This window comes from uncultured Roseivirga sp. (assembly GCF_963973945.1).
Taxonomy (GTDB): Bacteria; Bacteroidota; Bacteroidia; order Cytophagales; family Cyclobacteriaceae; genus Roseivirga.
Window position 1 is genome coordinate 114,292 of the sequence record NZ_CAXBBV010000003.1, and the last position, 115,343, is coordinate 229,634.

General features: G+C 39.2%; 97 protein-coding genes and 1 tRNA gene (2 of these 98 only partly in view). 28 read left to right on the plus strand and 70 right to left on the minus strand.

The window, feature by feature from the left end:
• From AAC026_RS06875 to AAC026_RS06885, 3 genes are all read left to right on the plus strand, one after another.
• Positions 1–385 carry the 3' portion of a DUF4252 domain-containing protein gene (locus tag AAC026_RS06875; protein ID WP_339696267.1) on the plus strand. It extends 146 nt beyond the left edge of the window, so the window shows 385 of its 531 coding nt (coding positions 147–531); its start codon lies off the left edge, out of view; the stop codon is at positions 383–385.
• A 66-nt stretch (positions 386–451) separates the two neighbouring features.
• Complete coding sequence (locus AAC026_RS06880; RefSeq protein ID WP_339696270.1) at positions 452–1,360, plus strand: ATP-binding cassette domain-containing protein; 909 nt, start codon at positions 452–454, stop codon at positions 1,358–1,360.
• Complete coding sequence (locus AAC026_RS06885; protein WP_339609239.1) at positions 1,357–2,169, plus strand: ABC transporter permease; 813 nt, start codon at positions 1,357–1,359, stop codon at positions 2,167–2,169. Before AAC026_RS06880 ends, AAC026_RS06885 begins: the two co-directional genes overlap by 4 nt.
• 162 nt (positions 2,170–2,331) lie before the next feature.
• Here the strand turns inward: AAC026_RS06885 and AAC026_RS06890 are convergent, their stop codons facing one another.
• The gene (locus AAC026_RS06890; protein WP_339696272.1) at positions 2,332–3,177 is read right to left on the minus strand and encodes a 1,4-dihydroxy-2-naphthoyl-CoA synthase; all 846 of its coding nucleotides are present in this window, start codon (positions 3,175–3,177) and stop codon (positions 2,332–2,334) included.
• Positions 3,178–3,224: 47 nt separating this feature from the next.
• On the minus strand, positions 3,225–3,512 hold the full coding sequence (locus AAC026_RS06895) for a DUF3817 domain-containing protein (protein WP_339696275.1): 288 nt from the start codon (positions 3,510–3,512) through the stop codon (positions 3,225–3,227).
• A gap of 229 nt (positions 3,513–3,741) precedes the next feature.
• Here AAC026_RS06895 and AAC026_RS06900 point away from each other — a divergent pair, with 229 nt between their 5' ends.
• The gene (locus AAC026_RS06900) at positions 3,742–5,844 is read left to right on the plus strand and encodes a DPP IV N-terminal domain-containing protein (RefSeq protein WP_339696278.1); all 2,103 of its coding nucleotides are present in this window, start codon (positions 3,742–3,744) and stop codon (positions 5,842–5,844) included.
• A gap of 68 nt (positions 5,845–5,912) precedes the next feature.
• Here the strand turns inward: AAC026_RS06900 and AAC026_RS06905 are convergent, their stop codons facing one another.
• A complete protein-coding gene (locus tag AAC026_RS06905) occupies positions 5,913–7,646 on the minus strand; it encodes a potassium channel family protein (RefSeq protein ID WP_339696281.1) in 1,734 nt (577 codons plus the stop codon).
• A gap of 405 nt (positions 7,647–8,051) precedes the next feature.
• Here AAC026_RS06905 and AAC026_RS06910 point away from each other — a divergent pair, with 405 nt between their 5' ends.
• Entirely contained in the window at positions 8,052–9,686 is a 1,635-nt protein-coding gene (locus tag AAC026_RS06910; protein WP_339696284.1) for a B12-binding domain-containing radical SAM protein, read from the plus strand.
• Between the two features lie 17 nt (positions 9,687–9,703).
• Here the strand turns inward: AAC026_RS06910 and AAC026_RS06915 are convergent, their stop codons facing one another.
• The 10 genes from AAC026_RS06915 to AAC026_RS06960 all read right to left on the minus strand — a co-directional run bounded on the left by AAC026_RS06915 (position 9,704) and on the right by AAC026_RS06960 (position 23,133).
• Complete coding sequence (locus AAC026_RS06915; protein ID WP_339696287.1) at positions 9,704–10,054, minus strand: MauE/DoxX family redox-associated membrane protein; 351 nt, start codon at positions 10,052–10,054, stop codon at positions 9,704–9,706.
• 75 nt (positions 10,055–10,129) lie between these two features.
• Positions 10,130–11,539: a TolC family protein gene (locus AAC026_RS06920; protein WP_339696290.1), complete on the minus strand. Its 1,410-nt coding sequence runs from the start codon at positions 11,537–11,539 to the stop codon at positions 10,130–10,132.
• Positions 11,539–12,894 carry an HlyD family efflux transporter periplasmic adaptor subunit gene (locus AAC026_RS06925; protein WP_339696293.1) on the minus strand — a complete coding sequence of 452 codons (1,356 nt, stop codon included), beginning with the start codon at positions 12,892–12,894 and terminating at the stop codon, positions 11,539–11,541. The genes AAC026_RS06920 and AAC026_RS06925 overlap by 1 nt, the downstream gene beginning before the upstream one ends.
• Before the next feature lie 7 nt (positions 12,895–12,901).
• On the minus strand, positions 12,902–14,623 hold the full coding sequence (locus AAC026_RS06930; protein WP_339696296.1) for an ATP-binding cassette domain-containing protein: 1,722 nt from the start codon (positions 14,621–14,623) through the stop codon (positions 12,902–12,904).
• On the minus strand, positions 14,623–15,309 hold the full coding sequence (locus AAC026_RS06935) for a TetR/AcrR family transcriptional regulator (RefSeq protein WP_339696299.1): 687 nt from the start codon (positions 15,307–15,309) through the stop codon (positions 14,623–14,625). The genes AAC026_RS06930 and AAC026_RS06935 overlap by 1 nt, the downstream gene beginning before the upstream one ends.
• A 198-nt stretch (positions 15,310–15,507) precedes the next feature.
• Positions 15,508–17,421, minus strand: coding sequence for a M1 family metallopeptidase (locus tag AAC026_RS06940; RefSeq protein WP_339608143.1), 1,914 nt, complete (start codon positions 17,419–17,421; stop codon positions 15,508–15,510).
• Positions 17,422–17,569: 148 nt separating this feature from the next.
• Positions 17,570–19,654, minus strand: a complete 2,085-nt coding sequence (locus AAC026_RS06945; protein WP_339696302.1) for a helix-hairpin-helix domain-containing protein — start codon at positions 19,652–19,654, stop codon at positions 17,570–17,572.
• On the minus strand, positions 19,654–20,469 hold the full coding sequence (locus AAC026_RS06950; protein WP_339696305.1) for a hypothetical protein: 816 nt from the start codon (positions 20,467–20,469) through the stop codon (positions 19,654–19,656). Before AAC026_RS06950 ends, AAC026_RS06945 begins: the two co-directional genes overlap by 1 nt.
• Positions 20,470–20,551: 82 nt before the next feature.
• A complete protein-coding gene (locus AAC026_RS06955) occupies positions 20,552–21,994 on the minus strand; it encodes a BamA/TamA family outer membrane protein (RefSeq protein WP_339696308.1) in 1,443 nt (480 codons plus the stop codon).
• Entirely contained in the window at positions 21,991–23,133 is a 1,143-nt protein-coding gene (locus AAC026_RS06960; protein WP_339696311.1) for a prolipoprotein diacylglyceryl transferase, read from the minus strand. The genes AAC026_RS06955 and AAC026_RS06960 overlap by 4 nt, the downstream gene beginning before the upstream one ends.
• Before the next feature lie 210 nt (positions 23,134–23,343).
• On the opposite strand from AAC026_RS06960, the gene AAC026_RS06965 reads away from it, so the two are divergent.
• Positions 23,344–25,293: a TlpA disulfide reductase family protein gene (locus AAC026_RS06965; RefSeq protein ID WP_339696314.1), complete on the plus strand. Its 1,950-nt coding sequence runs from the start codon at positions 23,344–23,346 to the stop codon at positions 25,291–25,293.
• On the opposite strand, the gene AAC026_RS06970 is transcribed toward AAC026_RS06965, so the two are convergent.
• From AAC026_RS06970 to AAC026_RS06980, 3 genes are all read right to left on the minus strand, one after another.
• Positions 25,294–25,455 carry a Lacal_2735 family protein gene (locus AAC026_RS06970; RefSeq protein ID WP_311316228.1) on the minus strand — a complete coding sequence of 54 codons (162 nt, stop codon included), beginning with the start codon at positions 25,453–25,455 and terminating at the stop codon, positions 25,294–25,296. It lies immediately after the preceding gene.
• 31 nt (positions 25,456–25,486) lie between these two features.
• The gene (locus tag AAC026_RS06975; protein WP_339696319.1) at positions 25,487–27,034 is read right to left on the minus strand and encodes a hypothetical protein; all 1,548 of its coding nucleotides are present in this window, start codon (positions 27,032–27,034) and stop codon (positions 25,487–25,489) included.
• 239 nt (positions 27,035–27,273) lie between these two features.
• Entirely contained in the window at positions 27,274–28,272 is a 999-nt protein-coding gene (locus tag AAC026_RS06980; RefSeq protein WP_339696321.1) for a beta-ketoacyl-ACP synthase III, read from the minus strand.
• A 211-nt stretch (positions 28,273–28,483) separates the two neighbouring features.
• Here AAC026_RS06980 and AAC026_RS06985 point away from each other — a divergent pair, with 211 nt between their 5' ends.
• Positions 28,484–29,230 carry a DUF6503 family protein gene (locus AAC026_RS06985; RefSeq protein ID WP_339696324.1) on the plus strand — a complete coding sequence of 249 codons (747 nt, stop codon included), beginning with the start codon at positions 28,484–28,486 and terminating at the stop codon, positions 29,228–29,230.
• A gap of 16 nt (positions 29,231–29,246) precedes the next feature.
• On the opposite strand, the gene AAC026_RS06990 is transcribed toward AAC026_RS06985, so the two are convergent.
• Positions 29,247–29,945, minus strand: a complete 699-nt coding sequence (locus AAC026_RS06990) for an SOS response-associated peptidase (RefSeq protein WP_339608028.1) — start codon at positions 29,943–29,945, stop codon at positions 29,247–29,249.
• Positions 29,946–30,148: 203 nt separating this feature from the next.
• Between AAC026_RS06990 and AAC026_RS06995 the strand changes: the two genes are divergently transcribed.
• The 3 genes from AAC026_RS06995 (at position 30,149) to AAC026_RS07005 (ending at position 32,994) form a co-directional block, all read left to right on the plus strand.
• Positions 30,149–31,783, plus strand: a complete 1,635-nt coding sequence (locus AAC026_RS06995) for a pyruvate dehydrogenase complex dihydrolipoamide acetyltransferase (protein WP_339696327.1) — start codon at positions 30,149–30,151, stop codon at positions 31,781–31,783.
• A gap of 55 nt (positions 31,784–31,838) precedes the next feature.
• The gene (hslV, locus tag AAC026_RS07000; RefSeq protein ID WP_339696330.1) at positions 31,839–32,378 is read left to right on the plus strand and encodes an ATP-dependent protease subunit HslV; all 540 of its coding nucleotides are present in this window, start codon (positions 31,839–31,841) and stop codon (positions 32,376–32,378) included.
• Between the two features lie 88 nt (positions 32,379–32,466).
• Complete coding sequence (locus AAC026_RS07005) at positions 32,467–32,994, plus strand: hypothetical protein (RefSeq protein WP_339696333.1); 528 nt, start codon at positions 32,467–32,469, stop codon at positions 32,992–32,994.
• Positions 32,995–33,047: 53 nt separating this feature from the next.
• Here AAC026_RS07005 and AAC026_RS07010 read toward each other — a convergent pair whose 3' ends face one another.
• From AAC026_RS07010 to AAC026_RS07045, 8 genes are all read right to left on the minus strand, one after another.
• The gene (locus AAC026_RS07010) at positions 33,048–34,355 is read right to left on the minus strand and encodes a hypothetical protein (protein WP_339696336.1); all 1,308 of its coding nucleotides are present in this window, start codon (positions 34,353–34,355) and stop codon (positions 33,048–33,050) included.
• 175 nt (positions 34,356–34,530) lie between these two features.
• Positions 34,531–36,438 (minus strand): peptidase M61, encoded by a 1,908-nt coding sequence (locus AAC026_RS07015; RefSeq protein ID WP_339696339.1) that lies wholly within the window; start codon positions 36,436–36,438, stop codon positions 34,531–34,533.
• Positions 36,439–36,605: 167 nt separating this feature from the next.
• The gene (secG, locus tag AAC026_RS07020) at positions 36,606–36,968 is read right to left on the minus strand and encodes a preprotein translocase subunit SecG (RefSeq protein ID WP_339608022.1); all 363 of its coding nucleotides are present in this window, start codon (positions 36,966–36,968) and stop codon (positions 36,606–36,608) included.
• The gene (locus tag AAC026_RS07025) at positions 36,961–37,800 is read right to left on the minus strand and encodes a hypothetical protein (protein ID WP_339696342.1); all 840 of its coding nucleotides are present in this window, start codon (positions 37,798–37,800) and stop codon (positions 36,961–36,963) included. The genes secG and AAC026_RS07025 overlap by 8 nt, the downstream gene beginning before the upstream one ends.
• A 37-nt stretch (positions 37,801–37,837) precedes the next feature.
• The gene (locus AAC026_RS07030) at positions 37,838–38,371 is read right to left on the minus strand and encodes an LptE family protein (protein ID WP_339696345.1); all 534 of its coding nucleotides are present in this window, start codon (positions 38,369–38,371) and stop codon (positions 37,838–37,840) included.
• The gene (locus tag AAC026_RS07035) at positions 38,358–39,635 is read right to left on the minus strand and encodes a sigma-54 dependent transcriptional regulator (protein ID WP_339696348.1); all 1,278 of its coding nucleotides are present in this window, start codon (positions 39,633–39,635) and stop codon (positions 38,358–38,360) included. Before AAC026_RS07035 ends, AAC026_RS07030 begins: the two co-directional genes overlap by 14 nt.
• 17 nt (positions 39,636–39,652) lie before the next feature.
• Positions 39,653–41,122: a tRNA (N6-isopentenyl adenosine(37)-C2)-methylthiotransferase MiaB gene (gene miaB, locus AAC026_RS07040; protein ID WP_339696351.1), complete on the minus strand. Its 1,470-nt coding sequence runs from the start codon at positions 41,120–41,122 to the stop codon at positions 39,653–39,655.
• A 145-nt stretch (positions 41,123–41,267) separates the two neighbouring features.
• Complete coding sequence (locus AAC026_RS07045; RefSeq protein ID WP_339696353.1) at positions 41,268–41,714, minus strand: hypothetical protein; 447 nt, start codon at positions 41,712–41,714, stop codon at positions 41,268–41,270.
• Positions 41,715–41,982: 268 nt separating this feature from the next.
• Here AAC026_RS07045 and proC point away from each other — a divergent pair, with 268 nt between their 5' ends.
• Genes proC through AAC026_RS07060 form a run of 3 tightly spaced genes read left to right on the plus strand, consistent with a single transcriptional unit; the run spans position 41,983 to position 44,801 of the window.
• Entirely contained in the window at positions 41,983–42,810 is an 828-nt protein-coding gene (gene proC / locus AAC026_RS07050; protein ID WP_053223096.1) for a pyrroline-5-carboxylate reductase, read from the plus strand.
• Between the two features lie 2 nt (positions 42,811–42,812).
• Complete coding sequence (proB, locus tag AAC026_RS07055) at positions 42,813–43,592, plus strand: glutamate 5-kinase (protein WP_053223097.1); 780 nt, start codon at positions 42,813–42,815, stop codon at positions 43,590–43,592.
• Between the two features lie 9 nt (positions 43,593–43,601).
• Positions 43,602–44,801 carry a glutamate-5-semialdehyde dehydrogenase gene (locus AAC026_RS07060; RefSeq protein WP_339696357.1) on the plus strand — a complete coding sequence of 400 codons (1,200 nt, stop codon included), beginning with the start codon at positions 43,602–43,604 and terminating at the stop codon, positions 44,799–44,801.
• 42 nt (positions 44,802–44,843) lie between these two features.
• On the opposite strand, the gene AAC026_RS07065 is transcribed toward AAC026_RS07060, so the two are convergent.
• From AAC026_RS07065 to AAC026_RS07120, 12 genes are all read right to left on the minus strand, one after another.
• Positions 44,844–45,542, minus strand: coding sequence for a hypothetical protein (locus AAC026_RS07065; protein WP_339696360.1), 699 nt, complete (start codon positions 45,540–45,542; stop codon positions 44,844–44,846).
• 8 nt (positions 45,543–45,550) lie between these two features.
• The gene (locus AAC026_RS07070) at positions 45,551–47,821 is read right to left on the minus strand and encodes a molybdopterin cofactor-binding domain-containing protein (RefSeq protein ID WP_339696363.1); all 2,271 of its coding nucleotides are present in this window, start codon (positions 47,819–47,821) and stop codon (positions 45,551–45,553) included.
• Complete coding sequence (locus AAC026_RS07075; protein WP_339696366.1) at positions 47,814–48,275, minus strand: (2Fe-2S)-binding protein; 462 nt, start codon at positions 48,273–48,275, stop codon at positions 47,814–47,816. Before AAC026_RS07075 ends, AAC026_RS07070 begins: the two co-directional genes overlap by 8 nt.
• Positions 48,276–48,328: 53 nt before the next feature.
• Positions 48,329–49,153, minus strand: coding sequence for a M23 family metallopeptidase (locus AAC026_RS07080; RefSeq protein WP_339696369.1), 825 nt, complete (start codon positions 49,151–49,153; stop codon positions 48,329–48,331).
• 84 nt (positions 49,154–49,237) lie between these two features.
• Complete coding sequence (ispE, locus tag AAC026_RS07085) at positions 49,238–50,047, minus strand: 4-(cytidine 5'-diphospho)-2-C-methyl-D-erythritol kinase (protein ID WP_339696372.1); 810 nt, start codon at positions 50,045–50,047, stop codon at positions 49,238–49,240.
• A gap of 90 nt (positions 50,048–50,137) precedes the next feature.
• Positions 50,138–50,953: an SDR family oxidoreductase gene (locus AAC026_RS07090; RefSeq protein ID WP_339608467.1), complete on the minus strand. Its 816-nt coding sequence runs from the start codon at positions 50,951–50,953 to the stop codon at positions 50,138–50,140.
• Between the two features lie 112 nt (positions 50,954–51,065).
• Entirely contained in the window at positions 51,066–51,662 is a 597-nt protein-coding gene (can, locus tag AAC026_RS07095) for a carbonate dehydratase (protein ID WP_339608465.1), read from the minus strand.
• Positions 51,663–51,681: 19 nt separating this feature from the next.
• Positions 51,682–53,262, minus strand: coding sequence for a SulP family inorganic anion transporter (locus AAC026_RS07100; protein WP_339696375.1), 1,581 nt, complete (start codon positions 53,260–53,262; stop codon positions 51,682–51,684).
• Positions 53,263–53,388: 126 nt separating this feature from the next.
• On the minus strand, positions 53,389–53,781 hold the full coding sequence (locus tag AAC026_RS07105; protein WP_339696378.1) for a hypothetical protein: 393 nt from the start codon (positions 53,779–53,781) through the stop codon (positions 53,389–53,391).
• Between the two features lie 90 nt (positions 53,782–53,871).
• A complete protein-coding gene (locus tag AAC026_RS07110) occupies positions 53,872–55,242 on the minus strand; it encodes a HAMP domain-containing sensor histidine kinase (RefSeq protein ID WP_339696381.1) in 1,371 nt (456 codons plus the stop codon).
• Between the two features lies 1 nt (position 55,243).
• Entirely contained in the window at positions 55,244–55,924 is a 681-nt protein-coding gene (locus tag AAC026_RS07115; protein WP_339608457.1) for a response regulator transcription factor, read from the minus strand.
• 108 nt (positions 55,925–56,032) lie between these two features.
• Positions 56,033–57,163, minus strand: coding sequence for a carbohydrate porin (locus tag AAC026_RS07120; RefSeq protein WP_339696384.1), 1,131 nt, complete (start codon positions 57,161–57,163; stop codon positions 56,033–56,035).
• A 475-nt stretch (positions 57,164–57,638) separates the two neighbouring features.
• On the opposite strand from AAC026_RS07120, the gene AAC026_RS07125 reads away from it, so the two are divergent.
• Together AAC026_RS07125 and AAC026_RS07130 are read left to right on the plus strand one after the other, a co-directional pair.
• The gene (locus tag AAC026_RS07125) at positions 57,639–58,793 is read left to right on the plus strand and encodes a serine hydrolase domain-containing protein (protein WP_339696387.1); all 1,155 of its coding nucleotides are present in this window, start codon (positions 57,639–57,641) and stop codon (positions 58,791–58,793) included.
• A gap of 93 nt (positions 58,794–58,886) precedes the next feature.
• The gene (locus tag AAC026_RS07130) at positions 58,887–59,582 is read left to right on the plus strand and encodes a hypothetical protein (protein ID WP_339696390.1); all 696 of its coding nucleotides are present in this window, start codon (positions 58,887–58,889) and stop codon (positions 59,580–59,582) included.
• A 45-nt stretch (positions 59,583–59,627) separates the two neighbouring features.
• Here AAC026_RS07130 and AAC026_RS07135 read toward each other — a convergent pair whose 3' ends face one another.
• On the minus strand, positions 59,628–60,638 hold the full coding sequence (locus tag AAC026_RS07135) for an LLM class flavin-dependent oxidoreductase (RefSeq protein ID WP_339696393.1): 1,011 nt from the start codon (positions 60,636–60,638) through the stop codon (positions 59,628–59,630).
• Positions 60,639–60,817: 179 nt separating this feature from the next.
• Between AAC026_RS07135 and AAC026_RS07140 the strand changes: the two genes are divergently transcribed.
• Positions 60,818–61,606: a glycerophosphodiester phosphodiesterase family protein gene (locus tag AAC026_RS07140; RefSeq protein WP_339696396.1), complete on the plus strand. Its 789-nt coding sequence runs from the start codon at positions 60,818–60,820 to the stop codon at positions 61,604–61,606.
• A gap of 26 nt (positions 61,607–61,632) precedes the next feature.
• On the opposite strand, the gene AAC026_RS07145 is transcribed toward AAC026_RS07140, so the two are convergent.
• From AAC026_RS07145 to AAC026_RS07175, 7 genes are all read right to left on the minus strand, one after another.
• Positions 61,633–62,832 carry an MFS transporter gene (locus AAC026_RS07145; protein WP_339696399.1) on the minus strand — a complete coding sequence of 400 codons (1,200 nt, stop codon included), beginning with the start codon at positions 62,830–62,832 and terminating at the stop codon, positions 61,633–61,635.
• A 126-nt stretch (positions 62,833–62,958) separates the two neighbouring features.
• Positions 62,959–63,393, minus strand: coding sequence for a hypothetical protein (locus AAC026_RS07150; protein ID WP_339696402.1), 435 nt, complete (start codon positions 63,391–63,393; stop codon positions 62,959–62,961).
• Positions 63,394–63,494: 101 nt separating this feature from the next.
• The gene (locus AAC026_RS07155) at positions 63,495–64,412 is read right to left on the minus strand and encodes a GIY-YIG nuclease family protein (RefSeq protein ID WP_339696405.1); all 918 of its coding nucleotides are present in this window, start codon (positions 64,410–64,412) and stop codon (positions 63,495–63,497) included.
• A gap of 95 nt (positions 64,413–64,507) precedes the next feature.
• Entirely contained in the window at positions 64,508–64,738 is a 231-nt protein-coding gene (locus AAC026_RS07160; protein ID WP_339609150.1) for a DUF3820 family protein, read from the minus strand.
• 93 nt (positions 64,739–64,831) lie between these two features.
• Positions 64,832–65,614, minus strand: a complete 783-nt coding sequence (locus AAC026_RS07165; protein ID WP_339609152.1) for an OmpA family protein — start codon at positions 65,612–65,614, stop codon at positions 64,832–64,834.
• A gap of 89 nt (positions 65,615–65,703) precedes the next feature.
• Positions 65,704–67,887 (minus strand): helix-turn-helix domain-containing protein, encoded by a 2,184-nt coding sequence (locus tag AAC026_RS07170; RefSeq protein WP_339696408.1) that lies wholly within the window; start codon positions 67,885–67,887, stop codon positions 65,704–65,706.
• Positions 67,888–68,010: 123 nt separating this feature from the next.
• Entirely contained in the window at positions 68,011–69,066 is a 1,056-nt protein-coding gene (locus AAC026_RS07175; protein WP_339609156.1) for a fatty acid desaturase, read from the minus strand.
• Between the two features lie 181 nt (positions 69,067–69,247).
• On the opposite strand from AAC026_RS07175, the gene AAC026_RS07180 reads away from it, so the two are divergent.
• The gene (locus AAC026_RS07180; RefSeq protein ID WP_339696410.1) at positions 69,248–71,662 is read left to right on the plus strand and encodes an ABC transporter permease; all 2,415 of its coding nucleotides are present in this window, start codon (positions 69,248–69,250) and stop codon (positions 71,660–71,662) included.
• A gap of 36 nt (positions 71,663–71,698) precedes the next feature.
• Here AAC026_RS07180 and AAC026_RS07185 read toward each other — a convergent pair whose 3' ends face one another.
• From AAC026_RS07185 to AAC026_RS07200, 4 genes are all read right to left on the minus strand, one after another.
• Positions 71,699–72,730, minus strand: a complete 1,032-nt coding sequence (locus tag AAC026_RS07185) for a DUF4421 family protein (protein WP_339696412.1) — start codon at positions 72,728–72,730, stop codon at positions 71,699–71,701.
• A 183-nt stretch (positions 72,731–72,913) separates the two neighbouring features.
• Entirely contained in the window at positions 72,914–76,174 is a 3,261-nt protein-coding gene (locus AAC026_RS07190; RefSeq protein WP_339696415.1) for an amidohydrolase family protein, read from the minus strand.
• A 115-nt stretch (positions 76,175–76,289) separates the two neighbouring features.
• Positions 76,290–76,781 carry an N-acetyltransferase family protein gene (locus AAC026_RS07195; protein ID WP_339696418.1) on the minus strand — a complete coding sequence of 164 codons (492 nt, stop codon included), beginning with the start codon at positions 76,779–76,781 and terminating at the stop codon, positions 76,290–76,292.
• 17 nt (positions 76,782–76,798) lie between these two features.
• Positions 76,799–77,014: a PLD nuclease N-terminal domain-containing protein gene (locus tag AAC026_RS07200; RefSeq protein WP_339696421.1), complete on the minus strand. Its 216-nt coding sequence runs from the start codon at positions 77,012–77,014 to the stop codon at positions 76,799–76,801.
• A 158-nt stretch (positions 77,015–77,172) separates the two neighbouring features.
• Between AAC026_RS07200 and AAC026_RS07205 the strand changes: the two genes are divergently transcribed.
• The 10 genes from AAC026_RS07205 (at position 77,173) to metG (ending at position 87,500) form a co-directional block, all read left to right on the plus strand.
• Entirely contained in the window at positions 77,173–77,892 is a 720-nt protein-coding gene (locus AAC026_RS07205; protein ID WP_339696424.1) for a hypothetical protein, read from the plus strand.
• 48 nt (positions 77,893–77,940) lie between these two features.
• Entirely contained in the window at positions 77,941–78,873 is a 933-nt protein-coding gene (locus AAC026_RS07210; RefSeq protein WP_339696427.1) for a carbon-nitrogen hydrolase family protein, read from the plus strand.
• Positions 78,874–78,960: 87 nt separating this feature from the next.
• A complete protein-coding gene (gene cmk, locus AAC026_RS07215; RefSeq protein ID WP_339696430.1) occupies positions 78,961–79,641 on the plus strand; it encodes a (d)CMP kinase in 681 nt (226 codons plus the stop codon).
• A gap of 11 nt (positions 79,642–79,652) precedes the next feature.
• Complete coding sequence (locus AAC026_RS07220) at positions 79,653–80,546, plus strand: 4-hydroxy-3-methylbut-2-enyl diphosphate reductase (RefSeq protein ID WP_339696432.1); 894 nt, start codon at positions 79,653–79,655, stop codon at positions 80,544–80,546.
• Between the two features lie 140 nt (positions 80,547–80,686).
• Complete coding sequence (locus AAC026_RS07225) at positions 80,687–82,054, plus strand: Na(+)-translocating NADH-quinone reductase subunit A (protein WP_339696434.1); 1,368 nt, start codon at positions 80,687–80,689, stop codon at positions 82,052–82,054.
• Between the two features lie 2 nt (positions 82,055–82,056).
• Positions 82,057–83,238: an NADH:ubiquinone reductase (Na(+)-transporting) subunit B gene (locus tag AAC026_RS07230; protein WP_339608765.1), complete on the plus strand. Its 1,182-nt coding sequence runs from the start codon at positions 82,057–82,059 to the stop codon at positions 83,236–83,238.
• A complete protein-coding gene (gene nqrC / locus AAC026_RS07235; RefSeq protein WP_339696437.1) occupies positions 83,225–83,992 on the plus strand; it encodes an NADH:ubiquinone reductase (Na(+)-transporting) subunit C in 768 nt (255 codons plus the stop codon). Before AAC026_RS07230 ends, nqrC begins: the two co-directional genes overlap by 14 nt.
• A gap of 11 nt (positions 83,993–84,003) precedes the next feature.
• Positions 84,004–84,666: an NADH:ubiquinone reductase (Na(+)-transporting) subunit D gene (locus AAC026_RS07240; RefSeq protein WP_339696440.1), complete on the plus strand. Its 663-nt coding sequence runs from the start codon at positions 84,004–84,006 to the stop codon at positions 84,664–84,666.
• A gap of 11 nt (positions 84,667–84,677) precedes the next feature.
• A complete protein-coding gene (nqrE, locus tag AAC026_RS07245; RefSeq protein ID WP_339696443.1) occupies positions 84,678–85,289 on the plus strand; it encodes an NADH:ubiquinone reductase (Na(+)-transporting) subunit E in 612 nt (203 codons plus the stop codon).
• Positions 85,290–85,439: 150 nt separating this feature from the next.
• The gene (gene metG / locus AAC026_RS07250; protein ID WP_339696446.1) at positions 85,440–87,500 is read left to right on the plus strand and encodes a methionine--tRNA ligase; all 2,061 of its coding nucleotides are present in this window, start codon (positions 85,440–85,442) and stop codon (positions 87,498–87,500) included.
• A gap of 204 nt (positions 87,501–87,704) precedes the next feature.
• On the opposite strand, the gene AAC026_RS07255 is transcribed toward metG, so the two are convergent.
• The 21 genes from AAC026_RS07255 to AAC026_RS07355 all read right to left on the minus strand — a co-directional run bounded on the left by AAC026_RS07255 (position 87,705) and on the right by AAC026_RS07355 (position 112,932).
• Positions 87,705–88,151 (minus strand): cold shock domain-containing protein, encoded by a 447-nt coding sequence (locus AAC026_RS07255; protein WP_339696448.1) that lies wholly within the window; start codon positions 88,149–88,151, stop codon positions 87,705–87,707.
• 259 nt (positions 88,152–88,410) lie between these two features.
• On the minus strand, positions 88,411–89,265 hold the full coding sequence (locus tag AAC026_RS07260; RefSeq protein WP_339696451.1) for a ChaN family lipoprotein: 855 nt from the start codon (positions 89,263–89,265) through the stop codon (positions 88,411–88,413).
• Positions 89,266–89,370: 105 nt separating this feature from the next.
• On the minus strand, positions 89,371–90,483 hold the full coding sequence (locus AAC026_RS07265; RefSeq protein WP_339696454.1) for a CapA family protein: 1,113 nt from the start codon (positions 90,481–90,483) through the stop codon (positions 89,371–89,373).
• A 66-nt stretch (positions 90,484–90,549) separates the two neighbouring features.
• The gene (locus AAC026_RS07270; protein WP_339696457.1) at positions 90,550–91,539 is read right to left on the minus strand and encodes a DUF2806 domain-containing protein; all 990 of its coding nucleotides are present in this window, start codon (positions 91,537–91,539) and stop codon (positions 90,550–90,552) included.
• Between the two features lie 254 nt (positions 91,540–91,793).
• Positions 91,794–91,866: transfer RNA gene (locus tag AAC026_RS07275), tRNA-Gln, on the minus strand.
• A gap of 75 nt (positions 91,867–91,941) precedes the next feature.
• Positions 91,942–93,129 (minus strand): YncE family protein, encoded by a 1,188-nt coding sequence (locus tag AAC026_RS07280; protein ID WP_339696460.1) that lies wholly within the window; start codon positions 93,127–93,129, stop codon positions 91,942–91,944.
• 78 nt (positions 93,130–93,207) lie between these two features.
• Positions 93,208–95,169, minus strand: coding sequence for a hypothetical protein (locus tag AAC026_RS07285; RefSeq protein WP_339696463.1), 1,962 nt, complete (start codon positions 95,167–95,169; stop codon positions 93,208–93,210).
• A gap of 262 nt (positions 95,170–95,431) precedes the next feature.
• The gene (locus AAC026_RS07290) at positions 95,432–96,313 is read right to left on the minus strand and encodes a sugar phosphate isomerase/epimerase (RefSeq protein ID WP_339696466.1); all 882 of its coding nucleotides are present in this window, start codon (positions 96,311–96,313) and stop codon (positions 95,432–95,434) included.
• Positions 96,314–96,441: 128 nt separating this feature from the next.
• Complete coding sequence (tpx, locus tag AAC026_RS07295) at positions 96,442–96,942, minus strand: thiol peroxidase (RefSeq protein WP_339609178.1); 501 nt, start codon at positions 96,940–96,942, stop codon at positions 96,442–96,444.
• A gap of 35 nt (positions 96,943–96,977) precedes the next feature.
• On the minus strand, positions 96,978–97,718 hold the full coding sequence (kdsB, locus tag AAC026_RS07300) for a 3-deoxy-manno-octulosonate cytidylyltransferase (RefSeq protein ID WP_339696468.1): 741 nt from the start codon (positions 97,716–97,718) through the stop codon (positions 96,978–96,980).
• 381 nt (positions 97,719–98,099) lie between these two features.
• On the minus strand, positions 98,100–99,719 hold the full coding sequence (locus AAC026_RS07305) for an SGNH/GDSL hydrolase family protein (RefSeq protein ID WP_339696471.1): 1,620 nt from the start codon (positions 99,717–99,719) through the stop codon (positions 98,100–98,102).
• 12 nt (positions 99,720–99,731) lie between these two features.
• Positions 99,732–102,608 carry a TonB-dependent receptor gene (locus tag AAC026_RS07310; protein WP_339696474.1) on the minus strand — a complete coding sequence of 959 codons (2,877 nt, stop codon included), beginning with the start codon at positions 102,606–102,608 and terminating at the stop codon, positions 99,732–99,734.
• A 177-nt stretch (positions 102,609–102,785) separates the two neighbouring features.
• Positions 102,786–103,133 (minus strand): gliding motility protein GldC, encoded by a 348-nt coding sequence (gene gldC, locus AAC026_RS07315; protein WP_339696477.1) that lies wholly within the window; start codon positions 103,131–103,133, stop codon positions 102,786–102,788.
• Between the two features lie 264 nt (positions 103,134–103,397).
• Positions 103,398–103,958, minus strand: a complete 561-nt coding sequence (pth, locus tag AAC026_RS07320; protein ID WP_339696479.1) for an aminoacyl-tRNA hydrolase — start codon at positions 103,956–103,958, stop codon at positions 103,398–103,400.
• A 99-nt stretch (positions 103,959–104,057) separates the two neighbouring features.
• Positions 104,058–104,687 carry a 50S ribosomal protein L25/general stress protein Ctc gene (locus tag AAC026_RS07325; RefSeq protein ID WP_339696482.1) on the minus strand — a complete coding sequence of 210 codons (630 nt, stop codon included), beginning with the start codon at positions 104,685–104,687 and terminating at the stop codon, positions 104,058–104,060.
• A gap of 12 nt (positions 104,688–104,699) precedes the next feature.
• Complete coding sequence (locus tag AAC026_RS07330; RefSeq protein ID WP_339696928.1) at positions 104,700–105,626, minus strand: ribose-phosphate pyrophosphokinase; 927 nt, start codon at positions 105,624–105,626, stop codon at positions 104,700–104,702.
• Positions 105,627–105,773: 147 nt separating this feature from the next.
• Positions 105,774–106,946, minus strand: coding sequence for an intradiol ring-cleavage dioxygenase (locus tag AAC026_RS07335; RefSeq protein ID WP_339696484.1), 1,173 nt, complete (start codon positions 106,944–106,946; stop codon positions 105,774–105,776).
• A gap of 61 nt (positions 106,947–107,007) precedes the next feature.
• Positions 107,008–107,844: a LytTR family DNA-binding domain-containing protein gene (locus AAC026_RS07340; RefSeq protein ID WP_339696486.1), complete on the minus strand. Its 837-nt coding sequence runs from the start codon at positions 107,842–107,844 to the stop codon at positions 107,008–107,010.
• Between the two features lie 160 nt (positions 107,845–108,004).
• Positions 108,005–108,331, minus strand: coding sequence for a thioredoxin (trxA, locus tag AAC026_RS07345; RefSeq protein WP_339696489.1), 327 nt, complete (start codon positions 108,329–108,331; stop codon positions 108,005–108,007).
• A 140-nt stretch (positions 108,332–108,471) separates the two neighbouring features.
• Entirely contained in the window at positions 108,472–112,764 is a 4,293-nt protein-coding gene (dnaE, locus tag AAC026_RS07350; RefSeq protein ID WP_339696492.1) for a DNA polymerase III subunit alpha, read from the minus strand.
• A gap of 6 nt (positions 112,765–112,770) precedes the next feature.
• Positions 112,771–112,932, minus strand: coding sequence for a hypothetical protein (locus tag AAC026_RS07355; RefSeq protein ID WP_339696495.1), 162 nt, complete (start codon positions 112,930–112,932; stop codon positions 112,771–112,773).
• A gap of 569 nt (positions 112,933–113,501) precedes the next feature.
• Between AAC026_RS07355 and AAC026_RS07360 the strand changes: the two genes are divergently transcribed.
• Positions 113,502–115,343: the 5' portion of a M14 metallopeptidase family protein gene (locus tag AAC026_RS07360; RefSeq protein ID WP_339696498.1), read on the plus strand. 717 nt of this gene lie beyond the right edge of the window; only the first 1,842 of its 2,559 coding nucleotides appear in the window; its start codon is at positions 113,502–113,504; its stop codon lies off the right edge, out of view.

Consider the following 115,343-nt stretch of genomic DNA (forward strand, 5'->3'; position numbering starts at 1 on the left):
CATACAATTGAAAATGGCAGACGAAATGGAAGAGCTACCCGACTTTTCTTCTGTAATCAAGAACATAGAAAAGGTAAAGTTCTTTGTGTTCGACAAAGAGAAGTATGCGATGGACGCCCCTATGTTTTCTAAACTTGAAGAAGACATTCTTTCAGAGGGATATGAATCCATGATGTCAGCGCGAATGTCTGGTGCAAACATGAATTTTTTAATGAAGGGAACAGCTGAAAAACCTAAGGGGTTTGTAGTAGTAATGCGCACAGAAGAGGGGGTTAGCTTGGTTGATATTGAAGGCTACCCAGACTTAAAACAAATTATGAAGTTCTCAGAATTTATGAGCAAAAATACCAGCGGCCTAAAGTCGATTATAGACGCTTTTAATTAGTAAAATACAGGAGCTGGTTTTGGATGGGCCGGTTGCTGAGTACCAATAAAACTCAAAAAACACGATTTGGAAACTGTATTGTCAATTAAAGGCCTCTCCAAGCAATATGGAAAGGTCAGGGCACTTGATAACCTCAATCTTGAGGTAAAGAAAGGAGATGTCTTCGGAATTCTCGGCCCTAACGGTAGCGGAAAAACGACTACCCTCGGTATTATCTTAAGTGTAATTAACCAAACCAATGGTCAGTTTGAATGGTTTGGCGAAAAAGCCAATAAGGATACTCGAAAAAAGATAGGTGCCATTTTAGAGCACCCCATTTTTTATCCGTACCTCACTGCGGTTCAAAACCTCAAAATTGTTTGCGACATCAAGGAAGTCCCTTACGATAGGGTAGACGAGGTGTTGAAACAAGTTGGGCTAGAGGAACGAAAGGATACGAAATTCAAAACCTTCTCACTGGGCATGAAGCAGCGCCTTTCCATTGCGTCAGCATTGCTTTGTAACCCTACAGTAATGATTCTGGACGAGCCTACCAATGGTCTTGATCCTCAGGGAATTGCTGAAATCAGAGAACTTATTATTGAAATTGCCAATAGTGGAAAAACCATCATTATTGCTAGCCATTTACTAGACGAAGTTCAAAAGGTATGCTCACACTTCTGTGTGCTTCAGCGCGGTAAGCTGATTTATAACGGATTGGTGGAAGACGTGGGCAAAGGAGCCATTTCTGTAGAAGTAAAGGCCGATCATGACGACTTGCAAACAGTTTTGGAAGAATCTGGCCTTGGAACAAAAGTAAAACGAGAGCTTGATAAGTACATTATGACGATGGAGGGAGATCACTCCGCAGCAGAAGTGAATGCCTATTTGTTTAATAAAGGTATCACTGCTAAGCATTTGCTTGTGCAATCGAAGAGCCTTGAAAAGCAATTCTTGGAAATTTTAGCTGATAATAAAGAAGGAGGTGCCCAATGATGAGACTACTAAAAATAGAACTGAAAAAAGTAATGCCAAACCGTGCATTTAGGGTATTGGCTATTATGTACATTGTGGCGATGGTAATTGTGAGTATGGGAGTAATGCCATTCTTTCAATTCTTAAAAGCAAAATTTACTGAATTTGGTGCTGATGGAGTAGATCCAACAATTATTCCTTTTTATGAATTCCCAGATATTTGGCAGAACCTCACGAATGTGATGATCTATTTCAAACTCCTATTAGGCTTTAGTTTGATATTCTCCATCACGAATGAATACTCTTACCGAACAATTCGTCAAAACGTAATTGACGGCCTTACCAAGAATGAATTTATTTGGTCGAAGATTATTATGGCCGGATTTTTAAGTGCGGCCTCAACAGTAGCCTTGTTTTTCTTAGGCTTAATTACAGGTTTAATCTATTCATCAGAAATATCTTTTTCACTAGTATTTAGTGATGTCTATTTCTTGATTGGTTTTGGTCTTCAGCTTTTTGCCTTTTTGTTATTTACCTTGTTTGTAGGCTCTTTAATACGAAAGTCAATCATCGCCATGGGTGTGTTGATTTTCTGGGTAATGGCTGTAGAAAATGGGTTTTGGATATGGAGTAGAGCAAAACATCATGAATGGGTAGAGTACCTACTTCCTGTCAAGTCAATCAATTCCTTAATTCACACTCCATTTCCTAAATATGCATTTCAAGAAGTTCAAGACTATTTTACTTGGCATGAGTTTGGGCTAGTAGTGTTCTGGGGAGCCTTATTCTATTGGGCTACAACTAGATTGGTATTGAAAAGAGATTTATAGAAAACTCCCTTTAACTTAAAACAAAAGCCCTGTCAGTTGCGAAACTGACAGGGCTTCTTTTTGGTCATTGCGAGGCGACAAATACTATTTGTAGAAATGTCGATTACGCGAAGCAATCTCTCCTTTCAAATTACAGAAACTGTTGTTTTGAGACTGCTTGGTTTAAGGAATCCACTTAATGTCTTTAAAGTTGGGTTTACGTTTTTCTAAGAAAGCATTTCTACCCTCTTTGGCTTCGTCTGTCATATAGGCAAGTCTAGTAGCTTCTCCAGCAAATACCTGTTGCCCCACCATGCCGTCATCGGTTAAATTCATGGCGAATTTCAACATTTTGATAGAAGTTGGCGATTTTTCTAGAATCTCTTGTGCCCATTGGTAAGCAGTGTCTTCCAGTTCGTCATGAGGAATCACAGCATTCACCATACCCATATCAAATGCATCTTGAGCAGAATAATTTCTTCCTAAGAAGAAGATTTCTCTCGCCTTTTTCTGGCCTACCATTTTTGCTAAGTAAGCAGAACCATAACCGCCATCAAAGCTTGTAACATCCGCATCGGTTTGCTTGAAAATGGCATGCTCTTTACTGGCCAAAGTAAGATCACAAACCGTGTGGAGGCTATGCCCACCACCAACAGCCCAGCCTGGTACTACGGCAATCACTACTTTCGACATAAAACGGATTAAACGCTGAACTTCTAGAATATTCAACCTTGGCATTCCGTCATCATCTACATAGCCTTGGTGACCTCTGGCGTTTTGGTCGCCACCGCTGCAAAATGCCCAGCCACCATCTTTGGCCGATGGGCCCTCTCCTGAAAGTAAAACCACACCAATGGAGGTGTCTTCGCGAGCATCCAAAAATGCATCGAACAATTCAGCCACTGTTTTAGGTCTAAAAGCATTGCGTACTTCGGGGCGATTGAATGCAATTCTTGCTACGCCATCGCCTGATTTTTTATAGGTGATGTCTTGATATTCCTTAACGGTTGTCCAATTGGGTGTATTCATAATGCTATGTTTGTTGCTAATATAAAACTTTTGATTGGGCTGGCGATTCAAGCGTTATCCCTGAAATATTTCTTTTCGGCTATAAAAGTACCAAAGGGAAGGAGTGAAGCCAATAATGAAAGAAATGTAACGCCAATAGACCATTGCTTTTGCTTTGCTACTATTAATACCCAAAGGCAGTAGCCTACAAATAACACCCCATGCGCTAGTCCAACAGGATGTGTTGGTTCTGGAATATTGAATATATACTTTAACGGTACACAAATACCGAGGAGTAACAAGTAACTAATTCCTTCTAAAACAGCAAGTAATCGAAGTGTCTTTAAGTGGCTCATGCTCTATTTTTCCTTTTCGCTGCGAAGATAGTCAATGAACTATTTGACGGAGTGCATTATCTTTCTTTTTTGGAAACAACTAGAGCGAATAGAGGAGGTAATTTATAAGCGCTGCTTCTAAACTGTATTGACCGTATAATAACTTTATACTATTTTTTTACAACCGAAAGTAGTAGTATTAGCCACGTATTCCCTTTTTGGAATGAAAAACGATATTAAAATGAACTCAATGAAAAAGAAACTTGCATCAGTGATAGCCGCTGTGGTCATTTTGGCTAGCAGTACGAGCATTTTGACAGCACAGGACAAGCTAAAAAGCATGCCTGGTTACGACCAATACCAAAAGATAGCACCTCAGATTAGATCATCTATTGTTTCAGGTAGCCTCTTTGTTCAGTGGAATGACGATGGATCATCTTTTGAATACACAAAAGATGGGAAGAGATACCAGTATGACGTAAAAAAGAAAAAAGCCACTGAAATTGAAATACCTGAGCCAGCCTCAAGAGGAAGAGGTTTCAGCCGTGGTCCAGCCAGAGGTAGACAATTCCCTTCGGCAGATTCTCCTGATGGTAAATTAAAAGCCTTTACCAAGGACAGAAATATGTACCTGAGTAACCCTGACGGTAGCAATGTGGTAGCCATTACAACTGATGGTAACCCTGAAAACCAAATCAAATATGGTATTGCTACTTGGGTTTATGGTGAAGAATTAGGACAACGTACTGCAATGTGGTGGTCGCCAGATAGTAAGAAAATTGCTTTCTACAGATTTGACGAAAAGAATGCGCAAAAGTACTATGTGCTTTTAGATCAGTTAAAACTTTATGATTCTCTAGAGGTGATGTCTTACCCTAAAGTGGGTGCCGATAATTTGCCAGTTGATTTAATGGTGTATGATATTGACACCAAGCAGATGAAGAAGTTAGATGTTCGAGATGGTAAACCATTTAATGATGGAGCTGTAGGGACTTATCTTTATGGTATGGATTGGACGCCTGATGGAAAAGAATTGCTTTTTCATAGTACCAACCGCAAGCAAGACATCATGGAATACCGTGCGGCTGATCCTGTTACAGGAAAATCTAGGGTAGTTGTTCGCGAAGAGTGGTTACCAAGCTTTACTAAAAATACACCTGAAATAAGAGTTTTAGAAGACGGAAAACGTTTCGTTTGGGCTTCTGAGCGTACGGGTTTCAATAACTATTACCTATACAATTTTGATGGTACTTTAATCAACGCGATTACCAACCATCCTTTTGAAGTATCTAACATTGTTAAGATAGACGAGAAAGCTGGTGAAATGTACTACATGGCCAGAAGTGGTGAAAACCACATGAAAATGCAGTTACATAGAGTGAAACTGGACGGCACAAAAGATACTCGTCTAACTGATCCTACCTTCAACCACAGTGTTAATGTTTCACCTGACGGTAAGTATTTTGTAGATGTTGCTCAAACACATAATATAGCTCCTTTTACCAACTTGGTTGATGCAAAAGGTAAATTGGTTGCTGAGCTGGCGAAAAGTGATTTGACTAAATTCAATGAATTAGGATTGAAAAAGGCAGAGGTGTTTACCTTCACTTCGGCTGATGGAGTTACAGAATTACACGGAATGATCAACTTCCCTTCTAACTTCGACCCTAACAAAAAATACCCTACGCTTTTGGCCAACTATGGCGGCCCTGCTACAAACGAATTCTCTGAGAATTTCTCTCTTCCAAGCCCGCTTACTGAGTATGGATTTTTGGTAGTGAGTATTGATGGTAGAAACGTAAGAGGTAGAGGGAAAAGATTGCTTGACCAACTTTATGGCCATTTAGGTATTGTGGAACAAGATGACTTTGCGGAAGGTATCAAATCACTTTATAACCGTCCTTACTTCGATAAGAATAGAGTAGGTGTTTACGGAACTTCCTATGGAGGAACTACGGCTGCAATGAGTTTATTGAGATTCCCAGATGTATACCAAGCTGCCGTAGCAAATTCAGCGGTTGCGGATTGGGTATTCTATGACAACATTTATACAGAGCGTTACATGAATCTTCTAGAGGACAATAAAGCGGGTTATGATAACTTCAGGTTAGCTAAGTATGCTCCAAACTTGAAGGGTGAATTGATGATTTATTATGGAACGGCTGACAACAACGTGCACCCTTCTAACTCAATGCAATTGATCAAGGCCTTACAAGATGCGGGTAAGAGTTTCGAAGTTCAAGTAGGCCCTGATAGAGGTCATACTGCAGTGAACTCTGAAAGAATGATGGAGTTCTTTATTCAGCATTTAGTATTGACAAATCAGCCTTTGACTGCGATTCAGAGACGTTAAGAAGAGACGTTTATGATAAAAATTGAAAGAGCAGTGTTCCAAGCACTGCTCTTTTTTTATGCTGGAGCTTAATTTAACAACTGCGATATAAGCGATACGCTGAAAATAGTAAGCATAAACCAGCCAATAAAACCTTCAATAATGGCTAAATAACGAGGTAATCCTTTGATTGGGATTTCGCCAAAGCCCAAAGTAGTGAAGGCATTAATGCTTAACATAAGGGCATTGAGTACACGAATAGAAAGATCGTAACCAACACCAACAACAAGGTAAGTGCCTATTTGTACATTTTTCCATCGCTTTTGAGAAGGGCTTAGAGAGTGCCATTCCCCACTTAAGATATCCGTAAATTTCAGTGCTTTACTAGTGAGTTTTGTGCCAATCATTGCCGCATTATAAACTGGTTTAGACCATGCAATGAAGAAACGGGGTAACTCTAGTTTTCCATCTTCAATTCTTTTTTTGAAAGCCTCATATTCACTAAGCTCTTTCTTTTTCTCTACCAAATAAATGTCATTCATGCCCTCTTTACTACGTAGGTATTTTTGAAAGAAATCAAAACGATGAAGAATTCTGTGTTTTCCTTGCTCGTCCCAACTGTTAGGGAAGAAGAGATAAATGAAGGCAAATAGAATGACCACATTTACAGAAAACACTATTGCTTTTGAGGGCTCAGTTCCGTAATCAGAAAAGGCTTCTAAAAACTGATTTACCTTCCATTTAAAGAAAGTACTAAACGAGGGATCTTGGGTATAAAGGTAGGCCAAGCGGTCTGTCTCTAGATTCTTGATCTTAATGTAAACTGTATTTACATCTTCCAAATCATGTTGAGCCTTATACAAGTCAAGGAGTTTACCCCTGAGCTTTACTTCCTGTTTGTATGATTTTCCGTATTGAACAATTTCCTGTTTGTACTGAGCTAGAATACTATCATTGGCCTCAAAACTTTCGAAAGAAGCTCTTTTCATCGAATCTGAAAGCGTATTGAAATAGTCGTTATATCCCTGAGATGAGATCAGTTGATCACCCCATTGCGACCATTCGAAAGTACTGCTTGTGGTTAGGTCGTCAAAGTCGAGTACAACGTGGTTATTGAATGTGTTTTCCTCCAAAATGGAAGTGTTTAATTCCACAGAGCCCAACACTTTTAGTTCTGTAATCCAATTGCCAAAATCGTTACCAGAAATATTCACCCGATCAGACAAGTCGGCTGTAATAGTCGCCCGACCCTGACCTTTAAAAACGCAGTCATTTACATTTACCGAAACTACAGAGACTCCACGAAACCAAAATGCTCTTCCTTCAGTAGAAGCCCATATTTCTGAATTTTGAATTCTGATACTTGACCTGGTTTTCTCTTCCGCAGTACCCAAATCTATATTTACATTCTTCTTGAGCCTGCTGTCAATCACATTGATAGAGAGATTAGCTCGGCCATTTCGATCTAGCAAATCGATGGGATTAGCCATAGATTCCCCTGACATAACTGTGAGTCTGTCCTCAAAAGAACAATTCATAAATGTGATAGAAGCCGTGTTTCGCAGTGTCACATTTCTATTGAATTTAATATGATGCAAAGCGGCTGATATCCGTTCATTTGATGCTCCACGTCTATCAGGTGAACTGAAATGTACATTCGTTAATTGCAATGCCTTGTCAATTACAAGCGTGTCTGAATTAGAGAACTCCCTTACAGAATTTCCAAGGCTGCTGCTATAGCCAAAGCGAGCGTCTGTATCTAAATCGTATCTAATTATGGCGTTTTCAAGTCTAAAAGTTGGGCTTTCTGAGCGTTCAATCATTTGAAAAAACTCAGTATAAGAATAGTTTTTAAACTCATTTGTTTGTGAAAAAAGTCGCGGAGAGATAAATAAGAGTAAAGTCAATATAAGAATTGACCTAAGGCTAAAAATGGAATGCATACAGCAGTTTAAGGTTGCGGGATTTAAATTAAATCTCATTGAATATACCGAAAAGGATGAGCGAAATCAATAATGGACTCAATTTTAGACAAGCATTAGGTGGTTGGGTTTAGTGTTGAATTTCGAATATAGTAGTGAGTACAGAAGATAATTCTTTACTGAGAAGGAACGGTAAAAAATAATTAGGTCTATTTTTTCAAAAGTTCTTTTCTATCTTTAAAAGAAGGCATGGGATGTTGAAGTTGGAATTGTTGCCTACATGGATTAGAACCACTTAATGTTACTATGAACATTTTACTCAGTTACCCCATTTTTCCAACAAGTTTTTGGTCATTCGAAAAAGCAGTGCAAGGCATTGGTAAAAAGGCCTTTATGCCGCCTTTGTGTTTGGTGACTGTCGCTGCGTTGCTTCCTCAAGAATGGAATTTCAGATTAAGAGATCGAAATATTGAGCCAGTAACAGAAGAAGACTGGGATTGGGCAGATGTAGTTATGTTTTCAGGAATGATTGCTCAAAAGGAAGACTACTTAGGTCAGATTAGAGAAGCAAAAAGAAGAGGTAAGCCTGTTGTGGTTGGCGGGCCATACGCCACTTCATTACCGAATGATTTCCTAAATGCTGGAGCCGATTATTTGGTTTTGGATGAAGGAGAATATACGATAGGTCTTTTTGTAGATGCCTTTAACCGTGGCGAAAAATCTGGAATTTTTAGATCTAAAGATAAGCCAGATGTTACCTTAAGCCCCGTGCCGCGCTTTGACTTATTGGATATGGACGCCTATTTTCTAATGGCGATTCAGTATTCAAGGGGTTGTCCATTTCAATGTGAATTTTGCGACATTATCGTGCTTTATGGTAGAAAGCCAAGAACCAAAACTTTCAGTCAGGTAGAAAAAGAATTGGATGCACTTTTAGCACTAGGATGGAAGGGAGGAATCTTCTTTGTAGACGATAATTTTATTGGCAACAAGCGGACGGTTAAACCATTTTTGGAGAAACTCATTGATTGGCAAACCAACAATGGTTATCCTTTTAGCTTTACTACAGAGGCCTCTATAGATATGGCGCAAGATGATCAGTTACTCGAACTGATGGCGCATAGTAAGTTTTCTACAGTGTTTATTGGTATTGAAACCCCTGATACGGACAGCTTAAAACTTACACTCAAGCATCAGAATAACAGAACACCAATGAATGAATCGTTGGAGAAGATTGCTAAATCTGGGCTTAGAATTATGGCTGGTTTCATCATTGGTTTCGATGATGAAAAGAAGGGAGCAGGGCAACGGGTATTTGACTTTGCCACTGAGAATGCCATTCCGGGTGTAACATTCAGTATGCTTCAGGCTTTGCCTGGTACAGCTTTGTGGGATAGACTCAAGGTTAGTGATAGGTTATTGGATGATGCAAACTTAAATCAAACCACCTTGCTTAATTTTGTGCCTACACGGCCAATAGAAGATATTGCCGAAGAATATGTAGACGCTTTTTGGAAGTTGTATGACCCCAAAAACTATATGAAAAGGGTGTTTGACCATTTTATGATGGTGGGACAAGCGGAAGTACATCGCAATCCGGAATTGCGTAAAAAAATGGCCAATAAGCATAAAACCGACTTCGACTTTAAAGGGGTTATGTTTGGATTGAAAATGTTAGCCAAACTTGGCTTTGTAAGAAGTACTCGTTTTGTGTTTTGGAAATACCTGTTCTTAATGTACAAGCGTAACCCAGGTGGAATTGGTAACTTCTTTACTTTTGCTGTCTTTATGGAACATTTTCTTCCTTACAGAAAAATGGTAAGAAAGGAAATTGAAGAAGCCCTTAAGGCAAGAATGGGAGGTGAAGTGCAGGTAATGAAACCAATGATTGAACTTTCAGAAGATAATGAGAAGGATATTAAGTGGTATCAAGCTAGCTGATTAATAACGGCTTGCTCCTAAGTGTACAACCAAGCCCAGTAAATTAAAAAACCTTGCAGCGGAAGCCTTACCCAAAGAGCGATGATGTACCATTGCTTTTTAACCTTATTGGTTTTGAGCATATGGATATTGGCGGGAAAAACCCCAACTAGCACCGCTATAATTCCCCAAGCGCCAATCACTTGAGTAGATGGGAAGAGTAACAGCGCTCCAAAAATAATTTCGAAAACCCCACTTAAATAAACCAATGGAAGATGATAGGGCAGGTAACGAGGCATAATCCTCAAATAAGCCTTTGGTTTAACAAAGTGCATAATGCCAGCTAAAATGTACATGGCACTCATAATATAAAGTGAAGAATCTTCCATTAGGGGTGGGTTTAGCTGTTCAATATAAGTCAAATTGCTTTGTACTTGATTGCGGTTTGAGGCCTAGGTATTGAATTATCGATAAAGTCTACCCGAAGCATAGTTGATTCCAGCGCTCGAAATATTGTATTTAGACACAAGAGCAATGGCTTTGAGTCGCGCTTCTATTAAACTAGATTCACGAGAATTGACTAAGAAAAGAGAACTTTCACCTATATTAAATTTGATTCTTTCTCCTTCGAGTAAGCTACTATAGTTGTTTACCGCATCTCTATATATCTCTACCTGTTCTCTTAATGCAACATGCTCATTAAAGTAACTCAGTACTTTATTTTCTATTTCCAACTGTTTTTGACGCTGCCCAAAGGTGGTATTCTCTATTTTATATTTGGCTAATTGAAGGTTGCCGCGTTGTTCCCTCAAAAAGATAGGTAAGCTAAATTCAATACCCCATTTGTAATTTTGGTTCGAAACGTTGTTCAGGAAGCTGTCTCCCACAGGTTCGCTTAGAAAATTATAGTTGAGGTTGAGTTTTGGTTTTATTTTCTCCGCTTTCAATTTCCTATCAATTTCTAGTGATGAAAGTTTGAATTGATAAACCTGCATGTCGGGATGAGCGCTAGGTACAGCGTTAACAAAGGTTTGTAAAGTGTCGAAGGAGGTGGTATTATTTAGCTCAATCTCATCGAAAAGCGGAGGCCTTAGTTCATCAGTAATCTCTAAAGGAGTATTGTTTTCAAACCATAAGTAGTTTGAAAGTTCTAGCGTAGCATTTTGATAGGCAAGCCTATATTCGTTACGGGCTAGTTCTCTATTTTGGACCTGAATTTTAGCTTCTAGCGTATCTATAGCTGGCTTGTCGCCAAGTAAATAACTGTTTTTAACTGCTGTAAAACGTGTAACGGCCAAGGATACGGATTCTTCATAAACTTGATACTCGTTATAGGCTTGTACCCACTTCCAATATTGTTTTATAGCATCAAAGTAAAGTTCGTTCATCAGTGCTCTTTGTTCAGCTATTGTGGAAGAAGCAAATACTTTAGCTTTTTGCAGCTCGGCCCTTCTTTGATCTATAAATAAGCCCTGGCCCAAAGAAACTGAAACACCACCATACCAAAGCCCTCCATTTGGCACTTTGTTTTCGGGATTTAAGTATACCCCTCTATTTTGCTCAAAGCCGGTTTTAAACTCAAGACCATACCAAGTAGGAATCTTCAAGCCGCTATTCAGGATACTGTAATATTCCTTTTCGTCAAACTGTTTTTGATCCAAGTTGGCAAACAGCTTTGGGTCAAACGCGCCACGAGCTGCCCTTACAGAACTTTCTCCTTGGTCAATTAACAATTTACCTTGTTGTGCAATGGGGTGATAGTTTTCTATGGACCAAAGAAGTTGGTCTTGGGTGAATATTGGACTTCTCTCTTGCCCATAAGCAAAATTAAAGCAGACAGACAGTAACAAGATGGTTTTGATCAATCTATTCATTACTTCTTTTTTGAACCCTTGTCAGTACTGTTCTCTGCTACATAGTAGTCTGCAGGAAAACCATTGAGCTTTCTCCACAACTCATACCAAATAGGTACATCTTTTAGCAAGGCCATACCGTTGGCACCAGAGCCTACGCGTAAGCCCTCAGGCCAAGGTTCATCACTTGGATCTGGAGCTACCAAAACTCTATACTGGCCATTTGCGCTTGTAAAATTGTCTATGGCCACTACATTTCCTCCGAAGGTTCCGTATGATAGGTTTGGCCAGCCAGAAAAGGCAATGGATGGCCAACCATCGAATATAAAACGGATGGGTTGCCCTTCTCTAATCAGGGGCAAGTCCATAGGTTTAATGTAAAGCGAAACGGCCAAATCATAATCTGATGGCATAATGGTAAGTAATTGCTCACCTTCCTTTAATGTCTCTCCAATTCCAGATTTAATGGTTTCAGTAATATATCCGTTTTGTGGAGCGGTAATGTAATGCATGCCCATTCTCACAGAATAGTTTTTATACTGATTCTCCATTTTCGACACTGTAGCCTCAGTGTCAAACTTGTTGGACATGGCTGTATATTTATCTGATTCCGTTTTGGACAGTTTATCTTGATACTGATTTTCAACTGAGTTCACCTCAACTTGGGCGTTAATCAGCTCATTTCTACTGCTCAGTAATTTGTTTTCCGCACTAATTCTCTTGGCTTGTGTTTCTTGAAGCTTTAATCGAGTGCTTTCCAAATCGGTGAGAGATTTTAAACCACTTTCATAAAGTTGTTCCATTCGCTTCAATTGGTTTTCGGCTATGGAATAGTTTGTTTTAGAGGCTTGAAAATCAATGCTATCGGATTGAATCTTGAGCTCAATCTGTCGGATGTAATTTTCGGCTTGTTCAAGCTTAAGTTCCTTGGTTTTCAGTAATGCTTCAATTTGGTTGTCCAAAGCATTTATCTTTTCTGAATAGGAATTCAAACTTGAAGACTTAGAAGTGATTTGTTCTTTTGTTCTAGACAAAAGCTCGGGATCAAAATAATCGTCTTTCACTTCCGATATGTATAAGATTGTATCTCCCTTGTTTACATAATTACCTTCTCTTACATACCACTTTTCTATTCGGCCACTAATAACAGAATTTACGGTTTGCGGCCGCTGGTCTGGCTTTAATGTAGTTACCACGCCCATTGATCTGATGTTTTGCGTCCAAGGCAAGAATAGGGCAAGAATAAAAAGGACGAAGAATATGACAATGAGTCGAGTAAAGGTTTTACCTGCATGATAATCCCTTACCATGGCAAACGATCGAAACTTTGATGTTTCAACTTTACCCTCAATTTTGTTAGGACTGATGTTTAGCATGCTATTTCTATTTTTTCGAAAAAATGTTTGAATACCATGGGTAAGTGGTCATTGAGGACACGGTGCCTTTGGCAATAATTTCTCCCTTTTCCATAACAATGGTGCGATCAAATTTATCCGCAACTAATGGATCGTTTGAAACCGCGATCACGGTCCAATTCTGGCTGAGAAGATAATTCAAAAATGAAGTCTTGTCTTTCTCATTTAACTGGTTGAAGTCATTTTCTAAGAGTATCATTTTGAAATTTCCAGCAATACTTCTGGCTAACATTATTCTTAAAATGATGCTTTGTGGTAAGTTTCGCCCTTCAGACAATAGCGTAGTATGATAGCCCTGAGGTATTGCGTCTACAAAATCTTTAAGCCCTACTATTTCTGCCACTTGCTGTACACGACTCATCGTAATTTCAGGCTTTCCTAATGAGATATTCTCGAAAAGAGTGGCATTGAAAATGTCGCCTCGCGTAAGGTTGTCGCCAATAAGTTTATGAAAGTCCGCTTTACACCAACTTGTCAATGCTACGCCTTGGCATGAAATAGAACCACTGTATTCATCGTATAAACCAGAAATGACATGGAGAAGGAGTGATTTGCCTGAGCCATTGTAGCCGGATAGACATATTTTTTCTCCTGATCCAATAGTTATGTTTACATTCTTGATGGTTTCTTCTTTCAAATAACTGAACCTGTAGCCCAAATTGGTAATGTTAATTGAAAGCCCTGGTTCGTCTGATGTGTCTGCGGTAGTACCGCTGTCACTATCGAGTGGAATGTCTGTTACATTCCCTATTTTTTCAATCGAAGTAAGTACATCGTAAATGGTTTCCATACTCAGAATGAGCTTTTCAACTGAGTTTAAAACCAAAATGATAATGATTTCGGCTGCAACAAATTGACCAATGTTCATTTGCTGGTTAATCACCAAAAGCCCACCGATTAAAAGCAAACCTGCGGTAACGAACACCTTAAAACCTACCAGGTTAATGTATTGTGTAAGCAAGGTTTTGAAATGCGCTTTTCTAGAAGTTAAATAACCTTCTACAACATCGTCTGTTTTGGACAAGGGTAAAGGTGACTGACCCGCAAGCTTAAAGGTTTCCATAGCACGAGCCAACTCTTCGAGCCAATGAGCTACCATGTACTTGTTTTTAGATTCAATAATGCTGGTTCTCAGTCCTTTTGGGGATGTGAAACGAAATATCAAATAAACGATTACCACTAAAAGTAACCCGAACATGATAAAGAATGGATGGTAGAGCGAAAGTAAAATCAAACCAAACACTACTTGGAGCGATGCACTTGAAAAATCAATTAAGATTTTAGATAATCCTTTTTGAACTGATAGGGTATCGAAAAAGCGATTTGCTAACTCTGGAATATAAGCGTTCTTTATCGATTCCATTTTCATTCTAGGAATGCGATAGGCAAACTCGAAAGCCGAGCGTGTGAATATTTTTTGCTGAATGTTCTCAGTAATGGTGAGCTGCATAATTTGCATTACACCTGAGGCTATTACACCAGCAATTACGAAAATCACTAGAATAAACCACGAGGTAGATACCTGTCCACCACTGATGAGATTGATGATGGCTTGAATTCCAAGGGGGAGAGAAAGTGTAATTACCCCATTGAAAAGGGCATAAACATACACACTCATAATTTCACGCTTATCTACTTTAAGCATGTTTAAAAACCTTTTTACGGGAGAAATACTTATTGCGGGATTCATTATTTAGTGTTTTGCTGAATGGTTGAAATGGCCATGTCGGTATAAAACTGTGTTAGAACAGATGAGTCGCTAGATATATCTGTTAGGGTTGGTAAATGGTCGGCAAAATATTTTTGATCATGAATACCTTCAATAATTGTTGAAGTGAGCGTACTTGCAAAACCAAAATTGGGGTTTAGCTCTTTAATAATTTCGCTTATGCGAAGTACTAGACGTTTGTAACCTACATAGAAACCTTCTTTATTATCATCATCTACCTGTTTAGTTAAGTAGGCTTTAGACGATTCGGAGATTACGATTTTATTTAGCAAACCAAGATTGAGGTAGCCAAACATCTCATTATCGGGAATGTCTTTCGAGATCACTTTAATAGCGGCTTTAAGCCTTTCTTCGGCAGATGAGATGTTGGCGGTAGAAAAAACCAAGTGGTATTCTAGCCAGCCCCAATACCAAGAAGTGAGGTATAAAAGAAGTTTGTGTTTGCTTTCGAAGTATCGATAGATGGAGCTTTCGGTGGTTTCTAGCTTAGAAGCTAATTTCCTGAAAGTAAAACTTTCCAACCCTATCTCATCTATCAATTCGATTCCATTAGCAATGATTTTTTTACCAAGTTCTGATGAGTTAGGATCTTTCAAGAAGATCTTCTCATTCACTTGAATTTGCATTTGGCTGATTAAATTATTCATGATTGGCAAACATAACGCCTACTATCGAAAAAGGTTTAATTACTATTGAAATAAAAATTAAAATAAACTTATTCGATAGTATTACTTTCAGTATGTGATACTTATTACCCTAAGGCCAGGTGGGTGTTCAAGATTGGACATAAAAAAACAGCTCAACCTTTTTGGCTGAGCTGTTCATTAATTTCTGTTATCCGTAAACTACTTATTCGTTTTTAGCGAGTTCACTTCCCATTTGTTATTTCCTCTTTCAACATCGGCCATTCTTCCAGAAGGGTCAATTTCAATAGAAGCAATATCAGACATTGGTCTATCAATCGTGAAATCATAAGTTGGGTTTACCCAAGCCCAGTCAGGGTGTACAATTCTTTTGTCTTTAGTTTCTGCAGGTTTTTCGCCACGCATCATTCTTAAGGCCATATAGTGTACTTCTTTTGAGCCGTCTTTGTAAGTAACTACAACATCCATTGGCATTGGCATCATACCTACTTTTTCTAAAGTTACATTGGTTTTGTTGCCTTCACCGCTTACTTCTTTCACACCGTAATCAATGGTTTTTGTAGTGTAAACAAAGTACTCGTTATACCAGTCTAGCTCTAATCCAGCTACTTTTTCAAAAGATCTGATAAGATCATTTGGGTTAGGGTGTTTAAACTTCCAATCTTCAAAATAAGCTAATAGTGCCTTGTTAAGGTTTTCTTCGCCAATTACATAGCCCATTTGGCTCATCCAAGCAGCTCCCTTTCCATAAGCAGAACTACTATAAGCACCATTAAGGTTGAAATGATCAGAATGAGTGCTCAAAGGCTCTTCTCTTCCGCTTTTCGATAAACCTATATAACTTCTTTGACCCGAATTGTTTCCTAGGTTTTCTAGAGTAACAGCTGGCTCCGATTCGCCTTTAGTAACACGGTTAATGTGGTTTGAAATTCTAGTTGAGGCATATGATGCAAAACCTTCGTCCATCCAAGGGTGAAGTGCTTCGTTGCTACCCAAAATACCATGGTACCAATCGTGCATGGCTTCGTGTATTGTTACACCAATGAGGCTGCCTCTTGAGCCAGTGATTAAAGTAGACATAGGGTACTCCATACCACCATCGCCACCTTGAATTACCGAGAATTGCTTGTATGGGTATTGACCAAAGTTAGCGCTGGCATATTCAAATAGCATTTCAGTTTGGGGCATTACCTTGTCCCAGTTTTCTTCATTCTGTCCTTCTTTGTGAATAAAGTGAAGTACCATTCCATTTTTCATGGTTAACTTTTTGTGCACATATTCTGGGTCAGCCGCCCAAACAAAATCGTGAACGTCTGGTGCAAAGAAATGCCAAGTAAGTTTACCGTCTTCAATTTTTTGGTTTACGGTTTCTCCTTCGTTTTCATAGCCGTGGCCAATCTCCAAAGGATTCTGTAAGTAACCAGTACCTCCAATCAAGTAATCTTTGTCAATTTTAATTTTCACATCAAAACTTCCCCATACGCCATAGAACTCACGCCCAATGTATTCATCGGCATGCCAACCTTGATAATCGTATTCGGCCATTTTAGGAAACCACTGAGCCATTGAATAGCGAACGCCTTCCGCGTTGTCGCGGCCAGTTCTTCTAATCTGAAGTGGAACTTGGGCTTCAAATTCCATATCGAAATTTACGGTGCTTCCTGAGGCAATAGGTTGGTCTAGGTGAACTTCTAGAACAGTTCCTACTACTTCGTACTTTACAGGTTTTCCGTTAAGCTTTAAAGATTTGATTTTTTGGTATCCAATCTCATCTTCCTTTAAGTTGAATATTCTATCTCTTACTCTGCGATCTGGATCTGCGATGGTTCTAGACCTAACATCCATCATACTTCCTGGTTGGAAGGCATTGAAATAGAGGTGATAAAACACTTTGTCCAATGCATCAGGAGAGTTGTTGGTGTATTTTACATTCTGGACACCTTGATATCTATTGGTCTTTACGTCCATATCAATTTCCATCTTGTATTCAATGGCTTGTTGCCATCGGTCATTGTCGGCTTTTATTGCCCCAGTTCCGCTTCCTTGAGAACAGGCCTGCATACTGAGCATTAACAGGGCCATAGAAAGGAAGTAACTTCCGAATTTTTTTGTCATCGTCTTTTAAGTTTAAAGATGTAAAGTATTAAACGCATAGCAGCAGTCCAAAATATTATTTTCGAATGGTAGGAATAAGTGTTCTAGGAACAAATTTGATTGAAGAATTATGATTCCTATTTGCGAAGCAGGAACTATAATAAGGGACTCAATTTAATTTATAACGTACTTGAAATTTGACTTCTGTGCGTTTGTTGCCTGAAATGGTTTCTAACCCAGTGCCGATTTCTTGTCGATCGTAATAAGTGGTTTTGGCTATTCTTGCCCAAAGATCCATTTTGCGAAAGGCCCTATAATGTATTAATAAATAGTTGCGAATGCCTTTGCCGCTATACGCTGGTATTGAAAATGCATAGAGCACATCGCGTTCATAAGCATATTGCCTGTTTTGACTTCCTTCTGTATCAAATAAAGCAGTGCGCCCGCTAAAGGTCCAGTCGCCATTTTTATAAACGGCATCTTGTATAAAAGCGTAGCCTCTCGTTCTATCATTTAATAATTCGTATTCACTGAACTGCACTCTTGATTTAAAACTGAAGTGAATTCCAGAAGCATATTCGAGATTGATTAAGTATTGGTCTTTTCTACCAGGTAAAACAATATTACTGTTAAAGTTTTCGCTGCTCACATTGGTGTCTTTTAGCTCGCGCCTAAATTGGGTATAGAGTTTTACTCGACTTCCCGGATTGTAATTCAGCCGGAACAGATAATCATGACCACTGGATGGCGTGTCAACTCTAAACCTTAACCACGGAAAGTGGTAAGTGTCGTAATAAGCTGTGAGGTAGAATTTTCGATTTAAAGTGTATTTTATCCCCCAGTAAACACCCTTTTCGTTAATATTGCGGCTGTTTTCTGCAAATGAAGTGCCTCGAAAAGTATGGAAGTTTCTTTGGTAAGAACGCAGCACCATAGCAAACTCAATACGAGGGCTTAGGCTTGTAGAGAAACCTCCAACAGCACCAATGCCACCGCTTTTGGAAACGGCACTTTCTCCAAAAAGCAAAAAATGCTTCCATTGATGTTTCCCATACAGACTTAGGTTGAAGTTAGATTTACCTTTAAATTCAAACTTGTTGTAAAGTTGATTGCTGCGTAAAATTGGAGTGGAAAAATGATTGGTACTGGCAATGAACCCTACTTCGGTACGGTCGTTTGAACGAAAATTGAGATTTGTACCTATTACGGTTTCGCCTACTTGTCTTTTGTTGGCAATTTCGTTTGGCGTACGATGCATTCCTGTAAGTTGTAGGGAAGAAAAATAAGATTCAAAATCTTCATTATCTCCACCCCTTTGAATATTAGCATCTTGCTTTAAATAAGATATAAAAGTTGTGGTTGTAAGTTTTTTGTTCAGTGTATAACTGGCTGCGGCCCCTCTCATAAATCCACCTTCCAAAACCGAAGTATATGGCTTAACTCCAAGCGTTACTCGGTTGGCTGTATTTACGGTTTCTGAACCCTTGCCCACCCCAAACCCAGCGCCAAATATTAAACCTTGCCCAAATTGTAATTGGTAATCTCCAATAATCAATTTTTGCCATTTGCCTTGGTTTTCGAGCATAAAATGGGCAGACCAGAAATCGGTAAAATAGGTTTTACTTTTAGGGCTCCAATGAAATCGTTCACCTGCGTCTTTTTCTGTAGTGAACCCAATACTGAAATCGTTTGGCTTCGAAACTCGATATCGCAGGTAGAGTTTGTTTGCGGAGCCAGCATATCGCGAGTCATCTGGAGATTGCTTTGGGCTATTGCCTCGTTTTTGATTTAAGATTCGTTCGTAACGAGAAATTAGGTAGTTGTTCCTTTCTTCTAGTATGCGTTGAAGCAATGGTCGTTCATCAACCAATGCGTCTTTCGCGTTTACAGTGACGAAAGGCTTTAATCGCTCAATGGTTGCGTAGTCAAACCCATCAATCACCTGAAGCTCATATAATGTAATTAGCTTTCCCTTTTCTTGAATGTAAGTTTGAAGGTTTTGAATCTGTATACTGGAAAGAATATATAAACTCTGAAGATCGTAAGAATTGGCAGTGTTTAGATTTAATGGATTTTGGTAGAGCATCAGAAGCGACTCATAGAGGTCTTCATAATTAATGTCTTCGTCCTGAAGGTTGAAGAGCTCTTCAATAAATAATTCTAGGTCAAATGGTTCTTCTTTTTGTGCTAGTATTTTTTCTTCACAGAAAAGTAAAGCCGTAATCGTCACTATGAGCAACCGAACCCATCTCATTACTCATTGATTAAGAAGGTTAAACCGAAGTTATGAGTATGGCCTAATTTTCTATCAATTCGGATTCCGTAATCCAAACCGAATCGGCTCAGTTGCAAACCTGCTCCAAAGGAATGGGTGTTGGTTAAAGTAGAAAAGCCAGTTCGGGCCTTTACTTTTTCTATTACTTGGTATTCTAAACCAAGCTTTAGGTCTGGGTCGAGATCAATGTCTTTTTCACCTTCAACTACTAGGGTGATAAGTTCTGTGGGTTTGTAGGCAATCCCTAAATTAATAACCGTAGGTACTTTTTCTCGATTATCTGCCGAAATCGAAGATTGAGTAAAATTGTAAATATGTGCTCCAAAAGTGAGTTGAGGAGTGAGGTCGGCCACAACTCCCATATCCGAAAGTAGGGTGCTCTTGCTGCCAAAACCTTCAATATTGTATTGTAAATAATTGATTTTTAGTCCTAAACGAATAATTCCTGTTTTTCGAGCAAAGGAAAGACTGGCCATTTGGCTGTTGAAAATATCATCTCCAAACCTGAATACCGAAAAACCCATACTACCTAGGCTAGTGGGCACCGCAACACCTGCCGAAACAGTGTTGAAAGGGGCGAAATCGAAAATGGTTTTATAGGCAAAAAGAGCAGTCAGTTGTTCTGTGTCAGTAAGGCCAGCTGGGTTATTGAATATAGACCAGCTATCGTGAAATACGGAAGATACTCCACCCATACCGAGGGCTCGTGGTCCAGCTGGTGCTCGGCTTGCCAATTGAGCAGAAGCACTGAGAGAAAAGCAGAGGGCTATTAAGGCGGTATAGACAATCTTCACAAACTAAAAATACAATATTTGGAATAAATCCTATAATTATTTTTCACAATAGGAGGTTGTGCAATTTGAGTCTTATACACTGTCAAAGTGCCGATCTAAAATTGACGAAGAATCCTGTTTGCTTTTCTCTATTTACGCTAAATTCAAAACGTACCACAAAGTCGTAATAGGTAACAATGTCGAGACCAAGACCAGCGCTGAGCATTAATTCTTTGTTGTAGAAATTATTGGTAGTAGAACGAATTGGATCGCCAGCATAGCCCATATCTACAAAAGCTTTGAAGTAAAAGGCATAAGGCATGGTTCTAAATTGATCTATTAGACTTCTTCTGCTTAATTCTTGAATGCCCGAAAGAAACTTGTATTTAAACTCACTTCGGTTTGATACAAAGGCATTACTTTCAACTACATAGCGTTCATAGCCTCGAATAAAATCTGGGCGATAACCAAAGCCAGAACGAAGCATATAAGGAATTTCATCACTAAAGTTATGGTACCCTTCAAGGCTATTGGCTAAGTATAGCTTGCCACCCAAATCAAAGAAGTTGCTGGTTGAACCACGAACAGAAAACATATTTAGGTCATTGAAAATGCCTAAGCCATAATTACTGACTTCGCCTCTAAATAGATTGCCAGAAAGGGGGTAGGCGAAGTAATCGCGGTTGTCCCATGAGTAGACATAACTTAAGCGAAAGTATTTCTGCAACTGTTCTCCATTCTGAAAATAATCAAGATTGGCATTTGTAACAAGTTGGCTAACACTCGCTCGACTGAATCCAGCATCAACCGAATGGCGGCTATAGAATGATGGGCGATAGGTAAGTGTTCCGCTAGAAGAAAAGATTCTTCTATTAATGTCGTCAGACTGCTCAAATTGAAGTCTGTGCCCATCGGTGTTTGTAGCTACTGTTTTGTTATTTGCAAAGCTAGTTCTGAGGGTAAGCCCCAAGGTTTGTGCTTTATTAATATATGGTCGTTGGTACTGTAATTCGTATTGTTTTGTGAAGCCAAACTGCGATCTAAAAATAAGCTTATCATTTCTGCCAGTTAGGTTGAAATGATAAAGTTGGATACCATAATTTACTCTAGAGAAATCGCGCTTCTGATTTACCCACCATTCTGTGAAATTTCTATCGGCTAATTTGAAAATGGGTAAAGGGAAAATGTACCAACGTTCTTGCAATCGAATCAAAATATCTACCTGAGTATCCGACATAAAAAGAGGAACTACCTCGGCAGTAATAAACAGGCGGGTATTGATCAGCTTTTGCTGACTTAGTACAATTGCCTGACTGAATTTTTGAAGTTCAAGTTGATCGCCTTCAACAAAATCAAGTTCCCTAAGAATGATTTCAGCCTTGGTTTTTTTATTTCCAGTTATATAGATTTTGCCTACTTTGACAAGCCCAGAATTCAGGCTATCGGCAACAGGTATGGTTTGTCCAAAAGCATTCAGACTAAGAATTAATAGGAGAAATGAAATAACTCCTCCTTTCAAACCCTTTTTTACAGTAATGTAGATCACTCTTTTTTCTTGCTTACAACCATGGAGCGGATTAAAACAAAGAATCCGATGAGGACTAAAGGAATGCTCAATAGTTGCCCCATATTGTATGTCATTCCTTCTTCAAATGCTACCTGATTTTCTTTGAAGGTTTCGTGAAATACACGTAGCCCAAAAATCCAGATAAGGAAGATTCCTAAGAGCAATCCTTCTGGTGTTCGTTCTTTGTATTTTAGCCAAAGAGCGAGTAAGAGGAAGAATAATATGAGTGATGTTGCCGATTCGTAAAGCTGGGCTGGGTATCGAACAATTCCATAAGTATGGATTGTAGCGGCCCACTGCCTACCTATAGGTGTTAACTCATAATTTAAGGGTGTACCAAGCGGCTCTTGATAATGCTCATTTACGGGGTAGCGCGTAAGCATTGGTTTAAACTCTCTCTCTAGTTTGGCCCTTATTTCTTGTTCAGAGCTGCTAGTGCCTTCAAAAGTCACATAAATATCTACAGGCACAATGCCAGGCTCTAGGTCTTCTGTGCTTGTGCCTTTAGAAGCTTCGGCACGGTCTACACCGTTAATGCCATCTTCAAAATACATTTCAGCAATGCGCCCAAATACTACACCTTGGTCGGTTCCTGTTGGTCTTCCTACAATTTCGGAGTTTACAAAATTGCCCATTCGAATAAAAACTGCGGCTAGAGCCACAGTAATTACAATTCTATCTACAATCCAGAGATAACTCTGGCCTACTTTCTTCTGTTTTTTGAATTTGATTTTAGGAGGGAGCAAACTGGCAGTGATAAAGTAACTTCTGTAGAGGAAAAGGGCTGCTAAAATTCCAAAAGCTGCACCATGGCTTGCTAAACCGCCTTCCCAAGTTCTGAAGAACATTAATGGATCGGCTAAAAAGCGATCGGGTTCGTAAAAAACCAAATGCCCCAAGCGTGCCCCAATTATGGTGGCCAATACCATGTGTACGGTAAGTGTATCTACATTGAGCGGATCTTTACCTTCTTTTTTGAAAATATAGACCATGATTTGGTAGCCGATAATAAAGCCAAGCGCAAAAAGCACACTGTACCAAACGGGCGGTTGAATTCCCCTGATGATTTCTTTCATGGGGTCCCAAACGATGTAGGAGAGTATTGTCAAATGGTGCATACAGCAAAGATATAGGAATTAGGAAAAGGTGAAGGTTTTAGCAAGGATAAACGTCATAATTTTGAAGAAAGGTATTTACAGGAGCCCAATTATAATGAGCGCCTGTAATTGAAATCCAAAAAGTATCAGTTTAATATATTTTTAGTGTTAAATGAAGTCAGTTTTGTTTTGATTCAGTGTAATTGTTATTTTCCTGAATAAATTAAAATTATGAAAGCGTTTTTCACTCTACTCTTAACCGTCCTTTCAGTTGCTCAGCTTAATGCTCAATCTTCTCTTCCCAGTTCCATAATAGGTAATTGGTTTTTGGTAGATGGCTCCAATACACTTGAATTAAGGGTTTCAGATAATTATATGATGTATGAATCTGATTTCTGGAACTTCAAAGATCCTATTAAGAAAGATAAAGAATGGCATGTTAATCTTTCTCAGCCAGGAAAAACAAGACAAATCATAATAAGAGAGGTTGGTAATTTTTTGATTTTGGAGGATGGAAGATTAATTAAACGATTGAGTAAAAATAAATTGGGTCATGACCGTCAGAGAATGCCTAGCCAACATGTTTGGCAAGATGATTTTTTCAAAAGTAGTCAAGTAACTCTTTCTGGTGTAGTAAAACCTAAAGGAGAAATGCCCTTAACAGCTTCCGTTATTTATAATCATGCCTTTAGCTCTGGGCAACAAAAGTTTACTGTGAATGTGGATGAACAGGGGCGATTCAAAATATTTTTCCCTTTAGATAATCCACAAGATATAATGTTTAGGGTGGGAGAGGTCTTCACTATGTTTTTAGCCGAGCCTGATAGCAAAATGGCAGTATTTGTAGATGAAGAGAAAGCAGTTAGCGGTATTGATGGTTGGTATGCAGAATCTCCAATTTCGTTTATGGGAGCTTTGGCAAAGGAAAACGAGGAGCTGAGAGTGGTAAAGCCAAAGTATATGAAGGTGAGAAACTACTTTGAGAACGACAGTTTGCAAAAGGCTTTGGAGCCAATGGAGTATTTAGAGTACCGCTTAGATTTACTAAAAGAGCATCAGGATTTTTATCAGAATTACTTTAGTGAAAATAGCCCAAGCCGAATAGTAAAAGAATACAGCGAGCGAAATATTAATCTGTATGCGGCAAATGATTTAATGAGGTATCGCTGGTTGCATAGCGCGAATAACGGTGCTTTAACTCCAATTGATTTACCTGAGGTCTATGAACTAAAAGTTAAGGAAATGATAGATGATGAGCCTTTGAATATGCTTGCTGGAGAGTTTGGTGATTTGATGCGAGAGTTTTCGATGGCCATGATGCCTAAAGAGAGAGTGGCAATGCACGATTACAGAATAGAGCAGGTTTATGGTTTTTTGAAGTCTAAAATTATTTCTGAAACTGGAAGGGCTGAGATTGAGGAATGGAAAATTGAAGAGAAAAAAAGAGAAAAACATTTTGGCTATGTTAAGTTAAGCGAACCATTAAAAGCCAGAACAGAAGAGTTCTCAAAAGAACTTTTAGAATTAAACCAAAAAATTACTTGGGATGATTTGTTAATGAGAATCGACAAGTTAGACCCAATATCTAAATCTAGTATCATCGCTACTTATATAGATGAGAGCTACTTTAATCGAGGAAATGAACTTCCTCAAGTAATATGGGATAAAGTGAAAACCTTAAACTTGAATAGTACAGCGAGAAACGTGCTAGAGCGTAAGTATAGCGACTTTGTGATTTTGAAGGATAAGAAGTTTGTCAACGGAATAGAAATAGTTGATTCAGAAGGAGATGTGCTAAGTCAACTGAAAAAAACTTACTCAGGTAAAGTGGTTTATATAGATGTTTGGGCTACTTGGTGTGGCCCATGCATAACGGAGTTTTCTCACTTACCAGAAATCAAGGCCAACTTTAAAGAGGATGATAGTGTGGTTTTTGTTTACCTAGGTGCCCAATCTGAAAAGAAATCATGGGAAACTATGGTTAAAAAGCATGAGCTAAAGGGGGAGAACTTCTTTTTAGATGACGCCCAATATGCCAAGTTTGATCAGGCAGTAAACATTACTGGCTTCCCTACTTACATGGTAATTACAAAAGAAGGTAAGCTGATAAGAGAAGGGATTAAAAGACCTAGCGCTAAAAAGGAACTTGTAGAACAGCTCAAAGGATTTACAAAGCGTTAATCAATTCATTGTTTCAATTTGCTTAAGGAGTTCATCCGCTTCAGCGGTTTTTAAATCACTTGCCCTTCGGTTGGTGTGCGAAAGCTTGTAGGCCTCATCAATTAGTTTTTTATACTTTGCTTGAAGCTTTTCCTTTTCCGTTTTCCTTGAAAATAATCCCATGGTTCAAGTAACATTAACTAATTAAGAATGTTCAACGACTTACTTCATTGGTCAGCTCTCCATTGTCGTACATTTCTATTCTGATGAGTTTGCCGTTTTTTGCATAGATATTCCAGCCTCCATCTTTAAGCCCATTGATTAATTCTCCTGCACTTAATTTACGGCCTCTCTCATCAAAGAATGTCCATTTTCCATTTGGAAGTCCCTTTTTGTATGGTCCTTCAGAGAATTTAGTGCCATCAGGATAATAGCCAATTTTTATTCCTTCTCCATTGGTTAATGTACCTGAGCTGTGTTTATCACCATCATCATCAGTAAAGTCAGACAACTTCATGAGTTTACCGTTTTTATAAGTTTCTTCAAGCATTGGGGATCCGTCTTCATGAAAATAGCCCCATAGTCCATCTTTTTCACTAGCTAGATAGCTTCCAATAGAAGACAACTCGCCACTTTCATGGTAAGTGAACCACTGGCCTTGCTGTTTACCCAGTTGGTAATCGCCTTCTGAAGTAAGTTTTCCTCTTGGGCTAAAACTTTTCCAATTCCCCACTCTTTGGTCGTTTTTAAAACTTCCAAATTCCGAAATCATTCCATTTTCATGGTAGTACTTCCAGACACCCTCTTTAAGTCCTAATTTGAATTCACCTGTTTCGGCTACTACTTTGTTGTCGTAGTAAGCAGTGAATGTACTGTCAACTACTCCTAATCGGTAACGGGTTTCGCTGGCAATTTGCCCATTGATATACCATTCTTTTGCTATCCCTACAGGTTTGTCATTGTCGTAAGTAATTTGGCTAGCTAATCTTCCTGTACTATGGTAGGTAGTCCATGTACCTGTTTTTTTGCCGTTATCATAGTATTCTTTAATTGAAGGCGAAAATTCACTGAATTCATAGTAAAGCCATTCTCCATTTCTTTCGCCATAAGCAAACTGACCTTTTTCAATAACGATTGTTCCATCGTACTTTAACCAATTGCCGTTCAGAAGACCATCTTTATACGAAGTTTCAATCATTAGCGAACCATATGGGTCGTACTGTTGAAATGAACCATCGAGCTTTCCTTTTTTGTACTGGCTGCTAATTTGAAGAACCCCGTTTTCATAATAGCTATTCCATGTTCCGGTTTTAGAACCATCTTCAAAAGTGCCTTTTTCGTACAGTTGGCCAGAACCATAGTATGATGACCATGTGCCATTTAATTCTCCCAATGAATAGTTTGTAATCACTGTTGATTTTCCTTCTTCATTGAATAGAACATAGGATCCGTTTCTTGAACCATTGTCGTATTTAATTCTTGCTCTTTCTCTCTTGTCAAGAAAAATCATCCATACACCAGCTCTTTTGCCTTCAACATAGTATCCTCTTTGAAGAAAGCTACTGTCGGCATTATACATTGTCCAAAGACCATCTCGTTTCCCTTCCTTCGTTTTCCCTTCTTTTGTTAAAGATGGATCGTCTGAAGGAAAAATCAGTTCATAGCTTTCCTCTTGAGCAAAGCCTGAAAAACTTAGGGTAAGAAAAATAAAGCTAGAAAGGATTAATTGATGAAAGCGCATAGAACGTATATCGAATGGCATGCAATTGGGTTTCATTAAAAATTATTCGGCTCTCTGTATTCAAATATTACGCCAATTAAACCAACGGATTGTAGTTTGTTACTTCTTTAATTGGCACTTAGCTAATGAACGGTACAGACAGCTGTACGAGTTTATGAGCTTGAACGTTTTCTTGAGCCTAAAAGCTAATAGTTCAACAGCTTTTAGAGCTATAGGTTCAAAAAAGGAGGAATGAATATGAGTGATTTTTTATTCAATTACTACCAGCGAATTAGTGCTGAGGCCCATGTGAAGCCACTTCCGAATGCGGCCAAACAAATTAAATCACCTTCTTTAATCTTACCTTGTTCCCAAGCCTCGCTTAATGCAATGGGAATTGACGCAGCCGTAGTGTTTCCGTAATGCATAATGTTGTTGAATACTTTTTCATCAGGCATGTTTAACTGTTTCTGTACATAGTTACTGATCCGTAAGTTGGCTTGATGAGGCACCAAGAGGTCAATATCTTCGGCTGATAAGTTATTGGCGGCAAAAGCTTCTGCAATGACCTCGCTAAAACGAACCACCGCATGCTTAAATACCGCATTTCCGTTCATGGTAAGATGAAAAGTTGGGCCTTCTATCAATTCTTGTGAAAGTCTTACAGTTCTACTGCTGCCAGGATCTTTTACATATAGCTCTTCTGCAAAATCGCCATCGGCATGAAGGTGGGTAGATAGAATTCCGCCCTCAGCTGGTTCCGAAGCTTTAAGAACAGCAGCTCCGGCACCATCGGCAAAAATCACCGCGCTCGATCGGCCCGCTGTTGATTTATCAATGGCCGAAGATTGAATTTCAGCTCCAACCACTAAAACAGTTTTATACATTCCTGTTTTAATAAACTGATCGGCAATGGAAAGGGCATAGATAAAACCGCTGCATGCGTTTCGAATATCTAATGCTCCAATACCTTGAAGCCCAAGCTCTCTTTGCATTAAAACGCCTGAACCAGGGAAAAAGTAATCTGGGGTAATGGTGGCAAAAACAATGAAGTCAACTTCACTAACATCCGTTTTGGCTCTTTCAAGTGCCATTTTTGCAGCTTTGGTAGCCATATTGGATACGGTGTCGTTTTCTGGGTCAAACCATCTGCGCTCTTCAATGCCCGTTCGTTCTATGATCCATTCGTTATTGGTATCGATTATTTTTTCGAGGTCTTCGTTCTTAACAATGTTTTTTGGCACATAATGACCTAAACCAACGATTCTGGAACTTTTCATAGTATTGAATTTAATAACACAAAGTAAAGAAATATCCGATAGTTAGAAATTGTTTCTGTAAGCTTCCTTTTTTTAGAACTTTATTAAGGCTATTCATCACAGCATTTCTTGTCGTACTTAACTGATTGAGATTTATTCGCCACCCAAATAATGAAAGTAACCAATTGAGAGCAATAGCGTAATGGCTTACGGAAGAATTGAATTGAGTAAAATGATAAGAGTTAATCCGAGCGTTTTTTTTGTGCTTGTGTATGTTATGGCGTCTTCGAGCTGTTCGGTAAATGAGCCCACAGCTCAACAAATATTGAATACGGCTATTCAGAAGCACGGATATAAATCAGGAGAGGCACTGGAAATTGAATTCGATTTTCGCGGTAGTTATTATAATGCTAGAATTTCCGATAAGGGAGATGTCTATAAACGTGTTTCGCATAAAAACGGGAACGAAATTGAAGACATCTTAACCTCTAATACTTACATAAGAAGGGTAAATCAAAAGGAAGTTAAAGTGAAAGAAGATTCCCTTTCAAACATTTTAGCTGGAGATACTCGATCGGTGGTTTATTTTGCTTTGTTGCCATATGCTGCTAACCGAGATGTGATTAGTAAGCACTTAATGCCTTCTATTAAAATTAAAGATGAGTCTTACTATAAAGTAGAAGTGACTTATGGAAAGAACGGGGGAGGAAAGAATTTTGAAAACATATTTGTTTATTGGATAAACCAAAAGACTCACGCTATAGATTACCTAGCCTACAGTTACTATATAAATGGAGGAGGTGTAAGATTCAGAGAGGCATATAATCAAAGAGAAGTAAACGGAGTGCTTTTTCAGGACTATATCAACTATACCATTGATAGTGATTTTCCTGCACACGAATTGGATTACGCTTTCCAAACCGATCAATTAAGAGAAATATCTAGAATTGAACTTGAGAATGTTCAAGTAAACAGGTAGTCAGACTTATTTCCGTTTAACCAAATAATGTGAAACTTCCGAACTGATTTGCTGGAGGAGCTTTTTTGAAAAGCTCGGGACTGTCAAAATCTGGATCGTTTATTTTGGGAGTAATAGAATAGCGATCTAAAGACTTTTCGCGATAAGGTGTAATAAAACTAATTACACTTTCCTCAGTATTCGATTCATTCAACCAATCTATCATTAAGTCGCTGTCGAGTATAGCGGGCATTTGGTCTGTAATATCCGCCACATCTGGGTTGGCCTTTGTTGTAATCATCATAAAAGTATGAACAGACTCTCCATTGTCATCCTCAAACTCATCCCATAATCCAGCGATACCAAAAGGACTTTTATCGGCTAAATGAAACCGGTAAGGCACTTTTTCTTTCTTAGAAATATTCTTCCAAGCATAAAAACCATCTGCAATAATTACACAGCGTTGCGACTTGAGGTTTTTCTTCAAACTGGCTTTGTTTAAAATTTCATCTACAGGAGCAAAGATTAACTTTTCACTTACGCTATTCTTTTTTACAAAAGCGGGGTTAATTCCCCAGTAAAAAAAAGAAAGCCCATCGGGGTTTTCTGCAGTAATTACAGGGAGCAATTTTGTAGGCGAGGCATTATACTTTTGTTCATACTTCCCAGTCACTTCCACATTGAAATACTCTTCAATAACTTTAGCAGAACTGGCAATCGAATAGCTGGATGGCATATTAAACTTTTCAGAAATTTAAGTGATCAGGTTCATAAATACTAATCCTTCGAACCATTCCATTTAAGTCTAAGTTGCAAAAGTAGCCCCTTGAAGATTAGCCGATTATAAAATGATCTTAAAAGCTTGGGGCAATAGGTCATTCAATAATTTGAATATCGGTTGTTTAAAACTATTTTTGGGCTCAATTTTTCACAAATCATATGGCAGAAATCGTTAGGATGCCGAAAATGAGTGACACCATGGAAGAAGGGGTGATCGCTGTTTGGCATAAAAAAGTAGGTGATAAAGTAGAATCAGGTGAGTTAATGGCTGAAATCGAGACCGATAAGGCTACGATGGACTACGAATCATATAATGAAGGAACCGTATTATACCTTGGCGCTGAAGAAGGTGAAGCCGTTCAAATCAATGGGATTTTGGCCATTGTTGGAGAAAAGGGCGAGGATTATAAGGCACTTCTGAATGAGTCAAGTGAAAATGGCTCTGATAAAAAAGAAGAAAAACCAGTGGAAGAGAAAAAAACTGAAACTGAAGCGATAGATACAAGTAACATTAAAGCGGAAGTGGTGAGAATGCCTAAGATGAGCGACACCATGGAAGAAGGCGTTATTTCAGCTTGGCATAAAAAAGTTGGCGATACGGTTGAATCAGGTGAGCTGATGGCTGAGATTGAAACTGACAAAGCCACAATGGAATACGAATCGTATAATGATGGAGTCGTATTGTACCTTGGCGCAAAAGAAGGAGAATCTGTTGCCGTTAATGGTGTTTTGGCTGTTGTAGGTGAAAAAGGAGCTGACTTTGAAGCGCTTCTAAAAGCCGAAGGTCAAACAGGAGAAAAGGCAGAGCCTGCTAAAGAAGAAGCAACCGAAGCTGCTCCAAAGCAAGAGGCCGCAGAAGCTAAGAAAGAAGAGGTTTTGGCACCTGCTGAAACAAATAATAAAGGAAGAATTAAAGCGTCACCTTTGGCTAAGAGATTGGCAGAAGAGAAGGGAATCAATATTTCAGAAGTGAAAGGTTCTGGAGATGGCGGAAGAATTATAAAAAGAGACGTTGAAGACTTTGTTCCTGTAAAGGCTACAGAGCAGCCTAAACCTGCTGCAGGTAAATCAGCATCGGCACCAACAGTGGAGCTACCAAAGATTGTGGGTGAAGAAAGCTTTGAAGAGTTGCGAGTTTCTCAAATGAGAAAAACAATCGCTAAGCGTTTGGCCGAAAGTAAATTTACTGCGCCTCATTTCTACCTTACCATGGAAATCAACATGGACAAGGCCATTGAAGCAAGAGCTAGCATGAATGAAGTTTCTCCAGTGAAAATTTCATTTAACGATATGGTAATTAAAGCCGCAGCCGCAGCTTTAAGAAAGCACCCTCAAGTAAATTCATCTTGGTTGGGCGATAAGATTAGAATCAATCACCACATTCATATTGGAGTTGCTGTTGCTGTAGAGGAAGGTCTCTTAGTGCCAGTAGTGAGGTTTGCCGATAATAAGCCGCTTTCGCACATTGCAGCTGAAGTAAAACAACTAGGTGCAAAGGCTAAGAACAAAGAGTTGCAGCCAGCCGAATGGGAGGGAAATACCTTCACTATTTCTAATTTAGGAATGTTCGGTATTGAAGAATTCACTGCCATTATCAACCCACCAGATGCTTGTATTATGGCAGTTGGTGGCATTAAACAAACAGCAATTGTTAAAGATGGTCAGTTGGTTATTGGCAATATTATGAAGGTAACCATGTCATGCGACCATAGGGTAGTAGATGGCGCTGTTGGTTCGGCCTTTTTACAAACCTTTAAATCTTTATTGGAAGATCCAGTAAGGTTGCTGGTTTAGAAACTTATTAAGTTCAAGTCCCGTTCTCATACGGGACTTTTTATTTAGAATTAACATGACCAGAATTAGATCAACCACCGTTTTAGCGGTAAAACATAACGGTTCAATTTCAATTGGAGCAGACGGACAGGCTACCATGGGAAATACCGTAGCAAAGAGTAACGTAAAGAAGATTAGAAAGCTTCAAGACGGAAAGATAGTAACCGGCTTTGCAGGCTCTACTGCCGATGCTTTCACCTTATTAGAAAGGTTTGACGAAAAGCTGAGTGCTTACGGGGGCAACATGAAAAGAGCAGCCATAGAACTGGCCAAAGATTGGCGCACCGATCGCTACTTAAGAAAGCTAGAGTCAATGCTGATTGTGGCGGACAAGGATGATATTCTGATCTTATCTGGAACAGGAGATGTGTTGGAGCCAGACAATGGTATTGCCGCAATCGGCTCTGGGAGTATGTATGCGCAAGCTGCGGCTCAAGCGCTTAAAACCCATGCAAAGGATTTAGATAGCCGTACAATTGTGGAGGAGAGCCTTAAAATAGCTGCTGATATCTGTATATACACAAATCACAATTTGATTATAGAGAAAATTTCTTAATTTCGTAATAAGGAAAAGATTTTCAGTCACTTAGCTATTTTGTAGTAGCCAATTATTGAGTGAGAATTCCATTTAACCAACTGAAACAATGCGTACTCTTATCTCAAAGCTCTTTGCTTTAATGGCCTTAGTTGTCATGAGCAATAGCTGTATTGACACCAAGATTCCCTCATATACTGAAGGGAGTGAAGGAAGACTTCTTTTGGGTGCTACTGTACATTTAGGAGATGGAGAGGTAATTGAAAATGCAGCTTTGGCTGTAAAAGATGGGTACGTTACCTTGCTGGCAGATGGCGCTTCAAAAAAGCTTGACCTTTCTAAATTTCAGGTAGATCGCCTAAGTTCTGAATATCATATCTATCCTTTTAAGAAAACCGAGTTGGGTAATTCAGGAATTGTATTGGCCAGAGCAGATGCAAAACCTTTTAACATTACTATTCGCGATAGCGAAGTAGAAAAATGTATTACCATTGGTTGCGAAGCAGCTCTACTGATTTGTAGGGGAAGTATAAAGGACATCAGTAAGTTCAGGGTGGAATATGTGGTGGATGGCAACGATAAAGTTAAAATCCTAGAGCAATCAGATTACAAAGTGAATGGAAATAACAATCGTTAACGATGGTTCCAATAAATGAAATTCAAAGGGCTGCCAATTGGTAGCCCTTTTTGTTAATCGAATATTTTATCCAGTTGAACCTTTCGGTTTTCTTTAGAAAGTGTAATTATCTTATCTCTGAAAAAGCGATGGATTTTTGTTCCAGAACGAATTCCTTTCCCTCTGGTTTTAATAATCATTCTACCTAGTGCACCTACTAGAGTTCCTGTCGAACCATCAGCCGTTAAGTCATTAAACAGTTCCTTGCTTGTGTTGTAAAAGTACTTTAGTAAATCTTGGGTTTCAGATATAAACACCCAATTACTAGAGTCAGATATCAATGCACTTTTACCATGGGCACTTCTTAAGGCTATTTCCAAATTCTTTCTGGTTTCGTCTAGATTTTCAATTTTAGTTTGAGAAAGAATTTCAAGAGCTTTATCGTATTGAACCTTATAATTCGTGTCTTTAAAAGAGAGTACTTTCTCTAAAAAACTAGATTTATTATTCTCCTGTAGCGGAAGGTTTAAAATGGAAGGGATATCTACGTTAGCTTCTTTTAAAAGACAATTATTTTTTGCTAACCATACACGGTACATTCCTTCATCCAATACCTTGGCATGATTAACCTTTAAGTCTGCCTCCAAAGGAATAGTCATCAGTAAGTCTGTTCTTAACTTGTCAGGCTCATAAAAGCATGTGTCATACATTCCTGATTTTTCTAGTTTTATACTTTTGGCTTCGGACAGTTTTGTTCTGAAGAAGGCAAACATATGGTTGAAATCTTGAGGGTTTACTTTACCTCCTTTGATTAACTTTTTTACCCGCGCTAAAACCTTTGGGTTTTCAAAAATAGCCACATAGAAGCGCCTACCCGTAATTTCTTTTTTATCAAAAATGTTATCCAATAAGTTTTGCGAAGAATAGCCTTTTTCACAAGGATTGATAAGGTATTTATCAATTTCTGTTAAGCCACTTCCCAGACTTTTAAAATTATAGTCAATTGATTCAAGGGATATTTTGATTCGCGAAGGCTGTTCTCCAAAATAGTTTGCGGCATCCTTAATGGACTGAGCCATGAGCTCCTTTTCATCACTTTTTAAAAACACCTCTCCTTTTAACCTATTGGTCAACTCTTTATGGATATCGCTTCCCATGGATTTCTTAATGGCTAAAAGAGAACTGTTAATTAGTTTTTCATTTTCACCTCGAATACTTCCGTCAAATACAATAGTATCTCGCGTCATCAAATGATAACAAAATCGAAGTGACGAGAACATGTTTCCTTGTTCCCAGTCCTTTCTAGGCTTTGCTAAGGCGTCTAGAGATTTTATTAATTCAGAAGTGTCTAATATTATTGAGTTTCTAGTAGTCTTTTTCATTACTAAAGAGTTTAGAATAATTAAAATAGACACATTTTTAATTAAAGTAGAAATGTTTTTTGATGAAAATAATGGATTGATTCTTAGTTGTAATAGTCTTGAATGAGTTTTAAAAAGAAAAGGTCACCGATTCCGGTGACCTTTTACGTGAGTCTTATTGATTGGGTATAGAGGTTTAGTTTTTAGGCTCTAACCACGCTTTTCTTAATTTAAGTTGAGCAGGAGTAGCATTTTCATCAAATGCCAGTGTAAACGCTACAGGTACATCCACCTGTTGGTTAGGAGCAGTAAGTGTCATTTCTTTCGGCTCACCATCTACAGCTCTTATTACGGTAACACTCATGGTTTCTAATTCTGGAATCTTCTGAAATTGTCCACCTAGGAAGTTATTGATTTCCGGTCCAAATTCAGGGAATTCATCTCCATTCATTTTTATAAGGATGTCTCCATTTTGTAACCCAAGCGCTTTACCTACAGCATCTAGCTTATCTTGATTGCCAATGGCCAACATTCTTTTTCCTTGGTACTGAGTTACGGCAATGCTTTCCTGGCTGATGATTAACGAGTATTGTTTCTTAGTACCATCTTTAACCACTTTGACTCCTACCTGTGCCAATACTTCTTCATAATTGATTGGAGTGCTTCCTGCCACGTAAGTATTTAAGAATTCTCCAACCTCTGGGTAGGTCATGGCTATTATTTCGTTGAATAGTTCATCGTCTTTAAAAGACTTCTCCATGCCGTATTTTTTAGATAGCTCTGCCATCATTTCTTGTACACCGTAGGCTCCGTCAGAAAGCTTTCTAAGCTTAATGTCTAAGGCCATGCCAATAAGTGCACCTTTCATATATACATTGTAATATTGGTCAGCGTAAGTGTCTAAAGCACCAAGGCTCAACTCTGTAAAGGGCAAATCATCTTTAAACTGCGATGAGGTAAGGATTTTCTCAGATAACATATCCAAATATTCCTCTGGGCTTACCAAGCCGTATTTTACCTGTACACTGCCCGCAAAATATTCGGTCATGCCTTCGTACATCCAAAGGTGGCGCGACATTTTAGGATCATTGAAGTCGAAACTTCCAATTTCTTCCGAGTGAATGGTCAATGGAGTTACAATATGAAAGAACTCATGTGCAGCAAAGTCGCGCAGTTGCTGATTCATCTGCTGAATGGTTTGCTCAGGCATAAAATAAAGCGAACTGAACGAGTGCTCAAGAGCACCATAAGAAACAACTGGCTGGTCTGTGAAATAGAAAATGAAAGCGTACTTTTCAACAGGTAGCTTTCCGCCTAAGAATGTGCTTTGCGCAGCAAGAACTTCTTTAATACTCGCAGCAATTTCTTTGGCTGTAACCTTTTTGTTAGGAGAGTAACTAGCCACTAGTACTTCAGTGTTGGCTACCCTAACAATGGCTGTATCGGCTTTGCTGTACATCAATGGAGAGTCAACCAAGCGATCGTAATCCGATACTTCGAACCTGTCAATAGTGCTGTTAGCATCAGATGTAATGAAGTCTTTCTTTATTAATTTACGGCTTAAGCTTGTGTTTGTAGCGTCAGCTTTTAACCCTGTAGCACCATAAAAATCTTTTGGTCGAATGATGTTAAGCTCAAAAGCTTCTTTTTTCATGCCTTCAAAGTAACCGAAGAAGCCACTTGTATTTAGAAGGAAATTTTCGCCCTCGGCAATATTGGTTCCTGCTGGTTGGAATATCTCAGGGCCTTCTTTTGGGTTGTCATAAGTATCATCTACCCAATAGCTGATTTTGGCTATCTTTTTTGCATTGCTGATTTTCCAAGTGTTGTCATCAAGTCTTTTTACTAGAAGTGGGTTTCCTTTTTTATCAAAGGCTTCAAAGTCGGAAACCATTCGGCCGTAATCTGCAATGGCATAAGTGCCTGGGATAATTTTCGGAAGGTAGAAGATGATTTCGTCTTGTTTAATTTTTGGAGGCGCAAGCTGTACATGTACTTTATCGTCTGACACACGCGAAAGGTCAATGATATACTTGTATGGATTAGCGGCCCATGTGATTGTTGTGAATAGGAGACCTAAACAGATAAATTTGAGTTTGTTCATGATATTGAATTTAAACACCAGAGGTTTGACATGCTCTAGTGTTGATTTATACTATAACTGCAATATTAAGGCTATTGTGTAAATACTATTAATGAAAAGTGTGGATTTTAATTTGAAGGCAAAAAAAAAGACCATCAATTGATGGCCTTTTTATAAAGTCTTTGTTCTTACTGGTTACCTGTTGTGTCAGGAGCAGTTTGAGGTGTACCTCCATCCTCTGGAGTTACTGGTAATTGTTGTTGCATTGGCAATTCTTGAAGCGCCTTGTCTATGTTAGGGTTATTTGAGAAATCACTATTCCCGTTGTCAACCATCATGCCTGATGCCAAGCTAAGTGCCAATAAGGTGAGTGCAAAACCCCAAGTTACTTTCTCTAATAAATCAGTTGTCTTTTTTGCTCCAATTACTTGAGTAGCACCTGCGCCACCGAACTGGCTCGACAAACCGCCACCTTTAGAGTTTTGAACCAATACGATTAAAATTAAAAGTACTGCTACGATGATGGCAAGGATTATTAATAGCTTAAACATTCTTTACTTCCTTTATTTTTTGAATTTGGCTCGCAAAGTAAGTTCTTTTTTCAGGGAATTTCAAACTTAGCTTTTCATAAATGTCAATAGCGCGAGCATATTTTTGCTGTTTCATTAATAATTCAGCCAATGTTTCGGTAATAAACTCGTCTTTCGACTTTAAATGCTTGGTAGCAAGGTCTTCTTGAATGTACTCATTGTCTTCAATTACTCCCTTTTTCTTGTCAAAGCGAGGCTCATTTTGAATGAATTTCTCAATTAATTCTACTTGAGACTTGTGGTTTTGTTCTTTCGGCTTTTGTTTGGTTTTTTCAGGTTGTTCTTGGTCAGCAAACATCTTGGCCAAACGGAGCTTGCGCTCTCTAATTTCTAACAGGTCCTTCTCTAGTTGATTGATTTCCTGACTTTGCTGATTAGATGTTTGAGGGGTAGGGGCTACAGTTTCTTTCTTTACTTCTTTTTCTTCTGCTCTAATTACATCTGCCGTTTCCTTTTTGGTTTCAGGTTTTTTTTCTTCTTGTAATTTCGTTACCAAAGGTTCATCGGGTGCTTCAATAACTTTTTTTGGAGGAGTACTCTTTGGAGCCTCTTCAAAGTTTATTTCACCTAAAATTATTTTTTTTAGATGCGCCCTATTAGGCGAATATATAGCCGCTTTTTTTATGAAAGCATCTGTTTTTGGATGATCTCTATCTTTCAAGGCTTTGGCTACAAGAACATAAGGTGTTTGAAAGAAAGGGTATTTTTTACGCAGCTCATTAAGGGATTTAATGTCCTCATTGGTGACTTGGTGTAGATTGCCAAGAAGTTGATTAAACCGTTCTTTATTCACTGGTTTTTGTTTTGGGATGTCTAAAATAGAATGAAAATTACCATTGGGCAACTGAGGCCTGAAAAATGTCGAAAATAATCTGGTCAAAGATTTCTTCAACAAGGTTAGATTCAACAGCAGTCAGCGTTGTAGCCTGCGGGTCATAGTCAGCATAAAAGCTAAATGTACGCTTAAAGTTATCTTCTTCTTTATTCACGTTAGTAAAAGCAACTTCGACACCTATGGTCAACCTCATTAAGCCTGATCTGTCGGCCACGTTTTGGTTTCCAGATGAAACAACGGCCTGAGGAGCAATGTTATATCTTGAAATTGCTCCTTCAAACTGTAAGTCTCCCTTTGAAGATACTAATTCTAATTTTGTATTGCGTTGAAAATAATCTTTCATGCTTTCCGTAAAGGTCTGCCCCATGTTAGGGAGTCCACCGTCAACTGAATCATTAAAGAAATTCGCAATGGAAACCGTTTTGGTGGTATTGTAATCTATTGAAGCTCCAGAAAAGCCATAGGTACAGCCAAAAAGAGTTGAAATCAACAAAGCTAGACTTAGTAACAATGACTTACTCAATTTCATATTGCTTGATTTTACGGTAGAGGGTACGTTCAGAGATGCCTAAATCTCTGGCTGCATACTTTCTTTTGTTGTTATTCTTTTTCAATGCTTTAATAATAAGCTCTTGTTCCTTTTTTTCAATGGATAACGATTCGTCTTCCATTTCATGTGTAATGTCTTCTACTTTATCTTCTTCGTAATCATAGTCATCAGCAATAGGTTTAGGCTCAAGGTAGTAGCTTTCATTTACTTGTTTTTCAGCCTGATCGCTAAGTAAGGCATGACTATCTTCATCTATGTTTCTAAACAGATTTGGATGATCACTGATTGTTTTTTCACTTAAATCGCCAGACTCTAAAATATCATGCACTAATTTTTTGAGCTCAGTCATGTCCTTTTTCATATCGAACAAAACTTTATAGAGCAAATCTCTTTCGCTAAGGCTGTCTCCACCTTGCCCGTCATGGGCTTTATAGAGTGCTGGTAAACTCGATCTGTTCTGAGGCAAATATTTGACCAAAGTTTCCGATGAAACATGTCTTTCCATTTCTAAAGCAGAAATCTGCTCTACTAAATTCTTGAGTTGGCGAATGTTTCCAGGAAAACTGTAGCGTAAAAGAATGTTTTTGGCCTCGTCATCTAATTTGATGGACTCCACTCTATACTTCTCTGCAAAATCGGAAGCGAATTTTCTGAAGAGCAAATCAATGTCCGTTCCTCTATTTCGTAATGGTGGTACCGAAATCGGCACAGTGCTTAATCGATAGTAAAGGTCTTCTCTAAACTTCCCTTTGTCTACCGCGTTGAGCAAGTCTACATTGGTAGCGGCAACTACACGAACATCCGTTTTTTGAACTTTGGATGAACCTACTTTGATAAACTCACCATTTTCTAAAACTCGAAGTAAACGCGCTTGGGTAGACATTGGCATTTCTCCAATCTCATCTAGAAAAATAGTTCCGCCATCTGTTCCTTCAAAATAACCCTTTCGGGCATCGTAAGCACCAGTAAATGACCCTTTTTCATGGCCAAACAGTTCAGAATCGATTGTGCCTTCAGGAATTGCTCCGCAGTTGATAGCGATAAACTTACCGTGCTTTCTTGGGCTCAGCTGATGAATAATTTTTGAAAACGACTCTTTACCACTACCGCTCTCACCAGTAATCAATACGGTCATATCGGTAGGGGCAACTTGTGCCGCTACTTGAATGGCGTGGTTTAATTGAGGGCTATTGCCAATAATACCAAACCGTTGTTTTATACTTAATATTTCGTTGCTATTCAAGGTGTCGGGATTGTGTGTTAATCAACAGAGTTTCCTAGAAGCGTGGCGGTTGTGCAGTCGTCCACGAATACATTCACATAGTCTCCTTTTTTGAAATTCTTTTTAGGGAAAATCACTACTTTATTGGCATCGTTTCGTCCATGAAGATGTTCTTCTGAACGTTTGGAAGTGCCTTCTACTAACACCTTATGTACCTTATTTAGGTCGAGTTTGTTTCGTTCAAACGAATATTTTCTTTGTCTGTCGATGACTTCTTGTAACCTTCTCTTTTTTGTAGCTAAAGGAATATCATCTTCATATTTTTTAGCGGCTAGCGTACCTGGTCTTTCAGAGTAGAAAAACATGTAAGAGAAATCGAATTTTACATAGTCCATCAAGGTAAGTGTATCTTGATGTTCTTCTTCGGTTTCGGTACAAAAGCCAGTAATCATGTCAGAAGATATACCACATTCTTCTCCCAAAATTTCTCTAATAGCATCAACTCTATTAATGTACCATTCACGCGAGTAAGTTCTGTTCATCAATTCCAATACTCGGCTGTTTCCGCTCTGTGCGGGTAAATGAATGTACTTACAAATATTCTCATACTTTTTCATAGTATGAAGCACCTCGTTGGTAATGTCTTTTGGATGCGAAGTGGAAAAACGAACCCTAAGGTCGGGCGAAACTTGAGCCACCATTTCAATCAGATTTGCAAAGTTGATAATGGTTTCGGCTTCACCTTGTTTTTCTTTTTTCTCTAACCAAGCCTTATTATTCTCTTCAGGAGACCACTTGTAGCTGTCTACGTTTTGGCCTAAAAGAGTCACCTCTCTGTACCCTTGATCGAAAAGGTCTTGTGCTTCGCGAACAATTGAATGCGGGTCTCTACTTCTTTCTCGACCTCTGGTAAACGGCACCACGCAGAAAGAACACATGTTGTCGCAACCTCTCATAATAGAGATAAATGCGTTAACTCCGTTTGAATTTAATCGAACAGGAGAAATGTCGGCATAGGTTTCTTCTCTGGAAAGTAATGTGTTGATGGCTTTTAAGCCTTCCTCTGCCGAACCCACTAAACTTGGTAAGTCACGGTAGGCATCTGGCCCTACTACTACATCTACCAATTTCTCTTCTTCCAGAAGTTTATCTTTTAGCCTTTCAGCCATGCAGCCCAAAACTCCAATTGTGAGTTCTGGCTTTCTTTTCTTTATTTTATTGAAGTCAGATAAGCGTTTTCTAACCGTTTGTTCGGCCTTTTCCCTAATGGAACAGGTGTTTAGAAAGATTACATCGGCTTGTTCAAACTCCGAGGTGGTATCATAACCATTATCTTTCATAATGGAGCTTACAATCTCGCTATCAGCAAAATTCATTTGGCATCCATAACTTTCAATGTAGAGTTTCTTTGCTTTACCAGTATTCTCTTCTTTTGAAGTGATTACCGTGTCTGTCGCCTCCCGACTATTTCTATCTAGAATGTCTATGTCCTGAATAATGTTATCCATTTACTTCTATCTCTATTCTACAAAATTGAACCGCAAATATAAGTGATTTGACCGAAGAAGCGCCAATATGGCAGCGAAGTGTTGGGCTAATGTATTTAGGTATTGAAGGGTTGACGTGTTGATGTTTTAAAGAATAATTAGGGAATTAGATTTCGTCATAGCGTTTGATTAAATGATCGTAAGCTGAATTTAAGTCAAGGTGAAAATCGCTTTCAGCGTGTTCAAAATCTATTTGTATTAAGGAAGAAAGGCCAGATTTGTTTTTGTCTGATAAAACGAAGGATGTAATAAAACCTTCTTCAGGATAGATAACGACATCTTGAAAAATTTGAAAGAGGTTAATGATTCTATCTCCATAATTGTATTCCATCTCTCGCATATCAATCAGAACAGCTAAAGGCTGAAAAGTAAGCAGTGCTAGTCCTATTTTTTGATAGAGAAACTTGCCGTAATGTTCGCCTTGAGATCCGTGGCTACACTTGCCTTTTATTTCCACCCAAAGAATACTCTCTTCCTTATGGTCATAAATATCGCATGTAATTTCGGTACAGGGAAGAATGGAAAGGTCTTGATGTATGAAGTTGTTTTTCATTAGTAATGAGGTATCATTTTCAAGATAGGAGGTTTTTTAAATTATTCGGAACATTAAGCAACTACAGTTGTTGGTAAGGTATAATGAGCTACGCAAAACATATTCAATACCCTAGAAAAATCATTTTTTCTAACCTTCAGGCCCTTCCTGTGGTCTTCTGCGTGTTCGTTAATTAATTCACTGAAACCTATTTAGTTATCGCCTCCAAGGTATTCACCTGGGGCATTTTGCTATATGCAATCTTTAAATTCATTTAATAAACACAATCATGAAAGTGCTAGTAATTGGTGCAGGAAATATGGGCTTAACCTATACTTCTTCCATCGCAAAATCAGGTTATTTAAAGAAGGAAGACCTGATCATCTTCGACAAATCTCTCGAGTTGAGAGAAACCTTGAAAAAATCTACAGAGAATTTTGAAGTCTACGATACCCTAGAGGACTGTCTGCCCATAGCAGATATTATTTTTCTAGCTGTAAAACCTTACCATAACGATGAACTCATGCAAGAAATGAGGGCTATGATGAACGATCAGCAGTTGGTGATTTCAATTATGGCTGGCGTTACAATTGAAACCATTCAGCTGGGTTTGGGAATAAAAAAAGTAGTACGGGCTATGCCCAATTTGCCAGCTCAGGTAGGTAAGGGAATGACATCCTATTTAGCTGCGCCTGAAATATCTCGTATTGAACTTTGGATGGTAGAAGACTTGCTCAATACCACAGGTAAATCGGTGAGAGTTGATTCACAAATGTTTATCGATGCCTCTACAGGTATTTCTGGTTCGGGGCCTGCCTATGTTTTCTATTTTATGGAATCGATGATGGAAGCCGCTAAAAGCATGGGCTTTTCAGATAACGATTCAAAAGTGCTGGTAAGTGCCACGTTTGAAGGCGCAATCGAGCTCTTCAACAAAAATAAGCTTTCGCCAGATAGTTGGATGAAAAGGGTGAGCTCAAAAGGAGGCACTACACAGGCTGCACTCGATTCTTTAATAGATAATAATGTGCAACAGTTAATTCACGATGCCGCTTATGCCGCTTTTAACAGGGCCGTAGAACTAGGGAAAGAATCAACCGAATTACAAGAAAAATAGTCGTGGTAAAATCAACTAAGAAAAGAGTAGTAATTAAAGTAGGTACTAACGTATTAACGAATAAAGATAACCGCATTGTAAGGCCTGTTATTCAGGGGATTGTAAGGCAAATTGCTGAACTCTACGAAAGAGATATCCTTTCTGTATTGATCTCATCAGGATCTGTAATTGCAGGAAAAGAAGTGCTTGGGCATTCTGAAATTGAAGATAAAGCCATCAGAAGGCAGGTTTTTTCATCTGTAGGCCAACCGCGGATGATGCGAACCTATTATGAAACATTTCATGATTATGGTATGAAGTGCGCACAAGTATTGGCTACTAAAAGGGATTTCAACCCAGGTGTTTGGCGCGAAAATATGATCAATTGTTACGAAGGGTTATTGTCTGAAGGCATTATTCCTATTGCAAATGAAGATGACGCTACATCGTTATCGCACACCATGTTTACCGATAATGATGAAATGGCAAGTTTAGTGGCTGAATTAATCAATGCTGATATGCTCATTCTTCTGACCGATACACATGGCCTGTATAATGGTCATCCAAATCATAGTGATACTTCAATTATCAGAGAAGTAAATGGCCAGCAGAATCTAGAAAAGTACATACAGAAAAGCGAAAAAGGCGAAGCCGAAGGTAGAGGAGGAATGGGGTCTAAACTGAAGATTGCTCAGGGAGCAGCAGCAAAGAACATTACTGCATATATAGCCAATGGCAAACAAGACAATGTGATTTTAGACATTATTGATGGGAAAACGGTAGGCACCAAATTCACAGCATAAAAAGTAAAAATGGAATTATTAAAAACAGATAAGAAGAACAAGGTATTAGCATCATTTATAAAAATTTTAGGGCTGAATAGAGCTCAAATCATTGCAGCAAATCAGTTGGATTTGGCTGCTTTTGATCAGTCAGATCGTGCCATGTACGATAGGCTTGTGGTCGATAATGCAAAGATCGACAGTATGGTGAAGGCCGTAGAAGAAGTAATGGAAAAGGATGACCCAGTAGGGCAAACGAAATCTACTTTCAAAAGAGAAGATGGATTGGAAATAATTAATAAAACGGCACCATTCGGTACCATCATGATGATTTACGAATCACGACCAGATGTAACAGTGGAAGCAGCTGTTTTAGCCTTCAAAGCCAATAATAGAATTCTTTTAAAAGGAGGGAAGGAAGCTATTCACTCCAATCAAATACTCATTGATTGCTGGCATCAGGCTTTACACCTTAATGGCTTAGATACGGATTGGGTGCAGTTGCTCAAAATGTCGAGGACTGAGACGCAAGCGTTCTTGAAAAATCCAGATCAGAAAATTGATTTGATTGTTCCAAGAGGAGGAGAGCGTCTAATTGCTTTTGTAAAGGAACACGCCACTTGCCCTGTTTTGGTAAGCGGAAGAGGAAACAACTTCATTTATGTAGATCATAAAGCAGATTGGAATCAAGCATTGAAAGTGATTTTAAATGCTAAAACCGATAAAATTTCTGCTTGTAACGCCCTCGATAAAATTTTGCTTGATAAGCGTTTGCCAGATTTAGAGAATAAACTGATTCAGCTACAGAAGGCTTTACATGAATTTGAGGTAGAGCTTGTAGTAGATCAAGAAGTGAAGAAGGTTTTGCCAGAAGAGCAAACCATAGAAAATGAAGAAATTTGGTTTGAAGAGTTTTTGGCACTCAAGGCATGCGTAGCCCTTGTAGGTGACGAAAAGGAAGCCATTCAGAAGATTAATAAATATTCTGGTGGCCACTCTTCAGCTATTATTACAACCGATAAAGTGCTTGCACAGAGCTTTATGGAACAGGTGGATAGTGGAGCAGTATATCACAATGCTTCTACCCGTTTTACCGATGGAGGTCAAATGGGAATTGGTGGTGAACTGGCCATCAGTACCGATAAGTTGCATCACCGTGGCCCATTGGGGCTAGAACAATTGGTGACCAATAAGTATTATTTCTTCGGAAATGGTCAGGTAAGAGTATAAACTGAACTGATGATTTTTGGGCCTGTGGGCTGTAAGTATTAACTATTTACAGTCTACAGGCCCTGTTTTTTGATTCTGATTTTTCAGCAAACCTACTTCTATCAAAGAATTCGGATCTGTGCCCAACCAAGCATGAACTTCTCTAGTAACTCCTCCGATATGATCTTTAGAAGAAGGCCCCGTTTCATAGCCTGCAATCACTACCACACTTTTGTTATTGGCAGTAAGTAAGAATTTGGTACCCCTTTTTGGTTTGGATTCACTGGCCCACATCATACACATAAACCACATTTCATCTTCTGGAGTTAACTCGGTTCGCTGTACTTCACCCACAGAACCCTGTCCAAAATGGCCGCCTTCTTCAGGTGTCCATTCTTTGTTCCACCTTTTGGAATACAATTCCTCAAAAGTCATTTTTGGGTCGAAGGATTGGTAAAGAAAAAAGCTGCGTTGAAGGTGTTGTTGAATGTTCTCCGTTATCGTTTTAGGCCAAGGTGCTTGATTATCGAACTTATCTGATTGAGTGACATAATGGTTTTCTTCCACAAACTTTCCACTAGTGGGCAACTTGATAGTTCTTTGCCAAGGAGAGTTTCCATAAGGCATATTATGCTTAATCTCTACCGGGCTTGTCACACAAAAAGAGGCAGGTAATTGTGTCTCTTGAATCGATTTATTCACCGTTAGTTGGGTGCAACTACAAACCAAAAACAGGAGTGCTAAAAACTTGAGTGATTTCATGGAATGGTTTAAACTAATTTAAAACCGTGATTTTTCAAAGGAAGGGAACGCACACGTTCGCCAGTAGCGGCAAAAATAGCATTGGTCAGGGCAGGAGCAATAGGCGGAGTGCCAGGTTCGCCAACACCACCCGGTGCTTCATTGTTTTCCATAATGTGAGTGAATACCTCAGGCATATGCTTCAATTTCAACACTTCATAGTCAGGGAAGTTCGACTGCTGAATTTTGCCTTCTTCAATGGTGATTTCTCCATAAACAGCTGCAGTTAACCCAAAAACAATTCCGCTTTGCATCTGTGCAATAATGGTGTCAGGATTCACGTAATTTCCGCAATCAATCACGCAAAACACTTTGTCTACACTAAATTCTTTATTGGGGTTAATGCTGATTTCGGCCACTTGTGCCACGATAGAACCGAAAGATTCGTGAAAGGCAATTCCTCGGCTTTTTCCTTCGGGAAGAGGGGAGTTCCAATTGCTGATTTCAGCTACTTTGTCCAACACTTTTTTCTGTCTAGAGTTTGAAGGAAGAAGTTTTGCTCTAAACGCATAAGGATCGGTGTCGGCTTCATTGGCCAGTTCATCTATAAAGCTTTCAGTGAAAAATCCATTGTAAGAATGACCTACACTTCGCCAAAAACCCAAACGCATTGGGCTTTCTATAAACGAGTATCCTACTTTTCGTGCACCCAGATTATAAGCTAAACCTAAAGCACCTTCGGCTGCGGTGGTGTCTTGTGATTCTGGTGGAGTCATTAACGGAAAGTTTCGCCCAATGCTGCTTCGTAAAACCGATTGAAGCGTTACGTGATTTTCCCAAGCCACTATACTTCCATCATTATTCATTCCTGCCTTAAAACTGGCCATGGCTGCTGGACGGTAGGTGTCGAATTGAGTATCCTCTTCTCTCGACCACACCATTTGAATAGGGGTGCCTTTCATTGCTTTGGCAATGCGTACCGCTTCGGTAATGAAATCATTTTCGGCCCTTCTTCCAAAACCACCTCCCAAATATTTGATGTCGATTTCAACTTTACTGGTTTTTATATCCGCTTCTTTGGCGGTGGCCATGGTGACCAAAAATGGCGCCTGATGTCCCACCCAAACTTTGGCTTTGTCCTCTTCCACCAACACCGTGCAGTTGATGGGTTCCATGGTGGCATGTGCTAAAAATGGAACTTCATATAGAGCCTCGAAAACCTTGTCAGAAGCTTTAAATGCTGTAGCAGTATTATCAATCTTCTCTTTTACATGGTCAATTTCTTTGTCGAGCCTTGTTTTTAGAAGCTTAGAAATATGAGATGAAGAAAGCTGCTCATTTCCTTTGTTGTCAATTTCAAAAGTGAGTGCATTCGCGGCTTGTTGTGCTCGCCAAGTGTTGTCGGCAATTACAGCCGCACCCTTAGGCCACTGCACGATATGCTTTACGCCTCGCATGTCTATTACTTCAGATTCATTCGTAATGCTCGTAATTTCTCCCCCAATTATAGGGCAGTGCCGAACGGCAGCAAAAAGCATGTTGGGTAAACGCACATCAATGCCGTATTCGGCTGCTCCTGTCACCTTCTCTTTTAGGTCAATGCGTTGAGTAGATTTGCCAATGATTTTAAAATTGGACTTCGATTTTAAAGTCGGACGGTTATTGGGTTTTTCTTCCGCGGCAAAAGGCGCAAGAGATCCGTAAGTGACTTTTTCGCCAGTTTCAGTATTGATGACAAAGCCTTTTTCTGCTTTCAATTTATCAATGTCAACAAACCATTTTTTCATGGCCACTTTCATCAACATTTCCTTGGCAGAAGCACCCATAATTCGGTAATGTTCGTAGCCGTCACGAATGGTGGTGCTTCCTCCAGTGGCAATATATGGAAGAATATAGGCCACTTTTTCCATGAAATGGAAACCAGTAGAACTTGATGTTCTTTCGTAATGGGTAGCCAAATTTACGTTGGCGTAAGGCGATTCTACTTGTGGGTGAATTACTTCGATTTGATCTAAATCTACTTCCAGTTCTTCGGCAGTAAGCATGGCCAAAGCAGTATGTACCCCTTGTCCCATTTCAGCCCGAGCAATGGCCAGTTTGATTTTGTTGTCTGGTGTAATATGAATGAAAGCATTGAGCGATTCTGCGCCTTCAAAGCCCATTCCGCTGAACTGCTTTTTCTTAAAATTGGAGAATGCTACTCCGCCCAAGCCCAATGCAAAACCACCTCCGATTACAGCTCCGGAAATAATAAACGCCCTGCGGCTTATTTTCTGTCCTCTGGTTCTTTCTTTAGCCATTTTCTTGATTTTGGGTCAGCACCTCTTTAATGGCTTCTTTAATTCTTTGGTAAGTTCCGCAGCGGCAAATATTAGAAATGGAAGCGTCAATTTCCTCTTCTGAAGGCTGGTTATTGTTAGCCAAAAGGCTTTCTACGGCCATAACCATTCCCGATTGACAATAGCCACATTGCGGCACTTGATGGTCGATCCAAGCTTGTTGAACGCGTGACAGCCGGTCATCTTTTGCGATGGATTCAATAGTAGTAATGGCTTTTCCTTGCAGTGCAGCAATAGGTAATACGCAAGAGCGGACGGCTTGTCCGTCTAAATGAACAGTGCAAGCACCACAAGCGGCCACTCCGCAGCCATACTTGGTTCCAGTCAGGTTAAGTTCATCGCGCAATACCCAAAGCAAAGGCATATTGGGTTCCACATCCACTTCATGGTCAATACCATTCACGTTAATCTTCATAGCAAAATTTATCCGTTTTGGAATTTAAGAAAAGAAAGCGGAGGTGAAAAGCTTTACGGATTTTTGATCGCAGTATAGATATTCCCTTCTGTCAGAAGTTCGGTTTTATCTCTGGAAGTCTTGAATAGAGTAGGGAGCGAAACTTGTCCATCTTTTTCAGTTTTTCGCACTATAAAATGAAGATGTGGGCCCGTGCTCCAACCTGTATTTCCACTCAAGGCAATTGGGTCCCCAGCTTCTACTTTGTCACCTAGCTCAACCGTAACACCTTCAAACTGCAAGTGGAGGTAATCGGCATAGGTGCCGTCTTCGTGTAAAATGGTCAGGTAATTGCCCATATCATTGCACCTTCTACTTGGGCAACCTTGATTGGAATCTTCTTTAATTCTAATCACTTTCCCCGCCCTAGCAGCAAAAATTCTAGTCCCTTCATCCATAGTGAAATCAAGTGCATTTTCTCCTTGATGAGTTCGGTCGCCATTGTAACCTTGAGTAAGCCTATAGCTTGTTCCTTCTTCAAAAGGAAGCAAATATTCTTGCTTAGGGTCGTGTTGCGCATTTGCATCGCCAAAGCGATAAATGTAGCTAAATGAATACTGCCAAGATCTTTCGAAGGGAATTATAAGACTGGTGAGTCTAAATTCTTTGGTGTTGGCAGGAACTGCAATAAAGTCAGGAACCTCTTTTGAAGGTCTTAGGCCTTTCAGTTTTAGCGTTAATGTAACCGTTTGTGGGTAGGGTTTATCGTTGTCTGCATAAATGCCAATTCTGCCATCTTCTCTAACATCGTATACATTGATTTCTTTTTCTTGGGCAAAAGAAAATTTAGAGAAACCTGAAAGAAAGAGTAAACCAATAAGTATTAATCGAATGCGCATAAGTGGTCAGACCAATGAGTTAAAGACGGAGATAATATACGGTTTATTATAAAAGGTAGTTTGAAAACAGCTTCAACTCTTTTCCTAAAGCTCGATCAGTTTATGCGTGTATTTTCCGAAAGCTGGTGAAATCTCAGGCTTTTTAGTATATAACCCGAAGAGGGTAGAACCAGAGCCACTCATGGCTGCATATACCGCTCCGTTTTGATAAAGGGCTTCTTTAATTTCTCTTAAAGCGGGATGGTTTGGGAAGATGGACGCCTCGAAATCATTGACTAACTTTTCGCGCCAGAGCGTAAAATCTTTACTTTCTAAAAGCGATTTCAAGTCCACTTCATTTGGCTTTGGTGTTACATTGGCGTATGCTTCTTGGGTCGAAATGTGAACATCAGGTTTGACCAAAAGCATCCACATGCCAGATAAATCAAGGTCGAAAACTTCTAAATCGGTACCCGTTCCTGTAGCAATGGCTGGTTTGTTCTGAATAAAGAATGGGCAATCACTTCCTAGTTGGGCTGCGTAATCTTCTAGAACAGAATCATCTAAGAATAATTGAAATTCGTTGTTCAACATTTTCAGCATAAAAGCAGCATCTGCCGATCCTCCGCCTAATCCAGCGCCCATCGGAATGATTTTGTGCAGGTGAATATTAAGCTCTGGCAGCCCAAAATCTTTACGAAGTAGTTTGTATGCTTTTAAAACTAAGTTGTCTTTGTCTTCGCCAGGAATGGCTATTCCGCTGGAAGAGAATGAAATTTTCTTACCTGGAATAAACTCCAATACATCGCACCAAGGAATAGGGTAGAGGCAGCTTTCAATGCTATGGTAGCCATTATGAAGCTTCCTAGTAATGGAAAGTCCTAAATTGATTTTGGCATTGGGGAATGTAACCATGGCGCGATTGGTGAATTAAAAACAGCCTGCTGATTTTCGCTTGAAACGCTTAATCGGCAGGCTGCTATCTATTGTCCTAAGGACTGTTGATTAATCTTTTTTCAACTGCTCAATTAATGCATCGGTAATTCCTGAAGAAGAAAAACCTCCATCGTGCATTAAGTTTTGCATGGTTACCATTCTAGTGTAATCAGAGAACATCATGGCACAGTAGTTAGCGCAATCTAAAGCACTTGCATTGCCTAATGGGCTCATTTGGTCGGCATAAGAATAGAATACATCAAAACCGCCAACACCTGTTCCAGCAGTTGTCATGGTAGGTGACTGTGAAATGGTATTTACTCTCACTTTTTTCAATCTAGCATAACGCTCTCCGTAGCTTCTAGCAATAGATTCAAGCATGGCTTTCGCATGTGCCATATCTGAATAATCAGGGAAAGTACGCTGCGCTGCAATGTATGATAAACCTAAAATTGAACCCCATTCATTCATGGCGTCAAGTTTTTCGGCTGTTTGCATTACTTTATGAAAAGAAATGGCAGAAACATCTAGGGTTTTAGTCAACCAATCGTAGTTCAAATCACCATAATCACGGCCTTTTCTTACGTTCGGGCTCATGCCTATCGAGTGTAAAACGAAATCGATTTTACCACCCAAAATTTCCACTGACTTGGTGAAAAGGTTTTCTAAATCTTCGATTGAAGTTGCATCGGCAGGAATAATTTCTGAACCGCAGGCTTCAGCCAATTTGTTGATTTCACCCATTCTCATCGCAATTGGAGCGTTGGTTAGGGTGAAGGTAGCGCCTTCAGCTTTTGCTACTTCAGCTACTTTCCAAGCAATAGAGCGTTCGTCTAATGCGCCAAATATGATTCCTCTTTTACCTTTTAATAGATTATTTGCCATAGTACGTTTTCTTATTTCGGTCGTAAAAATAGACATTCAATTTAATAAACCGATACGAAATGTGTTTTCGAATAATGAGACATACCAGGCAAATAATCTAAAATGGTTTTATTTAATTTTCGGTAGATACGTTTAAATCTTTCAACAAGCCGTTTTTAATATCATAAACCCAGCCATGAAGTTTTGGAGAATCTCCTTTTGCCCACATGTTTTGGATAATGCTTGTTGTAGTAAGGTCATATACTTGTTCCATTACATTAAGTTCCACAAACCTATCGGCTCTTGCTTTCTGATCTTCAATAGCTTCTAGTTCTGTTTTGTGAAGTCTGTAAACGTCTTTAATATGACGAATCCAGTTGTCTACTAAACCATACTGGTTATTGTCCATAGCGGCTAAAACTCCACCACAACCGTAATGACCACAAACGATTACGTGCTTTACTTTTAGAATATTAACTGCGTAATCAAGTACACTTAACATGTTCATATCGGTATGAACCACCATGTTGGCAATGTTTCTGTGAACAAAAATTTCACCTGGCTCAGTACCCGTAATCTGGTTGGCAGGCACACGGCTATCCGCACAACCAATCCACAATACTGGTGGCTTTTGTCCATTCGCTAACTTGTTAAAGAAGTCCTTGTCTTCACTTAGTTTTTCTTCAACCCACTTATGATTGTTATCGAGTAATTGTTTATCTAAAGTCATATTTAATTCAGTTAATTTATTAATGGTTTACGGTTATTTTTGATCCTGTAGGAATGTTGATTAGCTCAAGAGTAATGTTCTTTTCATGAGCCGATTCTTTGAAATTGTAGATTACCTCAAGTGCATCATAATCTATTTTGGTAGACCTTGATCCGTCTAAAATTACAGAGCTATTATGTGGTAAGTGTTCCAGTGTAAGTTGCAGACTTGCCTTATTCAAGAACGAAACGTGCTCACTAAGCTCTAGTCTAATTTTGCTGTTACTCTCACTATCACTAGTCTCTTTTTCTTCTTTGTAATGGTAAGGTACTTTGTAGTTGGCTTTTAGTATGTAGAAAATACCTACTGCCATACCAATTAGAATACCGATTAAAAGATCTGTGAATAAAATGGCTACCACCGTAGTTATAAATGGAATAAATTGCTCACGGCCTAATTTAAACTGCTGCATGTATAATGCAGGTTTGGTTAGTTTAAAACCAACTACAATTAGAATTGCAGCTAAGGATGCCAGAGGAATCATGTTCATGATTACGGGGAATATTGCAACTGCAACTAGCAACAATAGGCCGTGGAAAATTGCAGACATTTTAGATTTAGCACCTGCCTCAATGTTAGCAGAACCTCTTACAATTACTGCTGTAATTGGTAAACCACCGATTAAACCTGAGATAATGTTACCTACTCCTTGCGCTTTCAATTCAGCGTTCTGAGGTGTACGTCTTTTGTGTGGGTCAAGCTTATCCATAGCTTCAACACAAAGTAAAGTTTCTAAACTTGCTACAATGGCCAAAGTAAACGCGGTGATATACACATTGACATTGGTTAACAAAGAGAAGTCAGGGAACTGGAAAACCGTGTTTAAAGAATCTAGCCCTGAAATAACAGGGATGTTTACCATATGGTCACCACTAATGGATAAATCTGGGTAGAAGGAATTGAATAAGTAATTAATCAACACGCCTAAGGCTACTACTATGATTCCGCCTGGAACTTGCTTTAAGAATTTGTTTTGCTTGATGAATTTACTGCTCCAACCAATTAGAAGTAGCAGAGAAACTAGGCCAACAATTAGACTTCCTAAGTAGATGTGATCAAAAGAAGAAAGGAAGGCTGAAATAGTGTTGTTGCCGTCCTTTTGCAAAAACTCCATTTCACCAAAGGCGTCAGCATCAAAGCCAATTAAATGAGGAACTTGCTTTAAGATTAGAATCAAACCAATTGCGGCTAGCATTCCCTTAATTACTGGGGAAGGAAAATACAAGCCAATGATTCCTGCTTTCAAATAACCAAGTACTAGCTGAATAACCCCAGCAATTACTACGGCCAATAAGAAACCTTGAAATCCACCGAGGTCATCTATTGCTGCTAGAACAATTACAACCAAGCCAGCGGCAGGGCCACTAACACTTAAGCTGGACTTACTTAGCGTTCCCACCACAATACCACCAACAATACCAGCAATTAAGCCAGAGAATAAGGGGGCTCCTGATGCGAGCGCTATACCTAAACAAAGCGGTAGTGCAACTAGGAATACTACCACACTAGATAGCATATCGCTTTTAAGGTTTTCTTTTGTAAAGATTTTTTTAGTACTCATATAAGATTGTTGTTAATATTTTTCGGCAGCTCCCAATTAGGAGTAGGCCAGATTTTTTGTGATTGACATCACAATGTTTTTTTTAGTAGAAAACAGGCATTCAATGCCCTGATGGTCTGTATTAAGTTATACAGCAAAAGCCAAGTCTGGCGGTGGAGTAGGGGTTTTGGCTTTATTAAAAGGCCTTTTAGCAAGAAGGAAATGGAAATCTTGCCTGTCTAATTTTGGGTAAAATATGTCTTTGTAAATCAGGGACTGATTTACTTTCAAGTCATCAATGTCTACACAATCCTCTTTAGTTTCCTCATCGGGTAAAGTAAGTGGGAGCGGAATTGAATCTGAATCTGAGTCAGAATCGCTTTGTTCTTCCAAATCATTTTGTTCGGCTTGATTTATCTCAAGCACAATACTCTGACTAGGCGCCATTACAACTCTATTGAACGAATACACTCCAAAACCCTGAATCGAAACGAGAAAACTCATTAGGATGATAATACATGTATGGAGGTACTTGCGCATTAAGGCAGAATATTCTTTAAAATATTGCCAAATATACGGGGTACTAGAGCGGAGGGTTGAATCTAAAGATTAGAATACCATTAGAATTTCCTAACGGTCGATAGAAACGGCTTGTCGGTAATTAGGGAGCCTTATTCTAACATTTGTACCCACACCTTCTTTTGAATTAATGATGAGGCTTCCGCCATGAATTTTAATCACTTTCTGAGCCAAGGGCAAGCCAATACCAAAACCATTAAATGCTCTTGCATTAGAGGCACGATAAAAATGCTCGAATATGTTCTTTAATTCTTGAGGAGGAATTCCAATGCCTTTGTCATTTACTTCAATCTCTACCCAACTTTCATTGGCCATCATCTTAATCTTCACCACTTTATTCATAGAGAATTTGCAGGCGTTCTCTACAATGTTATTAAGTACCATTCTTAGCAAGCTTTGGCTTCCTTGAATAATTAAACATTCAGCTGTTTCGGGTAATTCAGAGAAATCGAAACTGATTTGATTTTCAGGTTTGATCTTATCAATGTCGCTTTTTACAATAAGCATTAATTCATCCACACGGATACTCTCAATAATAAGCCCTTTGTTGTCGTGATCTGCTTGAGCCAACTCTAACAAGCATTTTACAAGAATTTCTAGTCTGTTGGATTCTTTTTCAATAGTGTTTAATGAGGCAATATATTCATCAACCGTTCTTTGCTTTCTTAGTGCTACTTCTACCTCACCTAATATAGCGGTAAGTGGATTTTTAAGCTCGTGTGAGGCATTGCTTACAAAGTTACTTTGGATTTCAAACGAAGTTTCCAGCCTGTCCAACATGTTATTGAAGGTAGAAGAGAGCTCTGCAAGTTCATCATTGTTTTCACCAGTATCCAATCTCAAGTGAAGGTTAGAAGCCTTTATTTCATTTGCCCTTTTTACAATACCTGAAATGGGAATGAGTACTTGTTTTGCCTGATAGATTCCCACAATGAAAATCACAATAGAGCAGGTAATAAAGGCAATGATTAAAATGCTTTTGAGGCTATTAATTAGGTTTATGCCATGTTCATCAATGGCAGAAATAATGACAACGTAGTCATTTTGATGATACGGGTAGATAATTCCGAAGTAAGCAATACTGTCAATTTTTTGAGTGCTACCTTCATTGTCCTCAATTGTTAAAGCAAATGATTTAACGGGTTCTGGTAATGTGTTTTGATCAGATTTTGGAACTACATAAGCGTGTTCATTGGTAAGGTGAAGTAGGTGTTCTTTTTGAATTTGATTGAACGTTAAGGAATCTAACTCTTCGGCCTTGAGTAAAAAATCAGCTTCAATTTTGGCGCGCTTGCTTAAGTGTTCATAAAATTCTTTTTCAGAATACACTTTAGCGAAATAATAAATAAACACGAAAGTAACCAAGAGCAGTGTGCAGGTGGTAAGTGTAAAAATGAGTGTGATTTTACTTCTTATCCTCATTTTAACTTTCGTCTTTTAAAATATAGCCCATCCCAATAACGGTTTGAATCATTTTTACATCAAACTCCTTATCAATTTTGTTTCTTAGGTAGTTTACATAAACATCGACCACATTAGTACCTACATCAAAATTGATGTCCCATACATTTTTCAGTAGATCGATTCTGGAAAGCACTTTGCCAGAATTTCTCATCATGTATTCCAATAGCTTATATTCTGTAGAAGTAAGTTTGATTTCGACTTTGTCTCTGTTAGCGGTTTTCGCATCTCTATCGAGTTGTAGTAAACCAACAGTGAGTAACTGATCGTTTTGAAATTTCTGTATTCTTCTTGCTAAAGCATTTATTCTGGCCAACAATTCTTGAAATTTGAAAGGTTTGGCTAAGTAGTCATCAGCTCCAGAGTTTAAGCCTTGAACCACATTTTCGGTAGAGCTCAAAGCGGTAAGTATTAAAATTGGAGTTTGAACACCTTCTTTTCGTAGTTGCTTGCATAGCTCTAAACCACTAATGCCTGGTAGAATAACATCAAAAATGAATATGTCGAATTGGGTACTGGTCAGCTTCTCTCTACCTGATTCGGCACTATGAGCTACCGTAACTGCATAGCCTTCTTCTTCCAACCCCTTTTTTATAAAGGCGGCTACATTCTGTTCGTCTTCTACTAAGAGTATGTTTCTCATGGCTTTAAAAAAAGGGCGATCAAGAATTTAGCAATCCCAATAACAACAAAAATAGAGATTCAAATGGATTAATAAACCGAGACATGGTTTGTTGCTTACAGAGGACGCTTAAAAATTTAAATGAGCTCTCAACCCTAAAATTTTGGGTTCTTTCAAATCTGTCTCCTTTTCATTGAAAACTATATACTGGAAATAAGGCTGAACAGCGAACCAATTACTTACGCTCACTTTAAAAGTAGTTTCTAATGCTGTTTCAGATTTAACATTAAAACTCATGTCTGTTATAGGCTTTTCTGAGTTAATATGTGCATGTCCCATGGCAAATCCTAATTCATGTTGGTAAGCCCATTTAAAAGGCTGTTCCATCCGTAAACCCAATCCAAGGTAGAAGTCAATATCACTTACTTCTTTATGTGAGCTATTTATCTGGTAAAATAAATGATAAGATCTGTCATCATGTTGGTAGAAGTTAAAGTCACTAATAGAATGAAAACTTAGCAAGCCTTTTTCTGTGTTGCCACTATTCTTATTCTGAAAATTTCCACTGTGGTAGAGAGCTCCAATTTTTGTTGTTACTTGCTTTTTTAGCCATGTAAATTCAGGCTCTATAATGTAAATAAGCCCTTCAGACTTTTTCAGTCTCCAAGAAACAGGTAATAAACTGCCACGTTCTTCTGCGTATTGCCCATCAAATACTCCAATTTTAAAATCTATATTGGCCATCGTCACTTTTCCCGTTAAGCTTAAACTTACATAAGGTGCTGTAGGTGCAGGTAAATTCAGTGTTGTGCCTGGATCTATTCCAAAAGAGCTATGGTTAAAAAGCAAGCCGTTTTCGGTAAACATAAAATCCATGTTAATATCTTGCTGACCTATTTTAAACCATGCAACATCACTTTCATACTTATAGTACATTTCATTTAAACCATACAACAAACCAACTTCTATATTGGTGAAATACTGGAGGTCACCAACGCTTCTAGAGGTTGGTTGTCCTCCGTGAGTAAACAAAAGACTAAGATTAAAGCTGTGCTTCTGATGAAATTTTAGACTTGTTGTATTGAAAAACCAACCAAGATAATCGGCATCAATTTTTCCATCAACATTCGTATGAACAACAAACTCACTAATGTAATAGCCTTCGTTTGATAACTCGAAGTTATCTTCTTGATGCCCATGCATAATGAAAGGCATAAGAATAAATAACGAGCTAAATGCCCATTTGAGTTGACGTTTCATTTTCATCGTAATGAGCTAAGCTAAATAATTATTTGAAGCACTGAAATAGAGGGCACTAGATCAGAATTAATCTAAACAAGATGGTTGTGCTAGATATTTTTGTGCATGCTAAATCCATCCCTCAAACTGGCACCGTATGTATAAGGGATTTCGATCAAGAATTTGAGTTGAAATCTGAATTAAATAGTAGAGTGGTTCATTTCGTGTGGAGTTTTGAATCGATTTAGTTGAGGTGAAGGCGGATCCGTAAGGGAGCCGCCTTTATTTTTTCTGTGCAGTCTGTTACCTAAATGTTAAATAAATATTACCTTCATGTCGATTTTTAAAACAAAGAAAACGAAGGCATGTAAGGGATTACATGTTTTTGATTAGGTAGAAGGGAGGTGTGATGGCCTCCTTTCATTTTTTCCTTCAATCAAAGTCCGTTTGTAAATCTTCCTCTTTCTGTTTAACTCGGATTAAACCCTTCCGAAAAATGAAAAGAAACATCACTACACTGATCTTAACTTTGGCGTTGATTGCCGCAGTCCCATCTTATGCACAGAACTATTTCCCACCCAGAGGAGAATGGGAGACCCGAACACCACAGTCTTTAGGTTTGAATGCAGCCAAAATTGATATAGCGGTAAAATACGCACAAGATAATGAGTATTCAGGTTCTAAAGATTCCAGAATTGCTTCTTATGAAGGTTTCAGCAGCGAGCCGTATCATGAATTAGTTGGGCCAACAAGAGAAAGAGGAGGGCCAGCAGGAGTTATTTTAAAAAACGGTTATATCGTAGCCCAATGGGGCGATGTGAACCGAGTAGACATGACTCATAGCGTAACTAAAAGCTATCTGTCTACTGTAGCGGGGCTTGCTCTGGACAAGGGGCTAATTGGTAGCGTTCATGACAAAGCCAGCGACTATGTTTGGGACAATACTTTTGATGGTGCCCACAATCAACAAATAGAATGGCATACCCTACTCAATCAATCTTCTGCTTGGTCGGGTACTTTGTTTGGAATGCAAGATTGGGCAGACAGACCACCAAGAAGGGGAGGGATTGACGATTGGCGTTTCGAAAAGCCTGTTCCATCGGGTACAGTAATGGAGTATAACGATGTACGGGTGAATGTGCTTGCCTATTCTCTACTTCAGGTTTGGAGAAGACCACTTCCGCAGGTGTTAAAAGAATATATAATGGATCCGATTGGAGCTTCCACCACATGGCGATGGTTTGGTTATGAAAACTCTTGGGTAAATGTTGACGGTATAAATATGCAGTCCGTTACGGGTGGAGGCCATTCTGGAGGAGGCGTTTTTATCAGCGCACTAGATCATGCCCGTTTTGGGTTACTTTTTTTGAATGAAGGCAATTGGAAAGGCAATCAACTTATTTCAAGAAACTGGGTAAACGAGGTACAGAAATCATCAGAAGCAAATGCCAGTTATGGGTATTTATGGTGGCTCAATAGAGGGCCAAGAAAATGGAAGGAAGTAGATGATGAGTCCATTTACTTTGCTGCCGGTTTTGGAGGTAATTTTATCGTAATCGACAAAAAGAATGACTTGGTGTTGGTTACACGCTGGCTAGAACCCAATAAAATTGGGCCTATGATGGGCTTGGTTTTGGAAGCAACCAAGTAACTTCTGCCCATTATTACCGATTAGAATATCCGAGCTAGAGGGTATTCTATAGCCGTAAGAAATCTCGGTTCTTCGTCTTATAAATACTTTAATATGAAGAACCGGACGAAATATTTACTCACAGCTTTGGCCATTTTTACAATGGTAAGTTGTAAACCCCAAAGCCCATACGATACTAGCACGCCAGAAAAAATGCTTACCTCTTTAGGATTGGTTTCTAGTCAACCCGTGGACCATAATCCTATTCCCTATTTCTATGTAAAGAAGGATGCTGAGGCGATTACCAACTTTGATGAATCGGGGTTCAAAGCCTTAGATGCTTTCGAAGCTTTTAAAACAGCCATGATTAATAATTTTCAAACGAAGATTAAGCGTAGCTCAAAAGATAAGATAGAACTGTATAAAGATGATGATATGTTTTCTACCGTGTCGCTCTCGCTTTCGGCTTCGCTTATTCGCCCTCAATTACAAAGCCGATCACCAGAAGACTATGAGGTAGTTTCGGTTTCAGAACCAAATGAAGAGGGTGTGGTTGTAGTGAGGTGCCGAATGGTAGACAGAGAAACCGACCTTGAAGTGAAGGAAGAAGATGGCCACTATCTAATGTTTCTGAAGGACAAAGACTATGTACAAATCCAGAAAATGACCAAATTCTTTGAAAAAGCAGAAGCACTTTTTAGTAGAGCTGCCTCAGAAATCAATAGTAAAGAAGTTACCAATGAAAACTTTGAAGAGAAGTCTACAAGTTGGGATACTGAGTATATGGACTTATTTGCAGAGTTGAATTGATTGGACAAAACTCAACCTCACCTAAATAACATTGAAAGACTAGAATCACTTCTGGTCTTTCATTATTTCTGAAAAGATTTGGTATGATTTCACTCTATCTTCATGATGGAAGATATGAGAAGCCACCATCACTTCATCCACCCCAGTAGCATCAATGAAATCAGCAGTCTTTTGTTTTACAGTAGCTTTACTGCCTACAAAAGCATACTTTAACATACGCTGAAATGCTTCGTGTTCTGATAATCCCTTTAGTTCAGCAGTCATTTCTTGAGGAGGCTGCACGTAATCGATATTATTTGTCAAAACCCCATACATCATTTTTATTAATGAAGTTGACAAACGTTCAGCTTCACTGTCGGTATCAGCAGCAATTACGTTGATACAGCCAATCGTATAAGGCTCTTTCAAAAAATCAGAAGGTTGAAAGTTGTTGTGATAAATATGAAAAGCTTCAAAAATCTGTGCTGGCGCAAAATGACTAGCGAAAGCATAGGGTAGTCCCATTTTAGCAGCCAAGTGTGCGCTATCGGTACTAGAACCTAAAATGTAAGTAGGAACGTCCACACCCTCAGCTACTGAAGCTCTTACTTGGGCCGACTTGTTTTCTTTAGAGAAGTACTTCTGGATTTGCGCAACTTCATCAGGGAAGGCAATCACCGATCTGGTTCTATCGGGTCTAATGGCATGAGCCGTAGCTTGGTCTGTGCCCGGTGCTCGTCCTAAACCGAGGTCAATTCTACTTGGAAAAAGAGAGCCCAACGTACCAAATTGTTCTGCTATAATAAGGGGAGAATGGTTGGGGAGCATAATGCCACCAGAACCTACTCTAATGGTTTTTGTACCATTTGCAATATGACCAATTAAAACGGAAGTTGCAGAACTTGCAATGCTTACCATATTGTGATGTTCAGCCAACCAGAATCTGGTATAACCCATGTTTTCAGCTTTTTGAGCCAAATCAAGGCTGTTTTTAAAGGTGTCTGCTGGTGTAGATCCTACGCCCATTGAGGCCAATTCTAGGATCGAATATTTTATATGTTCAGAATGCTTAGGCATAACTTATCTCATTTTTTATAACCGTGTAGGTAATGAGAAATGAGGGAGAATAATTCCCAATTGATAAGGTTTTTAAGTGTACATCGAGAATTGAGCTAGGTTTGAGTAACATAAACTCTAATTAATATTTGGGCAACTTGAGTTTTCTATATTTGTGTTTACTCAAAAAATAAAACGAAATGAATAAGCTGATCCTCGTTTGCACCATGCTGCTTTTAGTAATTACGATTCAAGCCCAAACAAAAGTAATTGCTCACAGGGGCTTTTCAGGAATTGCTCCAGAAAATACCTTGGCTGCTTTTCAAAAAGCTATTGATAGTCAGTTTGAGTATTATGAGCTAGATGTTCATAAAACAAAAGATGATTCTTTGGTAGTTATTCACGATGCAACAGTTGATCGGACTTCTTCAAACGGTATGAAAGGAAAGGTTTCAGAAATGACTTATCAGGAACTGAGTAAAGTAAGAGTAGGCTACTCTAATAAATTTGGTAACGAGTTTAAAAATGAGAAAATACCTACCCTAAGAGAAGCACTAGTTAAGTCGAAAGGGAAAATCAAAGTTTGTGTTGAGGTTAAGGTTAAAGGAGTAGAGCAAGAGATGCTCGACATCATCAATGATCTAGACATGAAGGATGAAGTGATAATTTTCTCATTCTACTATCAGGTATTAGAAAAAGTGCGTCAATTAGACAAGGAGATTTCTATTCTTTTTTTGGTAGGGTCTGCAAATGAACAATCAATTGCTGCTGCAAAAAACGTAGGAGCTCAAGCTATTGGGGCTGGAGGTGGGAATCCCCTCACAAAGGAATATATAGAAAAAGCCCACAAAAATGGAATTGAGGTATGGAGATGGACTGTGGACGATACAATAACAATGAAGGAATTAGTTGAAGTGGGTGTTGATGGTATTATTTCTAATTTTCCTGATAGGATAGCAAAGTTGCCCGGAGGGAAAGTAAGGCATTAATAATGATGTTTTCTATAGTTTTGAATCTATACTTTCCCAGGCTTTGCTGCTCCTAAACCCACGTAAAGTTTAAGAAAGGCGATGATTAGCAAAAAGCCAAGTGAATAAATCCAGTTGCCTGTCAAATCGAAGATGCTGCCGAAAACAATTGGGCCTGTGGCAGCTATTAAATAACCTATGGACTGTGCCATTCCTGAAAGTTCCGCAGCGGTTTCTGAATCGTCAGAACGGAAAATGATTAACATCAATACCAAACCAAAACTTCCCCCTAAAGCAAAACCGATTAAAGATACCCAAATGGGTACCAATCCTGCTTGCGGAAACATTAGGCCTATTAAACTAATGGCTTCTAACAGTACAAGTACTACAATAATACTTCGCTGATCGTTTTTTCTACCTGCCCATAAAGGGATGAGTAACGATCCTAATACACCAGTTCCTTGAGATAAAGAGAGCATCCAGCCCGAGTATGAAGCATCGTATCCACGGCTTTGAAGAATGTCTGGAACCCAAGCTAAGATTACATAGAAGGCAAAAGATTGCAACCCCATGAAGATAGCGACTTTCCAAGCCAACTTAGAGCTGGCTAAGTTTTTCATGGCTTTCATAAAGTTGCGGTGCTTTTTGGCTTTTTTGATGCGCCAAACTTGGGGTAACCATATAAAGAAAGCTGCTAAAGAAAGTATGGCCCAGACTGCCAGGGCACCTCGCCAACCAAAGGCTTCGTTTTGAGCTAAAGGGACACTTATGCCTGCTGCGGTAGCTGCCCCCACAGCCATAATGCTAGAATATAAACTTGTAATAAGTCCAGAATTAGAAGAAAAATTACGCTTTACCAAGCTGGGCAAAAGCACATTACCAAAAGCGATACCAATGCCAGAAAGGATGGTTCCTATATACAATGTGGAAACTAGGTCGATTGAACGAGTAAGAATGCCAATTGTGATCAACAAAAGCGCTCCAGCTAAAGTAGCTGCCATTCCAAAACGCTTGGTAAACAGGGGGGTGAGCATTGAAACTACTCCAAAAGCTAAGAGGGGTAAGGCCGTAAGCAAACCCAGCATGGAATTAGATAAACCCGTACTTTCCCTTATAGTACTTACCAACGGACCTACACTGGCCAATGCTGGACGTAGGTTAACTGCAATAAACAAAATGCCTGCAATGAGTAAAGCTTGCTTTGGTTTCGAACCTACTTTTGAAGCTTTTGAATCGGTTTCTAACATTATTGGTACTATAGATAATGAGCTACTTCTGTTATAGTAGTCATATCCTAATCACGAAGCTTTAGTAAAAGTTCGTTTAATAGCGCAATTGTTTTCAATGTGAAGAAGAAGGCTGAATAACAGCGTTTATTCGGTTCTCTTGTATTTTAAACCTGGGCCATCGCAGGGTGCCCAAGTACCTTTAAGTGTGTTTTCCGACTCTATGATTAATACCTCAATTAAATCGCCTGTACAGTTAGCTATTAGCTCATTGTCGCTTGGGTAAGTGAGTTTGATGGAGTGCTCTTCTTCTGTAGAATTGAAAACGAAAGTACCAGAGGCAGAGGTTTGCACGCCATCCGTTGTTCTGGATTTAGTGAAGGTGCCAGTATTGGTGTTTAAGAGGTAATATTCTTGCCAGTCCATGTCATTTCCTGTACTCACAGAAGGAGTAAAACTACCTGTCATTTCAACTAATTCCCACTTTTGTTCATTGCCTTCAATAATGCAGCAATCTAACTCTTTAGAACAAGAGGAAAAGAAGATGAGAACAATGGCGGCAGCGAATATTATGTTTTTCATTTTCAGTAAGTTTTGTGATTGGTTTGACACAAGTTGAAGGGGAAAGGTTGGGTTTAGGAGTTGCTTTATCTCTCAAAATTGTTGCCACTTAAGTTGTCTCACTATTGCTCAATTATTTCAGTCTTCTCAATATCTTTTAATGATTTCCCTTCATGATTTTTCCATACTTTCCTACCATTAATTGAGTAACCAGCAATAACCGCAGCAGCTGAAGAAGGGCTTGAGAAGAGATGTTTTTTAGCAAAAAATAGAGATCCGTTTTGAGTTCTTTGAATAGTGTTATCAAATATTAGCTCGTCACGTAAGGTCTTGTATCCGTAATTTTTGGATTCTGTTTCTATTACTTGTGAGCCAGATAAAACTACAATTCCTTCATCGGTTTGAATTGCATTGGCTATTCTGCCTTTAATATTCAAAGTGAGCTCTAATTCCTTTTTAATCTCTGTTGTATTCGAATAGCTTTGTTGCTGTTTATGATTTTTTTGATCAATAAACGTTGTAAGCCCAATCGGATCTTCAAGAAATTTATGACCAAGAGTACCAGAGAGTAGCTTAATATTGAAGATGAATTCTTCCATGGCATCTCTATCTGGTAAAGGAAGGGAGCTCAAGCTTGGAGTGTTATTGTTTTCAACAAGTATTCTCCCTGCATTTTTACAAACATCAATCAATCTGCTTTCTAAATACTTTACATGAGATTTTGTTAGATTATCATCTTTACTTGTAAATAATATTACCTCATTCCAAAAGTCTTTAGCTAAAGCATGACTCTTTAATCTTTCCCATACATTTTCACCTTCACCAATGTATACTTTCGATTTAGCCGTTTTATCATCTGTGCCTATCAGAAAATAGACACCTTGAGTATTTATCTGACTTTTAAAGTTATTATTTAGGTCTGAAATTTTAACCCTAGGACAAGACAAAGCTTGTATTGTTAAGTTTACCACTTCCGCTAACTTAATACCTGCTACAGACCCCTCTTGTAAGTAAATGCGAATACTTTTCCCTAATATCATTGTCTTGATCGATTATGGATGGTTAAAAAACGGAAGTTCTTTAAAACTTAATGAAGAACCAACTCTTAGTAGAGTCGAGTGAGTTATTTTAAAAGTTAGAATGGCTTCTTATTCTTCAATGGCTTTAGTAAATCTTCTAAACCGTTGATTTTGATTTCGTAGATAGTGGAAAGGAGCATACCCAGTTTGCCATTTGGGAAACCTTCTTTAGCAAACCATTCTAAATAGTAAGTGGGTAAATCGCACAGCGTGGTGCCTTTATATTTACCGAAAGGCATTTTCATTGTAACTAAATCGACAAGTAGCTGCGGGTTGGGGCCTTCCATTGGCGCAAGTTAATAAATCAGAGAAAGCATAAGCATAAAAAAATGCTTTGCGATTTCTCACAAAGCATTTTTAATACTTTCAACTGAGTGGGCTTATTCGCCTCCTTCAAGTTCGCCTCTTTTGGCCATTCTTTTCATTTTGTCGTTAGCGTAAATTGCTACTTCAACTCTACGGTTGGCCTGTCTTCCGGCATTGGTATCGTTTTCAGCAATAGGCTGACTTTCGCCATAACCAGCTATTTCCAATCTTTGGTAATCTAAACCAAGGCTTACTAAATACTCCTGTACCGAAGCCGCTCTTTTCTTGGAAAGCGTCATGTTGTATTCATCTGTACCAGTATTGTCTGTATGCCCTTCAATTAGCACGTTAGTGTCTTCATATTTCTGAAGTGTAGTGGCTAAATCTTTAAGGTTTTCCTTTGTATTTACATTCAAAGCAGATTGGTTGGTGGCAAACATTAAACCTGAATCGAAAGTAATTTTAATACCTTCTCCTACTCGTTCTACTTTTGCTCCTTCTAAGTCGTTTCTTAATTCTTCAGCTTGTTTGTCCATTCTACGGCCAATTAAAGCACCTGCTGTACCGCCAACGGTGGCACCAATAATGGCACCCAAGGCTGTGTTATCCTTACCTGCGATAACTCCGCCTAATACTCCACCAGCCGTAGCACCAATGGCTCCGCCTTTTACTGTGTTACTTGCTTGGCAGCCGAACAATAGGGCTCCAGAAAGAAAAATTGCTGTTATTAGTTTCAATGATGATTTCATGATTTCGTATGTTATTTGATCTGCGTGTTGATATTCAATTCCTGTACCATTACAAATTTCATCCAAAGAGGCGTTTTTTGGCCAATTGCGTGTCCCAAACTTTCCCATATGTGTAAAAGAGTACTCAATTTGGAAAAATGCTCAGCTAATTTTCTTGAAATAAACTGATGTTGAGAAGTGGATAAGGGTTCGGTTGTCTACTTTTTATAAAAAGCCAGTGCCATTCTTATTTCTCCATAGCTGTAGTCGTCACCAAGTTTATTTTTGATTTCTTGAGTGCCTGTTGTTTCAGGAGTTATGAGTGAAAGGATGTTATTAAGTTTTGTTTCGCTTATCAACCGCTTAATATCCACTTCTCCGCTTGAAATGTATTTGGTTAAATGACCTTCAATGGTACTTGGTACTAAACCACGAGTTTCGGCAATTTCTTCTATGGATTTTCCTTGTTGATACAATTCAAAGCTAACCTCGGCTGTAGGTGTTTTGGTGCTTTTATCTTTCGTTATCTTTTGAGTTTTTCTGTCTTTGTAAAGTGTAGACCCCAGCATTTCGCCTTTGGTTAATTCTTTACCTTTTAAGGCATTGCTTGCCAGTAAATGAAAGCGCTGTATTTCCGCTTTTTTGTTGAAATACAATTGCTCTAACGCTTTCAACTCCTTTTTGTATTCTGTAATTCTAACCTTGATCTTTATTGCCTCTTGGTGTTCATCCAAGAGGTCGGTGAGTTTTTCGAGCTCCTTATTAAAGTATCCTTTTGCTTTTTCGGCTCTTTCAGCTAAATGGGGTAAATAAATCTCCATTGTCAGTATTCTCTGTACTTCTCCTATAAAAGTAGCGCCTACTTTTTGTAAGGGAAGTGTACTTTCTAAAAGCCTTCTATTCCAACCTAGAAATTCTTGTTTAGCCGATCTGCTCTCTTCTTTATCGAAGCCCTGTATATGTTGGCTAAGCGAATACATTACTCCAGAAAAATCGAAAGTACTTTCAGATAATTTGGCGTAGTACTTCTTTTGATAATTTGGCAACTGGCTGGTCAGTTGGTCAGAGCTGCTTTTTGTAGCCATAAAGGCATTCATGCTCTTACTTCTCTCAAAACTTTCTTCAGGCAAGCGCGAGGCTAGAATTAATCCATTGAGCGAGGTCAGCCTTGACAAGGCTACATATACCTGGCCATGAGTGAATGCATCTGTAAGGTCTAGAATTGCTTTTTCGAAGGTAAGGCCTTGGCTTTTATGAATTGTGACGGCCCAGGCTAGTTTTAAAGGATATTGCTCAAATTTACCCAGTACCTTTTCTTCAATTTCGTTTGAAGCTTCGTTGAGTTTGTAGCGTTTGTTTTCCCAAATGTGTTTACCTACCTCAACCTCATTACCGTTTTCAAATTTCACCCAAATTTCGGAAGAGCGTAATTGAGATATTGTACCAATTTTCCCATTAAAGAATTGGCCTTGACCAGAAGCATCGTTTTTAATAAACATTACTTGAGCTCCTAATTTTAGAGAAAGCTTGGGGTTGGTGGGGTAGGCGTTATCGGGAAAATCTCCACTTATATCTGCTTGGTATTCGTGTTCGTTCGACTGCAGGTTTTTTAGTCGGTTGTAATTTATTTCATCAGCTTTTCTGTTGTGTGTAGTTAGGTAGATATAACCACTCTCTGATTTTTCTTTGACTTCGGGGTTGTAAAATGAATTGAGGTAAATTAAGTCTTCATTGTTTTGCTCGTTGTCTCTAAACCTGTTCAGAATTTGAATGAACTTCTCATCGGTTTGCCTGTAGATTTTATCTAATTCAACATGAATAGGAGGGACTTCGCGAAGAGCATGAGCATCGAAAAAGTAACTGCTTTTATAATATTCAGAAAGAACGTTCCACTCATTGTCTTTTACCACTGGTGGCAGTTGAAGCAAGTCACCAATGAATAATATTTGAAGCCCACCAAAAGGCTCGCTTCTGTTTTTTCTGAGGTAGCGCAGCATGTGATCGATGCAGTCCAATAAATCGGAACGCAGCATACTGACTTCATCAATAATTAAAAGCTCTACTTCGCGAATCATCGCCCGTTTTGAGGCGTTAAATCTTACGTTCGAAAATAGATTAAGGAGTGTAGTTATTTGGCCTCCAGTATTTGGTGGTGTGATGCGCTCTGGAATAAAGGCTCCGAAAGGCAGATGCAATAAAGAGTGGAGGGTTACTCCATTGGCATTAATGGCAGCAATGCCCGTTGGGGCGGCTACAACTACTTTTTTATGGGTATGCTGAACTATATGTTTTAAGAAAGTAGTTTTACCTGTTCCTGCCTTTCCTGTAAGAAAAATATGCTGATTTGTGGTGTTAATGTAATGTGCTGTGGTTTGAGCTATACCACTCAGTTCGTAATTCATGATTAATAATAATTATATAAAAACACCATATCAAACAAATTTTAGATTTTGTTTAATATGGTGAGAACTGCTGTCCAGATTAGCTCATTATGGCAACTGGTGCTGTAAAGTCTTATAACAATATTACTTTTTTACTGGAACAGGAATTAATCCTCTTCTTTCCATTTCGTAGAATTCTCTGAAGGAAATCATACGTTGTTGTGTCTCGCACCATAATTTATTTGAAGCAAGTTTTAGACTATCTCTAAACCCAATTATTGTTGGGAATTGATTTAGCCAAGGATTTTCCTTGATACACTTCTTTAAATTATAATTAGGGATCAGCGGGTTTAAGTGGTGCACATGGTGTATCCCGATATTGCCCGTTAACCAATTAAATACCCTAGGGATTTTATAGTAGGTACTTCCCTTCAAAGCTGAAGTAACGTAATCCCAGTTCTTTTTCCATTGTTTGTAGCCGTGCTCGTGTTGGTGTTGTACATAGAAAAACCAAATGGCTATAATGGAAAACATTACCAAAATAGTAAGGTGTACCAAAAGGAATTTTGCCCAACCTAAGCTGAAACCTAAAATTGTAAAGGCTGCTAGTAGAAGAATGTTGTTTACAATTACTCCTTTTTTAGCGCTTTTAAAGGCCGGAAGCTTAATCTTAGCCAGTCTGTTATGGATGAACACATAATAGATTGGCCCTAAAAGGAACATCACTAAAGGCGAACGGTAAACTCTATATCCAAACCTTTTGCCTTTACTAAATTCTTGAAACTCAGCTACAGTATAAGTGGTTACGTCACCAATATCTCTTAGCTCTAATTGCCCATTTAATTTGTGATGCACGCTATGCGATTTTGCCCAATAATTAAAAGGAATGGTAGAGAAGTAGCTACATGCGTAACCGATGATTTTTTGAGCTTTTCTATTTTTAACAAATGACTGATGTCCACAGTCGTGTTGGATAATGAAAATTCTTACCAAGAAAAAAGCGTTCAGCATTCCCAAGGCAAACGTTAGCCAATAGCTAATGTCTAGTGAGAAATACATTAAAATCCAGATGCCAATAAAAGGTAAAAATGAATTGATGATTTGTATCGTTGCCTTGGTTTTGTGTTCTTCGGTGTATTTTCGAAGAGATAAGACTTGATCTTTTTCTAGGGTAATTTTTTCAGCTGTTATTTTCTTCATTTAAAAGGGATTCAATACTGCTAACCTTTAAGGCTGCAAGCTAATCATTACAAACCCCGTTCCATCATTTAAGTTCAGCCAATATGGCGTTTCTGTCAAATAATCCGACCATTCGTAATAATAGTAATCACTTACGTTTTTGAGTTTTATATCTTCACTTTAGGTCAAAATCTATAACAACATGTTAAAGAATTATTTTAAAGTAGCGTTGAGGAGTGTATTTAGACAGAAAATGTATGCTTCTATCAATATTTTTGGTTTAGCCATTGGTATCTGTTGTTGCTTACTTATTGTAAGCTTTGTTTTGGATGAGTTAAGCTATGATAATTTTCACCCTGACGGTGACAGTACTTATAGAATTGCGCTAGATAGGAAGTTTCCAGACAATGGTTTTCAATATGCACGTTCGCCAATGCCTATTGGTATGACGCTCTATAATGAACTGCCAGAAGTGACGGCTGCCACTAGGCTTTACAACAGCTTTGGTTCTATCACTATTGAAAAAGGCGATCAATATTTTGACGAACAAAATGTAATTGCGGCCGACTCTAATTTCTTCGATTTTTTTGGTGCTAAGTTGCTCTTAGGAGACATTAAAACTGCCTTAAACGAACCTAATTCATTGGTAGTGACCACGGAAATGGCGCAGAAATATTTTGGCTCTACAGATGTAATTGGCAAGCAGCTAGAAATGCAGAATATTGGTCAAATGCTGATTAGCGGGGTAGTAGAGCCAATGCCAAGCAACAGTCACTTCCATTTCGATTTTCTATTCTCATTAAAAACAATTCCTAACCTATACAACAACCAGTTTTGGGGCTCATATGTAGCTTATAATTATGTTAAAATGGAGGCTTCAGTAATACCTGTTGTTGAAGAAAAAATTCAGGAGGTTTTGCAACGTCATATGGAGCCGCAAATCCAAAGTATTTTGGGAATTAGCTGGCAGCAGTATGAAGAAGCAGGTAATGCTCATCGTTATTTCTTTCAGCCTTTAAAGGGTATTCACCTCAATTCTAATTTGCAATGGGAGCTAGAGCCAAACGGAAGTGCTTCAACAGTATACCTGTTCGCAGGTATTTCTGTCTTTATTTTACTCATTGCTTGTATCAATTTCATTAATCTGGCTACGGCACGTTCTGCAAATCGCGCCAAGGAAGTTGGAATGAGAAAAGTTTTAGGAGCGCTTAAAGGTCAGTTGGTTTTTCAATTTCTTACCGAATCGGTGATCATGTGTTTGTTGGCATTGGTCTTGGCTGTAGGGATGACGGCTTTAATCCTTCCTTTTTTTAATGAATTGGCTGGAAAATCCATTGCGTTAGATACTTTTCTGAATCCAATTGTAATCCTTATCATGCTTGGGTTCTCTTTACTTTTGGGTATTACGGCTGGGCTTTATCCTGCTTTTTACCTTTCAGCTTTTAAGCCGGTAACGGTGCTGAAAGGCAAGTTGGCGGGTGGGGCAAAAAACTCTTGGTTGCGCAACGGGTTAGTTGTTTTTCAGTTTGCCGTATCCGTGATTTTAGTTGTGGGAACTATCGTTATTTACCAACAACTTCAATACCTCAATAACAAGCAGCTTGGTTTTGATAAAGATCAACTAGTGGTGATTGAGCGCGCCAATTTACTGAGGGGGCAAAGCAATACCTTCAAAAATGTACTCCTTAATAACCCTAATATTTTAGAAGTAAGTGGGGTGAATACAATACCCGGAAGACAAATTGTGGGAGGAACATTTACGGATGTTACTGGCGATGCCAGTGATCGGTTTCTACTCCCTAATTTGCGTGGTGACTACGATTTAATTTCTACTATGGGTTTAGAAATAGTAGAAGGGCGTGCATTCAATTCTGAAATTGTTTCAGATTCTTCTGCTGTAATTATTAATGAGGCAGCTGCCAGAATTTTTAAATGGAATAACCCAATTGGTAAACAGCTGCAACCCATCAATGGCCCCATCTATAATGTAATAGGTGTTGTCAAAGATTTTCATTTCGAATCGCTTCATCAAGAAATTGGGCCACTGGCGGTATTTGCTAATAGTTTGAACACCAGATCTTCAAATTTGATGGTAGTTAAAGTTAACGCGACCAATATAAAATCAACTCTTGATTTTATGGATGTAGAATGGAAGGAGTTTATTCCAGATCGACCTTTAGCTTATCGTTTTGTGAATGAAGAGTTTGGCGCTTTATATCAGGCTGAAAAACGTAGTGGAAAAGTGTTTACCTCTTTTTCTGTGCTAACTATTATTATTGCATGTCTTGGTGCATTTGGGCTTGCCGCATTTTTGGCTACTCAGCGTACAAAGGAAATTGGGGTTCGTAAAGTTCTTGGTGCTTCCACCATTGGTATTGTTCAGTTGCTCTCAAAAGACTTTGTGAAGCTTATTCTTCTGGCCAATTTAATTGCCGTACCAATTGCTTATTTGGCCATGAATGAATGGTTGCAGAATTTTGCATACGCTATTGGTATCAACTGGCTCACCTTTATATATGTAGGGCTTGGTTCAATTCTAATTGCCTTAATAACGGTTTCTTATCACAGTATTAGGGCAGCATTGAACAACCCAGCCGACACATTACATACTGAATAGTGGATGAGCAAGGAGTGGTATTCGGAAAACATTAGATCAATTATGTCGTTTTTTCCTGGGCACTAAACTGAGAAGTTTGGACTCAACTTTATCAAACTCATTCTTGAGTTTTTCTGGTGCTTTTATTCTAATACCAATGTAAAATTTCCATGTAGATCTATCATTGGTGATTTTTGCAGCCGTATTTTCTCCTTGTCTATGATCGAAATGAGAATAAGAACCACGTAAGCCGGCAAAATATTTATTGCCATTATAATCTAATTGTACATCGGAATTAAAACCAGTAACGAAGCTGCTCTGTCTTGTTTTGATTTCCTCTGTTGGTAGTCGGGTAAGTAGGTTTGTATTTAAATAACCAATGCCCGGCCTAGCGTCTATACTCAGGTAAATTTGCTTACTCAATAAAAAAGTGTGGATATAACCTATGGAGGCAATGGCTTCAATCTGAGTGGATTTTTGACTTGAGTTTGTTCCTGTTAAGGGTGTTTCATCATCAAATGAATAGTGGGTTAGTCTAAGGTTAGGCAGAAAGCTTCCAGCGCTTCGCAATTGCTTTTCTGTTTGAAGAGTGACTGCATTAAGGGAGTAATCAGAATTCAAAATTCGGCCCATTCTCAATCTTAATATTTTTGTTTTTAAGTCAGGAAATTGAAGATAAGGGTATCCTTTTTCCCAAGATGAAATGTAATCGTCAGTGTTTTTGAGATAGTACCCTTTTGTTTTTACCCATGAAAAATCTGAAGTCCACTGCCCTGGGCTGAAAACGAAGCTTAATCCGTTGGTTTTTGTTTCGCCCTTTATGTCATTATCTGAATTGCTAGGAAGTTGCTTTATGAGAAACTGATAGCTTAAGGAAGCAAAGCGGTAGTTGAAACCAATTGAGTTAATGATGCTACTGTTGGGTCTAAGGTCAGAGCCAGGGTTTCCGTTGACTTTAAACCACTCGGCTGAATTTAAAGTCTCTAGTTTCAGCGAGATTTTTTCCTTCAATGGTTGTTTTGAAACTAGGGAGTCAGAAACATCCCCAGATTGAGCATAAACACTCATAACCTGAAATAAACTTAACATCAAAACTATTAAAGACCTGTTCACAGTGATGTGCATAGAAAATTAAAAAAGACAATATCGTTAAAATTCATACGATTCACTCATGCGAAATAAGATAGATTGCTGAGTTACTTATTGATTATTATTGATAAAAAAATAGCCATAACATTTCTGCCATGGCTATTTAAGTTGTTCTGGTATAATCTATTTTTTCACTCCTGGTAAGTCTTTTGGAGTTACATCCATCCACCACATTTTAGGAAGTGGCTTTTTAGTTGGGTGAAGTTCATCAAGCGTATTTCCATCATACAGTCGGCCATTTTTCATTACATGGCTGATGTCTTTAGAGTTCTTAATGTTGTCTAAAGGATTGGTGTTTAGTATCACCAAATCGGCTAGTTTACCAGTTTCAATAGAACCTAGGTCGGTATCTAAACCAATGGCTTCGGCTCCTAAAATGGTGGCTACTTTAAGCGTGTTTAGTTCACTCAGTCCTCCCGACTGCATAGACCAAAGCTCCCAGTGGTAGCCCAGTCCTTGTAATTGACCATGGCTGCCTACACCTGCTCTTCCGCCAGCTTCTACCAAGTCTTTCACGAAAATAGCATGGTCTTCAAATACATGTTCTTCTTCCATAAACCAGCCATCATTTCTTCGTCTGGTTCTTGAATCAAGATTCTCATGCGGCATAAAACGATTCAGTTTTGGGTCGGCATGAGGGTTTTCAGTAGCATAAAAATAATTTTCAGCCCATGGGCCACCGTAGGCAACTAGTAAGGTAGGCGTGTAAACCGTTCTTGAAAACGAAACCAAATCAATTACATCTTTATACAGTGGGAAAATAGGGAAGGTATGCTCATGTCCAGGGTATCCATCAATCACTTGAGTAAGGTTGGCTTTGAAATCCAATCCGCCTTCTGTAGTTGGCATAATGTTCTGCTCTTTTGCCGCCTGAATGATCCACTGCTTTTGCTGTCTATTTCCTGCACCATACATCTTAATGGTTTTGGTATTGTAGTAAGCACTGTAGCGTTTCATTACCTTTTGAGCATGTTCTAAGCTACTGATGTTTTCGCTACCAAAAATACCAGGGCCGGTAGAGTAAATTCTTGGTCCAATGAGTTTGCCAGCATCCACTAAATCACCATAAGTGAGCACATCTGTGGTCGCAGTTTGCGGGTCGCGGGTAGTAATAACACCAAAAGCTAAATTGGTTAAGTAAGGCCAGAACTCTCCTCTATGAAGATTCACTGGATGGCGGAAATGAGAATGAGTGTCTACAAAACCTGGGACAATCGTTTTGCCTGTCATGTCCATTACAGTAGTTCTTCTTCCTGCAGTGAGGTTGGTGCCTACTTGTTTAATGCGGTTGTTTTCAATAAGGATGTCACCTTTTTCAATCACTTCATCACCCTTCATGGTAATGATTCTGGCATTCTTTAAAAGTATAGAACCTTGTGGAGTATCTCTTTTGATGTTTACAGTTATACGGTTTTCAGTTGGTTCGTACTCTTTTTTCTTCTCCTTATCTTCTTCTGTTTTATTCGCTTCATCAATGGCTTTAGCGGCTGATAAATCATACACTACATGAGCATTTCCTACTGCCCAGTGTACTTTAGTTCCATCTGCATTCCAAGCAGGAAACTGGCCTCCGATGTCTGTAAGTTGACGAGAAGGGAAGGCCGCGTTTGCTGGGTTTGAAACCGAAATGGTAGGTGCATCGCCACTTACTTGTGGAACAGTAACCACGAATAAATCATTTACCACTTCGGCCAAAGCTTGATCACCTTCTGGGGCCATTTTTATCCATGATGCATTCGGAGCATTACTCGAACCCGCAGGGGCTTTTCCTCTAACGCGCACATGAAATTTCTCATCCGTACCATCCCATCGAATAGACGATAAACCTCTTCCGCTTGAAAGGTAGATTCGATCAGAGTTTTTAACAAAATGGGGGTTGCCACGGCCATTGGAATAGGTGATGAAATTATCTATTGAACCATTGGCTGCAATCCATACAATATCGCTAGTGCCTCTGAAGGCCGTTCGTTGCAGGGCTTCTCTAAAATCCTGTGCCAAACCTTTAATCAATACGATTTTGCTTCCATCGTTTGACCAAACAGGGTTTTGATAAACCGAATTGTCTTTGTTCAGTTGAGTTAAGTTTTGACCATTAGGGCGGACTTTATATACTTTTCCGCCTTCGGCTTTCCAGCTAACAAAGGCAATCCATTCTCCATCAGGAGACCAAGCAGGCTCTGCTTGAGATTCATTTAAAGTTACTAGCTTTCGTGGGGTTCCATTCGGTAAGTCCATAATATAAAGCTCGTCAAGTGCAGTGAATGCCATTTGTTTCCCGTTAGGGGAAGGCGCTACATCTCTAATTTGAGTAGCTACAAACTCTTCTGAATCTGAAATTGGATAATCAAAGTCTAACTCTGGGCCTAACTCTATGCTCGATTTTACTCTGAAAGGAATCTCTTGTGCTTTTTTCGTGGCTACATTAATCTTCCACATTTTTCCATCATAAGAAATTACGATGCTTTTGTTGTCTGGCGTCCACGAAAACCCAGGTAAAACATCTCTTGAAGCACGAGACTCTTGGTCGTCATGTTGAATAGGGTAGGCTAACCAACTTTCGTCTCCCGTGGCAAGATCCCTTAAAATTAAGCCAGTTTCTGCATCGTGGCGCGTGGCATAAATTAACCACTTTCCATCACTAGAAGGGGTAGGACGGAATGATGATCCGTATCGAGATGACTGCGAAGTGATTTCTCCTGTTTCACGATCATAAGTAGCCATTTGGTACTGTGGCATGCTTGCATTGTATTGAGAAGAGCCTGTTCTTCTTGAAAACCAAATGTATCGGTCGTCTTTTCCGAATGCGCCTTCTACCATTCTCATGCTACTAGGCTCGTTCACCAAGGCTGTTCCAGAACCGCCTTCCACATGGTATAACCAAAGTTTATGCGATCCGCCACCTTTTGAGGCGATCATGTATTTTCCATCAGGTGTCCATTCTGGCGACTGATAAGCATTGGAGTTTCCTTTGGTAACTTGATTCTTTTCTTTAGTGGTAAAGTCATAGGTCCATACGTTCTCTCCACCAGATTCATCTGATATGAAAATCACTTTGTTGCCATCAGGGCTAAACCTAGGTTGGCTGTCAAACTGCATGCCCTTGGTAATTTGGGTAGCATTGCCTCCAGATATCGGTATGGTATAAAGGTCGCCTAGAAAATCAAATACAATGGTTTTTCCATCAGGGCTTACATCAAGGGCAATCCAAGAACCTTCTGTGAGGTCGAAGTCAAAGGTTCTGCCCGGTTCAAGAGGTAAGTCTTTTTTCTTTTTTTTGTCTGTTTTACTTGTGTCCGATTTTGCTGGATCGGTTTGGGCAAAACTTGTAAGCGCAGTTGTTGCAAAGAGCAAAACTACCAAAGTCAGTTTTACAATGGTTTTCATAGAATTCAGCTTTGATGTGGTTGTTTAATCGCGAAAAATATAGGGATTTAATTTTCCGACCAATGCGAATGATGTGAAGGGTTAGAATGCAGTATAATAAGGTATAATCTAACCTTTACTGCCCTGTTACTTGGCTTCTTCTTTCAAGCAGAACGGTATCTCTCCAAATACCATTCATCTGTCCTATTTTTTCTCGATAACCAATTTCTCTAAAACCTAAGGCGGTATGGAGCCTAATACTACCAGTGTTTTCTCTAAAAACACCAGCTTGAAGTGTCCAGAAGCCTTCGGATTCGCTGGTTAAAATGAGTTGTTTCAGTAATTGCGTTCCTATTTTTTGACCAAGCTGCGTGGTAGAAACATATACACTTACTTCGGCTACACCTCCGTAAACACAGCGGCTAGACACTGGGCTTAGGGCTGCCCAGCCTACAACTTCCCCTTCTCTTTCTGCTACAAATCGACAGACTTGTAGATGTGAGCTATCCCACTTTTCCCAACTTGGAGTTTCTGTTTCGAAAGTGGCCTGACCAGTGGCAATGCCTTGCGCATAGATTTCTGCAACCTTCGGCCAATCATTCTCAGCCATTGTTCTGAGGTGAAGCATTGAATTAGTTTTGAATGTCAGGCGATTTTTTGATTTCTTCCTATCAGGAAATACAGAATAGATCCTAGAACTGGAAGAAATATAATGACCAAAACCCAAACAACTTTGCTGTCGCCAGCAAAATTACTTTTAAGGCAGTCCACTAAAGCTACAATCCATAAAATTACAGGGAAGGAAATGATAAATAGTATAATTAGCATTTCAGCTCCTCCAGGCATACCTAATAAGTGCATGATTTAATTTTTAATGGTGATACATAAAATTGATTCACTAATCTAATGATTTACTGTAATTATTGTTCGCTTTATTTAAAATCAGAACGAATAGGTTGGAATAAATGGATTGGGCTATTTGTAGATACTTTCTCAACTTTGGCTTTTGAAATTATCTAATGTCAGAGCAAAATCACCCAATCAATATTCTTAGCCAAAATGAACTGCTATTACAGGCAGAGGTTAAAGCCTTGACAGGCCAACTGGTTGAGTTGGAGCAAAGCGTTTCTACTTTCGAATCTGCATTGAGGTCGCAATTAGCAGATGAGTTAATAGAAGTTCAAGAGCTGACCATTCTATACAAGGAGCAGAAGCAAACCAAAAAAGAAAAGCGACTTGCTCAAAAACAGAGAGGTAAGAATTATCAGCCGCCAGTTGCTTTGAAGGTTGTTCCAGAAAAGATTCCTAATAAGAGTTCCGATGCAAATGAGAAAGAGAGGAAACGTCTTTATAGAGAAGCAATGCTTTATGTTCATCCAGACAAGTTTAACATGAATGAGGAGCAAAGTGATTTGGCCACTGAAGTAACCACCAAGCTAATTGAAATCTATAAGTCAGGTGATTTAGGTCTATTGGAAGATTATCATGCTCATATTTTTAGCGGTAATGCAATGCTTAAGTTTGTAGGCAAACCGAAAGAACTCCAAAAGAAAAGTAGCAATAGTGAATATTTAAAAAGGGAGAAGGAAAGGCTGTTGAATGAAATCGAACTGATTAAAGCGAGGTATACATATAAGGTACTTACAAGTTACCCTAACCCGATGACCTTTGTAAAAGAGCTTAAAGCGTATTACTTAGATAGAATTAACAAACTCAAAAGACGCACAAGGACGAAGTAAAGAGCTTCGTTCCAAGTTTAATTCCATTAGATTTTTCTAAATTCACCCATGTCTAAAAAGTATATTGTAGCAGTAATACAAGCTGCCCCCATTCTATTTGACTTAGAGAAAACCTTGGCAAAAACGGCTCATTTGGTAACAGAGGCAGCTAGCAAAGGAGCTCAGTTGGTGTTATTCCCCGAAGCCTTTATTTCTGCTTATCCCCGTGGCTTGAGTTTCGGTACAGTAGTCGGTAGCCGAAGTACAGAAGGCAGAGAAACTTGGCTGAAGTATTGGGGTTCATCGATAGAAGTACCGAGTAAGGCCACTGAACAATTAGGTGAAATGGCGAAAAAGGCCAAAGTATTTTTAGTATTAGGGGTTAACGAAAAGGACACCGTTTCAGGAACAATGTACTGCACCATGCTTTACTTTAGCCCAGAAGGTCAGTTAATGGGCAAACACCGAAAACTCAAGCCCACCGCTGCTGAACGCATTGTTTGGGGAGAAGGGGATGGTTCAACCCTTTCAACCTTTAATACTCCTTTGGGTAAAATGGGCGGATTGATTTGTTGGGAAAACTACATGCCGCTGGCACGAATGGCCATGTATCAAAAAGGAGTGCAATTGTATTTGGCGCCTACAGCCGATAGCCGTGAAAATTGGCAACATACTTTAAAGCATATTGCTTTGGAGGGCAGGTGTTTTGTGCTGGGCTGCAACCAGTTTGTAACCAAATCTATGTATCCTAAAGACTTGCCTGGAATTGCTGATTTAGATCAACAGCCTGAAATAATGAGTAGCGGAGGCTCTGTGATTATAGCGCCAACGGGTGAGGTTTTAGCTGGGCCGCTTTGGGATGAAGAAGGAATACTTACTGCCGAAATAGATAAGGATGAGATTATCAAAAGTAAGCTCGATTTCGACTCGGTTGGACACTATGCAAGGAATGATGTATTTTCATTGACAGTGAAAAACCAGCCAGACTTAAAGGATGTTTGAATAAGTAAGCTTAACCTATTATTTAAATCGTTGATTTGATTTTTCATGCCCCTTCACTAAACTTCTTACCTTTGGGAAATTTTTTTGATGAAGAAGATTAATATAGCCATTGACGGTTTTTCAGGCTGTGGAAAAAGCAGCACTGCAAAAGAAGTAGCCAAGCGATTAGCATATAAATTTATAGATAGCGGAGCTATGTATAGAGCAGTAACCTTATATATGCTCCAGAATAAAGTAGATATTAAAGATGATGCTCAGGTTTCTAATGCGTTAAGTGCTATAAGTATAGATTTCAGACATAACCCTCAAACTGGTAAAAGCGAAACTTTTTTAAATAATGTATACGTTGAAGAAGAGATTCGGAAAATGTACGTTTCAGAATTTGTGAGCCCTGTGGCAGCCATTAAAGCGGTAAGAGTAGCCATGGTTGCTCGACAACAAGAAATGGGTAAAAACAGAGGTGTTGTAATGGATGGAAGAGATATCGCTTCGGTGGTTTTTCCTGATGCAGAACTGAAAATATTCATGAAGGCTAGCGATGAGGCAAGAGCGAAAAGAAGACAAGCCGAATTAGACGAAAAAGGAGAGAAAGCATCGCTCGAAGAAATTGTAACAAATTTTAGGGAACGAGATTTGCAAGACTCCACCAGAAAAGAAAGCCCTTTGATTCAAGTTCCAGAAGCAATTGTAATAGACACTTCAGATATGGAGTTTGAAGAACAAGTAAATAAGGTGCTAACTTTGGCAAAAGAAAAGATAGAAGGCTAGATATTAAAAGTATGGAAGTCACAATCGATAAAAATTCAGGCTATTGTTTTGGGGTGGAGTTTGCCATCCAAATGGCAGAAGATGAAATGAAAGAAGGAGAGCTGTATTGCCTTGGCGATATAGTTCATAATGGTATGGAGGTAAACCGACTAAATGCCAAAGGCCTGAAAATTATTGATAGAGAAGACTTAAAGGAAATAAAAAATGCCAAAGTTCTGATTAGGGCCCACGGTGAGCCGCCAGAAACCTATCAGCTGGCCATGGATAATAATATTGAATTGGTAGATGCATCTTGCCCTGTAGTACTCAAGCTTCAGAATCGGGTAAAAATGGCTTATGACCGCATGCAAGATGTAAATGGTCAGATTGTAATTTATGGAAAAACAGGCCATGCCGAAGTAATTGGCCTTACTGGGCAAACAAATAATGAGGCAATCATTATTATGGAAGATAAAGACTTGGATAAAATCGATTTTAGTCGCCCAGTAACTTTATATAGTCAAACCACAAAAAGCACAAAAGGCTTCTATAGAATTCGTCAAATGATTGAAGATAGAATCAAAGAAGCCAAGGGAGAATTTAAGGAAATTGACTTTAGCGCAAACGATAGTATTTGCCGCCAAGTGTCAAATAGAGAACCACAGTTACAAAATTTCGCAAAAGATCAAGACGTTATAATTTTTGTTAGCGGAAAGAAAAGCTCAAATGGTAAAGCACTCTACAGTGTTTGCAAGCAACAAAATGAAAGAAGCTATTTTGTTGAGTCTGAGGAAGAAATAGAACTTTCATGGTTTAAAGAAGACGATAAGGTAGGTATTTGCGGAGCCACTTCCACACCAATGTGGCTTATGGAACAGGTAAGTAGCTTTATCGAAAAATCTTTTGATAAACTACCAGTCGCATAATTCTATACTAATACTTTTCTTACCATTTTTTTTGGACTAAATTGCGCCTCGAAAAGCTAAAAAATGGCTTTTTGTTGACGGTAAAAATTTTACTTTTGCCTCAACTTTAGATCAAACTATTGATTCGCAATTAAAAGAGTATGTCCAAAATTATAAAGCTTAAAAAGGGCTTTGACATCAATCTGGCGGGAAAGGCAGAGCATAAGATTGCCGATTCCATTCACCCAGAAACGTTTGCAATTAAACCCACCGACTTTATTGGAATGAAGCGTCCTAAGTTACTCGTTAACGAAGGCGACAACATTAAAGCTGGAACTCCAATCTTGTTCGACAAGATGCAGGAGAACGTGATGTATTGCTCACCGGTGAGTGGTGAAATTGTCGAAGTGAAAAGAGGAGCCAAAAGGAAAATCCTCGAAGTCAAAATTCTAGCCGATAAAACGATCGAATACGAATCGTTTCAATCGTACAGCCCATCAGATATTACAGGATTGAGCCGAGAAGAAGCTCAAGTGCAAATGCTGAAAGCTGGCGTGTGGCCAAACATTGTTCAACGACCATTTGGTATTGTTGCCAATGAAAATGATAGCCCAAAAGCTATACATATTTCGGCTTTCGATACCCACCCATTGGCCGCTGATGTAGCCTTTACCCTTCAAGGTGAAGAGGACGCTTTTAAAACAGGGATCAATATTTTAAGGAAATTTACTGACGGTAAAATTCACTTGAATCATAACCTGAATGCAGAAGTGTCTAAAGTGTTTGCCGGTGTAGAGGGTATAGAGCACAATAAGTTTTCTGGACCGCACCCTGCAGGTAATGTAGGCGTTCAAATTCACCACTTAGACCCTATTAATAAGGGAGATGTGGTTTGGACTTTGACACCGTATGGCGTTGCCCAAATAGGTAAGCTTTTTAGCCAAGGAAAATATGATGCTTCTAGATTGGTAGCAGTTTGTGGTTCAGAGGTTAAAACACCTCAGTATTACAAAACCTACAGTGGAGGAGCCATCAATAAACTAGTTGAAGGAAACACCAAACAAGACCACGTTCGATATATTTCTGGTAACGTTTTGACGGGAGAGAAAATCGAGAAAGATGGTTACCTCAGCTTTTATTCAAATAGCATAACGGTGATTCCTGAAGGAGACCACTCAGAATTCCTAGGCTGGATTATGCCAAAGAAAAACGTGTTGAGTTTCCACAGAGCATGGGGCTTGTTCTCTTTCATGAATGGTAAGAACAAGGAATATGTACTTGATTCGAACACCAATGGTGAAGATAGGGCCTTTGTTCAAACAGGAACTTTTGAAAAAGTAACTCCAATGGATGTTTACCCAACATTTTTACTAAAGGCCATTTTATCGGAAGATTTCGATAATGTAGAAGCCCTTGGTATTTATGAGGTAATTGAGGAAGATCTTGCTTTGTGTGAATTTGTTGATGTTTCTAAACATGACATTCAGCACATGGTAAGAGAGGGTATAGAATTGATACAAAACGGATAAGGATGAAGTTTTTACACAACCTATTAGAAAAACAAAAACCGATGTTCGAAAAGGGAGGGAAACTTGAAAAGTTCTACTACCTGTTTGAAGCTGGCGAAACGTTTATGTTTTCACCGCCTAGCACTGCCAAAAATAAAGGCGTGCAAGTGAGGGACGCGATTGATTTGAAGAGAATGATGATGACTGTGGTGATTGCCATGATCCCTTGTCTAATCTTCGGAATATTTAATGTGGGATATCAACACCACATTGCTGTTGGAGAGGCAACTACTTTTCTTTCTGTGGATAACCTATTGTTTGGCGCCCGTTGGGTATTGCCAATCGTGTTGGTGTCTTACGCTGCAGGAGGTATTATAGAAGCTATTTTTGCAGTAGTAAGAAAACACCCGATCAACGAAGGCTTTTTGGTAACGGGAATGCTAATACCTTTAATTGTTCCTCCTACCATTCCATTATGGCAAGTTGCTTTGGCAACCGTATTTGGTGTATTAGTAGGAAAAGAGATTTTTGGAGGTACAGGAATGAACATTCTGAACGTTGCAATGACCTCTAGAGCATTCTTATACTTTGCTTACCCATCGCAAATCTCTGGTGCGGTTTGGACGCAATTGGCAGACAAAACTCCAGTGGATGCATATACAGGGGCAACAGCACTAGCTGTAGCTTACGATTCTTCAACTGCAGGAGGAAATGTAGTTTCTGCTTTGGGAGATAGCTTTAGTTTCAATAACCTATTTATGGGTATGGTTCCTGGTTCAATAGGCGAAACATCTACTTTATGGGTGTTGGTTGGAGCAATAATTCTAATTGCTACAGGAGTAGGAAGCTGGAAAATTATTGCAAGTGTATTCGGTGGCGCCTTTATTATGGGAGCTATTTTTAATGCCGCAGGACTTAATCCGTTTATGGATATGCCAGCGCATTATCACTTGGTAATGGGTGGTATAGCCTTTGGAGCTGTGTTTATGGCAACTGACCCAGTGTCGGCAGCCCATACAGAAACAGGGAAATGGATTTACGGTTTACTAATAGGTATGCTTAGTGTGCTGATTAGAGTGGTAAACCCAGCTTATCCAGAAGGTATTATGTTGGCGGTGCTATTAATGAATGTTTTTGCTCCGTTAATTGATTTCTATGTAATTCAAGCAAATAAGAAAAGGAGGTTAGCACGTGCGACAGTCTAATACATACATCATAGTATTCTCTTTAGTACTCACAGCAGTATTAGGAGGTTTATTGTCAGGAGTTTCTCAAGGTTTGGGCCCTACACAAAAGAAGGCGCAAGACTTAGATACCAAGAAGCAGATTCTTGGTGCTATACCAGCTGAGAAAGCCAAATTGGGCGATATGACACCAGAGGAAATTCTTGCTCGATATGCAGAAGTGATTAACTCTGAAGTGGCTGATTTCGAAGGCAATTTGGTGACTACCAATGAGAAAGGAGAACCTTTAGTTGCTGAGAATGTAAACATTGAAAAGAATTACAAAAAACCAGCTGAAGAAAGAGTATACCCAGTTTTCAAATATAAAAATGGAAGCGAAGTAGCCTATATTCTGCCTACTTATGGTGCAGGACTTTGGGATGCAATTTGGGGCTTTGTGGCTTTGAACGAAGACCTAGAGACTATTAAAGGAGTAACGTTCTCACATAAAGGAGAAACTCCAGGACTAGGAGCTAGAATTACAACTGATGAAATTCAAGAGCGCTACCAAGGCAAATCCATTGTTGAAAACCAAGAATTGGTTTTTGTTACTATGGTGAAAGGTGAAGGAAATCCACCATCAAAATTGGGGCCTACCAAAGTAGACGGGTTGGCTGGTGCTACCCTTACTGCAAATGGTGTAAACGCAATGTTGAGCAATTACCTAGGATATTATCAGGCATACTTTAATAAGCATTCTAAGAATGCCGATGCCATGTCAATGAATAATCAGTAAACAAAGAGGATATGAGTACTGAAACTTTAGAAAAACCAATCGTAAAGAAAGAAGCAATTTTTTCAAAGCGTAGGAAAAAATTTGTAATCGATCCATTGAGTGATGATAACCCAATCACCATTCAGGTTTTGGGTATTTGTTCTGCCTTGGCAGTAACTACTCAAATGAAGCCTACAATGGTAATGGCCATTTCTGTAACAATGGTATTGATTCTATCTAACTTGGTTATTTCTCTTATGAGAAATATCATCCCTTCAAGGGTAAGGATTATTGTACAGTTGGCTGTTGTAGCAACTTTGGTAACCTTAGTAAACGAAGTGTTGAAAGCATATGCTTTCGATATGTATAAAGAACTTTCTGTATTTATTGGTCTGATCATTACCAACTGTATAGTAATGGGGCGTCTTGAAGCTTTCGCTTTAGGAAATAAGCCTTACGACTCTATGCTTGACGGATTGGGCAGTGGATTAGGATACTCTTGGATTATCCTTACTGTAGCTTTCTTTAGAGAACTTTTGGGATCAGGCAAAGTATTTGGCTACCCAGTTTTTGAAGCGATTGGCATGGACAATCTTGCAACGAATGGCTTAATGGTAAGTCCAGTAGGTGCTTTTATGGTACTTGGATTTATTATTTGGGTACAAAGAACTAAAACAGGTTACGTAGAACATTAATTAGAGCAATCATGGATTTAATTAACTTAGGTATAAAGTCGATTTTTATAGAGAACATGGTTTTCGCCTATTTCTTGGGCATGTGTTCTTTCTTGGCTGTTTCAAAAAAGGTGTCTACGGCAATGGGTTTAGGTCTGGCAGTAGTATTCGTTTTGGGTATTACCGTACCAATGAACTGGCTATTAGACCAATTCGTATTGAAAGAAGGAGCCTTAACTTGGTTGGGCGATAGCTTTGCTACAATCGATTTATCTTTCTTACGCTTTATCATGTTCATTGCCATTATTGCGGCTATGGTGCAGTTGGTAGAAATGATGATCGAGAAATTCTCACCTTCTCTTTACGGTTCATTAGGTATTTTCTTGCCACTAATCGCGGTAAACTGCTCAATCTTGGGTGGAGCGTTATTTATGGCGCAAAGAGATTATACTTTGAGCGAAGCCACTGTTTTTGGTTTTGGTTCAGGAACAGGTTTCTTATTAGCAATTGTGGCTTTGGCTGCAATCAGAGAAAAATTGAAATACTCGAATGTTCCTGATGCCTTGAAAGGATTGGGAATTACAATGTTCATTACTGGTTTAATGGGTATTGCATTTATGAGCTTTATGGGTATCTCGATCTAATCGAAATTGCCTTTTAAAATACAAAGCACACTCTGCAAAGGGTGTGCTTTTTTTATGCTCAGATTTGAGAGTGGGAATGTATAATCAAACTTGGCAAAATCTCTGAGCTTATTTCCTCCTTCTAATATCTAAAAACTATCTTTGCAGTCTATGAGTAAGAATGAATTCAAAAGACATACGGTAACGGCTGCCTTACCTTATGCCAATGGCCCCGTTCATATTGGGCATTTGGCTGGAGTTTATGTGCCAGCCGATATTTACGCTAGGTATTTAAGGTCAAAAGGAGAGGATGTAGCCTTTATTTGCGGTTCAGATGAACATGGTATGGCCATCACCATGCGAGCACGTAAGGATGGTGTTAATCCGCAAGACATCGTAGATAAGTACCACGGAATGATTAAAGATAGCTTTAATCAGCTAGGAATCTCTTTTGACATTTACTCAAGAACCTCTAATCAAATACATCACGAAACTGCTCAAGAGTTTTTCAGAACACTTTATACTGAAGGAAAATTTGAAGAACGAGTAAGTGAACAATATTTCGATGATGAAGCGGAGCAGTTTCTAGCCGACAGATATATTACAGGTACTTGTCCACGTTGCTCACACCCTTCAGCTTATGGCGACCAATGTGAGAACTGTGGAGCTACACTCAACCCAACGGATTTGATTAACCCAAAGTCTACATTGAGTGGCAATACGCCAGTTATGAATGAAACAAAGCACTGGTATTTACCTTTGCAGGATTACGAAAAGTGGCTTACAGAATGGATTGTGGAAGGTCATAAAGAAGACTGGAAATCGAATGTTTGGGGGCAATGTAAATCATGGATTGATGGCGGTTTACAGGCCCGTGCCATGACACGCGATTTGGACTGGGGAATTAAAGTACCAGTAGAGGGAGCTGACGGAAAAGTGCTTTACGTTTGGTTCGATGCACCTATAGGCTATATCTCGGCCACCAGAGAGTGGGCTGAGGCCAATGGTAAGGACTGGAAGCCTTACTGGCAATCAGACGATACTAAATTGGTACACTTCATTGGTAAGGACAATATCGTTTTCCATTGTATTATTTTCCCAGCAATATTGAAAGCACATGGCGATTACATTTTGCCAGATAATGTGCCTGCCAACGAATTCTTGAATTTAGAAGGTAATAAGATTTCAACATCAAGAAATTGGGCCGTTTGGTTACATGAATATTTAGAAGAACTTCCTGGTAAGCAAGATGTACTTCGCTATGCGTTGTGTGCCAATGCTCCTGAATCAAAGGATAATGATTTCACTTGGAAGGACTTTCAGGCACGAAATAACAGTGAGTTGGTTGCCATTTTAGGTAACTTTGTCAATAGAGCAGTAGTGCTAACGCACAAATACTTTAAAGGAAAGGTGCCTGAAAGGGGAGAGCTTTTCGATATCGACAACGAGACTATTGAGGCACTTAAACAAATGCCAGACAAAATTGGCGCTTCCATAGAGCGTTATCGTTTCCGTGAAGCACAATCAGAAATGATGGAGCTTGCTCGTTTAGGCAACAAGTATTTGGCTGATACAGAGCCTTGGAAACTGATTAAGACAGACGAAACTAGGGTAGGAACCATCTTGAATATTGCTTTGCAGATTGTGGCTAATATTTCAATTGTAGCCGAGCCGTTTATTCCTTTTACTGCGGAAAAATTGAGAAGCATTTTTGAAATGGATCAACTCAATTGGGCTGCTGCCGGAAACCCAGACTTGATTAAATCAGGTCAGCCTTTAACCCAAGGTGCCCTACTATTTGAAAAAATAGAAGACGACACAATTGCTGCTCAAATTCAAAAATTAGAAAACACCAAGAAACAAAACGAGATGGAAAATAAAGAAATTGAACTAACACCTTTAAAAGAAACCATTGTATTCGATGATTTCATGAAGTTGGATTTAAGGGTAGGAACGATTTTAGAAGCTAAAAAAGTAGCCAAATCGAATAAGCTACTTGAGTTTTTGGTAGATACTGGTGTAGACAAGCGTACCATCTTAAGTGGAATTGCTAAACATTATTCTCCTGAAGAAATGGTTGGAAAGCAGGTAACCATTGTAGCAAACTTAGCCCCAAGACCTATGATGGGTACTGTGTCGGAAGGAATGATTTTAATGGCAGAAGATGCTGAAGGAAACCTAAGACTTATTCAGCCAAATGAAAAAGTAAACCCAGGTTCAACGGTGAGTTAATAGTTTTTTACTCAGTTGTTCTGGCTTTAGAATCGGATATCACAAATCCTCAATTAGAAAACTAATTGGGGATTTTTGCTTTTATCTGATTATGTTTTGGGAGGGGCTAGCACCAATTAAAACCGATTAAAAACCTCACCCATAAATGGGCAAAGGATTTTTAATCATATGTTTTAGAATGGGCTTTTTAAGCGTAATGGGGAATTACACCTTCTTAACGTTAACGGCATTCATGCCTTTCATTCCGCGCTCAAGTTCAAAAGAAACTTTATCGCCTTCACGAACCTCATCAACAAGTCCGTTTACGTGTACAAAGAACTTTTCTTGTGTTTCTAGCTCTTTAATAAAGCCGTATCCTTTTTGATCATTGAAGAATTCTACGCGGCCAGTTCTTACCGTTTCAACCACATCTTCTCTTTTCGGAACACCAATTTCAATGCTTTTGGCATCAATCTTCTTCTTCTTGATTGTTGGATCTGGCGGAGTGTCGGTGATGTTTCCATCTTCATCCACATAAGCAATCATATTATCCAGTCCACCGCCTTGAGAGTTTTGTTGACGCTCTTCTTTCTTCTGCTGCTTATCCTGACGTTTCTTTAAACGCTTCTTCTCTTTTTCTTTTTTGTTAAATGTTTCTTGTGATTTAGCCATTCAATGTTTTTGTTAAAAATGATGCAATAACTGTTCTACTCAAACAATCAAGGGGGTAAAGAAATACTCATTTAGTAAGTGGCTTGTTCGCAGAAAACCGATGAAAATCAGAAAATCGTACGATTGGGGAATTACTCGAAGGGTATTTACATCATTACGCTCGCACAAAGTTACGATAATTTATAAGAAAATCTGTATTAACAATGGCATTTACACTGAGTTATAGGCCTTGACTGTCCAGAAGACAACTTTAATTTACCTAGTAAGTGTTGGTCATATTGCTATCAATACAAATAATGAAGTCAGCCATTAGTTTGTTTTCTTCCAATAGTTTGCCCAAGTCGTCTTGCATTACCGTAGCGATTGTAGCGTATTTCAAATCATTTCTTTCTCTTTTTAAGTACCACAAAATACCTTCGTAATGATTTGAATGGTATGAGCCATTATAATGTATAAAGGTGTGGTTGGGTTGGTAGTTCTCTAGAATGAAATGCGCCATGGTAGCATCTTTAGAGGCTTGTGCTTCTACCAATTGTGGTGTGCCATGACCAGCCATCATGGCCAGAATGTTTTTGTAAGTAGGTAGTTCGCTATCAAAGGGCATCGGCAGAGGAGCCATCCAAGATTTCTCTTCAGCCGAGAGCTTATTAAGTATTTCAAAACCATTTTTGTTTACCATGCTTGCATACCTTCTAGGAATGTTCGTAGCAATAAATGGGAGTTGTTTCTTCTTCGCCAAATCTACCAAAGGAGCATAATCGGTTTTGTAGTTGGGCCAAAGTCTGGCTAAGGTGTCTAGTGCTTTAGCATCAATATTTCCAGCCAAGTAGTCATTCAGTGGTTTCTGATTATCTGCTTCAAACATTTCTGCACCTAAAATCATGTCGTTAGAGGTACTTAAATCATTGGTGACCTCGTATTGCATCCAGTGTGCAATGGCGTTGTTGTGAAGCTCTCCAAATAGAATGATGTCTTTCTTGTCTAAAGTCTTCAACATTTTCTTGTAAGAAACCTTTTTGCCCGTAGCGGTATAAATCACATAAGCAGGTTTCTTTTGACCATGACTTAAGAAAGTAACAAGGGTAAAAATTAAAAGGAATAGAGAGCGCTTCATCAGTTTTGATCAGATAATTGAGTGTTGAATTTAACCAAAAAATTGAAGGGCAGAATACATATTTATATGGAAAGAGCCTTCGGAAAGATGAAGCTCAGGCTATGATTAGTTTGAAACAACTACTTTCTCTTTTACCTCAACATTGATGGAGTCTAAAAGAGCTCTAGAGTCTTTAATGAAGCGTTTCATTTTGTTTTTTGAGTACTCTGTAAGTCCTTTAAAGTTGTTGGCTTCATATTCTTTACAAATCAACACCTCATAGCTTCTTCGCTTTTTGATTAAGGGCTTATTTACCCATGTTAAGTGATAACCATAATCTGTGATTTGGCTCAGCCCATTTTCTTTCGAAATGGTGATTTCCACCATAGCGCCTCCGTCTCTTTTACGGGTACGTTGGTCAGAAAGAAAATTGCCCAAGGAATAGGCGATAAACCGTTCTTTGTTACCATTAGCGGCCTGAATAAACTCCATGGGTTGAATCACATGCGGGTGTGCACCAATGATAATATCAACACCCTGTTCGAATAAGAATTGAGCTGTTTTTCTTTGCGTCTTAGAGGGCGCTGAATCATACTCAATGCCCCAGTGAAGAAAAACTACTAGTTTGTCGATATTTTTGCTAAGGGCGTCTTGTATATCGCTTTTCATGGCAGTGGTATCCGTGAGGTTAACCAATGCAGGCTTAGGTACTCTTCTTCCATTGGTGCTTTCTGTATAGTTCAATAGTCCAACCTTAATAGAGCCCTTTTCCATGATAATCAGATTTGAGCTGTCTTTGTGGTCTTTGTCTAAGAAAGTACCCGTATGCCTAACTTCAATGGAGTCTAGCACATTAATGGTGCGCTTAATGCCCTTGAGGTTGTGGTCGCTGGCGTGATTATTTGCCGTAAGAAGAATATCTATTCCGCTTTTTTTAGCCGCTACAGCAAGTTCATCGGGAGAAGAGAATCGAGGATAGCCACTATAAGGTGTGCCTGCCAAAGTAACTTCAAGATTGGCAATAGCAAAATCTGCCTTTTGAATCAATGGGCTCACTTTACGGAACATTCTATCAAAACTATAAGTACCTGTTGTGGTATCTAGCGCAGATTCTATTTGAGCGTAATGCCCCATAATATCACCTATAAAAAGTAGAGAAACCGTCTCGGTAGTATCTGTCTTTTGCGCTATTGCACCAAATGGGAAAAGAAGTATAGTGATAAAAAATAATGGCTTCATAAAAGTGATGGAAGTTTAAGATAAGTTCTTTACTTATGGAGCTTAATCAAAAAAAATAAAAAAGGGCTAATCTCTTAAAACAAGCCCGCCTCGTGTTTTAAGAAATCCTAGATACATTTGCCGCATTTTTGAATCTAAACGAGGAAGAGGTATGATTTCTATTAATTCTGCTCCAGCAGGAGTGAGTTCAATATGATCACTGGCAATAAGTCTTCCAGAGTTAATAGATTGGCCTAATTTTAGTTCAATGACCTCCCCACTTATTGAATGAACATGGGTAAAGTGTTGACTCGGAACAGTTTCTGATTTAAGAGGACTCCTTACCATGCCTACGTTTTCGAGCCTTTTTATGAGTGAGAATCCCAATTCACCCTTTCTAGGATATTCGTAATGCATGAATTCAATGATTGCTAAAAAAGTGTAATTGAATTTATAATTATTATATCTAACTCTAGAAGTAGCTTGACATACTCTTATGAAATCTTCTGCAGTCTGTTTATTAAAACTAGTTAAGGATTGAATTGTTATTGGGCTGAAAGACCCTGGTTGTTTAATCTCACCAGCTAAAATTTTTGAAAATATAATTTGAACATCTTCATTAGACTTTGTTTCGGCAATTCTTGAGAATTGGGAGAGCCAGTCATCGTCAATCTCTTGTTTAACATCTTCCTTGGGAGGGTCGATTGCAAGCTGACTTGTGGTTAATTCTAAAATTTTACGCTTATTGATATCTTTTCTTAAATTATGTAAATCTTCCAAAGAGTATTCATTGGATAGACTTTGTATATAATCATTGTTTTTGGAATTAAGGAGTGCAATTGCTTCAGCATCAGATTTAGTGATGATGTCCAATGCCTCTGTTCTTCGTTCAATTTTTCGCTCAATAGAATGGGCCCAAGCAATTGGTATTTTAGTAAACCCCGTTAGAGTATTTAAACATGCCTTTATAAAATTGTTTTCTACTCCTTTTGGCAACAAGGAAAGGTTTATTTCAATTTTTGCCTTAGTTATCAAGGACTTAGGGCCACATTTATCTAGAGACTGATTTTCGCTCATTAGTTGAAATTAGTCAATTATTTGAAAGGTTGTTTCTAACAGTCAGGAAAAAAATATTTATATATATCGGTTAATAAGTAGTAAGCTTAAAGAGGTTTTCATTCCTTCTATAGGATGGGTATCTCACTTACAAATACTGCTTTATGCTCTTTAAGGGTGTTTTTGTGAGTATAAAGAAGATTAGTTAGAAGATATTTTTAACAAGTATAAGATTAAGGCATAAAAAAAGCTCCACATTTCTGTGAAGCTTTTTGTTGGTCTACTAGGGCTCGAACCTAGACTCTTCTGGACCAAAACCAGACGTGTTGCCAGTTACACCATAGACCAGCTTTATTTCGGAGTACAAAAGTAGTATTTGCTTTCTATTTTGGAAACGAATTGGAGAAAAAATTTAAGTCTTTTTTATCGTTCAATTTTCCAGAAAGCAATACCTCCGGCTTGTTTACCAAGGTATGCGGTGTCTATCAGGCGGTTAGTTGTTAAATCAATTACATCCACCATGCCCGGATCATCACCAATTCCTTCTACAGAAACAAAGGCAAACTTGCTGTCTGATGAAATGGCTACCCCATGAGTTACTTTTTGGCTGTTATCTAATCTCGCCAATTCCTTTCCAGATTCTAAATCCCAAACTCCCGTTTTGGCAGCTGTTTTATAAGAAACCACCATACGTTTCCCGTCAGGAGAAATATCTATGTTATAAGGCCCTTTGTCGGTTTTAAACTTGCGTGTAGTCTTCCATGTATCTGTACTGATTTCTAATACTTCAGCAGCGCCATTTCCGGCTACATAAACCAAGTTTTTTGTAGGGTGCGTACTTACCCAAGTAGGCTTGAAGGCAGAGTGCTTCATGGCTGGCATACCGCCCATATCCATTTTAGAGTGATCCATCTGACTGTGGTCCATACCCGCCATGGATTTTTTCTCTTCATCCATCTTAGATTTGCCCATGTCCATTTTTGAGTGGTCCATCATGCTGTGGTCTTCTGGAGCCAATTTAGAGGCTTCATCCAGATCAAGTGTTTTGGTGATTTTTAAGCTTATGGCATCTATTTCAAATAATTCACCCGACATCATGGCTACGGAATATTGTTTTAAGCCGTCTGAAGTAAGTCTTGAGCCGTGGGGCATTGCACCAGTCGTGATTTGAGTCAATTCGGTCATGCTTTCCACATCAACTACCGAAACCGTGCTTGGCACCATATCGCCATGTAGATTGAAATTAACACAATAGAGTAAGCCAGTAGCCGCAGAAACCTGCATGGAGGCTGGAAATAAACCAAGAGTGACTGAGCCTACAGCTTTGTCGGTACCAGTTTCATATTTGTAAAGTGTCCCAAACGGATTGCCATGCGCTAAACTGAGGTACCAATATTTACCTTCTGGGCCAACTGTAATTCCGTGAGGCCCTTCGTTTTCAGCAGGCCATATGCCCACAGGAATGTTTTTTATGGTTTCAGCTTTTTTACCATCGAATTTCACCAAAGCCACCTCATCTTCAGATTCGGCCGCTACATATACATAGTAGTTTTGGGCTTGTAGCGCAGTAATGGCAATTAAGGAAAAAACGATTATGAGTGTTTTTTTCATCTTTTACTTAGATTTAAGATGTGTCGGTTAATCAATGCAAACGTGGCACAAAGTTTTATACCACGTTTGCGTTGATGCTTACTTTACTTTAATAGGAGTGTTCTTTGGCTTTTCTGGCTCTAATTTAGCAGACCATAATCCACTGTTCCAATCAGAGAAGAATACATGACCTTTGTGAAGTTGAGCACCCCAAGTAAATGGAGCGTTGGCTGTATATCCGTTGGCATCGTTCGGAATGATCCAAGCAATTTCACGGCCTTGTTTTCTCAAATCACCCATTAACTCACCACTTAGGTCAACTACTCTTACACCTCCGTTATAGAAGGCTACGTAAAGTGTTTCGCCTTCAATCCAATAGTTATGAGAGCCAGCGTAAGGTACTTCAAACCTTGCCACCTCTTGTGGGTTTTCTAAATCCGTGAAGTCTACCACGTGTAGGTAACCACCCGCCATGTTTACTCCACCTTTGCCAGTGTTTAATCCATAAGGGAAGATTTCGTCTCCACCAATCACATAGAACTTGCCAGTTGAAGGGCTACGGAAAGGGAATGAGGCGTGGTTTGCTTTGTTAGGGTAGGCATAGCTCGCGAACTGCTTTGGATTTTCTGGTGAACCACCAGCAATACCGTTTCCAACATCTACTAGTTGTATACCATCTGCCCAGTTTGAAGAATAAGCAATGCCATCTTCAACCCAAACATCGTGAATCGAGTGACCAGGAGTGTCTAATTCGAATTTAGAAACTGCACGTGGGTTCTTAGGGTCTTTAATATCAATAATATAGTATTTCTGACCTCCGCTAAGTGCATATAAATAGTCTCCAGAAATGAATACGTTATGCACACCACCAGTCATGTTTTCGTCAAATCTAGAAATGATTTCTACATCTCTTGGGTTAGAAACATCAATAATTACCAATCCATTTTTACGGTCTGAAGCTCCTTCTCGGCTGATAACACAAATTTTACCGTCTTCCGAAATCTTCACATCATTTACGGTTCTGGCATCTACCTGAACAGAATCAATTTTAGAAATATTGCTTGGGTCGGTTACATCCCAGAAATAGGCAGTACCATCGGCACCCCAAGTTCCTGTAACGGCATAATCTCTTCCATCAATTCCTTCCCAAACCCAAAAATCAGAAGTATGCTTGTCGTTTACAGAACCCTGACCCACCATTTCTATTTTCCTAGTTACTTCTCTTGGTGTAATTTTAAGTGTTTTAGAAGCTGATGCTACTCCGCAAGATGCAGTTACAGTATATCTTCCAGCTTCGTCTGCTACAAAACGGCCATCATTTTTAATCAAACCAGAGGCGCTTTGTGAAGTATTGTCCGATACACCGCTGAAAGAGTAGAAGATAGGAGCGTCTTCAACGATTTTTCCATTTTTATCTAGGGCCTTGGCCTTAAAGTGGAATACATCGCCAGTTCTAGCCGTGTTCATTTCTGCTTCCAATTGAATTTTGACAATTGGGTTGCTCACCACATTCACTGTAATGGTATTGGTGATGTTTTCGGCTTTTACGGTAATGGTTGCTTTGCCTGGAATCAATGTATTCACCATTCCGAAATCATCTACTTCGGCAATATTGCCATACATAGAGCTAAATTGTACATCAACATTATCTCTGGTTGCCCCTGATTTGTCGATGACATGATACTTTAGGGCTATTGATGTTCCAGCGTATATTTTCTGTGGAATATCGTCAATTTTAATTGACGCAATTGCTGGGTAGTTTACCTTGATTTGGAAGTTTTTTCTTACACCATCTGCCACTGCTACAATATCATAAGTACCTGGCTGAATGGCGTGAGCCATCATGGTTGAATCAATACTTAAGCTTCTTCTGGCTCTTGAAAGTAAGTTGATTGGGTCTTTTAGCTTTTTGCCATTTTCCATGACATAAGCAGTAATTTGTTTCTTCTGCCCAACTTCCATAGTAATGTTAGCTGGCTCAATTACGATTTCTTTCTGTGCAAAAAGAGTGACAGGAAAGAGTAATGCCAATATGTAAAGGGCTTTCTTTAATTTCTTCATAACTCGTTGATGTGGTTGATTAATCTAACAATCTAGTCATAAAGAGAAAGTACTACAATTGTTTTTAGTGATATGGTTGAAATTTTATGTTGACTGATGCCTGAAGGAGAGAGCATAAGCGATTGATTTATAAGGTAAAACCAAATAATATGCTTACTGGCAATCAAGAATAGGCCTTTTAACTAAGGCGAATTCTGTACGGCTTATACCGTTATTTTATTCAAAACTGGTTATGGTTACGCGTATGGTAAAAGTTGGCGAACTAAATTTTCTTTAAGTGTTTAATACTGGTGACAAGACTTTGAACAGAATTTTCCGCCCAATTGCCATCTTGTTCTACAAAGAAATATTCTAAGCCTGCGTCTTTGTCATAAGCAAAGAGTTGTTTCCAATCTATTCTTCCAGCACCTACTTCTTTCATGGCCCGGTCTTCGTCCATACTCATGTCTTTTACATGCCAAAGGGGGAATCGGCCCATGTCTCTTTGAATAATCTTGAGAGGGTTTTGGTCTGCATATCGAACCCAATACATGTCGAGCTCCATTTTTACCAGATCGGCATCGGTTTCTTTTAGAAGCACATCGTATGGTATTTGACCGTCAATCTCTTTAAATTCAAAAGCATGATTGTGGTAAGCGAATTTAATCCCCGATTTTTTGCAAATTTCAGCTGACCTATTGAATAGCTCAGAAACTTTTTTGTACTGGTCAATAGTTTGTCTTTCTGCACTGTCAAGGTAAGCACAAACTAAATATTCAGCACCCAATTCTGCTGCGTCATCAACAGCCTTTTGCCAATTATTTACCATTGTGCCTGATACTGTATGGGCTTGTATTCCAGTGGGCACATGAATGCTTTTTAGTTTGATTTTAGAAGCGTCAATAAGTGCTTTGGCTTCTTTTACGGGCATGCCTAAAAGCTTGCCATCAGCAAAGTCAAAGAACTCTGCATAATCATAACCCGCCTTTTTTAGTGTTTTTAAGGTGCCAGCCATATCCTTTTTAATCACATCACGAACAGTATACACTTGAAAGCCAAAGTCTTTGATTTTACCTTCAAAAAATGGCTGGCTAAAAAGTGAACCTGTAGCTAATAAGCCAGCAGAGGTTAGTGCCGACTTCTGCAAAAAATCTCTTCGTTTCATAATTCTTGTATTTGAGCTTATTAAGCTACTAAAATATACTCAGGTGACAAATTATGGTGCACTTTGATATGAATAGAAAAAGCCTGCTTATGGGCAGGCTCTCAATTCTTTACTATTTGAATTCAAAACTACTTCAATGCCTCTAGCGCTTTTTCGTAATTCGGTTCGTCTACAATTTCTGGTACTTGTTCTGTATATACCACTTTTCCGTTTTCGTCTAAAACAATTACGGCTCTTGAATGTAGATTCAATAATGGCGGGTCAACGATTTCTAAGCCATAATCTTTACCAAACTGTCCTGTGGCATAATCAGAAGCATTGATTACGTTTTCAATACCTTCTGCACCACAAAATCTGGCCTGAGCAAAAGGGAGGTCGCGAGAGATGCACACTACCTTGGTATTTTTTAATCCTGAAGCTTGTTCGTTGAATTTTCTTACCGAAGTAGCACAGGTGCTTGTATCTACACTTGGGAAGATGTTCAGCACTACTTTCGATCCTTTTAAATCTGAAAGTGTTAGTGTTGATAGATCAGTTTTTGTTAGGGTGAAATTCTTGGCTTGTTCACCAACTTTTGGGAGACTGCCTGATGTATTAATTGAATTGCCTTTAAGTGTAACGGTGCTCATAGTTTTGTTATTTTAGAATAGAACAAGTCTCTACTTTAATTGTTCCTCGAGTTCATATAATCTTTGGCTTTTTCTAAATCTTCAGGTGAATCAATGGAGATTCCCACATGGTCGATTTCAATCATCTTAATTTTTTTACCTGTTTCAAGGTAACGAATACACTCGATTTTTTCTGCATTTTCCAACGGGGTCATCGGAGTGTTTTTGAAAGCGAGAAGTGCAGCTTTTCTAAAGGCGTAAATACCAATATGTTTAAAATAAGGAATGTCGATTTCTTGGTTCCGAGGATAGGGGATAGGGGAACGAGAAAAGTAAATTGCAAAATTGTTTTGGTCAGTAATCACTTTTACATGATTAGAGTTTTCAATATTTTCTTTGCCCTTTAACCTTACCATGGGGGAGGCCAAATCTATTTGTTGCTGTATATCACCTTCAAAAACTGAGATCAATTTTTTTAGTGTATCTGTTTGCGTAAAGGGTTCGTCACCTTGAACGTTAATTATTATTTCAGCGTCAATATTTTCTGCTGCTTCCGCAATTCTATCACTTCCGCTTTCATGCGTTTCAATGCTCATAATCACTTGACCACCATGGGCTGTAATTTCATCCCTAATAATGGTGCTGTCAGTAACCACATATACTTGATCAAACAAACCTGTACTTAAAGTAGCATGATAGGTGGTCAGAATTACAGACTTACCATGGAGGTCGGCCATTAGTTTTCCTGGGAATCTGGAGGCTTCGTATCGGGCCGGAATCATCGCAACTACTTTCATAAGAAGGTTTTTTTCAAAAATAGATAGAAATGTGGAATCATAAGCTGAATGATCCCGATGTTGTTTATCCCATTTTGGGAATGTGATTTGATGATTGGGAGTAAAATCTTCTGTTTCTAGAGCGAATTATTTTTAAGTGCCTGTTGATCAGACTGTTGTGCTTGTGGTTGGTTTTGGCAAGTGGCTTGTAATAGTATGTCTAAAGATTACATAAATAAAGATCTTGTTGGATTGTGAAGTTGATGGTTATTTATCTATTTGGTTGAGGTGTGGCCCGAAGAATACGTCTTCGGGCCACTATTTTTTAAAGTAGCTAGAATTAAAAGTGCATAAAAAAGGAGTGATCTGCATCACTCCTTTCTGTTTTAATAAGATTTTAGATTACTGAACAAGAATACCTCTTTGGGCTAAGACATCTACATCAGGTATCTCAACTCCATAGGCTGTTCTCATCGCACTTAAAATTAGGTTTGCTATAATAGCGTGCCCACGAGGGTTTGGATGAATGCCATCAGTAGAGAACACTCCGTTTGGACTGAAGTCTGGAGCCAAGTTGGTTCCGTTCACTTTTATCCCCAATACACCATCTGCTTCAGCTTTTACTGCAGCAATTGAATCAGGGTCTCCTAAACCTAAGGCCAACTGAGTTACAAGAGCATTATTGAGGCCAAACAGGTCTGCAAATTTAGGTTGAACATCTACAAGTGTAATTACCGTAGCTCCAGCTCCTTCATTAATTTGGGCAACCACACCTTTAATGATTTGGTTAAATGTGGCTCTTGCTGTAACAGTTTTTACAACTTCATTGGCAGAAAGAACATATTTGTCAGCTATAGGTACAGCCAAACCAATTGGAGCAGCTCCAGTACCAATGACTGTTGCAGCTGTTAAAACTGGCAGGTCGCTAGAAGTGGCAGGTCTTGACTGTCTGTATGGCTCTAAGGCTTGTCTTTGTGCAGCCGTTATTTGCTGGCTTGCTAGTAAGAAGTCAAAATTTGGACCCAAATCAGCCAAATCTTTGTCGTGCATCAAAATAGGATTCGGTCCAGCAGCATAAGCAATTTTTCTTTTATTGTATTCTGCTTCAGAAATTCCATAAACTGTATTGAACGGAGCTGGTAGTTGGGTTAGGCCGAAAAGGGCCGCATTTACACCCTGTAAAGCTGTATTTAATTGCTCAGCAGTTGCAGCATCTAATGCGGCTACGTTCCATTTTACAGCTCTGAAGTACGGAAGTAAAACCAATGGAGGTAATGTCATTACTACTCCTTTGGCACCTGTACCTGCTAATTGACTTAATGAACCAGCTAAAGCGTTTTGGAAATTACCTTGAGAGGTAATTGCAGCTTCGTTTACACCACCGCCAACCGCATAGCCAAGGGCATCGTTATTTCCTAACCAATAAGTATAGAAAGTAGGACTTGCTGCCAAGGCATCAGATAATACAGTAGAAGTACCTGGGCTACTTGCAAAACGTGCATATAATGGATTAGAACCAGCAAGAGCAGGGTCATTAATGTCCACAATTCTCATACCTGGTACAGCAAAATTGTTAAGTTGAGCCTTGTTACCAGCGTATGCAGTTGGCACTTCGCCTGCCAAAGGTCTTGGTCCCGGAATGCTAAGGTCTAATACATATCTCCCTAAAATGGTATTGTTAGGTCCAATTCCTGAATAACCATTTGGAGAATTGATGTCTGGTTGGTTAAAAGAAGCACCTCCAACTCCCGAAATTTGAAACTGAGTTCCTAGAAAGTTAGCGAATGAATGCGCTTGACCATTGGTGTAAAGCGCGCCATCCATATAACCAGCGGTAATGGAGTTACCAATACTTACATATTTGGTCAAAGTAACCGAGCCGTTTGTTCCAGAAGGGTCGGTTACCACTGGTAACGGGTTGTCGGCCTTTCTTTGCTCTACTAAAGTTTCTTCTTCATCGCAAGAGGTCATTAATGCCCCTGATGCTAATAAAGCGAATAAATATAATTTTAAGTTTTTCATTTTCATGTCGATTTATTTGAAGAATTCATCAAACGTGATTTGGAAATAGTAGATACCCCCAAGTGACGGGTTACCAAATGAAGTAGTGTATCTTTCATTCAATAGGTTGCTAGCACCAATTTTGAAAGTAGATTTCCAAGTTGGAACCTTATAGCTTACTTGTGCATCTAGTGTTCCGAATTCAGGAATTACACCAGTTCCGAAAGAAGACTCCCAAAGGAAGGCTTGCTGCCATCTGTAGGTAACGTTGAATCCAAGTCTGTCAGTAACTTTTCTGTTCGCAAACTTGACATTGTATCTGTATTTCGGAGTATTGTAACTCGCTGCAAAACCTTGTGCAATAAGGTCGTCTTGTGAAGTCAGTTCGTTGTAAGCAACGTTACCTCCAATTTCATAACCATTACCAATTTGATAGTCTAATTGAATAGCCCATCCTTGTGATTTTACTTTTCCGTCAGCATTAACATCGAAACCATAACGTTGAGTTGGAACAGTACCATCAACAATTTGTTGTCTTTGGGCAGGAGTTCCTGCTCCACTGTTCGGTTGTCTTAATCCATTGGGCACTGCTTGCGTAAAATCAATTTCAGCAATAAAGTCAGTGTAAGTACTATTATAGTAGTACGCATCTACAAGCAATTTTCCATCTGCAAATAGACCTTTATAGCCTACTTCGAAAGTGTTTACTTTTTCTGTTTTGAATTCGTTATTGACTCTATCTTCTATTACTAAATCTCCTTCGTTGCCAGATAATCTTGCTGCGTTTACACTTTGAGTAGTATAAACCGTGTTAGTTTTAAAATTGTAACGATCTACAAGCAAATCATTACTACCGATAAGTCTTCTGGATACTACGTCAAGGTCGATGAATTGATCTTGAGTGGTAGGGATTCTAAAACCTCGTTGGAATGAACCACGAACATTATGGTTATCGGCAATGGTGCCAACAGCGGAGAATCTAGGTGAGAACTGACCTTTGAAGTACTCATTCTTGTCGTAACGAACAGAACCTTGGAATGTTAAGTTATCATTGGCTACGCTTTTAGAGGCTTGCAAAAAGGCTCCGTACTCATTAAAACCAACTTCTGAACCATCGTTTTCTAAAGCGAAAAGAGTACCTTCAGAATAAAGTGCATATCTTCTAAAATTAGCTCCGACAATAACATCAGCGAAATCAATTCTTTCACTCAAGTTCCAGTTACCTTCCATATGGTATAGGTCTGTTTTATCTAGGAATTTAGCTCCCCCATCGGCAATAGAAATATCTCTAAATTGTATAAGGTTTCCATTTGCATCCTTAAAAGCTCCAAATAACTCATCTCCTGGCTTAGGCTGATTTAGGTCTGCGAAAGATCGAGCATTAACATGAGATTGCTCTATACTTTGTCCTGCCAATCTACTATTGGCAAAAGAACTTAAATAGTTTGGTAAGTAGTGCTTTTGATTGGTTAAAGATGCAAGTGTATTTGCCGCATAACTATCGCCAGAATTTTCTTGAGTAGTATAACCTCGCACATAGAACTCAGATCCTTTCAACTCTAATTTGGCTGTTGTGATACTGAAGTTATCAAGAACAAAACGGTCGTTAGCTGTATATACTGTGCTGCCCGATCCATAATTAAACTGGCCTAGTAATTCTAGGTTATCATTTAATCTGTAATGAAGGGCACCACCAATTTTCACGCTTTCAGTGGTGTTATCAACGAAAGATGACTCACTATACCCCTCAGGAGTAAAGTAGCCAGACATATCATCAGGGAAAAGAGATCTAATAGCACTTATTTGCGCTGCGGTCGCAATTTCACTCGGAGTAGCGTCAGGTTTGTTACCTGCGGCTATGGCACCATCGGCAATTCTTCCAACAGTAATTCCAAAATCACCATAAGTGTTTACACCATCATAAAAACGATTTCCATTTCTTTCAGAAGCACCTCTTTCAACTACACCTGGAGGGGCACCAGTAGCTAAGCCTTGGTCTCTGGTGTCAACACCTCTGAAATCATTAGCACGTAAATATGATGCAGTTACTTTAAAGGCTAATTTATTATCAAATGCTTTAGCGTAACGAAATCCATAATCTTGATACACGGATAAGTTATCGTCTCTTTCATCTACATGGTTTACGCCAGTTTTAGCATAAACACTCAACCCTTGGTATTCAAAAGGATTTTTAGACGTAAGTAGAAGGATACCATTAATGGCGTTTGGTCCATAAAGTGCAGAAGATGCACCTGGCTGTAATTCAGCAGACTCTAAATCTAGGTCGTTAATACCTACAATGTTTCCAACGGCAAAGTTGAGGCCTGGAGCTTGGTTGTCGATACCGTCAATCAGTTGTACAAATCGAGTGTTACCATTTGCACCAAACCCTCGTGTGTTAATGGATTTAAATGTGATACTCTGAGTACTAAAGTCTACCCCTTTTAACGTAGCTAAACCTTCATAAAATGAGGCAGCAGCGGTGTTTCTAATGTCTAGGATGTCTAGTTTTTCAATTGAAACGGGTGATCTTAAGATACTTTCTTCTACTCTTGAAGCAGATACTACCACATCTTGTCCGAATATAACTTGCTCTTCCATTTTAATCTCAAGCCCAGTTACATTGGCTTCAGTAATGGATATTTCTTGAGGGGTATAACCCACATAAGAAAAAATAAGTGTTAAAGGCGCTGATTGGTTTACCGTAAGACTAAAGTCTCCTTTGGCGTTTGTAATCGTTCCTATTACCTTGTCTTTTACCCTGATGTTTACACCGGGTAGGCTTTCACCAGAAGCGGCATCTGCCACTCGGCCTGAGATTGAAACTTGTGATTGACCATAAACTGCAACGGTCTGCATGATCAAAAATACAAGCGCCAGTCCCTTCAAAATTCTCTTCATCTTCATCATCTTATTCTGAGTTTGGAAACAAATTAAGTTTGGCTTGTTAGTATAAATACGGTGCGAATCGCATCGTCTATCTCAAAAATACAATGTTTTGTAAGTTTAAAAAGGGTTTACGGGAAAAAATATTCGTCATGCATACTAAATTCAGTAACCCTCTGCACCATTGATAGACAGTTTTAATTATTGTTGGCCGCCTTTTTTAGCTTCTTCTTCAAGGTGCTTTACCAGCTTATCGCATAGGCGGTTCATTGCGGTAGACATGAATTCATCACCTGTTGAGTTAAGTATGCTTTGGGCTAAACCACCAAGGCAGTCAACATAGAATCTTTTCATCTCATCAATAGGCATTTCCTTGTTCCAGAGGTCTATTCTCAAGGTGTTTTGAGTATTATGATCCCAAATGTTTAGGCTTACCGATTTGGTTTCTTCTTCTCCATCACCTTCCTTTTCGGTGGCATCCCAGTAAATTTTTTCAGGAATGTTCTCACTATCTAATACTACCCTAAGTTTAATTTCTGATTCCTTCATGTGCGTGTTTTTTTGTCAAAGATATACCTTGACGGATTAGAATGAATTTAATTTTGATTTGAGGTATTTTAATTATGCGATTCTGTCTTGATTTTCACGTAAACGTCTTTCTTACGTTTATCTTGAATTTTGATACTTATCACAAGTTAATCAGTACGCGATATCGCTAATTTGACGATGTTACCCATCGATTATACTTACATAATGATTATTAAAGTTTGCTAAAGCTATAGCCGTAGTTGAATACCAATATTGATTTAGTTTTCAATCGTTGTATTGTGTCATCGTTTTTGAAATTCCAATGGTACAGAATGAGTATATCATTTCGATGGCCTTGTCCATGGCAAACGGAAGTTCTTCGAATTCGTTTTTACTGAACGGGCTTAATACATAGTCTACTTGCCTTCCTTTTGAGAAATCATCTCCAATACCAAACTTGAGTCGAGGGTAGTTTTGTCCTCCGCATAATTCTTCAATGTTCTTTAGGCCATTGTGCCCAGCGCTTGATCCTCTCGCTCTCATTCTGAGTTTAGCAAATGGAATGGCCAGATCATCTACTATAACAAGAACATTCTCAACGGGTATTTTTAACTCTTGCATCCAGAATTTTACCGCCTTGCCACTCAAGTTCATATAAGTGGTGGGTTTTATCATGTGGACTGCTCTGCCTTTGTGTTTAAATTCAGAGTGGTAAGCGAGTCGATTAATTTCAAATGAAACGCCTTTGGCATCGGCTAGCCTATCTAATGTTAGAAAGCCGATATTATGCCTTGTTAGCTCATATTCAGGCCCAATGTTTCCAAGTCCAACAATGAGATACTTCATCTTAATGTTTTTTAATTTGTATGTATTTTTAATACCTACGCAAATAAAAAAATCCCGCCTTTAAAAGGCAGGATTTTCATGTTTTCAAATAAGAATTTTTTATTCAGCAGATTCAGTTGCTTCAGAAGCACCTTCTTCACCGTTTTCCTCTTCCTCTTCCTCGTCAGTTAATCCAGCGCCTCTTAGTGCTCTTGGAATTGCTACAGAAGCGATAGTTACTAATGGGCTGTTTTGGATTTCAAAACCTTCAGTAGTTAATGCACCAACTTTTGTTGATTTACCAAGTTTCAACTTAGAAATATCTACTAAGATTGAGTCTGGCATATCCTTAGGTAATGCTTTTACTAATAATTTTGGTCTCTTAATCACCAAAGCACCACCGTTGATTACACCAGGTGCTGTACCTTCCATTTTTACAGGGATTTCCATTTTGATGTACTTTCCTTTGAACAACTGTAAGAAGTCAACATGCAAAAGCATATCGCTTACTGGGTGGTATTGCGAATCTTGAACAATGGCTTCGAATATTTCGCCTTCAACATTCAAGGTGATGAAACATGGCTCAGGAGTATAAAGTACCTCACGGAACTGAATAACAGGTGCATAGAAATGCAACTGATCATCACCGCCATAAAGTACACATGGAACCTGACCTTCGAGTCTAAGCCTTTTTGACTCAGTCTTACCGAGATTTGCTCTTTTAAACCCTATAATCTCTACTTTTCTCATAATATGTATTTGTTAAATAAATAGCTCGCTAATAGACCCATCGTGGGTTACACTCTTAATGGCTTTTGCGAAAAGCTCGGCAACAGTGAGTACCTTGATTTTGTCTGATTGTTGTTGTAAGGGAATGGTGTCTGTCACTACCAATTCTTCCAAAACAGAATTATTAATATTGTCATAGGCCTTGCCAGATAATACTGGGTGAGTACAGAATGCTCTAACTGAAAGGGCGCCTTCCTCTAAAATGATTTTGGCTGCTTTACAGATTGTGCCTGCTGTATCTACAAGGTCATCTACTAAAATCACGTTTTTGCCTTCTACGTTACCGATAATTCTCATTTCGGCTACTTCGTTGGCTTTTGTACGGTGCTTATCGATTACCACCATTTCAGCATTGAAATGCTGTGCGAAAGCCCTTGTTCTTTTTACGCCCCCAACATCCGGAGAAGCAAAAAGAAGGTTGTCTAAGTTCAGTTTTCTGATGTAAGGAACGAATACCGCTGCTCCATCTAAATGATCTACTGGAATGTCGAAGAAACCTTGAATTTGCCCTGCGTGTAAATCGCAAGTCATGATTCTATCGGCACCTGCAGCCGTAAGAATATTGGCCACCAATTTCGCTCCAATCGCCACTCTCGGTTTATCTTTTCTGTCCTGACGGGCATAACCGAAATATGGAATTACTGCAATTGCTTTGTAAGCACTCGCTCTTTTTGCTGCGTCAATCATCAAGCAAAGCTCAAATAGATTGTCAGAAGGAGGGATGGTAGATTGAATTAAAAACACTCTATTACCTCTTACCGATTCAGTATAATAAGGGGAGAACTCTCCATCACTGAACTTTTGAAGTTCTACAGATCCCAATGATTTACCGTAGAATTCGGCAATCATCTTTCCAAGATAGGCTGATTCAGTTCCGGCAAATAGTTGGTTATCCATGATCTTAGGCTTTTGAGCTTTGAAAATTGAACCGCAAAAGTAAAAAGATTTATGTTAAAAACAGCGGTATGCCTTCAGATCATTTTTTATTTCTCTCAAATTTATTGAATGTCTTTATAAGTTGGCGAAAGAGGAGCGTAATTACCGTAACTATTTGTATTTCGGTGAATTAAGGTCGAAGAAATCTCCTCGCGTTTTATCCAAAGCTTCTGAAACCAGCGCAAAGCTTTTTGGCGATGCCTTGAGGTTGATGAATTTGCTCACAATGTTGCTCTGTTTGTAAATAATGAAAGTGTTTTCAACTGCTGGATTGATCTTGTTCATGTCAATTTCAGAAGCCTGGTCTGAAAAAGAGGGGACAAAGGTGAGTGCTACTTTTTGCAGGTTCAGTGTTTTGCCGATGTTTTCCAAGTGAGTAATCAGTTTGTCATTGCTTTGGCCTAGCTCATTACCATAAACAAAATAAGCTTTGAGGTATTTTTGCCTTTCAAAACTTTCTCTTTCTAAGTACACCAACCATTTCTTTACCTCTTCCCAGTCTGTGTGCTTCCCAACAAAATAAAGAATGCCTTGGTAGCGTCCATATTTACAAATTGGGCAGGTTTTGGTGCTTCGATCTGGCCCCCAAGCATGATAAGGTGTGAATGAGATTACATCTTCACCAATATTTCTTCCAGAGGTTGCTTGTCTATTATTGGCAGTTGGATAATTAGGGATATTCAACCCAAGAATAATGTTGTGTTCTGCAATATGTAAATCACCCTTTTGCAAAAGGCGCAACACACCGCTTCCACCACGGTTGGGCATTGCCTTTCTCTTTTCGCTGGTGAGTAGCGGATCATCATCAAAAACGAATTCATCTATATAGTATTCATTGATATCGTTTGGTTCTTTAATGGAAGGGTGAATGTGAGCTGGGTCTTCACGGTTTGGGTAAGTAGCGGGACGAACGGTATAGATCGCGTATTTTCCATTTTCGTCTGATTTTACCCAACTACGGATGTAGCCATGCCTTGCCACCTTTTGATCCAAGTCTTTTCTGTTTGAATAAACTCCCTTTGTATCAGTTTGATAATAGTAAAGGATAACGTTTGGGGCGGGGGTGATGCCGTCTTGCTGCAATATGGTTCCAGTGATTAATAGTTTCTGGCCTTCCTCTAACCAGCCCGGACTCGTGTCAATGGATGGGATGTGTTTTGGCATTCCTATGTACATGAAATCACCGTTCTCGAAAGGTCCACCTATTAGTTTACTAGACTGGCCTTTACAGTTGAAAAGAAAAACGACAAGCAGAATTGGATAGAGATACAGTTTTCGACTCATGACTTTTTTCAAGCAATAAGCTTCGGAAATGAAGGTTTGTCAAACCGAATAGGCTGTCCTGTTAATTTTTTAAGCTAACCTGATGAGTGTTGAGTAAGGCTTTGAATGCTTGGCTGTAATTTCTGCTCATTCTTGTTGAAGCACCGTTGCTGAGCCTAATGTCATAATCTCCATTCAGCCTTGATTTGTAGGAGGACACTCCATTCATATTTATGATCGTGGATTTATGAACCCGAACAAATATAGAAGGGTCCAATTTTTCAGACATTGACTTTAGTGTTTCAGTATGGAGGAAATTCCCTTTTGAAGTGATCAGCTTTACATAGGGGCTGGCCGCTTCAATGGACTGTATCTCGCTCACATTTAATACAGAGGTTTCGTTTGCCAAGCTTACAGAAATGGTTTTGGCATAAGTGGGTGATTCCGCGATTTCTGAAACAGCGGGAGTTGCCGTTTTTCTGCTGTAATGAAAAACAGCAACTAATGAGTAAATGGCTAAACCAACATACAAGTGTTCAGATAAGCCATAAAACAAGACTCTATTGAATGTGTAGACGTGGCTAAAGAACAGAGTGGATACTAAGTTGACGATTAATGGGAATAGTAAAAAGTGAATTGCACTGACCACTATTATTGAACCAATCATCACGGTTAAATTTTTGAATCTACTGCCAGTCTGAAAGGCCTTTAATCCTTTCAGTTGGAAAATGGAAAGTGGTAAGAATAGCACCCAAAAAGAATTGTAAAGGAGTGACTCTGTGGCTTGAAAATTATAGTCCTTCAAAACTGAATGAAGAAAATCTTGGCCTAGACCTACCAAAAGAACCAGCGTCAATAATCCAAAGCCCAAATATAGCTTTGTGTGTCGCTGAATATGTTTGGAGAATGTACCGATCATTTTAATGCTTGAAATGCTTGCCTCCTTTTTACGTGATAACCGCAGTGAATGATTTACTGTCTTAAATTAGTGATTTAGGTGCGTTTTTGTAGCTGATTGAACACAAAAAAAGCCACACTTTCGTGCAGCCTTTGAATATGCTTTTAAGATGTTTGGTCAATTAAGCCAAAGTACCTTCTAATTTCGAAGTTAAAGTTCCTTTTGGAACAGCACCAATAACGCTGTCTACTTGCTCCCCACCTTTGAAGTAAAGAAGTGCTGGAATAGAACGGATACCATATTTCATTGAAATGTTAGGGTTAGCATCAACATCTACTTTACCAACTACGGCTTTCCCTTCGTATTCACCTGCGATTTCTTCAACCACCGGGCCTACCATTCTACACGGGCCACACCATGCCGCCCAAAAATCTACCAATACTGGTTTGTCTGATTTTAATACTAACTCTTCAAAGTTAGCGTCTGTAATTTCAATTGCTTTTGCCATTATATATTTGTTAAGTTCCTTATTTCTCTTGTTGCAGGTTGACAACAAAACTAATTAAAAAGTTCAAAATGACAGCCAAAACCAAGGCGACTCTTCATTGCCATTCTAAATAGTCTATTGACCGCGTTTATTTAAGTCCTCTAATTCGTGATTAAACTGGCGGAATTAGCGTATTTCTTCAATGTTCTAATGAGGTTACTATTTGGGTCAACTTTTACCTTTCTACTTAAAAGTTCTACACTTAGGTTCTCAGATTTTTCTACCAACTGAATTCTAAGCTCTGTATTTCCTTCATGCTCTTTTGTTAATTTCATGATCGTATCAATCAACTCTTGGTCGACATCTCTGGCATTAATACTCACTTTAATTCCTTTCGCCCTTTTCTCTCTTAATTCACTTAAAAGAGAAATGGCAGCTACTTGTAACTCCCAATCTTCTGGAGTAGGGGTGATGTGCGGATTATCTCGAATTTCATTTTTCTTTCGCCAGTTCAATTCCACCCTTCCTGTGATAAATAGAAATTCCCCCGGTCTTAAATACTGCGCATGATTCATGTATTTTTCGCCCATCAAGAAGAGCTCAACAGAACTGTTGTAATCTTCAATGCTAAGAATGGCAAAAGGTTTTCCGTTCTTCGTTTGTCCATTCCGAACCCCACTGACGATGCCACCAATGGAAATATCTTGGTTGGGATATCTCTTAATTTCACCCACTGGTTTACAGAAGCTTTCTAACTCTACTTCAAACTGATTAAGCGGGTGACCTGAAATATAGAAGCCGACCACATCTTTCTCAATTTTGAGCTTTTCCATTTCACTGAATGGTTCACATATGGATACACTTGGAAGCGGTGTGGCCACATTGCTATCGCCTCCAAAAAGAGAAACCTGAGCCGCATCTTTTTCAGCTTGCTTGGCATTGGCGTAACGAATTACTTTTTCTAATAGCGTTTGCTCATTTTCTGGAGCGTATAAATACTGTCTTCTGTGATAATCTTCAAAGCAATCGAAACCACCAGCCATGGCCAGAGATTCACAGTTCTTTTTGTTTACCGCTCTTAGGTTTACTCTTTCAGCAAACTCGAAAATATTATGGTAAGGCCCGTCTTCTTTTCTTCCTTCAATAATCGATTCAATGGCGGCTTCACCAACCCCTTTAATCGCACCCATTCCAAAGCGAATTTCGCCTTTGGCGTTTACTGTAAACTTGTAGTTCGATTCGTTAACATCTGGCCCCAAAACTGAAATGCCCATGCGCTGGCATTCTTCCATAAAGAAAGTCACCTGCTTAATGTCGTTCATGTTGTTACTAAGCACCGAAGCCATGTATTCAGCAGGATAATGTGCTTTTAGGTAGGCCGTTTGAAAGGCTACATAAGCGTAACAGGTAGAGTGTGATTTGTTAAAGGCGTAGGACGCAAATGCCTCCCAATCCTTCCAGATTTTCTCCAGTTTATCAGCTGCATGACCTTTTTCAACTGCCTGCCCAACAAATTTGGGTTTCAGCTGATCGAGCAACTGACGGTTTTTCTTACCCATCGCCTTACGCAAAACATCTGCCTCACCTTTGGTAAAGCCAGCGAGTTTCTGCGAAAGCAACATCACTTGCTCTTGATAGACCGTAATACCGTAAGTTTCCTCAAGGTATTCCTTCATGTCCTCCAAATCGTAGGTGATTTCTTCGTCACCGTGTTTTCTTCGAACAAAAGAAGGGATGTATTCTAGTGGCCCCGGTCGGTACAGGGCGTTCATGGCAATTAAATCAGCAAAAGCGGTGGGCTTGAGGTCACGCAAATACTTCTGCATTCCGTTGGATTCGTATTGGAAAATACCAACCGTTTCACCGCGCTGGAAAAGCCCGTAAGTAAGCTGATCGTCCAGAGGGAAATCATCTGGAATTAGATCAATATTGTGGCGCTCCTTTACGTTCTTTACCGCATCCTTAATAAGGGTGAGGGTTTTTAGACCCAAGAAGTCCATTTTGAGCAAGCCCGCATTTTCTACCACGGCATTATCGAACTGAGTACACCACATGTCCGAATCTTTGGCTACTGCCACTGGTGCAAAATTGGTAATGTCGTCTGGCGTAATAATTACTCCGCAAGCGTGAATTCCAGTGTTTCTAACCGAGCCTTCAAGAATTCGAGCTTGGTTTAAAACCCTAGCCAGTTCGTCATTTCCATGTGAAATCCTGATCAGTTCTTGGGCTAGTGCTACTTGATCTCCTTTCAGTTTATCCTTTAACTCCTTTTCGCTAAAGGCGAATAGTTTGGCTAAAGTAGTGTCTGGAACCAGCTTGGCAATCCTGTCGGCATCGGGCAAGGGAAGTTCCATTACCCTTGCTGTATCTCGAATGGAAGATTTGGCCGCCATACTACCATAGGTAATGATTTGGGCTACCTGATTTTTGCCGTATTTATTGATTACATAGTCAATTACTTTTTGGCGCCCTTCATCATCAAAATCAATATCAATATCGGGAAGTGAAACCCTGTCTGGGTTAAGGAAACGCTCAAAAAGGAGATCATACTTAATAGGATCGACATTTGTAATTCCTATACAATAGGCAACTGCCGAACCTGCTGCCGAACCCCTTCCTGGCCCAACGGAAACGTCCATTTCCTTGGCCTTGTTAGTGAAATCTTGAACAATAAGAAAGTAACCAGGGTAGCCTGTATTGGCAATGGTTTCTAGCTCAAAATCTAGTCGCTCCTTAATTTCTTCGGTGATTTTACCATAGCGTTTTTTGGCACCTTCATAAGTAAGATGACGTAAGAATGCGTTTTCGCCACGTTTCCCACCATCGGCATCGTCTTCCTTCGAAATAAATTCTTCAGGAATATCGAATTTAGGCAGAAGTACATCGCGCTCTAGCTTGTAAGATTCTATTTTCTCAACAATTTCGTTGGTGTTCGAAATGGCTTCGGGCAAATCGGTGAAGAGCTTTTTCATCTCTTCAGGCGACTTGATGTAGAATTCATCGTTCGGGAAACCGTATCTAAACTCTCTTCCGCGTTTCCCAATATATTTTTTAGGCTTACTTACCGATTCAGCATCTTTAACACAAAGCAAAATGTCGTGTGCTACGGCCTGCTCTTTCTTAGTGTAGTAAGTATTGTTGGTAGCAATGTATTTGACATTGTGTTTCTCACAGAACTGAAGTAAAATTTGATTTACGTGGTCTTCTTCTGGAATACCATGTCGGTTGATTTCAACATAGAAATCATCGCCAAACTGTTCTTTCCACCATACAAAAGCTTCTTCTGCTTGGGTTTCGCCTACATTTAGAATGAGGTAAGGTACTTCGCCCCAAAGTCCACCTGTAGTAGCAATCAAATCACCTTTATACTTTACTAAATCGTCTTTGTCAATTCTTGGGAGGTAGTAAAAACCTTCGGTATAGGCGATGGAAGCCAGCTTAACTAGGTTGTGGTAACCTTTTTTATTTTTGGCCAATAACACGCTTTGGTTACCGTTGTCTTGCAGTTTTTTATTGCTTCTGTCGGTACAGATGTTAAACTCACAGCCTACAATTGGAGTGATTCCTGCCGACAGGGCTGCTTTTACAAAAGTAAATGCGCCCATCATGTTTCCATGATCCGTCATTGCAATGGCTGGCATTCCCATTTCCTTGGCAGTATTCACCATGGCGGTGAGTTCGGAGGTGGCCTGCAAAATGGAAAACTGTGAATGACAGTGTAAATGTGAAAAAGGAACTTCCTTTAAATCGGAAAGGGTTTCTTTGTCGATTTTGCCAATGCCACCTGCACTTTCTTGTTCATCTGTTTTAGCGAAATTGGCTGCATCAAGTTCTGGGGCTTCGTATTTAATTTCCGATAAACGAATGCCTTCTAAGGGAGGAACTACGCTGTGTTCTAATAGCCCGAAGAAACAACGAGCAGTCGCATCAACATCATAAGCCGCATCATGGGCATCGTCAAAGCCTTTCCCGAAGAGTTTGAAGTGTAGTTCTGTAAGGGTAGGCCATTTAAATTTCCCACCTTTTCCGCCCGGAATAGCACAGAAGTCGGTAGCTACGTTTTTGGTATCAATATTTTCTACACCTTCGAGCTTATTGTCTTGTTCGGTACGTAGGTATTCTGCTCCAACAATATTTAAATCGAACTCAATATTATGCCCAACCGCAATTTTGGTTTTGTTGAGGTCTTCCGTGAAAGCTTTTAGAACCTCATTAAGGTCGTAACCTTCCTCCATTGCTCTTTCCGTAGAAATGCCATGGATTTGCTGAGAGTTATAAGGAATGGTGAAGCCATCGGGCTTTACAATAAAATTTTGAGCCGAAATCAGTCTTCCGTAACCATCGTGCAGCTGCCAAGCGAGCTGAACCAATCGGGGCCAGTTCTCTAAATCACTTACCGGAGCGTTATAGTTTTTAGGTAAACCAGTGGTTTCGGTATCAAATATCAGGTACATAGGCTGTTAGTCGGAATGACGATTTTTCGATCGGAAATAATAGACTAAAGTACGGAAAATGATGGAAAGGTGGAGGGCTATTTGAAAAGTCTTGGAAGGCTCTTTCTGAAAAACAGAAGGGAATTTTTGAAACGGAAAAGCCATTGCGGAGTATTGATTATTTTTCATGTTGAAGCTTATTAGGGCTAAAACGCCCAGTTTCTTTCTCTGAGGCACGAAGGGTCTAGAAATTATAATACTAAATGTGGGGCTTTCTGCTCTGTACTAGTCGTTGCGTCTCGCTGCGACTCTCTAAATCACTCGATATAAAAGCTTATTACAATAATTCCCTTTTGAGTTTTATGAAATTTAAACCGTTGAAAGGGCATTTTATGCTTTATACCTCACAGTTCAAACCTCCGTGCTTGGTCTCAGCGAAACGCTAAAACCAGTGAATACCGTAAGAGTCTGTCTGTTCGGAGAAGCGGTGCTAGGGATGAACAGATTCTCGCGGTTGGTTATTTCTCTATCGCGAAATACTCTCCCTCAGAATGACGGTGAGCGAGAGGGCTGAGGTTACGCACAACTGATTCCTGATTCCCGATTTCTAATTTCTGATAACCAATAACTCTTAACTAATCTCTAACTCCCTTAAACCAATAAATCCCCACTCATTTCAAATATTCTAAGCTTAACAAATTTGGAGGCATAATGCTTTGGTTTTAGTGGTATATTCAGCCAAACCTTAATAACAAAAGATGAAGAGATCACTTAAAATACTATTCGCTTTGCTATTTCTGGCATGCTTTTCTTTGAGCGCACAGAAAATTCCCCACCCAAGGGAAACCTTTGGCCATGAAGTGGGTGCCGACTATAAACTGGCCGACTATGACCAAATGTTGGAGTATTACGACAAACTAGCCGCTTCTACCGACCGTGTTCAAATGATCGAGATTGGAAAGTCCGTAATGGGACGTCCGATGAAGCTCGTGTTTATTTCAAATGAAGAAAACATGAAGCAACTGGAGCGATGGAGAGAAATAAGTGAAAAACTTTCTAGAGCCGAAATTACAGAAGCTGAAGCCAGAAGATTATCAAAGGATGGAAAAGCCATTGTTTGGTTTGACGGTGGAATGCACGCTACAGAAAGAGCGCATGCGCAAATGACTTCTGAACTAATGTGGAGAATAGCTTCTGAAGAGTCGGAAGAAATGCAAAAAATTAGAGACAATGTAATTACCCTAGTAGTGCCAGTAATCAACCCTGACGGTGTTGATATTGTGGTAGACTGGTATAGAAAAACTTTGGGAACACCTTATGAGAGCTCTGGTCCTCCAATCCTTTATCAAAAATATGTAGGTCACGATAACAACCGCGACTGGTTTATGAACAACATGCCTGAAACTAAGGCAGTAACCACAGTACTTTATAACCAGTGGTATCCGCAAATTGTGCATAACCATCACCAAACGGCCCCAAGAGGAGCAATGATTTTTATTCCTCCTTTCCGTAGCCCAGTAAACCAGAAAATTCACCCTGGAATTACTACAGGGGTTAACTTGGTAGGTACAGCCATGGCCAATCGTTTTGCCATGAAAAAAATGACAGGTGCAATTGCACATACTTCATTTAGTATGTTCTGGAATGGCGGTATGAGAACAACCCCTTATTACCATAACCAAATTGGTATTTTAACGGAAACTGCTCAGCCAACACCAACACCAACGGAATACCCTGTAGACAGAATGCCATCAGTAGTAGGAGGCAAGCCAGCGAATGCTACTGAGATTTTCTACCCTTATCCTTATAAAGGTGGAACGATGACTTTCAGAATGGCGGTAGACTATATGCTTGAGTCGTCAATGGCGGTGCTTGATTTGGCTGCTGACAAAAAGGATGAATTCCTTTGGAACATTTATAGCATGGGGCGCGATGCGATTGAAGATAAGGAAGGTGCTTTTGCTTATGTAATTCCTAAAGATCAGTGGAACCCAAGTGAAGCGATGAACCTTACTAACATTTTAATGCAAGGAGGTTTAGAGGCAAAAATGGCAACAAGTACATTTAGCGTAAATGGAAAAAGCTATGAAGCTGGCTCTGTGATTTTCTACGGAGCGCAGTCTTTTCGCCCTTATTTGGCCGACTTAATGGAGAAGCAAGTGTATCCAGATCAATTCCAATACCCTGGTGGACCGCCAATGCCACCTTATGATTTGGCCGGATGGACGCTGCCTATGCAAATGGGGGTAACTGTAGATCGTATTACAGAGAACTTTAATGCTTCTACTTCTGATATTACCGAAAAACTTAAGCCAGTGGCTGGTGCTGTTTCGGGCAATGGAAAATACGGTTATGCATTCTCTAACAAAGATAACCTGAGCGCAAAGGCCATTAACCGTTTACAAAAAGCAGGGTATACGGTAAGTATTCTTAAAGAAGCAACAGACGGCATGGAAGCTGGCTCTGTTTTGGTGCGAAGCAAAAGAGGCTTGGAGGATAAGGTAAAGGAGATTAGTACCGAAATGGGGCTTAACTTCAATGGTATTGACAAAAAGCCAAGTGTTGAAACTGCTGAATTGAACAAAGTTAAAATTGGTATT

What these genes read in the sequence shown, in the direction of transcription:
- AAC026_RS06900 (WP_339696278.1), top strand. Translation starts at nt 3,742, where the DNA reads ATGAAAAAGAAACTTGCATCAGTGATAGCCGCTGTGGTCATTTTGGCT.
- tpx (WP_339609178.1), bottom strand. Translation starts at nt 96,942, where the DNA reads ATGAGCACCGTTACACTTAAAGGCAATTCAATTAATACATCAGGCAGT.
- AAC026_RS07065 (WP_339696360.1), bottom strand. Translation starts at nt 45,542, where the DNA reads ATGAAATCACTCAAGTTTTTAGCACTCCTGTTTTTGGTTTGTAGTTGC.
- AAC026_RS06935 (WP_339696299.1), bottom strand. Translation starts at nt 15,309, where the DNA reads ATGAATAATTTAATCAGCCAAATGCAAATTCAAGTGAATGAGAAGATC.
- AAC026_RS06890 (WP_339696272.1), bottom strand. Translation starts at nt 3,177, where the DNA reads ATGAATACACCCAATTGGACAACCGTTAAGGAATATCAAGACATCACC.
- miaB (WP_339696351.1), bottom strand. Translation starts at nt 41,122, where the DNA reads ATGGATAACATTATTCAGGACATAGACATTCTAGATAGAAATAGTCGG.
- AAC026_RS07220 (WP_339696432.1), top strand. Translation starts at nt 79,653, where the DNA reads ATGGAAGTCACAATCGATAAAAATTCAGGCTATTGTTTTGGGGTGGAG.
- AAC026_RS07155 (WP_339696405.1), bottom strand. Translation starts at nt 64,412, where the DNA reads ATGATATTAGGGAAAAGTATTCGCATTTACTTACAAGAGGGGTCTGTA.
- AAC026_RS06960 (WP_339696311.1), bottom strand. Translation starts at nt 23,133, where the DNA reads ATGCACCATTTGACAATACTCTCCTACATCGTTTGGGACCCCATGAAA.
- AAC026_RS07190 (WP_339696415.1), bottom strand. Translation starts at nt 76,174, where the DNA reads ATGAAAACCATTGTAAAACTGACTTTGGTAGTTTTGCTCTTTGCAACA.
- AAC026_RS07100 (WP_339696375.1), bottom strand. Translation starts at nt 53,262, where the DNA reads ATGAGTACTAAAAAAATCTTTACAAAAGAAAACCTTAAAAGCGATATG.
- AAC026_RS06910 (WP_339696284.1), top strand. Translation starts at nt 8,052, where the DNA reads ATGAACATTTTACTCAGTTACCCCATTTTTCCAACAAGTTTTTGGTCA.
- AAC026_RS06930 (WP_339696296.1), bottom strand. Translation starts at nt 14,623, where the DNA reads ATGAATCCCGCAATAAGTATTTCTCCCGTAAAAAGGTTTTTAAACATG.
- AAC026_RS07075 (WP_339696366.1), bottom strand. Translation starts at nt 48,275, where the DNA reads ATGAAGATTAACGTGAATGGTATTGACCATGAAGTGGATGTGGAACCC.
- AAC026_RS07335 (WP_339696484.1), bottom strand. Translation starts at nt 106,946, where the DNA reads ATGAGTCGAAAACTGTATCTCTATCCAATTCTGCTTGTCGTTTTTCTT.
- pth (WP_339696479.1), bottom strand. Translation starts at nt 103,958, where the DNA reads ATGAAGTATCTCATTGTTGGACTTGGAAACATTGGGCCTGAATATGAG.
- AAC026_RS07030 (WP_339696345.1), bottom strand. Translation starts at nt 38,371, where the DNA reads ATGAAATTGAGTAAGTCATTGTTACTAAGTCTAGCTTTGTTGATTTCA.
- AAC026_RS07255 (WP_339696448.1), bottom strand. Translation starts at nt 88,151, where the DNA reads ATGGCTAAATCACAAGAAACATTTAACAAAAAAGAAAAAGAGAAGAAG.
- AAC026_RS06980 (WP_339696321.1), bottom strand. Translation starts at nt 28,272, where the DNA reads ATGAAAAGTTCCAGAATCGTTGGTTTAGGTCATTATGTGCCAAAAAAC.
- cmk (WP_339696430.1), top strand. Translation starts at nt 78,961, where the DNA reads ATGAAGAAGATTAATATAGCCATTGACGGTTTTTCAGGCTGTGGAAAA.
- AAC026_RS07070 (WP_339696363.1), bottom strand. Translation starts at nt 47,821, where the DNA reads ATGGCTAAAGAAAGAACCAGAGGACAGAAAATAAGCCGCAGGGCGTTT.
- AAC026_RS07205 (WP_339696424.1), top strand. Translation starts at nt 77,173, where the DNA reads ATGTCAGAGCAAAATCACCCAATCAATATTCTTAGCCAAAATGAACTG.
- AAC026_RS07105 (WP_339696378.1), bottom strand. Translation starts at nt 53,781, where the DNA reads ATGCGCAAGTACCTCCATACATGTATTATCATCCTAATGAGTTTTCTC.
- AAC026_RS07005 (WP_339696333.1), top strand. Translation starts at nt 32,467, where the DNA reads ATGCGTACTCTTATCTCAAAGCTCTTTGCTTTAATGGCCTTAGTTGTC.
- AAC026_RS07240 (WP_339696440.1), top strand. Translation starts at nt 84,004, where the DNA reads ATGAGTACTGAAACTTTAGAAAAACCAATCGTAAAGAAAGAAGCAATT.
- AAC026_RS07180 (WP_339696410.1), top strand. Translation starts at nt 69,248, where the DNA reads ATGTTAAAGAATTATTTTAAAGTAGCGTTGAGGAGTGTATTTAGACAG.
- AAC026_RS07285 (WP_339696463.1), bottom strand. Translation starts at nt 95,169, where the DNA reads ATGAAGAAATTAAAGAAAGCCCTTTACATATTGGCATTACTCTTTCCT.
- AAC026_RS07230 (WP_339608765.1), top strand. Translation starts at nt 82,057, where the DNA reads ATGAAGTTTTTACACAACCTATTAGAAAAACAAAAACCGATGTTCGAA.
- AAC026_RS07115 (WP_339608457.1), bottom strand. Translation starts at nt 55,924, where the DNA reads ATGAGAAACATACTCTTAGTAGAAGACGAACAGAATGTAGCCGCCTTT.
- AAC026_RS07270 (WP_339696457.1), bottom strand. Translation starts at nt 91,539, where the DNA reads ATGAGCGAAAATCAGTCTCTAGATAAATGTGGCCCTAAGTCCTTGATA.
- AAC026_RS07170 (WP_339696408.1), bottom strand. Translation starts at nt 67,887, where the DNA reads ATGAATTACGAACTGAGTGGTATAGCTCAAACCACAGCACATTACATT.
- AAC026_RS07060 (WP_339696357.1), top strand. Translation starts at nt 43,602, where the DNA reads ATGGAATTATTAAAAACAGATAAGAAGAACAAGGTATTAGCATCATTT.
- AAC026_RS06905 (WP_339696281.1), bottom strand. Translation starts at nt 7,646, where the DNA reads ATGATTGAACGCTCAGAAAGCCCAACTTTTAGACTTGAAAACGCCATA.
- proC (WP_053223096.1), top strand. Translation starts at nt 41,983, where the DNA reads ATGAAAGTGCTAGTAATTGGTGCAGGAAATATGGGCTTAACCTATACT.
- AAC026_RS07165 (WP_339609152.1), bottom strand. Translation starts at nt 65,614, where the DNA reads ATGGGAAAGTTTGGGACACGCAATTGGCCAAAAAACGCCTCTTTGGAT.
- kdsB (WP_339696468.1), bottom strand. Translation starts at nt 97,718, where the DNA reads ATGAAAGTAGTTGCGATGATTCCGGCCCGATACGAAGCCTCCAGATTC.
- AAC026_RS07120 (WP_339696384.1), bottom strand. Translation starts at nt 57,163, where the DNA reads ATGAAACGTCAACTCAAATGGGCATTTAGCTCGTTATTTATTCTTATG.
- AAC026_RS07225 (WP_339696434.1), top strand. Translation starts at nt 80,687, where the DNA reads ATGTCCAAAATTATAAAGCTTAAAAAGGGCTTTGACATCAATCTGGCG.
- AAC026_RS07080 (WP_339696369.1), bottom strand. Translation starts at nt 49,153, where the DNA reads ATGCGCATTCGATTAATACTTATTGGTTTACTCTTTCTTTCAGGTTTC.
- AAC026_RS06885 (WP_339609239.1), top strand. Translation starts at nt 1,357, where the DNA reads ATGATGAGACTACTAAAAATAGAACTGAAAAAAGTAATGCCAAACCGT.
- AAC026_RS07185 (WP_339696412.1), bottom strand. Translation starts at nt 72,730, where the DNA reads ATGTTAAGTTTATTTCAGGTTATGAGTGTTTATGCTCAATCTGGGGAT.
- AAC026_RS07045 (WP_339696353.1), bottom strand. Translation starts at nt 41,714, where the DNA reads ATGAAAAACAACTTCATACATCAAGACCTTTCCATTCTTCCCTGTACC.
- AAC026_RS07280 (WP_339696460.1), bottom strand. Translation starts at nt 93,129, where the DNA reads ATGAAAAAAACACTCATAATCGTTTTTTCCTTAATTGCCATTACTGCG.
- AAC026_RS07265 (WP_339696454.1), bottom strand. Translation starts at nt 90,483, where the DNA reads ATGAAGCCATTATTTTTTATCACTATACTTCTTTTCCCATTTGGTGCA.
- AAC026_RS07210 (WP_339696427.1), top strand. Translation starts at nt 77,941, where the DNA reads ATGTCTAAAAAGTATATTGTAGCAGTAATACAAGCTGCCCCCATTCTA.
- AAC026_RS06985 (WP_339696324.1), top strand. Translation starts at nt 28,484, where the DNA reads ATGATAAGAGTTAATCCGAGCGTTTTTTTTGTGCTTGTGTATGTTATG.
- AAC026_RS07310 (WP_339696474.1), bottom strand. Translation starts at nt 102,608, where the DNA reads ATGATGAAGATGAAGAGAATTTTGAAGGGACTGGCGCTTGTATTTTTG.
- can (WP_339608465.1), bottom strand. Translation starts at nt 51,662, where the DNA reads ATGACTTTAGATAAACAATTACTCGATAACAATCATAAGTGGGTTGAA.
- AAC026_RS07090 (WP_339608467.1), bottom strand. Translation starts at nt 50,953, where the DNA reads ATGGCAAATAATCTATTAAAAGGTAAAAGAGGAATCATATTTGGCGCA.
- AAC026_RS06965 (WP_339696314.1), top strand. Translation starts at nt 23,344, where the DNA reads ATGAAAGCGTTTTTCACTCTACTCTTAACCGTCCTTTCAGTTGCTCAG.
- AAC026_RS07290 (WP_339696466.1), bottom strand. Translation starts at nt 96,313, where the DNA reads ATGAAACGAAGAGATTTTTTGCAGAAGTCGGCACTAACCTCTGCTGGC.
- AAC026_RS07125 (WP_339696387.1), top strand. Translation starts at nt 57,639, where the DNA reads ATGAAAAGAAACATCACTACACTGATCTTAACTTTGGCGTTGATTGCC.
- ispE (WP_339696372.1), bottom strand. Translation starts at nt 50,047, where the DNA reads ATGGTTACATTCCCCAATGCCAAAATCAATTTAGGACTTTCCATTACT.
- AAC026_RS07340 (WP_339696486.1), bottom strand. Translation starts at nt 107,844, where the DNA reads ATGATCGGTACATTCTCCAAACATATTCAGCGACACACAAAGCTATAT.
- metG (WP_339696446.1), top strand. Translation starts at nt 85,440, where the DNA reads ATGAGTAAGAATGAATTCAAAAGACATACGGTAACGGCTGCCTTACCT.
- AAC026_RS06945 (WP_339696302.1), bottom strand. Translation starts at nt 19,654, where the DNA reads ATGAGATGGGTTCGGTTGCTCATAGTGACGATTACGGCTTTACTTTTC.
- AAC026_RS06895 (WP_339696275.1), bottom strand. Translation starts at nt 3,512, where the DNA reads ATGAGCCACTTAAAGACACTTCGATTACTTGCTGTTTTAGAAGGAATT.
- AAC026_RS07145 (WP_339696399.1), bottom strand. Translation starts at nt 62,832, where the DNA reads ATGTTAGAAACCGATTCAAAAGCTTCAAAAGTAGGTTCGAAACCAAAG.
- AAC026_RS07325 (WP_339696482.1), bottom strand. Translation starts at nt 104,687, where the DNA reads ATGAGAAAAGTAGAGATTATAGGGTTTAAAAGAGCAAATCTCGGTAAG.
- AAC026_RS07355 (WP_339696495.1), bottom strand. Translation starts at nt 112,932, where the DNA reads ATGAAAAATAATCAATACTCCGCAATGGCTTTTCCGTTTCAAAAATTC.
- gldC (WP_339696477.1), bottom strand. Translation starts at nt 103,133, where the DNA reads ATGAAGGAATCAGAAATTAAACTTAGGGTAGTATTAGATAGTGAGAAC.
- AAC026_RS06975 (WP_339696319.1), bottom strand. Translation starts at nt 27,034, where the DNA reads ATGCCATTCGATATACGTTCTATGCGCTTTCATCAATTAATCCTTTCT.
- AAC026_RS07305 (WP_339696471.1), bottom strand. Translation starts at nt 99,719, where the DNA reads ATGAAAAACTTAAAATTATATTTATTCGCTTTATTAGCATCAGGGGCA.
- AAC026_RS07260 (WP_339696451.1), bottom strand. Translation starts at nt 89,265, where the DNA reads ATGAAGCGCTCTCTATTCCTTTTAATTTTTACCCTTGTTACTTTCTTA.
- AAC026_RS07150 (WP_339696402.1), bottom strand. Translation starts at nt 63,393, where the DNA reads ATGAAAAACATAATATTCGCTGCCGCCATTGTTCTCATCTTCTTTTCC.
- secG (WP_339608022.1), bottom strand. Translation starts at nt 36,968, where the DNA reads ATGTTTAAGCTATTAATAATCCTTGCCATCATCGTAGCAGTACTTTTA.
- AAC026_RS07200 (WP_339696421.1), bottom strand. Translation starts at nt 77,014, where the DNA reads ATGCACTTATTAGGTATGCCTGGAGGAGCTGAAATGCTAATTATACTA.
- AAC026_RS07195 (WP_339696418.1), bottom strand. Translation starts at nt 76,781, where the DNA reads ATGCTTCACCTCAGAACAATGGCTGAGAATGATTGGCCGAAGGTTGCA.
- AAC026_RS07110 (WP_339696381.1), bottom strand. Translation starts at nt 55,242, where the DNA reads ATGAGGATAAGAAGTAAAATCACACTCATTTTTACACTTACCACCTGC.
- AAC026_RS07175 (WP_339609156.1), bottom strand. Translation starts at nt 69,066, where the DNA reads ATGAAGAAAATAACAGCTGAAAAAATTACCCTAGAAAAAGATCAAGTC.
- hslV (WP_339696330.1), top strand. Translation starts at nt 31,839, where the DNA reads ATGACCAGAATTAGATCAACCACCGTTTTAGCGGTAAAACATAACGGT.
- AAC026_RS07130 (WP_339696390.1), top strand. Translation starts at nt 58,887, where the DNA reads ATGAAGAACCGGACGAAATATTTACTCACAGCTTTGGCCATTTTTACA.
- dnaE (WP_339696492.1), bottom strand. Translation starts at nt 112,764, where the DNA reads ATGTACCTGATATTTGATACCGAAACCACTGGTTTACCTAAAAACTAT.
- AAC026_RS06990 (WP_339608028.1), bottom strand. Translation starts at nt 29,945, where the DNA reads ATGCCATCCAGCTATTCGATTGCCAGTTCTGCTAAAGTTATTGAAGAG.
- AAC026_RS06940 (WP_339608143.1), bottom strand. Translation starts at nt 17,421, where the DNA reads ATGACAAAAAAATTCGGAAGTTACTTCCTTTCTATGGCCCTGTTAATG.
- AAC026_RS07015 (WP_339696339.1), bottom strand. Translation starts at nt 36,438, where the DNA reads ATGAACAAACTCAAATTTATCTGTTTAGGTCTCCTATTCACAACAATC.
- AAC026_RS06995 (WP_339696327.1), top strand. Translation starts at nt 30,149, where the DNA reads ATGGCAGAAATCGTTAGGATGCCGAAAATGAGTGACACCATGGAAGAA.
- AAC026_RS06915 (WP_339696287.1), bottom strand. Translation starts at nt 10,054, where the DNA reads ATGGAAGATTCTTCACTTTATATTATGAGTGCCATGTACATTTTAGCT.
- AAC026_RS06925 (WP_339696293.1), bottom strand. Translation starts at nt 12,894, where the DNA reads ATGCTAAACATCAGTCCTAACAAAATTGAGGGTAAAGTTGAAACATCA.
- AAC026_RS07135 (WP_339696393.1), bottom strand. Translation starts at nt 60,638, where the DNA reads ATGCCTAAGCATTCTGAACATATAAAATATTCGATCCTAGAATTGGCC.
- nqrE (WP_339696443.1), top strand. Translation starts at nt 84,678, where the DNA reads ATGGATTTAATTAACTTAGGTATAAAGTCGATTTTTATAGAGAACATG.
- AAC026_RS06970 (WP_311316228.1), bottom strand. Translation starts at nt 25,455, where the DNA reads ATGGGATTATTTTCAAGGAAAACGGAAAAGGAAAAGCTTCAAGCAAAG.
- AAC026_RS07160 (WP_339609150.1), bottom strand. Translation starts at nt 64,738, where the DNA reads ATGGAAGGCCCCAACCCGCAGCTACTTGTCGATTTAGTTACAATGAAA.
- AAC026_RS06920 (WP_339696290.1), bottom strand. Translation starts at nt 11,539, where the DNA reads ATGAATAGATTGATCAAAACCATCTTGTTACTGTCTGTCTGCTTTAAT.
- trxA (WP_339696489.1), bottom strand. Translation starts at nt 108,331, where the DNA reads ATGGCAAAAGCAATTGAAATTACAGACGCTAACTTTGAAGAGTTAGTA.
- AAC026_RS07010 (WP_339696336.1), bottom strand. Translation starts at nt 34,355, where the DNA reads ATGAAAAAGACTACTAGAAACTCAATAATATTAGACACTTCTGAATTA.
- AAC026_RS07140 (WP_339696396.1), top strand. Translation starts at nt 60,818, where the DNA reads ATGAATAAGCTGATCCTCGTTTGCACCATGCTGCTTTTAGTAATTACG.